The 107,435-nt window shown below is 69.1% G+C and carries 97 protein-coding genes and 1 pseudogene (1 of these 98 cut by a window edge); 38 read left to right on the top strand and 60 right to left on the bottom strand.

The features are described 5' to 3' along the window. On the bottom strand, window positions 1-133 hold the beginning of the coding sequence (gene modA / locus F8M74_RS05035; protein ID WP_141253369.1) for a molybdate ABC transporter substrate-binding protein. The gene continues 626 nt to the left of window position 1, outside the view; only the first 133 of its 759 coding nucleotides appear in the window; its start codon is at window positions 131-133; its stop codon lies beyond the left edge, outside the window. A gap of 96 nt (window positions 134-229) precedes the next feature. Here modA and F8M74_RS05040 point away from each other — a divergent pair, with 96 nt between their 5' ends. Both F8M74_RS05040 and F8M74_RS05045 read left to right on the top strand, forming a co-directional pair. Beyond that, a complete protein-coding gene (locus tag F8M74_RS05040) occupies window positions 230-739 on the top strand; it encodes a MarR family winged helix-turn-helix transcriptional regulator (protein ID WP_141253370.1) in 510 nt (169 codons plus the stop codon). Between the two features lie 116 nt (window positions 740-855). Then, window positions 856-2,394 carry a trypsin-like peptidase domain-containing protein gene (locus F8M74_RS05045; RefSeq protein ID WP_216619860.1) on the top strand — a complete coding sequence of 513 codons (1,539 nt, stop codon included), beginning with the start codon at window positions 856-858 and terminating at the stop codon, window positions 2,392-2,394. Here the strand turns inward: F8M74_RS05045 and F8M74_RS05050 are convergent. Next, window positions 2,375-3,016, bottom strand: coding sequence for a YdcF family protein (locus tag F8M74_RS05050; RefSeq protein WP_171410198.1), 642 nt, complete (start codon window positions 3,014-3,016; stop codon window positions 2,375-2,377). The two genes, F8M74_RS05045 and F8M74_RS05050, sit on opposite strands and share 20 nt — an antisense overlap. A 279-nt stretch (window positions 3,017-3,295) precedes the next feature. On the opposite strand from F8M74_RS05050, the gene F8M74_RS05055 reads away from it, so the two are divergent. Together F8M74_RS05055 and F8M74_RS38415 are read left to right on the top strand one after the other, a co-directional pair. Continuing rightward, window positions 3,296-3,682: a hypothetical protein gene (locus F8M74_RS05055; RefSeq protein WP_163884335.1), complete on the top strand. Its 387-nt coding sequence runs from the start codon at window positions 3,296-3,298 to the stop codon at window positions 3,680-3,682. A gap of 66 nt (window positions 3,683-3,748) precedes the next feature. Continuing rightward, entirely contained in the window at window positions 3,749-3,883 is a 135-nt protein-coding gene (locus tag F8M74_RS38415) for a hypothetical protein (RefSeq protein ID WP_255470707.1), read from the top strand. A gap of 24 nt (window positions 3,884-3,907) precedes the next feature. Here F8M74_RS38415 and F8M74_RS05060 read toward each other — a convergent pair whose 3' ends face one another. Next, a complete protein-coding gene (locus tag F8M74_RS05060; protein ID WP_141253372.1) occupies window positions 3,908-4,771 on the bottom strand; it encodes an endonuclease/exonuclease/phosphatase family protein in 864 nt (287 codons plus the stop codon). 273 nt (window positions 4,772-5,044) lie between these two features. Between F8M74_RS05060 and F8M74_RS05065 the strand changes: the two genes are divergently transcribed. Then, entirely contained in the window at window positions 5,045-5,266 is a 222-nt protein-coding gene (locus F8M74_RS05065) for a hypothetical protein (RefSeq protein ID WP_141253409.1), read from the top strand. Between the two features lie 38 nt (window positions 5,267-5,304). Here F8M74_RS05065 and F8M74_RS05070 read toward each other — a convergent pair whose 3' ends face one another. The 3 genes from F8M74_RS05070 to F8M74_RS05080 form a co-directional block, all read right to left on the bottom strand. Then, window positions 5,305-5,925, bottom strand: a complete 621-nt coding sequence (locus tag F8M74_RS05070; protein ID WP_141253374.1) for an MXAN_6652 family MXYO-CTERM-anchored protein — start codon at window positions 5,923-5,925, stop codon at window positions 5,305-5,307. Between the two features lie 72 nt (window positions 5,926-5,997). Beyond that, complete coding sequence (locus tag F8M74_RS38525; RefSeq protein WP_141253375.1) at window positions 5,998-6,723, bottom strand: TetR/AcrR family transcriptional regulator; 726 nt, start codon at window positions 6,721-6,723, stop codon at window positions 5,998-6,000. After that, window positions 6,704-7,378 (bottom strand): DUF4336 domain-containing protein, encoded by a 675-nt coding sequence (locus tag F8M74_RS05080; RefSeq protein ID WP_141253376.1) that lies wholly within the window; start codon window positions 7,376-7,378, stop codon window positions 6,704-6,706. Before F8M74_RS05080 ends, F8M74_RS38525 begins: the two co-directional genes overlap by 20 nt. Before the next feature lie 159 nt (window positions 7,379-7,537). On the opposite strand from F8M74_RS05080, the gene proS reads away from it, so the two are divergent. The 4 genes from proS to F8M74_RS05100 all read left to right on the top strand — a co-directional run bounded on the left by proS (window position 7,538) and on the right by F8M74_RS05100 (window position 12,540). Continuing rightward, window positions 7,538-8,989 carry a proline--tRNA ligase gene (gene proS / locus F8M74_RS05085; protein WP_203330814.1) on the top strand — a complete coding sequence of 484 codons (1,452 nt, stop codon included), beginning with the start codon at window positions 7,538-7,540 and terminating at the stop codon, window positions 8,987-8,989. Window positions 8,990-9,171: 182 nt separating this feature from the next. Then, window positions 9,172-9,729, top strand: a complete 558-nt coding sequence (gene thpR / locus F8M74_RS05090; protein WP_141253378.1) for an RNA 2',3'-cyclic phosphodiesterase — start codon at window positions 9,172-9,174, stop codon at window positions 9,727-9,729. 79 nt (window positions 9,730-9,808) lie between these two features. Beyond that, window positions 9,809-10,426 (top strand): YiiX family permuted papain-like enzyme, encoded by a 618-nt coding sequence (locus tag F8M74_RS05095; RefSeq protein WP_141253379.1) that lies wholly within the window; start codon window positions 9,809-9,811, stop codon window positions 10,424-10,426. A 53-nt stretch (window positions 10,427-10,479) separates the two neighbouring features. After that, window positions 10,480-12,540, top strand: coding sequence for a putative metal-binding motif-containing protein (locus F8M74_RS05100; RefSeq protein ID WP_141253380.1), 2,061 nt, complete (start codon window positions 10,480-10,482; stop codon window positions 12,538-12,540). Between the two features lie 6 nt (window positions 12,541-12,546). Here F8M74_RS05100 and F8M74_RS05105 read toward each other — a convergent pair whose 3' ends face one another. From F8M74_RS05105 to F8M74_RS05145, 9 genes are all read right to left on the bottom strand, one after another. Then, a complete protein-coding gene (locus F8M74_RS05105) occupies window positions 12,547-13,314 on the bottom strand; it encodes a methyltransferase domain-containing protein (protein WP_141253381.1) in 768 nt (255 codons plus the stop codon). 100 nt (window positions 13,315-13,414) lie between these two features. Beyond that, window positions 13,415-14,161, bottom strand: coding sequence for a hypothetical protein (locus F8M74_RS05110; protein ID WP_216619861.1), 747 nt, complete (start codon window positions 14,159-14,161; stop codon window positions 13,415-13,417). A gap of 151 nt (window positions 14,162-14,312) precedes the next feature. Further along, window positions 14,313-15,068, bottom strand: a complete 756-nt coding sequence (locus F8M74_RS05115; RefSeq protein ID WP_140795570.1) for an ABC transporter ATP-binding protein — start codon at window positions 15,066-15,068, stop codon at window positions 14,313-14,315. Beyond that, entirely contained in the window at window positions 15,065-15,949 is an 885-nt protein-coding gene (locus F8M74_RS05120) for an ABC transporter ATP-binding protein (RefSeq protein ID WP_141253382.1), read from the bottom strand. The genes F8M74_RS05115 and F8M74_RS05120 overlap by 4 nt, the downstream gene beginning before the upstream one ends. Then, window positions 15,946-17,010 carry a branched-chain amino acid ABC transporter permease gene (locus F8M74_RS05125; protein ID WP_141253383.1) on the bottom strand — a complete coding sequence of 355 codons (1,065 nt, stop codon included), beginning with the start codon at window positions 17,008-17,010 and terminating at the stop codon, window positions 15,946-15,948. Before F8M74_RS05125 ends, F8M74_RS05120 begins: the two co-directional genes overlap by 4 nt. Continuing rightward, window positions 17,010-17,930 carry a branched-chain amino acid ABC transporter permease gene (locus F8M74_RS05130; protein ID WP_141253384.1) on the bottom strand — a complete coding sequence of 307 codons (921 nt, stop codon included), beginning with the start codon at window positions 17,928-17,930 and terminating at the stop codon, window positions 17,010-17,012. Before F8M74_RS05130 ends, F8M74_RS05125 begins: the two co-directional genes overlap by 1 nt. Continuing rightward, window positions 17,930-19,135: an ABC transporter substrate-binding protein gene (locus tag F8M74_RS05135; RefSeq protein WP_141253385.1), complete on the bottom strand. Its 1,206-nt coding sequence runs from the start codon at window positions 19,133-19,135 to the stop codon at window positions 17,930-17,932. Before F8M74_RS05135 ends, F8M74_RS05130 begins: the two co-directional genes overlap by 1 nt. Before the next feature lie 123 nt (window positions 19,136-19,258). Then, window positions 19,259-19,978 carry a YsnF/AvaK domain-containing protein gene (locus tag F8M74_RS05140; protein WP_228559304.1) on the bottom strand — a complete coding sequence of 240 codons (720 nt, stop codon included), beginning with the start codon at window positions 19,976-19,978 and terminating at the stop codon, window positions 19,259-19,261. A 34-nt stretch (window positions 19,979-20,012) separates the two neighbouring features. After that, entirely contained in the window at window positions 20,013-20,399 is a 387-nt protein-coding gene (locus F8M74_RS05145) for a hypothetical protein (RefSeq protein WP_216619862.1), read from the bottom strand. Between the two features lie 336 nt (window positions 20,400-20,735). Here F8M74_RS05145 and F8M74_RS05150 point away from each other — a divergent pair, with 336 nt between their 5' ends. Then, complete coding sequence (locus F8M74_RS05150; protein WP_171410199.1) at window positions 20,736-21,638, top strand: YsnF/AvaK domain-containing protein; 903 nt, start codon at window positions 20,736-20,738, stop codon at window positions 21,636-21,638. A gap of 60 nt (window positions 21,639-21,698) precedes the next feature. Here F8M74_RS05150 and F8M74_RS05155 read toward each other — a convergent pair whose 3' ends face one another. The 5 genes from F8M74_RS05155 to F8M74_RS05175 form a co-directional block, all read right to left on the bottom strand. Continuing rightward, window positions 21,699-23,144: a serine/threonine-protein kinase gene (locus F8M74_RS05155; RefSeq protein ID WP_216619863.1), complete on the bottom strand. Its 1,446-nt coding sequence runs from the start codon at window positions 23,142-23,144 to the stop codon at window positions 21,699-21,701. 119 nt (window positions 23,145-23,263) lie between these two features. Beyond that, window positions 23,264-23,560 (bottom strand): hypothetical protein, encoded by a 297-nt coding sequence (locus F8M74_RS05160; protein ID WP_090488079.1) that lies wholly within the window; start codon window positions 23,558-23,560, stop codon window positions 23,264-23,266. 70 nt (window positions 23,561-23,630) lie between these two features. Beyond that, on the bottom strand, window positions 23,631-25,454 hold the full coding sequence (dnaK, locus tag F8M74_RS05165; RefSeq protein WP_141253389.1) for a molecular chaperone DnaK: 1,824 nt from the start codon (window positions 25,452-25,454) through the stop codon (window positions 23,631-23,633). Between the two features lie 5 nt (window positions 25,455-25,459). Beyond that, the gene (gene grpE, locus F8M74_RS05170) at window positions 25,460-26,341 is read right to left on the bottom strand and encodes a nucleotide exchange factor GrpE (RefSeq protein ID WP_141253390.1); all 882 of its coding nucleotides are present in this window, start codon (window positions 26,339-26,341) and stop codon (window positions 25,460-25,462) included. Between the two features lie 92 nt (window positions 26,342-26,433). Next, a complete protein-coding gene (locus F8M74_RS05175) occupies window positions 26,434-26,943 on the bottom strand; it encodes a transcriptional regulator (RefSeq protein ID WP_141253391.1) in 510 nt (169 codons plus the stop codon). Between the two features lie 217 nt (window positions 26,944-27,160). Here F8M74_RS05175 and F8M74_RS05180 point away from each other — a divergent pair, with 217 nt between their 5' ends. Next, window positions 27,161-29,182 carry a lamin tail domain-containing protein gene (locus F8M74_RS05180; protein ID WP_216619865.1) on the top strand — a complete coding sequence of 674 codons (2,022 nt, stop codon included), beginning with the start codon at window positions 27,161-27,163 and terminating at the stop codon, window positions 29,180-29,182. A 19-nt stretch (window positions 29,183-29,201) separates the two neighbouring features. Here F8M74_RS05180 and F8M74_RS38420 read toward each other — a convergent pair whose 3' ends face one another. After that, the gene (locus F8M74_RS38420) at window positions 29,202-29,333 is read right to left on the bottom strand and encodes a hypothetical protein (RefSeq protein WP_255470708.1); all 132 of its coding nucleotides are present in this window, start codon (window positions 29,331-29,333) and stop codon (window positions 29,202-29,204) included. Window positions 29,334-30,344: 1,011 nt separating this feature from the next. Here F8M74_RS38420 and F8M74_RS05185 point away from each other — a divergent pair. Next, window positions 30,345-31,150: pseudogene (locus F8M74_RS05185) on the top strand (IS5 family transposase). A 107-nt stretch (window positions 31,151-31,257) separates the two neighbouring features. Next, window positions 31,258-31,782 carry a DUF1993 family protein gene (locus F8M74_RS05190; protein WP_141253393.1) on the top strand — a complete coding sequence of 175 codons (525 nt, stop codon included), beginning with the start codon at window positions 31,258-31,260 and terminating at the stop codon, window positions 31,780-31,782. A gap of 507 nt (window positions 31,783-32,289) precedes the next feature. Here the strand turns inward: F8M74_RS05190 and F8M74_RS05195 are convergent. Further along, entirely contained in the window at window positions 32,290-32,697 is a 408-nt protein-coding gene (locus F8M74_RS05195) for a hypothetical protein (RefSeq protein WP_153881089.1), read from the bottom strand. 261 nt (window positions 32,698-32,958) lie between these two features. On the opposite strand from F8M74_RS05195, the gene F8M74_RS05200 reads away from it, so the two are divergent. The 8 genes from F8M74_RS05200 to F8M74_RS05235 all read left to right on the top strand — a co-directional run bounded on the left by F8M74_RS05200 (window position 32,959) and on the right by F8M74_RS05235 (window position 44,864). After that, window positions 32,959-33,651 carry an RNA polymerase sigma factor gene (locus tag F8M74_RS05200; protein ID WP_171410510.1) on the top strand — a complete coding sequence of 231 codons (693 nt, stop codon included), beginning with the start codon at window positions 32,959-32,961 and terminating at the stop codon, window positions 33,649-33,651. Then, window positions 33,648-34,406 carry a hypothetical protein gene (locus tag F8M74_RS05205; protein WP_228559306.1) on the top strand — a complete coding sequence of 253 codons (759 nt, stop codon included), beginning with the start codon at window positions 33,648-33,650 and terminating at the stop codon, window positions 34,404-34,406. Before F8M74_RS05200 ends, F8M74_RS05205 begins: the two co-directional genes overlap by 4 nt. Beyond that, complete coding sequence (locus tag F8M74_RS05210; protein WP_141253397.1) at window positions 34,403-36,136, top strand: caspase family protein; 1,734 nt, start codon at window positions 34,403-34,405, stop codon at window positions 36,134-36,136. The genes F8M74_RS05205 and F8M74_RS05210 overlap by 4 nt, the downstream gene beginning before the upstream one ends. An 11-nt stretch (window positions 36,137-36,147) precedes the next feature. Then, on the top strand, window positions 36,148-38,010 hold the full coding sequence (locus tag F8M74_RS05215) for a hypothetical protein (RefSeq protein ID WP_228559308.1): 1,863 nt from the start codon (window positions 36,148-36,150) through the stop codon (window positions 38,008-38,010). Between the two features lie 46 nt (window positions 38,011-38,056). Then, complete coding sequence (locus tag F8M74_RS05220; RefSeq protein ID WP_141253399.1) at window positions 38,057-39,682, top strand: hypothetical protein; 1,626 nt, start codon at window positions 38,057-38,059, stop codon at window positions 39,680-39,682. Between the two features lie 30 nt (window positions 39,683-39,712). Then, window positions 39,713-41,590: a hypothetical protein gene (locus tag F8M74_RS05225; RefSeq protein WP_228559310.1), complete on the top strand. Its 1,878-nt coding sequence runs from the start codon at window positions 39,713-39,715 to the stop codon at window positions 41,588-41,590. Window positions 41,591-41,674: 84 nt separating this feature from the next. Continuing rightward, complete coding sequence (locus F8M74_RS05230; RefSeq protein ID WP_216620707.1) at window positions 41,675-43,417, top strand: DUF6311 domain-containing protein; 1,743 nt, start codon at window positions 41,675-41,677, stop codon at window positions 43,415-43,417. A 58-nt stretch (window positions 43,418-43,475) separates the two neighbouring features. After that, window positions 43,476-44,864 carry an ATP-binding protein gene (locus tag F8M74_RS05235; RefSeq protein WP_141253402.1) on the top strand — a complete coding sequence of 463 codons (1,389 nt, stop codon included), beginning with the start codon at window positions 43,476-43,478 and terminating at the stop codon, window positions 44,862-44,864. Window positions 44,865-44,952: 88 nt separating this feature from the next. Here F8M74_RS05235 and larC read toward each other — a convergent pair whose 3' ends face one another. From larC to thiL, 9 genes are all read right to left on the bottom strand, one after another. Then, on the bottom strand, window positions 44,953-46,125 hold the full coding sequence (gene larC / locus F8M74_RS05240) for a nickel pincer cofactor biosynthesis protein LarC (RefSeq protein WP_171410509.1): 1,173 nt from the start codon (window positions 46,123-46,125) through the stop codon (window positions 44,953-44,955). Between the two features lie 5 nt (window positions 46,126-46,130). After that, entirely contained in the window at window positions 46,131-46,883 is a 753-nt protein-coding gene (gene larB / locus F8M74_RS05245) for a nickel pincer cofactor biosynthesis protein LarB (protein WP_090488050.1), read from the bottom strand. Window positions 46,884-46,908: 25 nt separating this feature from the next. Beyond that, on the bottom strand, window positions 46,909-47,511 hold the full coding sequence (locus F8M74_RS05250) for a chemotaxis protein CheC (RefSeq protein ID WP_141253404.1): 603 nt from the start codon (window positions 47,509-47,511) through the stop codon (window positions 46,909-46,911). After that, a complete protein-coding gene (locus tag F8M74_RS05255) occupies window positions 47,508-49,877 on the bottom strand; it encodes a chemotaxis protein CheA (RefSeq protein ID WP_141253405.1) in 2,370 nt (789 codons plus the stop codon). The genes F8M74_RS05250 and F8M74_RS05255 overlap by 4 nt, the downstream gene beginning before the upstream one ends. Window positions 49,878-49,930: 53 nt before the next feature. Then, window positions 49,931-50,299 (bottom strand): response regulator, encoded by a 369-nt coding sequence (locus tag F8M74_RS05260; RefSeq protein WP_011556618.1) that lies wholly within the window; start codon window positions 50,297-50,299, stop codon window positions 49,931-49,933. Between the two features lie 70 nt (window positions 50,300-50,369). After that, on the bottom strand, window positions 50,370-50,792 hold the full coding sequence (locus F8M74_RS05265; protein WP_011556619.1) for a chemotaxis protein CheW: 423 nt from the start codon (window positions 50,790-50,792) through the stop codon (window positions 50,370-50,372). Window positions 50,793-50,835: 43 nt separating this feature from the next. Next, window positions 50,836-51,552, bottom strand: coding sequence for an MmcQ/YjbR family DNA-binding protein (locus F8M74_RS05270; RefSeq protein WP_141279526.1), 717 nt, complete (start codon window positions 51,550-51,552; stop codon window positions 50,836-50,838). Further along, window positions 51,549-52,934, bottom strand: a complete 1,386-nt coding sequence (locus F8M74_RS05275; RefSeq protein ID WP_141259163.1) for a methyl-accepting chemotaxis protein — start codon at window positions 52,932-52,934, stop codon at window positions 51,549-51,551. Before F8M74_RS05275 ends, F8M74_RS05270 begins: the two co-directional genes overlap by 4 nt. A 56-nt stretch (window positions 52,935-52,990) precedes the next feature. Beyond that, on the bottom strand, window positions 52,991-53,938 hold the full coding sequence (thiL, locus tag F8M74_RS05280) for a thiamine-phosphate kinase (protein ID WP_140795602.1): 948 nt from the start codon (window positions 53,936-53,938) through the stop codon (window positions 52,991-52,993). A gap of 129 nt (window positions 53,939-54,067) precedes the next feature. On the opposite strand from thiL, the gene F8M74_RS05285 reads away from it, so the two are divergent. Next, window positions 54,068-55,597, top strand: a complete 1,530-nt coding sequence (locus tag F8M74_RS05285) for a hypothetical protein (RefSeq protein ID WP_141255110.1) — start codon at window positions 54,068-54,070, stop codon at window positions 55,595-55,597. A 24-nt stretch (window positions 55,598-55,621) separates the two neighbouring features. On the opposite strand, the gene F8M74_RS05290 is transcribed toward F8M74_RS05285, so the two are convergent. From F8M74_RS05290 to F8M74_RS05310, 5 genes are all read right to left on the bottom strand, one after another. Then, the gene (locus F8M74_RS05290; protein ID WP_141255109.1) at window positions 55,622-57,019 is read right to left on the bottom strand and encodes a di-heme oxidoredictase family protein; all 1,398 of its coding nucleotides are present in this window, start codon (window positions 57,017-57,019) and stop codon (window positions 55,622-55,624) included. 96 nt (window positions 57,020-57,115) lie between these two features. Beyond that, window positions 57,116-57,946 carry a hypothetical protein gene (locus F8M74_RS05295; protein WP_228559312.1) on the bottom strand — a complete coding sequence of 277 codons (831 nt, stop codon included), beginning with the start codon at window positions 57,944-57,946 and terminating at the stop codon, window positions 57,116-57,118. Between the two features lie 143 nt (window positions 57,947-58,089). Continuing rightward, complete coding sequence (locus tag F8M74_RS05300; protein WP_141255107.1) at window positions 58,090-58,677, bottom strand: NYN domain-containing protein; 588 nt, start codon at window positions 58,675-58,677, stop codon at window positions 58,090-58,092. 70 nt (window positions 58,678-58,747) lie between these two features. Further along, window positions 58,748-60,256 carry an ATP-binding protein gene (locus tag F8M74_RS05305; RefSeq protein WP_141255106.1) on the bottom strand — a complete coding sequence of 503 codons (1,509 nt, stop codon included), beginning with the start codon at window positions 60,254-60,256 and terminating at the stop codon, window positions 58,748-58,750. Beyond that, window positions 60,253-60,972: an ATP/GTP-binding protein gene (locus tag F8M74_RS05310; RefSeq protein WP_141255105.1), complete on the bottom strand. Its 720-nt coding sequence runs from the start codon at window positions 60,970-60,972 to the stop codon at window positions 60,253-60,255. The genes F8M74_RS05305 and F8M74_RS05310 overlap by 4 nt, the downstream gene beginning before the upstream one ends. A 289-nt stretch (window positions 60,973-61,261) precedes the next feature. On the opposite strand from F8M74_RS05310, the gene F8M74_RS05315 reads away from it, so the two are divergent. From F8M74_RS05315 to F8M74_RS05335, 5 genes are all read left to right on the top strand, one after another. Further along, the gene (locus F8M74_RS05315; RefSeq protein ID WP_141255104.1) at window positions 61,262-61,798 is read left to right on the top strand and encodes an N-acetyltransferase; all 537 of its coding nucleotides are present in this window, start codon (window positions 61,262-61,264) and stop codon (window positions 61,796-61,798) included. A gap of 252 nt (window positions 61,799-62,050) precedes the next feature. Then, window positions 62,051-63,784, top strand: coding sequence for a type IV pilus twitching motility protein PilT (locus F8M74_RS05320; RefSeq protein WP_141255103.1), 1,734 nt, complete (start codon window positions 62,051-62,053; stop codon window positions 63,782-63,784). Window position 63,785: 1 nt separating this feature from the next. Beyond that, a complete protein-coding gene (locus tag F8M74_RS05325) occupies window positions 63,786-64,895 on the top strand; it encodes a type IV pilus twitching motility protein PilT (RefSeq protein WP_141255102.1) in 1,110 nt (369 codons plus the stop codon). A 36-nt stretch (window positions 64,896-64,931) separates the two neighbouring features. Next, window positions 64,932-65,321: a VOC family protein gene (locus tag F8M74_RS05330; RefSeq protein ID WP_141255101.1), complete on the top strand. Its 390-nt coding sequence runs from the start codon at window positions 64,932-64,934 to the stop codon at window positions 65,319-65,321. Between the two features lie 63 nt (window positions 65,322-65,384). Next, window positions 65,385-65,948, top strand: coding sequence for a regulatory protein RecX (locus F8M74_RS05335; protein WP_140857474.1), 564 nt, complete (start codon window positions 65,385-65,387; stop codon window positions 65,946-65,948). A gap of 60 nt (window positions 65,949-66,008) precedes the next feature. Here F8M74_RS05335 and F8M74_RS05340 read toward each other — a convergent pair whose 3' ends face one another. The 8 genes from F8M74_RS05340 to map all read right to left on the bottom strand — a co-directional run bounded on the left by F8M74_RS05340 (window position 66,009) and on the right by map (window position 73,257). Continuing rightward, complete coding sequence (locus F8M74_RS05340) at window positions 66,009-66,212, bottom strand: YtxH domain-containing protein (protein WP_140795614.1); 204 nt, start codon at window positions 66,210-66,212, stop codon at window positions 66,009-66,011. A gap of 75 nt (window positions 66,213-66,287) precedes the next feature. Next, window positions 66,288-66,659: a hypothetical protein gene (locus tag F8M74_RS05345; protein ID WP_140795615.1), complete on the bottom strand. Its 372-nt coding sequence runs from the start codon at window positions 66,657-66,659 to the stop codon at window positions 66,288-66,290. A 113-nt stretch (window positions 66,660-66,772) separates the two neighbouring features. After that, window positions 66,773-68,227, bottom strand: a complete 1,455-nt coding sequence (locus tag F8M74_RS05350; RefSeq protein ID WP_141255100.1) for a S28 family serine protease — start codon at window positions 68,225-68,227, stop codon at window positions 66,773-66,775. Between the two features lie 156 nt (window positions 68,228-68,383). After that, window positions 68,384-69,151, bottom strand: a complete 768-nt coding sequence (locus F8M74_RS05355; RefSeq protein ID WP_228559314.1) for a hypothetical protein — start codon at window positions 69,149-69,151, stop codon at window positions 68,384-68,386. Between the two features lie 92 nt (window positions 69,152-69,243). Next, window positions 69,244-70,989 carry a hypothetical protein gene (locus F8M74_RS05360; RefSeq protein WP_141255098.1) on the bottom strand — a complete coding sequence of 582 codons (1,746 nt, stop codon included), beginning with the start codon at window positions 70,987-70,989 and terminating at the stop codon, window positions 69,244-69,246. Beyond that, entirely contained in the window at window positions 70,986-71,588 is a 603-nt protein-coding gene (locus F8M74_RS05365; RefSeq protein WP_141255097.1) for a hypothetical protein, read from the bottom strand. The genes F8M74_RS05360 and F8M74_RS05365 overlap by 4 nt, the downstream gene beginning before the upstream one ends. Window positions 71,589-71,722: 134 nt before the next feature. Continuing rightward, window positions 71,723-72,379, bottom strand: a complete 657-nt coding sequence (locus tag F8M74_RS05370; RefSeq protein ID WP_141255096.1) for a DUF2231 domain-containing protein — start codon at window positions 72,377-72,379, stop codon at window positions 71,723-71,725. 95 nt (window positions 72,380-72,474) lie between these two features. After that, window positions 72,475-73,257 carry a type I methionyl aminopeptidase gene (gene map, locus F8M74_RS05375; RefSeq protein ID WP_141255095.1) on the bottom strand — a complete coding sequence of 261 codons (783 nt, stop codon included), beginning with the start codon at window positions 73,255-73,257 and terminating at the stop codon, window positions 72,475-72,477. A gap of 77 nt (window positions 73,258-73,334) precedes the next feature. Here map and F8M74_RS05380 point away from each other — a divergent pair, with 77 nt between their 5' ends. Both F8M74_RS05380 and F8M74_RS05385 read left to right on the top strand, forming a co-directional pair. After that, complete coding sequence (locus F8M74_RS05380) at window positions 73,335-73,613, top strand: LysR family transcriptional regulator (protein ID WP_141255094.1); 279 nt, start codon at window positions 73,335-73,337, stop codon at window positions 73,611-73,613. Continuing rightward, window positions 73,610-75,874 (top strand): TonB-dependent receptor, encoded by a 2,265-nt coding sequence (locus F8M74_RS05385; protein ID WP_141255093.1) that lies wholly within the window; start codon window positions 73,610-73,612, stop codon window positions 75,872-75,874. The genes F8M74_RS05380 and F8M74_RS05385 overlap by 4 nt, the downstream gene beginning before the upstream one ends. A 3-nt stretch (window positions 75,875-75,877) precedes the next feature. On the opposite strand, the gene F8M74_RS05390 is transcribed toward F8M74_RS05385, so the two are convergent. From F8M74_RS05390 to F8M74_RS05400, 3 genes are all read right to left on the bottom strand, one after another. After that, complete coding sequence (locus tag F8M74_RS05390; protein ID WP_141255114.1) at window positions 75,878-77,866, bottom strand: ATP-dependent DNA helicase; 1,989 nt, start codon at window positions 77,864-77,866, stop codon at window positions 75,878-75,880. Between the two features lie 163 nt (window positions 77,867-78,029). After that, entirely contained in the window at window positions 78,030-78,785 is a 756-nt protein-coding gene (locus tag F8M74_RS05395) for a hypothetical protein (RefSeq protein ID WP_141255092.1), read from the bottom strand. Beyond that, window positions 78,782-79,780 (bottom strand): site-2 protease family protein, encoded by a 999-nt coding sequence (locus F8M74_RS05400; RefSeq protein WP_141255091.1) that lies wholly within the window; start codon window positions 79,778-79,780, stop codon window positions 78,782-78,784. The genes F8M74_RS05395 and F8M74_RS05400 overlap by 4 nt, the downstream gene beginning before the upstream one ends. Window positions 79,781-79,989: 209 nt before the next feature. On the opposite strand from F8M74_RS05400, the gene F8M74_RS05405 reads away from it, so the two are divergent. The 3 genes from F8M74_RS05405 to F8M74_RS05415 all read left to right on the top strand — a co-directional run bounded on the left by F8M74_RS05405 (window position 79,990) and on the right by F8M74_RS05415 (window position 81,982). After that, window positions 79,990-80,337: a hypothetical protein gene (locus F8M74_RS05405; RefSeq protein ID WP_011556645.1), complete on the top strand. Its 348-nt coding sequence runs from the start codon at window positions 79,990-79,992 to the stop codon at window positions 80,335-80,337. Between the two features lie 78 nt (window positions 80,338-80,415). Further along, window positions 80,416-81,219, top strand: coding sequence for a hypothetical protein (locus F8M74_RS05410; protein WP_141255090.1), 804 nt, complete (start codon window positions 80,416-80,418; stop codon window positions 81,217-81,219). 46 nt (window positions 81,220-81,265) lie between these two features. After that, on the top strand, window positions 81,266-81,982 hold the full coding sequence (locus F8M74_RS05415) for an HAD family hydrolase (RefSeq protein WP_141255089.1): 717 nt from the start codon (window positions 81,266-81,268) through the stop codon (window positions 81,980-81,982). Between the two features lie 56 nt (window positions 81,983-82,038). Here the strand turns inward: F8M74_RS05415 and F8M74_RS05420 are convergent, their stop codons facing one another. Next, entirely contained in the window at window positions 82,039-82,509 is a 471-nt protein-coding gene (locus F8M74_RS05420) for a transcriptional regulator (protein WP_141255088.1), read from the bottom strand. A gap of 134 nt (window positions 82,510-82,643) precedes the next feature. Between F8M74_RS05420 and F8M74_RS05425 the strand changes: the two genes are divergently transcribed. Both F8M74_RS05425 and F8M74_RS05430 read left to right on the top strand, forming a co-directional pair. Further along, window positions 82,644-83,753, top strand: a complete 1,110-nt coding sequence (locus tag F8M74_RS05425; RefSeq protein WP_228559316.1) for a lipid kinase — start codon at window positions 82,644-82,646, stop codon at window positions 83,751-83,753. Window positions 83,754-83,832: 79 nt separating this feature from the next. Continuing rightward, a complete protein-coding gene (locus F8M74_RS05430; protein ID WP_141279850.1) occupies window positions 83,833-86,682 on the top strand; it encodes a carboxypeptidase regulatory-like domain-containing protein in 2,850 nt (949 codons plus the stop codon). Between the two features lie 6 nt (window positions 86,683-86,688). On the opposite strand, the gene hrcA is transcribed toward F8M74_RS05430, so the two are convergent. Further along, a complete protein-coding gene (hrcA, locus tag F8M74_RS05435; protein ID WP_141255086.1) occupies window positions 86,689-87,720 on the bottom strand; it encodes a heat-inducible transcriptional repressor HrcA in 1,032 nt (343 codons plus the stop codon). Window positions 87,721-87,953: 233 nt separating this feature from the next. Between hrcA and yedA the strand changes: the two genes are divergently transcribed. Further along, window positions 87,954-88,937, top strand: coding sequence for a drug/metabolite exporter YedA (yedA, locus tag F8M74_RS05440; RefSeq protein ID WP_141255085.1), 984 nt, complete (start codon window positions 87,954-87,956; stop codon window positions 88,935-88,937). 3 nt (window positions 88,938-88,940) lie between these two features. Here the strand turns inward: yedA and F8M74_RS05445 are convergent, their stop codons facing one another. The 3 genes from F8M74_RS05445 to F8M74_RS05455 form a co-directional block, all read right to left on the bottom strand. Then, window positions 88,941-89,846 (bottom strand): NADP-dependent oxidoreductase, encoded by a 906-nt coding sequence (locus F8M74_RS05445; protein ID WP_141255084.1) that lies wholly within the window; start codon window positions 89,844-89,846, stop codon window positions 88,941-88,943. A 151-nt stretch (window positions 89,847-89,997) separates the two neighbouring features. Continuing rightward, a complete protein-coding gene (locus tag F8M74_RS05450) occupies window positions 89,998-90,894 on the bottom strand; it encodes a dihydrodipicolinate synthase family protein (RefSeq protein WP_141255083.1) in 897 nt (298 codons plus the stop codon). 180 nt (window positions 90,895-91,074) lie between these two features. Then, window positions 91,075-91,857, bottom strand: coding sequence for an aldolase (locus F8M74_RS05455; protein ID WP_141255082.1), 783 nt, complete (start codon window positions 91,855-91,857; stop codon window positions 91,075-91,077). Window positions 91,858-91,978: 121 nt separating this feature from the next. Between F8M74_RS05455 and F8M74_RS05460 the strand changes: the two genes are divergently transcribed. Further along, window positions 91,979-92,311 carry an ankyrin repeat domain-containing protein gene (locus tag F8M74_RS05460; protein WP_216620669.1) on the top strand — a complete coding sequence of 111 codons (333 nt, stop codon included), beginning with the start codon at window positions 91,979-91,981 and terminating at the stop codon, window positions 92,309-92,311. A 69-nt stretch (window positions 92,312-92,380) separates the two neighbouring features. Here the strand turns inward: F8M74_RS05460 and F8M74_RS05465 are convergent, their stop codons facing one another. The 3 genes from F8M74_RS05465 to F8M74_RS05475 all read right to left on the bottom strand — a co-directional run bounded on the left by F8M74_RS05465 (window position 92,381) and on the right by F8M74_RS05475 (window position 103,007). After that, entirely contained in the window at window positions 92,381-94,363 is a 1,983-nt protein-coding gene (locus tag F8M74_RS05465) for an ATP-binding protein (protein ID WP_171410492.1), read from the bottom strand. A 122-nt stretch (window positions 94,364-94,485) separates the two neighbouring features. Next, window positions 94,486-101,922: a HAMP domain-containing protein gene (locus tag F8M74_RS05470; protein ID WP_141255080.1), complete on the bottom strand. Its 7,437-nt coding sequence runs from the start codon at window positions 101,920-101,922 to the stop codon at window positions 94,486-94,488. A 200-nt stretch (window positions 101,923-102,122) separates the two neighbouring features. Then, the gene (locus tag F8M74_RS05475) at window positions 102,123-103,007 is read right to left on the bottom strand and encodes a hypothetical protein (RefSeq protein ID WP_141255079.1); all 885 of its coding nucleotides are present in this window, start codon (window positions 103,005-103,007) and stop codon (window positions 102,123-102,125) included. 177 nt (window positions 103,008-103,184) lie between these two features. Between F8M74_RS05475 and F8M74_RS05480 the strand changes: the two genes are divergently transcribed. Next, window positions 103,185-103,613, top strand: coding sequence for a TonB-dependent receptor (locus F8M74_RS05480; protein WP_228559318.1), 429 nt, complete (start codon window positions 103,185-103,187; stop codon window positions 103,611-103,613). A gap of 519 nt (window positions 103,614-104,132) precedes the next feature. Here F8M74_RS05480 and F8M74_RS05485 read toward each other — a convergent pair. Next, window positions 104,133-104,699 carry a hypothetical protein gene (locus F8M74_RS05485; protein WP_141255078.1) on the bottom strand — a complete coding sequence of 189 codons (567 nt, stop codon included), beginning with the start codon at window positions 104,697-104,699 and terminating at the stop codon, window positions 104,133-104,135. Between F8M74_RS05485 and F8M74_RS05490 the strand changes: the two genes are divergently transcribed. Further along, window positions 104,698-105,270, top strand: a complete 573-nt coding sequence (locus F8M74_RS05490; protein WP_141255077.1) for a bZIP transcription factor — start codon at window positions 104,698-104,700, stop codon at window positions 105,268-105,270. The two genes, F8M74_RS05485 and F8M74_RS05490, sit on opposite strands and share 2 nt — an antisense overlap. A 28-nt stretch (window positions 105,271-105,298) precedes the next feature. Here the strand turns inward: F8M74_RS05490 and F8M74_RS05495 are convergent, their stop codons facing one another. The 4 genes from F8M74_RS05495 to F8M74_RS05510 form a co-directional block, all read right to left on the bottom strand. Beyond that, complete coding sequence (locus tag F8M74_RS05495; protein ID WP_141255076.1) at window positions 105,299-105,604, bottom strand: cyclic-phosphate processing receiver domain-containing protein; 306 nt, start codon at window positions 105,602-105,604, stop codon at window positions 105,299-105,301. 99 nt (window positions 105,605-105,703) lie between these two features. Beyond that, complete coding sequence (locus F8M74_RS05500; protein ID WP_141255075.1) at window positions 105,704-106,051, bottom strand: TipAS antibiotic-recognition domain-containing protein; 348 nt, start codon at window positions 106,049-106,051, stop codon at window positions 105,704-105,706. 79 nt (window positions 106,052-106,130) lie between these two features. Then, window positions 106,131-106,358: a hypothetical protein gene (locus tag F8M74_RS05505; protein ID WP_141255074.1), complete on the bottom strand. Its 228-nt coding sequence runs from the start codon at window positions 106,356-106,358 to the stop codon at window positions 106,131-106,133. Window positions 106,359-106,388: 30 nt separating this feature from the next. After that, on the bottom strand, window positions 106,389-107,258 hold the full coding sequence (locus F8M74_RS05510) for a 2-oxo acid dehydrogenase subunit E2 (protein WP_141255073.1): 870 nt from the start codon (window positions 107,256-107,258) through the stop codon (window positions 106,389-106,391). Window positions 107,259-107,435 lie beyond the last annotated feature (177 nt).

Here is a 107,435-nt window from a genome sequence, read left to right on the forward strand (position 1 = left end):
GGGTGAAGGCCGGCGCCAGCTCCTGGAGCGCGTCCGAGGTGCTCACGGCCGCGAACACCAGCACCGTGTCGGCCTGAGCAGACACCCCCGACAACAGCGTGGAGACGGCACAAAGCAGGAACAGATGACGCATGGCGTAGCACCTCGCATATCCGGACAACCCGCGTTGCATTGTCGTCAGGTCCGCGTCCAACAGGACAACAGATTGACCCGCCCATGCGGGGCCGCTATGGGATACTCCGTGCCTCGGAAATTCCACAAAGAGGATGAAGACGTTTCCGAGGACCTGGAGAAGCTCCAGAACCTGCTCCTCGCGCTGGGCCGGCGCAGTTCGCTCCGTGACCCCATCGCCAGCATGTGCGAGCAGCTCCAGTTCACGCCACCCCAGGTTCACGCCATCCTCTGGCTGGGTCAGGACGGCCCGCTCACCATGGGCGAGCTGGCGCGCCGGCTGGGTGTCACGGAGAAGACCGTCACGGGTGTGGTGGACCGGCTGGAGCGCCAGGGGCACCTGCTGCGCGAGCGCAGCGCCACCGACCGCCGCGTCGTGCACTGCCGCCTGACGGAGGACGGCCAGTCGACCTGGGAGCGGCTCAACCGCGTGGTCGTCCATGGCATGCACCAGTTCCTGGGCATCCTCGACGTGGGAGACCGCAAGGCCCTCTTCCGCATCCTGGAGAAGCTGGTGAAGCGCATGAGCGCCCCGGCCACGCCCACGCCGCGTGAGCGCGCGGGCTGACAGCCGGGCCCTCGGCGGGGCCCCAGTCCTCCAGGCGGCCTGACAGGCTTCATGCCCGGGTGGTCAGCCCCCCTGCGTCGCGCGGCGGTCGCAGCTTGCGACAGGGGAGGAAGGCGATGAGGGTACACGCGCGCGGGGTGGCGGTAGGGGTGCTGCTGAGCCTGGTGGCCTGCCGGAAGGACGCGGAGGAGCCGCCTCCTTCCACGGCGACCTCCGCACCGAAGCCGACCGAGCCTCCCCCGCTGCCCGCCGGGCGCGCCGTGGCGCTCGCCTCCGTCGCGCCCCTGGTGGCGTCCGTGAGTCCGGCCGTCGTCAACGTGGAGGTGCGGCTGGGCGCGCCCACACCCGGCGAGACGAAGGACACGCCCTGGGGAGGTGACGGTCCCTCGCCTTTCGGAGGCTTGCCGTTCGACGGCACCCCTTTCGGCGACGCCCCCGAGGACCCGCTGTCTCCCTTCGAGGCTCCCTCGCCCTTCGCGCCGCCGGTGCGCGAGGGCATCGGCTCCGGCTTCATCATCGACGCCAGGGGACTGGTGCTCACCAACCACCACCTCGTGGAAGACGCGGAGGCGATTCAGGTACAGCTCGCCGACGGGCGCGACCTGGAGGCGCGCGTGCTGGGCTCGGACCCGCTCACCGACGTGGCGGTGCTCCAGCTCGAACGCCTGGACGGCGGCAAGCCCTTGCCGGTGGTGCGGCTGGGAAACTCGGATGCGCTGCGTGTGGGGGACTGGGTGCTGGCCATTGGCAATCCCTTCGGCCTGACGTCCAGCACCAGCCTGGGCATCCTCGCCGCGAAGGAGCGCGACATCGCGGCGGGCCCCTTCGACGACTTCCTCCAGACGGACGCCGCCATCAACCCGGGCAACTCCGGCGGTCCGCTGTTCAACCTGAATGGCGAGGTGGTGGGCATCAACACCGCCATCGCTGGCGAGGGCTCGGGCATTGGCTTCGCGGTGCCCAGCAACCTCGTCAAATCGCTGCTGCCCCAGTTGGAGAAGAAGGGCAGCGTCACCCGGGGCTGGCTGGGGCTGATGGTGCAGGACATGACGCCCGATTTGGGCGAGGCGCTGGGCGCGCCGGTGCAGGAGGGCGCGGTCGTCACCGACGTCACGGCGGAGACAGCGGCGGCCCGAGCCGGGCTGCGGCCGGACGACATCATCGTCGCCGCGGATGGGCAGCCCATCGACTCGGCGGGCGCGCTCACGCGGCTGGTGGCGCTGAAACCACCGGGCGCGGAGCTCACGCTCGCCTTCTACCGGGACGCGAAGAAGCGCGACGTGAAGGCGACGCTGGGCACGCGGCCCGACCTGGAAGGCGTCGCCGTGAAGGAGCCGGCCGTCGGGGGCTCGCAGCGCCCCGCCGAGCATCGCGTGGGGCTGAGCCTGATGGACATGGACCCAGCGCTGGCGGAGTCCCAGGAGCTGCCGCCCTCCGGCGCATTGGTGACGGAGGTGGCCCCCGCCTCCATGGCCGAACACGCCGGCCTGCTGCCGGGCATGGTGGTGGTGGAAGCCGCGAACAAGCCCGTGCGCGGCGCGAAGGACGTGGTGACGGCGCTGCGGAAGACGAAGCCCGGCGAGTCCGTGCTGCTCCGCGTGGCCCTGCCGGGTGGCGCGCTGGAGCTGCGCGCGCTCACGGTGCCGAAGGAGTAGGCGCGCGCGCCAGCAGCACGCGGGGATGCAGCAACAGCGCGACGGCCTCGCGCACCGTCCAATAGATGCGGTCGAACGTGTCCAGGTTGCGCTCGGTCTCCAGCGCAGGACTGGTGGCCACCTCCCAGCCATACAGCCGGAAGTAGTTGCGCGCGCGCAACAGGTGATACGGGTCCGACACCACCACCACGCGCCGAGCCCCCAGCCCGCGCAGCACCTCGGCCGTGAGCCGGGCGTTGTCGTCGGTGGAGTGACTGCCCTCCTCCAGGACACACGCCTCCGCCGGGACGCCCATCCGCGTCGCCAGCGCCAGCATGACGCGCGCCTCGGAGGGTGGATTCACGCCCACGCCGCCGGAGAAGACGAGCCGGGGGGCCACGCCGCGGTGGTACAGCGCCACCGCGTGCTCGGTGCGCGCGCGCAGCGCCCCGGAAGGCACGCCCCCGGGCAACACGCGCGCGCCCAGCACCACCAGCACGTCGGCGGGCGCGGCCTGTTCGCGCTGACCGAAGCGGTCCACCACCCAAGCGAGGCCGAAGACACCACACGTCAGCACGCCCGCGCCCACCATCAGGAGCCGGAAGAGGCGCGCGGTGCGCGGCGTGAGTGACGTGGGCGGCACCCTCCGCACGCTAGCCTGAAGTCATCCCTCCGCCACCGCGCAATCCACGCCGATGCCTGGAGGCCGCACACCGGCGCGCTTTGCTGCGATGGCTGGCAAGAAGTGCCGGGGTGGCAAGGCTTGCCCGCCTGAGCGCATGTCCCGACGGGCCATGGGAAGGCCCGGGGAATGAACGGCATCTCGGCCGCGGCGCGTCGTGACCTGGCGCGTGCGCGGCATGGCACGCGGGCCCGGGCGGACTGGACGTAGCCCCATGGGTGCGCTCCAATCCCCCGGGTGATGACTCCTGAAGACGCAACGAAGGCCCTGTCGGAAGTGGAGCTGGTCCCCTGCGCGGAGATGGCGCTGATGGACGCGCGGCGGCTGGTGGACGCCTGCCTGGGCGCGGACGTGCCGGCGCTCGTGCATCGCGAGGCCTGCAGCAAGCCGGGCTGCAGCCCGAAGTTCCAGGTGCTGGTGCGCCCCGAGGACGGCCCTCGCGTGGCCGCCCTGCTCCAGCAGCGGTGGATGGACAGCATCGAGCGCGAAGGCCTGGTGCCCATGGGACGCACCGCCGCTCCGGCGGCCCCCATCCCCGAGGACGGCGAGCCGCCCTGCCCGGCCTGTGGCACCGCCGCGCCGCTGCTGGAAGGCGCCTGTAGCGACTGCGGACTCCAGCTCGATTGAGGGACGGGCGGACGCGAGCGGTTGTCACATCACCGCTTCGTCTCATGAAACAATTGGCAGTTCGGCGTGAAGTCCGCCGAGTACGCCCTGGGTCAGGGCCAGCTCAAGGCGTACCTGGGCGCGCAGAACCTCGAGCACCAGGTGCTCAAGGGCTTTACGCGCAACGACAACGAAGTGCTGTACCGCTTCAACGTCGGCTGATGCCCGCGCTGGCCCGCGCCTCGTTCAAGGCGCGGTACCGGTGGCCGGGCGCTCGGCGACCACGGCCACGGCTTCCGGCTTCAGCCGCAGGTCCGCCACCACGGGGTAGTGGTCGGACACGTCCACGCGCAGCACCCGGCTGGCCACGGACGTGAAGGCATCACACGCCAGCACATAGTCGATGCGCAGCGTGGGCAGGAAGAGCGGCAGCGGATACGTGCCCCCCGTGCCCCCAGTCGCCGCGGCGACGTCATACAGGGCCCGCCGCAGCAGCCGCGTGGAGCGTGAATCCGGTCCGTCGTTGAGGTCCCCCATCAACACCTTGGGCCGCGAATCCTGCGCCATCAGCCGCGCCACGTACGCGCTCTGCCGCACGCGGATGTCGCTGTTGAAGGGCCGGCGGATGAGGTGCGTGAGGTAGACGCTCACCTCGCGCCCATCCACCTCCACCACCGCATGCGCCACGGTGCGAGGCTCCGCGCCGCGCGGCCCCGGCAACGGATACTGCGCCAGTGCCTCCAGCGGGAAGCGCGACAGCACGGCGATGCCGTAGGCCCCGCCGAACAAGTCCGTGGTGCGGAAGTGGGCGCGGTACTTCAGGCCGGTGAGGCGCGACAGCTCCTCCGTCTGGTCCAGGCCACGCGCGCGGGTGGACCCCACGTCCACCTCCTGTAAGGCGACGACGTCCGGCACCGCGGCGCGAATCACGTGCGCCACGCGCTCCAAGCCGCGGGTGCCGGATTGGATGTTGAAGGTCATCACCCGCAGCTCTCCCGGGGCGCGCCGTACGGCGGCGACGGACTCGGTGGAGGCGAGGTAGCCAGGGCCGGTCGCACACGCGAGCGGCCCCATCAGGAACAGGATGGGGAGGAGGCGGCGAAGGCGCATGGGCGGAAGGGGCGCGATGTTAAGCCCCCTCCGCGGACCTGTCGCCCTGCCCCCCAGGCTCGTCCGGCAGGCAGCCGGCCTGGCAGGCCATCAGTAAGCAGGGGGGCGAGGCCGTGCCCGCCCTCCACGGGAGGGGCCCGACCCGGGAGCCGGCCTGCGTCCGGTCCGGGCCACCCTTCCCCCTGCTCCATCCCACGCCCAACCTGTTTCTTCATGAAACCGACACTGGCATCCGATTCGTCTGGCCGGTCCCGCTGGCGCTCGTGGGCGCTGATGGCCATTCCCGCCGCCCTGCTGCCCGTGGGACTCCTGCGCTACCGCGCCCGGCGCCGGTCACGCCGTCCGGCGCCCCTGCGCAGCGCCGTGGGCCTGGGGCTGGTGTCCCTGGCCATCCTGCGGCTGGCGGGCAACTCCCGGCGGAAGATTCGACGGGTGCCGGCCTTCGACGCATTCCTGCCCGACGAGTTCACTGCCTCGGTGGCCTCCGGTCACTGACGGCGCTGTCGCGCACGGAGGCCTCCTTTCAACGAAGCCTAGCGGCGGCGGCGCAGGCGGGTGCCGAGCAGCACCAGGGCCGCGCCCAGCAACGGGATACCGCCCGCGGCGGCGCAGCCACCGCCGTCATCATCACCACCGCCGTTGCCGCCGCCAGTCGCCACGGTGACGTTGAGCGTGGTGGCCGCAGAGGCGTCTCCCTGGTCGGTGCCGTTCTCGTTCACCGAGTTGCCCGCGCCGTACAGGGTGACGGTACCGGGGGTGGACGGGGCCACCAGGGTGAAGTCGAAACGGGCCGCGCCGCCGGAGAACGCCTGGATGTTTTTGTGGGTGACTTCCCCGCTCAGCTTGTACGAACCCGTGCCCGGGTTGAGCGTGCCGCCGTTGTCGCTCACCGCCACGTTGTAGCCCGCACCTGCGGCCGGCCCGCCCCGGATGACGAGCGTGTAGTTGCCGGTGGCGCCCGGCGCCAGCGTGGTGGGCCCTTCGATGGTCACCGTGGGCGCGCTGCCGCCGGAGTGGCACTCTGCACAAGTGAAGCCCGAGCCCTGCTTGCCGCTTCGGCCACTGATGCCCATGGAATTGGCGAACGCGGAACCGGAGACAAGGCACGCCGACACAACGCCGGCAACTCCGAGAGATGCAAGGTACGACCGCATGAAGCCTCCAAAAAGGAACGACGGGAAGGAGGCTCTCTACATAGCGCGCCCCTCCCACCCTTCACAGCCACCCTAACGGCCGCTACTGCGCAGCAATACCGCACAGGCCTCGTCACGAAGTTGAGACAAGGTGAAGCGCGTTCCCACACCGGAGTGCTCCAGTCCAGCCCCCAGGGAAAGCACCCCGTGCGCCACGGTCCAGGCCAGGTTGGCCAGCCGACGCGGCTGGAGCCCTGGGGCCAGCCGGCCCGCGCGCGCATCCGCCTGGAGCCGCGCCTCCAGCACGTCATTCAGATGTCCACTCAGCGCCAGCACCCGCGATTGGTGCGCCTCGGATTGCCGCCCCGTCAACTGCGGCCACAGATAGACGACGCGAAAGCCGTCCAGGTCCTCCGCGTACAAATCCACCCGGGCACGAACCAGCGCGGCCAGGGCCTCCACGCCGCTGGCCGCGGCCGTCACCGCCGCCTCCAGCACCTTCACCTCGCGCTCCAGTCCCTCCACTGCCAACGCCCCCACGAGGTCCTCCTTGGAGCGAAAGTAGTAGAAAAGTGAAGGCTTGCTCAGGTCCGCCTCCGCCGCCACGGCCTCCAGGGTCAGTCCCAACACCCCGCCCCGAACCAACACCGCCCGTGCGGCGACGAGGATGGCCTGACGGCGGCCCTCCTGACGCCGCGCCTTGCGCGCCTCGCGCTCGGAGGGCTCTGCGGTGGGAGCCGATGCCGGGGTGGGCGCGGCCGCGCGACGGCGGCCCGGCGCGGGCTTGCGGCCACCGCCGCTAGAACCGGGCGAAGGCATTCCGCACCGCCTCCCGGCCGCCCTGCTCCACCACGTCACCGTGGCACACCACCACGCGCTCCACATCCCAGGCCTGGGCCCGCGCCAGCGACGCGCGCACGGCCTCCCGGTCCTTGATGACGGAGCGGACCAGCATGGTCGGCGCCAGCCGCTGCCACGCGCCGCTCAGCTTCAGGTACATGCGGGTGAACCACGAACCCGTCCGGTGCACGTTGAACGCCAGGTCGGTGACGAACAGCGTCTGGCTGGGGCGGTGGAAGAAGAGCAGCTCGTCCACCTTGGGCATCCCCTGGACGAGCACCTGGTCCAGGACGCCGGCCCAGCTGGCCTCGGCCGTGTCACCCAGCTCCAGGTCGATGCGCAGGTCCGGCCGCTTGCGCCGCAGCGCCGCGGGCGCGGCCACCTTCGCGTCTGGATAGGCCGCCGCCCAGTCCTGCACGTACAGGTGGTGCATCAGGTTGGGCGCCACCAGGAAGCGCACCGGCCCGAGCGCATCCACCGCCGCCCGCGCCTCCGGACTGAAGCGGACGGGCGAGTGGAGCCACAGCCCCCCATCCGGCAGGCGGACGGCCGTCATCCGGCCCCCCAAATCCAGTCCCCCGATGCGGAACTCCACCGCGAGCACGTGCACGTCGTCGGCCACCTGGTGAAACATGACTGCCTCCTGGATGCGCACTCAACCGGTGCTCATTATTCTGACCATTGGTCGAAAAACTCAATCCCGTCCAGGAAGGGACCCAGCGCCCGTCCGAGCGACGGGGCCGTTGATTTCCGGGTGGGCCCGGCGTAGGCAACCGTCCTCTTTCCACGACTTTTGAAGGGTGCTCCGCACATGGCCGAGAAGCTCACGCCCCGCGAGAAGGGCTTTTCCGAGTGGTACGTCGACCTGGTCCAGAAGGCGAAGCTCGCCGACTACTCGGACGTGAAGGGCTGCATGGTCATCCGGCCCAATGGCTATGCGCTGTGGGAGAACATGCAGCGCGTCCTGGACAAGATGTTCAAGGACCTGGGCCACAAGAACGCCTACTTCCCGCTGCTCATCCCCGAGAGCTACCTGAAGAAGGAAGCCGAGCACGTCGAGGGCTTCAACCCGCAGCTGGCCGTCGTCACCCACGCGGGTGGGTCCAAGCTGGAGGAGCCCTACGTCATCCGGCCCACCAGTGAGACCATCATCAACCGCAGCTTCGCCAAGTGGATCCAGAGCTACCGGGACCTCCCGATGCTGCTGAACCAGTGGGCGAACGTGATGCGCTGGGAGATGCGCACGCGCCTGTTCCTGCGCACCACCGAGTTCCTCTGGCAGGAAGGCCACACCTGTCACGAGACGGAGGAGGACGCGGAGAAGGAGACCCGGCAGATGCTGGAGGTCTACCGGACCTTCGCCGAGGACTACATGGCGATGCCGGTGCTGACCGGCCAGAAGTCGGAGTCCGAGCGCTTCGCCGGCGCGCTGCGCACCTACAGCATCGAAGCGATGATGCAGGACAAGAAGGCGCTCCAGGCCGGCACCAGCCACAACCTGGGACAGAACTTCGCCAAGGCCTTCGACACCCAGTTCCAGGGCCGCGACGGCAAGATGCACCACGTGTGGCAGACGTCCTGGGGCGTGTCCACGCGCCTCATCGGCGGCCTCATCATGACCCACTCGGATGACGCCGGCCTCATCGTCCCGCCGAAGCTGGCGGCCACGCACGTGGTCATCATCCCCATCTTCGGCAAGGCCTCCGACGCGGAGAAGGCGCAGGTGCTGGAGAAGACGAACGCGCTGGCCGCGGACCTGCGCAAGGCGGGCCTGGGCGTGGTGCTGGACGACGACGACACCAAGAGCCCGGGCTTCAAGTACAACGAGCACGAGCTCATCGGCACGTGTCTGCGCATCGAGCTGGGGCCCAAGGACCTGGCGAAGAACTCCTGCGTCATGGTCCGCCGTGACGTGCGCCAGAAGGAGTTCGTGTCGCTGGACGAGGCCGTGTCCAAGGCGCAGGCCATGCTGGACGCGATGCAGAAGGACCTGTTCACCAAGGCGAAGTCCTTCCGCGACTCGCACACCTTCGAGGTCAACTCCTACGAGGAGCTGAAGGAGAAGGCGGACCAGGGCTTCCTGCTGGCGCACTGGAACCTGGACCCCAAGGTGGAGGCGCGCATCAAGGAGGAGACGGGCCTGACGACGCGCTGCCGTCCCTTCGACCTCAAGCAGGAGCCGGGCAAGTGCGTCGTCACCGGCGAGCCTTCGCCGGGCCGCATCGTGTTCTCCAAGGCGTACTGAGTCCCTGTCGCATCAGGGGCCGGCGGTGGGGCACGACAACAGCCCGCCGCCGGCTCGAACTGGCAGGCGCCCCCGCAGCGCTCCTGGTGGCTCCGGACACGAGAAGGGCGAGCCCCACCGGCTCCTATGCTGAAGGGAATCGAAGGACTGTGTCTCGCTCATGATGTCAGGAGCCGTGAGCCATGCGCCTGTTCACCGCCGTCACCCTGGGGCCCGCCATCGAAGCGCGCACCACCGAGGAGTTGCACCGGCTGCGCCCCCTGGCCCCCCAGGCCCGCTGGGTGAAGTTGGAAGGCCTCCACCTCACGCTCGTGTTCCTGGGGGATGTGGATGACGCACGCCTGCCCACCCTTCGCGAAGCGCTGGCTCCAATCGGAGCTCGGCATTCCCCCTTCGTGCTGTCCGTCGTCGGTGGCGGCGCTTTTGGCGCGCCGGCCCACCCGCGCGTGCTCTGGGCGGATGTGTGCGGCGCCACGGACGCGCTGAAGGCCTTGCAGGCGGATACCGCCCAGGTGCTCCGGCCGCTCGGCTTCGAGCCCGAGCATCGCGAGTACACCGCGCACCTCACGCTGGCCCGCGCGAAACACCCGCGCGGAGACGCCGCCCTCCTCGCATGCGTCCAGGCGCTGAAGGACACGTCACTGGGCGAGGGGCGTGTGGACCAACTGGTGCTTTTCGAGAGCAAGGGCGGCCATTACCTGCCCCGAGTGGAGGTGCCCCTCACCCGCACGCTGGGGTAGCGGCGCCCTCGTGACGGCTGGCATCCCGCCTGCACCCTCCGCACTCCGGAAGCAGCCAAGCACCTGAAAGGACTCGTCAATGCGGTGGATGGTCATGCTGATGGTGTGGTTCGGGGCCCACAACGCGGGCGCGGCGCCACATGAGGGACTGGAGGCCAGGTTGCAGACGGGAGACATCGTCTTGCACACCTCGCGCTCCTCTCAGTCACAGGCCATCCAGAAGGCTACGCAGAGCCCCCTGTCCCATGTGGGCATGGTGGAGGTGACCGAACAGGGCGCGTGGGTCGTGGAGGCCGTGCAGCCGGTGCAGCGAATCCGGTTCTCGAAGTGGAAGGCCCGGGGCGTGAAGGGCGGCATCCTGGTCCTGCGTCCTCGGGAACTGAGCGATGCGCAGCGCCAGCAGGCGGTGACGGCGGCCAAGGCGCACCTGGGCAAGCCTTATGACTGGCACTTCGGCTGGGGGGACGACGCGATGTACTGCTCGGAGCTGGTGCGCAAGGCCTACGCCCAGGGTGCGGGCGTGGAGTATGGGAAAATGGAACGGCTGGACTCGCTCCGTGTGAAAGGCCTGGAGCAGCAGCTCCGCGAACGTTACGGGAAGCGGGTTCCCCTGGATTTGGAGCTGGTGACGCCCGCCAGTATCGCCGCGGATGTACGCATGGAAGTGGTCCACTCCGACTTCCCGTCCAAGAGATAGGTGCAGGCTCGCGAGGATGCAGCGGCGGGGCACGGACGCGATAGAGTGCCCGCATGCGACGCGTTCTGGTGCTCCTCCCTCTCCTCGCGCTGGCCAGCTGTAAGAAGGACGAAAGCCCTGGCGCTGCCAAAGTCACGGTGGACTACTCGGGCTTTCTGCCCGGCTGCGTGCAGGTGAACGCACGCGACGAGGGCAGCGGCAAGGAGCTATCCACCACCGTTGCCGGCAAGGGCGAGCGCACCGGAGGCTCGCTGACGGTCGCGGTGATTGCGCCCAGCGGCTGGGGCTCGACCATCCAGGTGGAGGCGCGCGCCTTCGAGCAGACCTGTGAGGCCGCGAGCCCCGTGGTGACGCGGTCCACGTCCGTGACGCTGACGCCAGGAACCCCCGTCCCGGTGGCCCTGTCCCTCCAGGCGACGGATGGGGACGGCGACGGGTACGTCTCCGTGCTCACGGGCGGCACGGACTGCAACGACACCAACCCGAACATCCGCCCGGGCGCGACGGAGCTCTGCAACGACGTCGACGACAACTGCAACGGGCAGTCGGACACGGTGGAGTTGCGCCTGGGCCAGAGCTGCACGGAGGGCCAAGGCTGTGAGGGCGTCCGTGCCTGCGGTGGGAACGGCGAGGTCCTCTGCAACATGCCTCTGGCCGCGTATGCCTACCCTGACGTGGACCAGGACGGACACGGCGACCGGAACGCCGCTCCCGTCGCCTTCTGCGCCGGTATCCCGCAGGGCTATGTCACGGGTCCCGCGGACGACTGCAACGACAACAACGCCAGCATCCGGCCAGGAGCGACGGAGCTCTGCAACGGCGTCGACGACAACTGCAACGACCAGATTGACGAGACGTTCACCGACCTCAACACGGCGTGCACCGCGACCGCCCAGTGCCCCGGTGTCTACGTCTGTGACGCCTCCGGCATCGCCACCACCTGCCAGGCCACGATGACGCCCAACGACTGGTTCCTGGACGGCGACGGAGACACCTTTGGTGATGGCACGGCCGTGTCGTCCTGCGTCTCGCCTGGCGCGGGCTACGTCGAGGCTGGTGGCGACTGCAACGACGGCAACCCGTTCACCTACCCTGGCGCGCCGGAGCTGTGCGACGGCCTGGACAACAACTGCGACGGGAATGTCGAAGGCCCCGAGGTCTGCCCGAGCGGTGGTGCCAACTGGGTGTCACGCGACGTGGGCGCGACCGACCAACAGTGGCGCTCCATCTTCACAGAGGTCCCAGGTGATGTGACTGTCGTGGGCAATCAGGGCGGCGTCGCGATACTCACGCCGGGCTCGACCACATTCCAGACCAACGCGACCAACTGCGGCGACAACAACAGGGGCTGGAACGCCGTCTGGGTGGACATGGCCAACCAGGGCCGCGGCTATCTCGGCTCCTCGGGAGGACACCTCTCGTTCGTGGACAGGAGTCAGAATGCCTGCACCCAGACGCATGACATGACCCGATGGATCCGAGGGCTCGTCGGCTTCCGCCGCGAAGGGACCCTTGAGATTCATGGGGTCACTGAGAACTCCGGCTCAGCGAACCAAGGCCTGACTTTCACGTGGACTGGAGAGACCGGGGCGAATGAGCTGAAATTCGGAACGACCACTGTCGGGCCGCTGCACGACGTCCACGGACGTTCCCGGTCATTGCTGTTCGCGGTGGGCGGCTTCGATGGAGGGTCCAACAAACCTCGAATCTACCGGTTCAACACCAACACCAGTCAGTGGCAGACGGAGAACGTGGAGACCGCAATCTCAGGCCTGGGCCGACTTCGCGGCGTCTGGGTGGTGAACGACAAGGTCGCCTTCGCCGTCGGTGACCATACGGGCGGGAAGAACACGGTCCTCCAGTGGGACGGCAGCAACTGGAGCAAGCTGTCCTTCCCCGACACTCACAAGGAAGAACTGACTTCCGTCGTCGCCTTCGGTTCGAAGTCCGTCTACGTCACCGCGTTCAGCGGCCGCATCTACCGGTACGACGGCACGGGGTGGCAGATTGTCTTCGAGAACACGAACCTGCGCTTCAACGACATCGCCGGCACCAGTCCCGCGGACCTCTGGGTCGCGGGCAACGCGGGCAAGATTCTCCACTGGCCCCAGTAACCCAACTCACGTCACCCGCCGCGCCACCACGAAGCGGCGGGTGAACGGGAACGGCGTCCCATACGGCTGCGCGGGATAGGACTCGCGCAGCAACGGGCGCAGCGTCTCCACGAAGGCGCGCGCCTCCTCCTCCCCGAGCGCCGCGAGCACGGGCCGCAGCGTCGTCCCCAGCAGCCACTCCAGCACCGCGTCCTCGCCCGGGAGCACGTGCAGGTACGTTGTCTCCCAAGCCTCCACCGTCAGCCCCAGGCCGAACAGCCAGGACGCATACACAGGCAGGGACTCCACCGGCCTGCGCCGCACCGGCTTCAGGGCGGAGGCGAAGCGAGGCAGGGCCCGGACATCGTCGACACGCCGGTGCGAAGGCGCATCGAAATTGGCCGGCACCTGGAAGGCCAGCACCCCGCCGGGCGCCAGCTTCGCCACCAACCGCCCGAGCAACACCTCATGGTCCGGCAGCCAGTGCAGCGCCGCATTGGACACGAGCACGTCCAGCGGCGCGGGAGGCTCCCAGTCCGCGAGGTCCGCCACCTCGAAACGCACCGAGCCCACGGACGCACCGCGACGGGCCGCCTCAATCATCTCCGAAGACGCATCCACACCGGACACCTGGGCGGACGGCCAGCGCTCGGCCAACACGCGCGTGAGGTCCCCGGTGCCACACCCCAGGTCCGCGACCTGCGAGGGCGACGCCGCGTCCACCCGCGACAGCAAATCGAAGAAGGGGCGCTTTCGCTCATCGCGAAAGCGTGAGTACTGCGCCGGGTCCCACATGGCGGCCTCCTGTCACGGGAGAGCCTAACGCCCAGGGTCCTTCAGCGCGGTATCGCGGGACACGCTCCCCAAAATGGAAGCGTGTCCCAGGGACAACGGTCTACTTGGCGCGGCGGCGACGGGCGCCCGCGTCCGGCGCGCTCCCGGCGTCCTCGCCACCCTCCACGGCGGCCCCGGTGCCATCGGCCGCACCGGCCGTCCCGGCGTCCGTGCCCGCGTCGGCCTCCGGGATCTCAATCTTCGGCGGCGGGTTCACCAGCGTGAGCGAGGTGAGGAACTCGTCCGCGCCCGGCGCGCCGATGCCCGCGTTGTAGACGGTGATGAGGTTGTAGACGCGCGGCCCCACCAGGAAGCTGCGGCCCTTCACCTCGCCGCTGGGCGACGCCAGCATGTACGCCTTGCCCGGGTAGCCATCCAGGGTGATGTCCTCGGAGCTCTTCAGCTCGCCACCCACCTGCCCGGCGATGCCCTGGATGCCGCCGTTGATGAGCGCCTCGGCGGGCACCGTGGCGACGAACGCCTCCGGGTAGTCCACCGCGTTGACGATGTAGCTGACACCGCCCTCATTGGCCGCGTACGTGACGAGCGTGGCCTTGTCCGTCCGCTTCGGCAGGGCGGCCTCGCTGCGCTGCGCCTGCGGCGGGGGCCCCGGCAGCTTCACGGTGAAGCCCTCGGGAGCATCCAGGACGTTGAACGCGACGGCGGGGGTCTCCTCTCCACCCTCGTTGGCGACCTCCTCGATGGTCGAGGTGGCTTCCCGGTTATCGGGCTTCTGCTGACCGGCGCACGCGGCGGCAATCAGCGACAAGGTGGCGAGGCTGGCGACAAGGCGGGACAACGGGGACATGGGCACACTTCCTGAGTGTGGTTGAACGCAGTGCGTCGACGGACGCTAGACGAACTTCCTGGTTGCTGACTACCCGACTTTGGGAGGGGAGCCAGTTTCATTGCGCGCCGGACTCTACCGGAGCGTCGGCGAGAGGACGTAGAACCCTCCACTACTCGCCGAGATACGCACGCCGGACCTCCGCGCTCTCCAGGAGCGCCTTGCCCGGCCCCGCCATCACGACCTCGCCCGTCTCCAACACATAGCCGTAGTGCGCGGCGTTGAGCGCCAGATGGGCGTTCTGCTCCACCAACAGCACGCTCACGCCCGTGGCATTCACCTCGCGCAGGGTGCGGAAGATGGCCTCTGTCACCTGCGGCGCCAGCCCCAGCGAAGGCTCATCCAACAGCAGCAGCTGCGGCTTGCTCAACAGCGCGCGAGCAATGGCCAGCATCTGCTGCTCGCCGCCCGACAGCGTCCCGGCCATCTGCTTGCGGCGCTCCTTGAGCACCGGGAAGAGCGTGAAGCTCTTCTCCAGGTCCTGCTGGATGCCGGAGGTGTCCGTGCGCAGGTACGCGCCCAGCTCCAGGTTCTCCTGGACGGACATGTTGGGGAACACGCCCCGGCCTTCCGGCGCGTGCGCCATGCCGCGCGGCACCAGCTGGTGCGCCTTCATGTTCGTGGTGTCGTGCCCGTTGAACTGGATGCGTCCGGCGCTGGGCTTGAGCATGCCGCTCACCGCGCGCAGGGTGCTCGTCTTGCCCGCACCGTTGGCGCCGATGAGGGCCACCACCTCGCCCTTGCCCACCGTCAGCGACACACCCTTGAGCGCCTGGATGGCGCCGTAGTGCACCTTGATGCCGTCCACTGACAGCAGCGGCGGGAAGGCCTGGCGCTCCCCCAGCGTCTTCACCTGCGCGTCGCTCACGCCGCCCCTCCGTGGCTCTCCAGATAGCTGTCACCCAGGTACGCCTCGATGACCTTCCTATCGTTGCGCACCTGCGCCGGCGCGCCCCGGGCAATCGTCTCGCCGTGGTCCAGCACGGTGATGCATTCACAGATGCCCATGACCAGCTTCATGTCGTGCTCGATGACGAGCACCCCCAGCTTGAAGTCGTCCCGGAGCTTGCGGATGAGCACCATCAGGTCCGCCTTCTCACGGGTGTTCATGCCCGCCGCGGGCTCGTCCAGCAGCAGCACCTTGGGCTGCGTGCCCAGCGCGCGCGCGATTTCCAGCCGGCGCTGCTCACCGTAAGGCAGGTTGCGAGCCTCCTCGTCGCGGCGGTGCGACAGGCCCATGACCTCCAGCAGGTGCTCCGCCTGCTGCGTCAACTCCCGCTCCTCCTGCTGGAAGCGCGGCGTCAGCAGCAGCGCGCGCCACCAGTCGCGGTAGTTGATGAAGGCGCCCTTCATCTTCGCGCCCAGCCCCACGCCTTCGGGGTGCAGCGCGCCCTGCGCCCGGCACGCCACCTTCACGTTGTCCAACGCGGTGAGCGCGCGGAACAGGCGGATGTTCTGGAAGGTGCGCGCCAGCCCCAGGTGGTTGATTTGATGCGGCAACCACCCGTTCACCCGCTGCCCGCCCACGCGGACCTCGCCCTGGGTGGGCTGGTACACGCCGGTCAGCACGTTGAACGCCGTGGACTTACCGGCGCCGTTGGGGCCGATGAGCCCCTGCAGGTCGCCCTGCCGCACGGAGAGGTTGAAGTCCGTCAGCGCCTTGAGGCCGCCGAACTGGATGCTCACCCCGTCCGCCTGGAGCAATGGCGCTCCGGCCTCCGCCTTCGTCTCCTGCACGGCCGCGCTCACGCCAGCCCCCTGCGCTTGCGCGGAATCCACCGCGGCAGCACGTCCCAGATCTCCTTCGTCCCGAACAGGCCCTGGGGCCGCGCCAGCATCAGCGCCACCAGCAGCAGGCCGTACACGGGCATGCGAATCTGGTCCACCTTCTGCGCAAGGCTGCCTTCGGCCCCCAGCAGGGTGAACAGCGAGCGCATGCCTTCGGGCAGCAGCGTGAGGAACGTGGCCGCGACGATGGCGCCCGTCGTGGAGCCCAGGCCGCCCAGCACCACCATGACGACGATTTCCATCGACTTCACGAAGGTGAAGGAGCCGGGGTTGATGATGGGCACGAAGTGCGCGAACAGCGCGCCGGCGATGCCGGCGAAGAACGACGAGATGACGAAGGCGCGGACCTTGTAGCCCGTGGTGTCCACGCCCATGGCCTCGGCGGCGACCTCGTCCTCGCGGATGGCCCACAGGCTGCGTCCGTGGCTGGACCCGGTGATGCGCCGGGCCACCAGCACCGTGAGGAACACCCAGAAGTACACCATGGCCGGCGACGACGTCTGGGGGATGCCGGACAAGCCCAGCGCCCGGCCGAACGCGTCCGTGTTCTGCACCACCACGCGGATGATTTCACCGAAGCCCAGCGTGACGATGGCCAGGTAGTCCCCACGCAGCCGCAGCGAGGGCAGGCCCACCAGGAAGCCGCACAGCGCCGCCGCCAGGCCGCCCACCAGCAGCGACACGACGAAGAACACCTGGTCGCTGACCGCCACCGGCAGAAAGGACAGCGCGACGTCCTTGAGGTTCAGCGACAGGACGCCGGAGATGTAGGCCCCCACCGCCATGAAGCCCGCATGGCCGATGGAGAACTGCCCCGTCATCCCGTTCACGATGTTGAGGCTGACCGCGAGGATGATGTTCACCCCCACCACCGACAGCAGGTAGGAGGCGAAGGGCGCATCACTCATCAGCCACTGGAACAGCGCCAGCACCGGCAGCGCCAGCAGCACGGGCAGCAGGCCGCGCAGCGACGCGGGGACAGCGGAGCGGGCCTCGGGGACGGGAATCGCCGGCGTCTCCATCAGACCTTCTCCGCGGCGACGCGGCCGAAGAGGCCGCCCGGCTTCACCAGCAGCACCAGGATGAGGAAGCCGAAGGCCACCGCGTCACGCCAGGTGCTGGCCGCGTAGCCCACCACGAACTCCTCCACCAGGCCCAGCACCAGGCCGCCCACCACGGCGCCCGGCACGTGGCCGATGCCACCAATCACCGCCGCCACGAAGGCCTTGAGGCCCACGTACAGGCCCATCAGCGGGCTCACCGACGTGTCCTTGATGGCGTAGAGCAGGCCGGCGCCCGCCGCCAGCGCGCTGCTCAGCATGAACGTCAGCGCGATGACGCGGTCGGTGGGGATGCCCATCAGCGCCGCCACACGGTGGTCCCAGGACACCGCGCGCATGGCCCGGCCGAAGCGCGTGCGGAACACCAGATACTGCAGGCCCACCATCAGCGCCACGGCGATGCCGAAGCTGATGACCTGCCAGTTCCACACCACCACGTCCCGGTCACCGATGACGAGCCACTCCACCGGCTCGATGACCTCCGGGAAGGCCCGCGGCGCCGCGCCCGGCAGGAAGCCGAGGTCCAGTTGGAAGCCGTAGGACAGCGCGAAGGAGATGCCGATGGCGGTGATGAGCGCGGTGAGGCGCGGCTTCTCCCGCAGGGGGCGGTACGCGAAGCGCTCGATGAAGAACCCGAGCAGCGCGCAGCCCAGCATGGCCACCGCGAACACGACGGCCACGCCCAGCAGGGAGCTGCGCATGTCGCGCCCGAGCGCGAACGCGGTGGCGTAGCCCATGTAGACGCCGACCATCATGACGTCGCCGTGGGCGAAGTTGATGAGCTTCAGGACGCCGTACACCATCGTGTAGCCAAGCGCGACGAGCGCGTAGATGGTGCCGGCGGCCAGGCCGTTGATGAGGTGCTGGAGGAGCTGCGCCATTAGGGATTGATGGTCGTGACGTACTGCGTCTTGCCATCCTCGACCTTGAGGACGACGGCGGACTTCACGGCGTTGCGCTGAGCATCCAGTGTCACGGTGCCCGCCACGCCCGGGAAGTCCTTCGTCTGGGCAATGGCGTCACGCACGGACGGGCCGCTCAGGTCCTTGGCGCGCTCCAGGGCGTTCACCGCCACGCGGGCCGAATCGTAGCCCAGCGCGGCCAGGGCGTCCGGCACCGCGCCGTACGCGGCCTTGTAGTCCGCGATGAACTTCTGCACGCGCGGATCCGGGTTGTCCGGCGAGTAGTGGTTGGAGAAGTAGCTGCCCTCGATGGCGCTGCCGCCCAGCTCGAAGAGCTTCTCGGAGTCCCAGCCGTCGCCGCCCATCAGAGGAACCTTGAGGCCCACCTCGCGCGCCTGGCGGGCGATGATGCCCACCTCGCTGTAGTAGCCCGGCACGTAGATGCCTTCCGGCTGCGACTTGCGGATGGCGGTGAGCTGGGCGCGGTAATCCGTGTCGCCCTGGCTGTAGCTCTCCACGGCCGTCACCTTGCCGCCCATCTCCGTGAACTTGCGCGTGAAGACCTCCGCCAGGCCAATGGAGTACGCGCTCTTGTTGTCCTGGAGCACCGCCACCGTGTTCAGCTTCAGGTTCTCCCGCGCGAACTTCGCCATCACGAAGCCCTGGAACGGGTCGATGAAGCAGACGCGGAAGATGTAGTCCCCCTTGTCGGTGACGGTGGGGTTGGTGGAGGACGGCGTAATCATCGGCACGCCCGCCGCCTGCGCCTTCTCCGCCATGGCCAGCGAGTTGGACGACGCCACGTCACCGAGGATGAGCGCGACCTTGTCCTGCGTAATCAGGCGCGTGGCGGCCTGGGCGGCCTCCTCGGGCTTGCTCTGGTTGTCGTAGACGCGGATGGACAGCTTCTTGCCCTTCACCCCGCCCGCGGCGTTGGCCTCCTTGAGGGCCAGCTCGATGCCGTTGCGCGTGGAGATGCCGAAGGTGGCCTGGCCACCGGTGAGCGAGCCCACCTGGCCCAGCAGGATGGTGTTCGCGTCCGCCGGAGCGCCCCCGGGTGCCGCCCCCTGCCCCTGCGCGGCCTGAGTACCTCCTTCACCCGAAGGAGCAGGCTGCGTCTTCTTCTCGCAAGCGGCCACCATGACGGCGAGCGCGGCGAGGAGCATCGGGGCAAGTCGTCGCATGCAGGGCTTCCCTTCTCGGAAACTGACACGGCAAAGCCCTGGTTTTCTAGGGGACACCTCTCCATGGGTCAAGCGTGCAGCCGTCCCGAGCCCCCGTCACACACCCCCTGTGCGGCGCGTCAGTCAGGAGTGCAGCCCGTCCAACGGGCCGTCGTGGAGCACCTCGCCCCGCCCCTCCACCTCCGCCGTCTCTTTCCGAACGGTGGCGTGAACCTGCCGGAGCACCTCGTCGGTGTAACGGGAAACCGCAACCTCCTGCCAGACATGCACGGACCTGGTGACCTCCACCCGCTCCTCACGCAGGGGGATGACGAAGGTGCCCGCCTCGAAGGGTACCAGCCCCTCCAGCACCGGCCGGGCGGACGCCACGGCCTCTGGCGCCGGCGGACCCTCGGCGTCCACGGCCTGTTCGGACACCCGCTCCACCACCAGTTCCTCGCGGCGCACGGGCACGGAGAAGTGCCGCACCTCCGTCCGCACCACCTTGTGGATGCGCACCTGTCCCGCCTCGTGCACCACCACGTGAGGATGGGCCTCCTCGCGGGCCAGGGGCACCACGAGTTCGCCGGGCGTCGCGAACTCGGCGGAGAGCACGGACTCGGGGTGACCTGACCGCACCTGCGCCGGACCGTCGTGCGCCGGTGACACCTCGTCCCGCGTCAGTCCCAGGTGCACGTCCTCTCCGCGCACGTCCACCACGTCGCCGTAGCGCGCGGTGAAGGACTTCAGCCGCAGCAGCCCGCCTTCGATGGCGAAGGTCTCCCCGCCACACCCCACCACGGTGCCCAACCGGGTCCCATCCGCCGTGAAGACCCGCATCCCTTCCCGTACGTCCGTGCGCATCGGAGGACTCCTCTCGTGTGCTGTGGTTCGCGACTCACGCCAGCGTGGGCAACCCGGGCTCGTTCCAGGGATGCTCCCGGCCATTCGGCCCGCGCCGCAGCACCCGCTCCAGGGGCGTGCTGGGGCGCTCCGGGTCCGTGTCCGTCTCCAGCGCCGCGGGCTCGCGGGCGGCGGGCGGCGGGGTGGGCACCAGGGCCAGGACTGGAAGCGGCCGGAGCCGATGGCGCGCGAGCCGGCCCGCCACCAGGGCGCCCAGCATCCCGGAGGCGCAGGCCACGCCCACCACGGGGCCTCGCAGGTCCGGGCGGAGCAGCCGGTGGATGCCACGCACCACCAGGTGCGCCCCCACGCCGGCGGCCGCGCCGCCCACCCACGAGTCACTCCAGCGCCACGGCTCCCAGGTTCCCTGCCTGCTTCTCATGACGGTCTCCCGTTGGGTGCTCACGGCACGCGGCCCGGACGCACCTCGCTTGAAGATGGGGTGGGCCGCCGCGCCCTGAGAAGCCCCGGACCACGGCCGCCGGCGGTGTCGCCAGGGCAGGCGAAAGGACAGGCGGGCGTTCGGGCGGGCAGGCACGGTGCCAAGCCAACTGGCACTGCGTCCTCGGCCCCTGACACCGAGACCAAGCGCTCACACCTTCCATCATGACCGGGGTGGAAACCCCAGGGCCTCGCGCTCGCACGCGGGGCCTCCACCAGCGCCGGGGTCCAAGGTGTGGCCAGCAGGTCCACCCACCCCGGTCACGAGGAGCCAGCCATGTACCAACGCAGCGACGTCAACGAAGGGATGGTCGTCCGCAGCATCGACGGCGAGAAGCTCGGCAAGGTCTTCGCCGTCGGCGACGGCGAATTCCACATCGAGAAGGGCCTCTTCTTCCCGAAGGACTACCTGGTCCGGTACTCGGAAATCAGTCGCATCGACGGCTCGGAAATCATCCTCAGCCACGGCAAGGAGATGCTGAGCCGGCTGACGGGTGAGGACCGCACGGGCACCGTCGCCGGCACGAGTGGCGGCGCGGGCGTGGGTCCGGGCGCGGTGGGACTGGGCGCCGACCGGGCCGCGGCCCGCGCCAGCACGGGCATGGACGCCACCACGGACACGGTGGGCCGTAAGGGCGCCTACGACACGGGCTACGACACACGCCTGGGCACGGACGCCCGCTACGGCACCGGCGTGGACACGGACACCGCGGGCCTCAAAGCCACGGACACCGCGGTGGGCGCGCGGGACATCCACGGCCGAGAGGAGGACATCACCATCCCCCTGCACAAGGAGGAAGTGGACGTGCTCAAGCGGGACGTCCAGGCCGGTGAGGTCCGCGTCCACAAAGAGGTGGTGGAGGAGGACCGGGAGATGGACGTGCCGGTGCGCCGCGAGCGCGTCCGCGTGGAGCGCCGGGACGTGAGCCCGGGACGCCCGGCGATGAATGCCTCATTCCAGGAGGAGACCGTCGTCGTCCCGCTGCGCACCGAGGAAGTCGAAGTCCAGAAGCGCGCCGTCGTCGACGAGGAGGTCGTCATCCACAAGGACGAGGTGGATGAGGAGCGCCACATCTCCGAGCACGTGCGCCGCGAACAGGTGGACATCCGCACCGAGGGCAGTGACGAGCGGGCTCGTACGCTGAACGCGCCCTCCGACGACCCACTCAAGCGCGGGTAGTGAGCGAGCTGCCCCGGCCACTCTCTCCTCCCGGGAGGGGCCGGGCCTTCCCCCTCGCCGTCAGGGTGAGGACTTCCGGAGCCGCGGTCGCATGATGGGCGTTTCATCCTGGGCCCGCCCTCCCGCGGAGGCAGGCCCGGAGGGCGGGCGGTCCAACCGCATGAACTCACGATGCCGGTCGGGGAAGTGCTTCGCCATGAGCCGCACCAGTTCCGAGTCGTTCGCCGGACGGCAGGCATCCGCCAGCCGGTCCGCCATCTCCCGCGCGCTGCCGAAGCGCGCCTCGGGGCGCTTGGCCAGTGCAGTCTCCAGCACGTCCCAGAGCGCCCGGGAGATGTGCGAAGGCCGCGGCGGAAGGGACTCTTCGCAGATGGCGTGCATGGTGGCCAGCTCGTCGGGCTTCTCGAAGGCCCGCGCGCCGATGAGCGACTGATAGAGGACGAGCCCCATGGCGAACAGGTCGCTGCGCGCGTCCAGCCTCATGCCGCGCGCCTGCTCGGGGGACATGTACAGCGGCTTGCCCTTCACGATGCCCGGCAGCGTCACCGTACGCTGGGCGCGGGCCTTGGCCACGCCGAAGTCCAGCACCTTCACCCGCCCGTCGAACCCCACCATGAGGTTGTGCGGGGACAAATCCCGGTGCACCAGCTCGAGCGGCGCGCCGTCCTCGCCCTGCAGCACGTGCGCCGCATGCAGCCCCGCCAGACCCTGGCACACCACGGCCACCGCGTGCGCCGTCTCCAGCGGGCCCTTGGCCGCGCGGAGGAGCCGCTCCAGGTCCACGCCGCGCACCAACTCCATGGCGATGTAGTACGCGCCCTCCGCCTCGCCGAAGTCGTAGAAGTGCACCAGGTTGGGGTGGGAGAGCCGCAGGCCGATGCGGGCCTCGTCCAGGAACTGCTGGACGATGGAAGGGTCCGAGGACAAGTGCGGGAGGATGCGCTTGAGGGCCACCAGCCGGCCCAGGCCCTCCGGGCCTCGGGTCCGCGCCACCAGCACCTGCGCCATGCCCCCGGTGCCCAGGGGCGTCACCACCTCATAGCGGCCAATGTGGCCCCGCGAGGCCGTAGGCGGCTCCCCGGTGAGCGCGTCCAGCCGCTCCAGCGCGCCCTTGCCATCCGTCAGCGCGAGGAAGCCCAGCACGGCGCTGTCGAGCTGCTCGCCAATGGCCTCCACCAGCTTCATCACCAGCCCGCCGCCGCCGTCGAAGGCGCCCTCCACCACCAGCCCCAAGCCCCCCAACTCCAGACTGCCCAGGGCCAGTCGCGCGCAGAAGAGCGTCCGGCCGTCATCCAGCTTGTGGACACCTCGCCAGTGCGCCGCCTCCAGGACGTCCACCCCGGGCTCGCCCAGCACCCGCGTCAGCACCGGGCCTCGCGTCCCTCGCAGGGACACGAAGCCCGCGCGCGCATGAACCAGCCGGGCACACTGCGTGAGAAACACGTCGAGCCCGGAGTCCAGGGCCAGGCCCCGCTCCAGGCAGTCCTCCAGGATGACGTCGGCCATCCGATGCACGGAGACCAGACCCCGGAGAAAAACGACCTCTTCCTCTAAAGAGGGAAAATCCACGGGCCCATTCAACACCCGGGACGTCCTTTTCAGGAAACCCGGAACCTCCGAGACGGCTACACGCGCTCCCGGTCCTTCAACGGCGCCACGGCCGGAAGGTGCTCGGGCGTGCCGGAGCGGAGCGACCGGGGCAGGTGGTCATCCATCAGCCCGTGCACCTCCAGCACGCGCTCCAGGTGCGCCACGCGCTCGCGGAGCAACCGCACCTCCATGCCGCCGTGCTGGGATTCCTTCAAACGGATGAAGGCCTCCACCAGGGGCTTGAGGGAGAAGCGAAGCGTGAGCCCGAAGAGGGGCACCCCCACCACCATGGCGGTGATGAGGAACATGACGATGCCTTCGGTAACGTCCATTGATGCGCTCCAGGGGGACTGACTGCGCGGCAGGCAGTCTACGCTGGAGCGCGGAGGCGATTGCGAGCGTTCAGCTCGCCTGGCCCGTGTAGATGGCGTCCGCGATGCGGTAGGCGCTGCCTTCCAGGCGCTGGAAGGACTCCTTGAGCACCGCCACGTCGGAGGTGTTGAGCACCTCCTTGAGGCGCTCCAGGTCCGCCTTGATTTCCTCGCGGTCCTTCTCCGACAGGAGGCTCGCGTACTCCTCCAGGCTCTTCTCCGTCGTGTAGATGAGGCCGTCGGCGTTGTTGCGCAGCTCCGCCAACTCCTTCTTCTTCTTGTCGTCGGAGGCGTGCGACTGGGCGTCGGAAATCATCGCCTGGATTTCCGCCTCGGACAGGCCGGAGTTGCTCACCACGCGCACCTGCTGGACCTTGCCGGTGCCCAGGTCCTTGGCGCTGACGTGGACGATGCCGTTGGCGTCGATGTCGAACGACACCTCGATTTGCGGCACACCGCGCGGCGCCGGGGGAATGCCCACCAGTTCGAAGCGCGCCAGCGTCTTGTTGTCCGCCGCCATCTCACGCTCGCCCTGGAGCACGTGCACGCTCACCAGCGGCTGGTTGTCCACGGCGGTGGAGAACACCTGGCTCTTCTTGCAGGGAATGGTGGTGTTCTTGTCGATGATTTTCGTGAAGACACCGCCGGCCGTCTCGACACCGAGCGACAGCGGCGTCACGTCCAGCAGAAGGACGTCCTTCACCTCGCCCTTGAGCACGCCACCCTGGATGGCCGCGCCCACAGCGACGACCTCGTCCGGGTTGATGCCCTTGTGAGGCTCCCTGCCGAAGAACTCCTTCACCTTCGCCTGCACGCGCGGCATGCGCGTCATGCCACCCACCAGCAGCACCTGGTTGATCTGCTGCGAGGGAATGCCGGCGTCCTTCAGGGCAATCCGGCACGGCTCGATGGTGCGGTCGATGAGGTCCGTCACCAGCGCCTCGAAGGTGGCGCGGTCCACGGTCTCCGTGAGGTGCTTGGGGCCGGAGGCATCGGCGGTGATGAACGGCAGGTTCACCTCCGTCTCCGGCGCGCTGGACAGCTCGTGCTTGGCGCGCTCGGCGGCTTCCTTCAGGCGCTGCAGCGCCATGCGGTCCTTGCGCAGGTCCAACCCGTTGTTGGATTCCGCGAAGCGCTTGGCCAGGTAGTCGATGAGGCGCTGGTCGAAGTCCTCGCCGCCCAGGAACGTGTCGCCGTTGGTGCTCTTCACTTCGAACACGCCGGCGTTCAGCTCCAGGATGGAGATATCGAAGGTGCCGCCGCCCAGGTCGTAGACGGCGATGCGCTCGGTGCCACCCTCCTGCACCTTGTCCAGGCCGTAGGCCAGGGCCGCAGCGGTGGGCTCGTTGATGATGCGCAGGACATTGAGCCCGGCGATGCGGCCGGCGTCCTTGGTGGCCTGACGCTGGCTGTCGTTGAAGTAGGCGGGGACGGTGATGACCGCCTCGGAGACCTGCTCACCGAGGTAGTCCTCCGCCGTCTGCTTCATCTTCATCAGGACGATGGCGGAGACCTCAGGCGGGCTGTAGCCCTTGCCGCGAATCTCCACCCACGCGTCGCCGTTGGGGCTGGAGGCCACCTTGAAGGGCGACACGCCAATGGCCTTCTTGCCTTCGGGCGAGTCGAACTTGCGGCCGATGAGCCGCTTCGCCGCGAAGACGGTGTTCTCCGGGTTGGTGATGGCCTGCCGCTTGGCAATCTGCCCCACCAGGCGCTCGCCGGAGTCAGTGAAGCCCACCATGGAAGGCGTGGTCCGGCTGCCTTCGCTGTTGGGGATGACCACCGGCTCGCCGCCCTCCATGACGGCGACGCACGAGTTGGTCGTCCCAAGGTCGATTCCAATCACCTTGCCCATGTTGGTTACTGACTCCCCCCGGAAGAGTTCTCGGACTGCGCGGGCGCGGCGGGCGCCTCGGTGTCGGTCGTGGCGGTGGCGGGCTCGGCGACGGCCGGCGGCTCCGCGGCGGCCACAGGCTCGGCGGGTGCGCGCGCGACGACGACCATGGCCGGACGCACCAGCCGCTCATTCAGGTAGAAGCCGCGCACGACTTCGTAGGCCACGTGGCCGGCGGGGACGTCCGCCGTCTCCACCTGCTGGATGGCCTCGTGGACGCGCGGGTCGAACGGCTGACCCTTGGCGCTGAAGCCCTTCACGCCGTGGCGGCCCAGCGCGTCCTCGAAGGACTTGCGCGTCATGGCCACGCCCTTCTCGAAGCTGTCCAGGTCCGGCGACTTGGCCGCGGCGTCGATTGCGCGGTCCAGGTTGTCCATCACCGGGAGCAGGTCCTTGAGCAGCTTCTCCGAGCCGAAGCGCTGGACCTCCTCCTTCTCCTTCTGCGCGCGCTTGCGGTAGTTCTCCAGGTCCGCGGCGTGACGCACGGTGCGCTCCTGCGCATCCTTCGCACGCTCGTGGGCCTCGCGCAGGCGCTCCATCGTCTCGCGCCCCTTCGCCTGGCTGAACTCGAGCTGGGCCTTGAGGGACTCCACCTCCTGGCGGAGCGCCGCCACGTCCTCGGACGGGGGCGCCTCGGCGTCAGACGGCGGAGAAGCGGTGTCAGCGGGGGACGCGGACGCTTCGGCCTCCACCGGGGTGGACCGGCCTGAAGCCTCCACCTCGATGACGGTCACCTCGTCCTCTTCGTCTATGTGACGCTCGACACTGCGAACCGCCGCGTCGATGACGTCCTGCCCGATGTCTGTCTGGATTCTGCTCTTGTCGTTCGAGCCGGCCACGGCGCGCACTATCTCACGCGCCGCGGGACCTTCCAAATGGCGAGAAGGACAAAGGAAACCGGCCTGCCCCCGGGCAGGCGGGCTTCACGCCCAGCGGAACTTCACGCTCCGGCGGTGGTCTTGGCGGCGGGCTTCTTGGACCGGCCAATCGTCTTCTTGGAACCCGAAACAGCCTTCTTCGCCGTCTTCGTGGCGGCGCCCTTGGCGGCGGGCTTCTTTCGGCCAATGGACTTTCCCCCAGCCTTTTTCGCGGCGGGGCGGGAGGCGCTGGCCTTGGAGGCCTTGGCCTCGGCTGCGGGCTCGGCTGGCCCCTTGGCGGGGCGCGAGGGGGGGGCCTGCTCGCCGCCCTCCTCGTTCGTGAAGGCGCGCTCGACGGCGCCCTCGACCTGACGCACGGCGACTTCAATCTTCTCCGCCGCCACCTTGCTGGTGCTGGCGGCCCAGGTGCGCAGTTGCTCCAGGCCTTCCTTCACCTTGGCCTGGTTCTGAGGGTCCTTCACTTCCTTGAGGAGGCGCTCAGCCTCGCCGCGCAGGTCATCGGTGGTGCGCTTGAGCTCGTCACCGGTGCGCTTGAGGAAGTCCATCAGCTGCTTGTCCCACTTGTTGGCCATGTGCTGTCTCCTCCATGGGGCAGTCATCCCCCCCGAAAACCATTCCACTCCACGGCTGCCCGGAGCGCAAAACCTTCCAGCGCTTGCTTGAAACACGAACGATGTCGGCGGCCATTGCCTTTCGTGCCACGCGCCTCGTGCATGCGGGCGTCCGTCGAGGCTAGAGTGGGCGCATCGCGTGCCCCACTCCTCGAGGCCCGCGCTGGAGCCCGCCGACATGCCGTTTTTCCGAATGGCGGGGATGCTCGCCGTCCTCACCCTGCTGTGCGCCTGCTCCGAGGGACGTGGAACCTCGGGAGCGCCCCGTCTGCCCGCGGTCGAGCTGTCTCCGACGACGGTGGGCCTTGCCTACGAAGCCATGTTCACCGCGTCCGGGGGCGAGCCGCCTCTGCGCTATACGGTGTCACCGCCGCCGGCGGGCTTCTCCTTCTATACGGGAGAGGGGCGGCTGCTGGGCCCGGGCAGCGAGGCCGGTGACTTCTCCATCACCGTGACGGTGCGGGACGCGGACGGCTTGGAGAACGTGCGCACGTACGCGCTGAAAATCTATCCACGCCCCGAGGTCACCAGCGACGGGCTCCCCGCCGCCACAGAAGGGGACAGCTACGAGCACGTCCTGGTCGCCACCGGCGGGCGCCCTCCCCTTCAATGGGAGTTGGTGGCGGGCTCGCTGCCCACGGGCATCGCGTTGAGCCCCGAGGGATTGCTGACGGGGCAGGCCCAGGGACAGGGGACCTATCCCGTCACCCTGCGGGTCCACGACGCCCATGGCGCCGAGGCCGAGGTCCAGCTGGGGCTGGAAGTGGTGGGGCCCGGGCAGACGCCGGATGGGGGAGCGCCGGATGGGAGCTTCCCGCTGTCGGTGGGGAACTGGAACATCGAGTGGTTCGGGGACCCGGTCTATGGGCCCAACGACGAGCCGTTGCAGTTGGCCAATGCCCAGGCCGTCATCGCCGACGCGGGCGTGGACTTCTGGGGACTGGCGGAGATTGTCAGCACGGCGCAGTTCAACGAACTGAAGGCGCGGCTGCCGGGCTACGACGGCTTCCTGGCGGATGACGGCTCGCGGGTGTCGTCGGGGACGAGCTACTACTCGGCCAACGAGCAGAAGGTGGGCGTGCTGTTCAAGTCGGACGTGGTGCAGGTTCTGCGGGCGGACGTGGTGCTGCTGAACCACGACTACGACTTCGGCGGGCGCCCTCCGCTGCGAGTGGACCTGCGCATCCAGCGCGGTGGTGCCAGCGTGGACGTGACGGCGTTGGTCATCCACATGAAGGCGCTCGCCGGTCCCGACGAATACGCGCGGCGCCTGTCGGCCGCCGGGTGGCTCAAGGACTACCTGGACCAGCGCCTGCCCACGCAGCGAGCCATGGTGGTGGGTGACTGGAATGACGACGTGGACGTGTCCACGACGACCAATCCCAGCACTGGGCTGAAGTATGAATCGCCGTACCGCAACTTCGTGAGCGACTCGGCCAACTACAAGTTCACCACCCAGGCCCTGTCCGAGGCAGGCATTGGCAGCACGGTGAGCCGCAGCACGTTCATTGACCATCAGCTCGTCACCAACGAGCTGTGGGCCGGCTACGTCCCCAATTCGACCCAGGTGCTGCGGCCGAGCATCACGGGCTACCGGGACAACACGTCCGACCACTACCCCATCATCAGCCGCTTCAACTTCGGCAATGCGGGAGGCGGTGGAACGGGGACGGGCGGGACGCAGTACAAGGTGTTCATCAACGAGTACCTGCCGCAGTCGCACAACAAACCGGGCACCACGATGCCGGATTATGACCAGCAGTTCGTCGAGTTGGTGAACACAGGCACCACGGCGGTGGACCTGGGCGGCTGGAAGATTCACGACGCCAGCTCCTACGCGGGCGAAGACGACACGCGGCACGTGTTCCCGGCGGGGACGATGATTCAGCCAGGCAAGTCGTACGTCGTGTACTCGGGCCCGACGGCGGTGCCCGCGGGCGTAACGAACGCCACGGCGGCCTCGGGAGGCGGACTGTATTTCAACCGGGGCGTCAACACGGGCAGCAGCGGAGACACCGTGCTCCTGGTGCGGCCTGACAACACCGTGCAGGACAGCGCGGGGTATCAGGACACGGCGGTAGGCATCTCCTACAACCGGAGCCCGGACGGGAGTTCCACCGGGACGTGGGTGCCGCATACGCAGCTGTCACCCAGCGTTGAGGCTTCGCCTGGGCGGCGGGTGAACGGCACGGCGTTTTGATAGAGGCAAACTGTTCCCCTTAGTTGTTGAAGCAGAGAAACGTGCTCAGCCGCACGCCTCGCTGCGAGGAGAACTCCTTCTGCGTCAGCCCGCTCGCCTCGATGGCTTCGGCGCCCCGGAACCACTCCTGCTTCTCCACCGGCTTCGACATACACTCCAGGGTCCACGGCGCCGACTCCTCACTCAACGCCTCTCAGCACGTCGTTGGCCGGACGGATACGCTGCACCGCGGCGGCGTTCATGAAAGAGTCCATACCTCTCTCATGAATGGGGCGGATGGCAGACGATGCAATGAGGGCCTGTCCGCTCAGCCCTCCGTCGCCCATTCCCTCTTCGGCCTACCCCTGACGCAGCAGTGATAGCTCAGGAGTTTTGTCGCGTGACAGCCACGAGGACTCCAAGCTTGTGTAGGTGCAGCGCAATCCATCTCGCCTCGGTCTCTGTACCCGACCAGAGTTCATTCAAAGGTGCGCGTAGCAGGCGTGCGGCCGCGTTGAGATCAAGCCCAAGCAAACGCCTCATCTCCCTTACGGCATTGTTGCGGTGTGCCGCATCCAAGAGGTGCAAGCTCCATTGCCCCTGAGCCTCAATGAATGCACTGCGGATCTGCTCAGACGGGAATCCGATGTAGTCCTCTTCCACAGCATTTCCACAGTGCCCACAGTGCAGCCCCCGTGACCACCGCAATTCCTTTCTTGAACCGATGGACTGAACGACGATCCATTCAACGCCACGGCCACACACTGAGCAATTTCCGTCCTCGCGGATCACTCAATCCATCCCTTCTCTCATTTAATTATATCCAAAAACCCATAAAATCCCTCATGGGGAATGTACTTATCCGCTTGTCGCGGACACTGCTGTCGCGTCAAGGAGTTGAGTCTCCTCACGAGAATGACTTCCGGTGGCCCGGCTCCGTGATGGCATTTTCGGAACCTCCGCTCGTGAGCTCCTCAACCAGTGCGCGCGAAAACAGGCGTCCATCCCTCAAATAGCATGCGCGGCAACAATCAGGCCTGCCTCTGGCCCCCCCGTCCGTTCGGACTTCCATGGTTACTGGGACTACGTCCTCAAGCCCCAGGTGACTAAGAACTCCTTTCAAAAATAGTCCCGAAACTCCGCAGGGATGCGTTCGCCTCCGGGCATGTGCAGCTTGCCGGGCATGAGGCGGGAGCTGGTACCTGACGCGCTCTGGAAGCGAGTCTCCCCGTTGCTGCCGCGCCAGATGCGCAAGACGGCGCGCGGGCGGCCGCGGTGCGACGACCGCGCCGCACTGCGCGGCATCATGTTCATACTGAAGACGGGCATTGCCTGGGAGGATCTGCCGACCGAGGTGTTCGGTGTGAGCGGCATCACCTGTTGGCGCAGGCTGGACGCGTGGACTCGCGCTGGGGTCTTCGAGCGTCTCCAGCAGCAGTTGCTCGACGAGTTCGGCATGAGAGGCCGCATCGACTGGCGGCGCGTGGCCTTCGACTCCGGGAGCATCCGGGCGAAAAGGGGGGCCCCAAGACCGGCCCGAACCCCACGGACAGAGGGAAGAAAGGCACCAAGCACCATGTCGTGACGGACCGGAAGGGCAGTCCGCTGGCAGTGCTGCTTTCCGCAGCGAACGTCCACGACAAGAAGTGCGCTCTGCCGCTCCTCGATGCCATCCCCTCCGCGCACAACGGGCGCCGAGGCCGGCCACGAAGGCGCCCGGAGAAGGGGCATGGCGACAAGGGCTACGACTTCAAGGACATCCGGCGAGGGCTCCGGCGGTGACACATCATCCCGCGCATTGCCCGCCGGGGCATCGAGCCGAGCGAGCGACTGGGGCGGTACCGCTGGGTAGTGGAGCGCACACTGGCATGGCTCCACAACCTCAAGCGGCTGCGAGTGCACGAGGAGCGTCGGGACGACATCCACCTCACCCTCCTCCAGATGGGCTGCAGCCTCATCATGCAGAGGAGGCTTGCCCGGCATTATTGAAAGGAGTTCGCCACGGACGGCTTCGAACGCCCGGTTCTTGCTGCCGTGGTCGTTCGGGCGCATGCTGAAAAGGCGGAAACGCGAGCGCCAGAAAGCGAGGGAATCCGATGGCGACATCACTCTACGACCTCAGCGTGCCCACCTTCCTTCAGACCGTGAGGGCCGTCGCAGGCTTTCTCGACCGTGCGGCCAAGCACTGCGCTGAGACGGGTGTTGATCCCGACGACTTCGTGAACGCGCGCCTTTTCGACGACATGGCGCCCTTCCACTTTCAGGTCGAAGCCACATGTCACCATTCCGTGTGGGGGGTGGAAGCCCTTAAGACCGGTGTGTTCGCCCCGCCGGCCTTAGTCGGACCGGTCCCTTTCGCCGACCTGCAGGCGATGATCGGCAAAGCGGAAGTGGCGCTGGAGGCGTTCACGCCCGACGAGGTTGACCAATGCGCGGGCAAGAACCTGGACCTTCAGATCGGGCCGCGGAGGCTCGCCTTCACGTCGGAGACGTTCATTCTCTCGTTTTCCTTGCCGAACTTCCATTTCCACGCCGTCACTGCCTACGACATCCTCCGCTCGCGCGGTGTACCGCTCGGCAAGCGTGATTACGAAGGCCGGCTGCGCACTAGATCAGCCTAAGAACTCCTTTCAAAGGAGGCTTGCCCGGCATTACTGAAAGGAGTTCTAAGCAATTTCTGATCGAACCCCTACCGTTGGCGTCCTGCTTCGCCACCAAGTTGCGCTGCGCGTCATAGCTATCTGTCTCTGTGTTACAGTGCATCCACTGTGCATCCCTGTGGCCGACCAAAGTAGCGCACCCCCACATCAAGCTCGGACTCTGAGAGCATTTTAAGTGCTGACCGTAAGGCACGGTGCGCAGACACTTCTGACGCAGGCGCTGTTTTCAGAAATCTCAAAAACTCTCTTCTGACTTCTCCAGTCATGACTGCACATTCCATAGGAGCGCCATCTTCATCAATACCTACATATTCTCTCGGGCCAATCGAGGCCAGAAATCCAAAAAGCTCCCCCCACCAGGGATGCCACTCTCTTGCATCCAATGGGCTAACAAAAAAGAAACGAACTCTTCCGGTGGCGTGGGGGAGTTCGACTCGAATGGTGGCTATCGCTTGGGCATTCATCGCTTTAAAAAGCCTCTGGCAGCGCCTCAATCACAGCCGTCCTATTGAGCATAGAAGCAGCTCCTGTCTCAAAAATGGTCTCAAGGAGATCTGGCATATCTGGGACAGGCTGGGTCCTTACGAGCTTGTTACTTCGTAGCGTTGCCATTTCAGAGCGCTGCAACGCAACCACCACCCCACCAACCTCCCCGCCCTCGCGCTCCATGGCTCGCTTCACAAAAAATTCCGTCGTGGACAAACCGGCCGCTGTAAAGAGCCGCTTCGACTCCAAAACCTTGAAATCTGTAACGCGCTGTTGGGTTGTCCCGTGCACGAACACCTCGAACAGCTCATCAAATTTAGGTGCAATACCTTCTTTGACGAATGCACTTAGGTGCGCTGGAGGCGGGTGGAGAAGGCGGTGGTCCACCACCCCGGCGGCAGCCCAGGGACTGAACCCATCCGACCATCTTCGGCTGCTCGATCGCCTCCGCCACGCCTGGGTAACCCTGCACCCCACATGGCTCCTCCCCGTCCCGAGCGGGAATCGTCAGACGGGCACACAATGAAAATGCGCCCCATCCGTTATTAGGCGCGACCCATTTTGCGACCCTGTTCCGTATCCCATTTTGAAGGGATGACGGACGGCCGGGCATTGGGCTCGAGCCGGCTCGCGACGAGGGACGGAGCTACCGTGCTGCCTGGAAACGACCGGTCCGTCTTGGAGGCTTTCCGCCGGGGGGAGACGTCCGTCCTCACGCAGGTGTACCGAACCTATTCGCCGGAGGTGCTCCGCTACCTCTCGCGAAAGTTCGCGGTGGGCACGGATGGGGGGACGCGGACCGCCGCGTTGTCCGCGCTGGATTTGGACGCCGCCCATCAAGAGACGTTCGTCCGGGCCTTCCGGCCCAACATGCGGCAGGCCTATGACGGGGTTCGCCCCTACCTGGGCTTCCTCCTCACGGTGGCGCGCTCGACGGCCATCGACCTGATGCGCGCGTCGGGACGCGTGTCCCGCGAGGCCGTCCCCATGGACGACGCGCCCGAGATGACGCACCTGCCCACCGAGGACCGGACGCCGGAAGAAGAGGCCCTCAGCACCGAAGTGCGCGACCTGGTCCGCGCCTTCCTCGACACACTCACGGACGAAGGCCGCGCCCTGGCGCAGCTGCGTTTCGTGGAAGGACTTTCGCAGGAGTCCGCCGCCCAGCAGCTCCAGCTCACTCGAGGCGAAGTCCGGGTGCGCGAGCGGCGGATGCGGATGCAGTTCACCGAGCATTTGAAGGACTCGGGCTGGCTGGACGCATCGGCCGAGCCCGGGCGGATGGAGCTGGGAGTCCTCCTGGCCTCGCTCGCCTTATGCGCAATAGGGAGCATGCCCTCATGAGGTGGTACGAGAGACATATCGACGCCAGCCTGACCCGGTGGTCGCTGGGAGACCTGTCCTCCCACCAGTCCGCTCGCCTGCTGCGCCACGCCCACGCCTGCCAGCGCTGCGGCACCCGCTACGAGCGCTGGGCCCAGGCCCACCGCGCCCTGGAGGGCAATGACATCCACGCCCCCTCCTCCGTGGAGCTCCAAGCATTGTCACTCGGAGGACTGGAGGCCGCCCTCGCCGCGGCCGCGCCTGAACAGACTCCGTCCCGGTGGCCCTCCCTGGCCCTGCTCGGCGGCGCGCTGGCCGCTGTCTTCCTCGCGGTGGTGCTCGTCCCCACCGCCACGACGACGCCCGGCGAGTTCGTCGCCCGCGGCGAAGGCACCACGCCGCCCGGCGTCGCCCTGCGAATCTTCTGCGCCACCCCGGGCCAGGCCCTGCGCGAACTGCACGCCGGAGATGCCTGCCGCGCCGGTGCCATGCTGGCCTTCGCCGCCGGTGGACATGCGCCTTTCACCCACGTCGCGGTCCAGGTCCGTGGCGCCAAGAAAGCGGAGGTGACAGCCGGTCCCTTCGCCCTGTCTGGAGGCTTGGGCAAGGAAGCCCCCCTCGAGCTGACCGTGCCCATGCCGGAAACGGCAGGCACCGTCGAAGTCGTCGCCGTCTTCGCAGGCAGCCCGGCCGAGTCCCTGGCGACCCTGCGCGGTGAACAGACAAAGGGCACGGTGGTGCTCAAGCAGTCAGTGAGGGTAGAGGAAGCTCCATGAAAAAACTGGGAGTGCTCCTCGGCGCCGCGGCACTGCTGCTGGCCCGTGGTGCCTCGGCCGAAGCCGTGGTTCGCCGCGCCCTGGTCATTGCCCATAACGGGAGCGACGACCCGTCGCTCCCGTCGCTGCGTTTCGCAGACGATGACGGCGTGCTGTGGGCGGAGACGCTTCAACGCCTGGGCGTGGAGACAACGCTGCTGGTAGACCCGGACGAGGCGACACGCGCCACGGCCCGGCCGGTGCTCGCGGGCGCCCGGCCCCCAACGCCAGACGAGGTGAAGCGAGAGGTCGCACGCCTCCGCGCGGCCAACCTGGTGGACCATGAATTGGGACGCCAGACAGACGTGCTGCTCGTCTACGTGGGCCACGGCAACACAGACGAGGCCGGACGCGCGTACTTCACCCTCTCGGGTGGACGTTTGGATAAAGCAAGCCTTTACGCGGACGTGGTGGATCCGCTCGGCGCCGGCTATGTCCACCTCATCGTGGACGCGTGCCGCGCGTCTGGCGTCGTGGGCAGCCGCGGCGGTCAGACGGACGCGGCGGTACTCGCGGAGCTGCGCGGCATGCTGGCCCGTGAGCAGCTCGCCACCCGGCCCACCGTGGGCGCCGTGTTCGCGGAGAGCGACGACGGCGAGACGCACGAGTGGTCTCGCATCCGCTCGGGCGTCTTCAGCCACGTGGCCCGCTCCGGCCTCATGGGCGCGGCGGACATCAACGGCGACGGCAAGGTGGAGTACAGCGAGCTGGGCGCCTTCGTCACCGCATCGCTCCAGGGCGTGAAGGGCCTCCCCGCGCGCCTGTCGCTCCACGCCTTCGCCCCCACCCGCGAGCCCCGGCGTCCGCTGGTGGGCCCCGCTCCAAAGGGCCCCAGCCTTCCGCTGCCCGCGGGGCTCGAGCACTCGCGCATCTCCGTCGAGGATTCAGACGGACGGCGGTTGGCCGACGTGCGCCGCTCCGAGGACCAGTACGTGCTGCTGCGCCTGCCCGAGCGCGACGTGTATTGGATTCGCACGCCCACGCAGGAAGCCCGCATCACCCTGGCCAAGCTGTCCACCAACAGCATCATCGACATGGGCGACCGGGAGCTCCAGGAGCGAGGCCCCGCCGAGGAGGCCCTGCGCAAGGGCTTGTTCGCGGTGCCGCTCGACAAGGATTTCTACGAGCGCTACGTGGCGGCCACCGGGCTCGCGCCCGTGGGCGTATCCCAGGCGTTTCCTCCAAGCGCGGGCGGCGCCTTCCCGCGGTTCATGGCGCGGCGGCCCGACACCTTGGCGGGTTGGGACCTGGGCTGGACTGGGCAGCAGGCACCGCTCGGATTGAGCACGCTGGCCACCGGCCCCACGGTGACGTGGCGGCGCGAGGCCCCCCTGCCGTCGCTCTACTACGGCGCGCGCGCCGCCTATGGCCTGACGCCCCTGGCCACCGACGGCATCCGCACCCACCGGGGCGCCCTGCTAGGGATTCTGGGCGCGCAGGCCCCGGAGCACCTGCGCGTGCCACTGTTCCTGGAGGCGGGCGCGGGCTGGGGCTTCCTGGGAATCTCGCGCGGACAGGTGCGTATGGGTGACCCCACCGTACTCTCCACGTACACCGCCGCGGGGGTGACGGGGGCGCTGGCGGGTGTGCGGCTGCGCCTGGCGGCCACGCTCACCTATGACCGCGTCACCCTGGACCAGCGCAATTACTGGGACCGCGCCTTCGGCTTCGAGCTGGCGCTGCGACGCTGAGAGAACTGCTCATGAAACGCATGTGGATGGCGATGCTCGTGCTCGTCACGGGGTGTGACGGCATCGAGTTGGACCGGCTCGTCCGGCAGTACCCGCCGCTCACCCGGCTGGAACCCGAGCCCGCAGGTGGCAACTGCATTCATGGTGGCCATTTCGTCCGCACGGGACTGGACCGCAATGACAACGGCGTGCTCGACGACGACGAAGTGACGCGCACCGAATACGCGTGTGTCACCTCCATCCCAGGCGTGCTGGTGCGCGTGCAGGACGAGCCCCCCGGCGAGAATTGCACCGAGGGCGGCAAGGTGTACCGCGCGGGCCAGGACACGAACGGCAATGCCGACCTGGAGGACAGCGAGGTCAGCCGCCAAGTCTACGGCTGCGCCAGCTCGGAGGCCGTAGTCACCCGCGTGCGCGCCCGAGAGCCGTTCGTCTTCCCCTGCGGCGAGCACGGCGCCGTGGTGGAGGCGGGACAGGACCAGAATGGCAACGGCGTGCTGGACGACTCGGAGGTCCGGGCGACGTCCAACCTCTGCGTGCTCCCCTACGAGGTCCGGCTGCGCCAGTCACCGGCTCCCGCGGGCAACGCGTGTCCCACGCCCAGCACCCAGGTGGACGTAGGCACCGACGGGGACGCGGATGGCCTGTTCGAGGAGAACGAGGTGATGTCGTCCATGTTCGTGTGCCGGCCCCTGCACACGCTGGAGGGCAACTACCACGTGCGCAACGCGGTGGACCTCGTGGCGCTGGAGGGCATCTCCCGCGTGCGCGGCAACCTCTACTTCGACTCCGGATCCGCCACGGAGGCCGTCCTCCCCGACTTGATGATGGTCGAAGGGGCGCTGACAATCATCGACACGTCGCTCGAACGCGTGAAGATGCCCTCGCTGCGCCTCGTGGGAAGCTCGCTCACCATCGCCAGAAACCCCGCGTTAACCATGCTGACCCTGGGCAGCGGCAGCCTCGCTCCGCTCCGGGTCTGGGGAGAATTCAACCTGGTATCCAATCCGTTACTCCCCACGCTCATGGGAGTGAGAGCGGTCCTTCCCAGCCACAACATCCTCCTGCGAGACAACGATGCCCTCGAAGAGGGTTACTTCGCGTTCATCTCCGCGAACCTTGGCAACATCACCCTGGAGGGCAATGCGAGGCTCTCCACCCTTCCCTTCCGGCACCTCGAATGGGTGGGCGGCTCCCTGAACATCATCGGGAATTCCTCCTTGAGCACCCTGAGCGGAACGGTGTTGCAAAAGGTCGTGGGAGACCTGGTCATCGAGGACAACCCAATCCTGACCGCGTTGTCTGGCATGCCCGTGCTGACATCCATTGGCGGTGGCCTCCGCGTACGGGACAACGCCAATCTGCGCTCGGTCCAAGGCATGGACGAACTCACCCAGGTGGGCACGCTCGAATTCGAGCGCAACCCGGCGCTGGAAGCCGCGGGGGAGTTCCCCAAGCTGGCGCGCGTCACCTCCGGCATGCGGTTCAATGCCAACGCCGTGTTGAAGGACCTGTGGGGGCTCCAGAAGGTGCAGAACAGCGGTTTCCTCTTCATCGGCAACAATCCACAACTCTCCCGGCTGATGGGCTTCGACCGGCTGCTCTCGCTGAAGGTGCTGACATTGGAGAACAACGCGAGCCTCACCGACCTGTCGGACCTCGCCCTCCTCCATTCGCTGGAAGAGCTGCATGTGATCTCCCATGAGAACCTGCTGCGCCTGGACCTGAACGCCCTGGAGAACGTCACCCTCATCTTCACCGTCACGGAGAACCCCCGGCTCCCCACCTGCCTGGCCGTGTCGCTCGCCGCACGGGTCAACACGGGCGGCGCGCCGGAGATTCGCGGCAACGACAGCTCAACCCCCTGCGATTGAAGGCCTCCCAGCGGCGACTCCCGTCACGAGGAAGAGAGAAGCACCCATGCGATGGACCTGGATGGCGGTTGTCATGCTGGCGGCGGGCTGTGACGGCATCAACCTGCGCGAGCTCGTCACGCAGCACGAGGCACGCACGCGGGTGGACCCCGAGTCGGCCGGCGACCGCTGCCCGCTCGGCGGCAGGGCCTTTCTCGCGGGCCTGGACCTGAACGACAACGGCGTGCTCGACGACACCGAAGTCACGAGCACCGAGTACGTCTGCACCACGCCCACGCCCGGGGTGCTGGTGCACATGCAAGACGTGCCGCCCGGTGAGCAGTGCCCTCACGGCGGCCACGTGTCGCGGGCGGGCCAGGACGTGAATGGCAACGACGTCCTGGAGGACGGCGAAGTCACCCGGGAGGTGTACGGCTGCACCGAGCCAGTCTCCCCGCGTGTGATTCACCGAAGCCAGCATCAGCCTCCGTCGGCGACAGTCCCTCCGTGGCTCTGTAGCTGGGGCCGCACCTGGGTGGAGGCCGGCCCTGACGCGAACGGCAATGGCCTCCTCGATGAAGACGAGGTCCGCGCCATGGAGAGCGTCTGCGTGGAGCCGACCCGGCTCATGGTCGTCTACGTGCCCGAGTTCGCCGGAGCGGCCTGCCCCCAGGGTGGCACGGGCATCCGGCTAGGCGTGGATTCGAATGACGATGGCATGCTCTCGGGGCCCGAGGTCCACAAGACCGCCTTCGTCTGCGAGGCCCTGCACACGCTCCACGGCGACTACACCGTGCGGACCCCCGCGGACCTCGCCGCGCTCCAGCGCATCTCCCGCATCCAGGGGTCGCTCCTGCTCAACGACGCGTCCATCACCGAGCTGAGCCTGCCGGGGCTCGCGGTGGTGGACCGCACCCTGCGCCTCTGGAACAACCAACTCCTGACCCAGGTGGACCTGCCCGTCCTGCGCTTCGTGGGCGACGACCTCGATGTGACAGCCAACCCCGCGCTGGACAGGCTGCAAGCGGGCGGCGCCGACCATCAACGGCTGTTCGTGGGCCAGGGCGTCGTCGTGAGCCACAACGACCGGCTGCGCAGCCTGAGCGGGCTCGTGAGCGTGTCGCCTCGGGAGAGCCTGCTGGTGGTGGGCAATGATGCCCTGGCGTTCCACCCCAAAGAGGATTCCGTGCTCGTCAACGTCGACAACCTCATGGGCTCGCTCACCGTCACCGACAACAACGTGTTGCAAGCGCTTCCCTTCTCGAACCTCTTCCATGTCGGCGGCACCGTCCGCGTCTCGGGGAACCCGGCGCTGCGCTCCCTGGAAGGACTCTCCCCGCGGAGCATCGGCGGCGCGCTCGTCATCAGCGAAAACGAGGCCCTGCAGGCGATCTCCAGCCTCGCGCCGGTCCGTCACCTGTCCGAGCTGCGCGTGATGGGAAACCCCGCCTTGACGACCCTGGAGGGCCTGAGCGGCCTGAGTACACTCGCTTCGCTTCGCGTGTCGGACAACGCGAGCCTCACCCGGCTGGGCCTGACCTCGCTGCACCAGGTCGGCCAAGCCTTCGACGTCACGGATAATCTCGAACTCCCCTCATGCCTCGCGACGGCGCTCGCGTCCGCCGTGTACACGGGCGACGCCGGGCAACTCCACATCAGCGGCAACGACGACACCGCCACCTGCGGTGAGTGACGCTCCGAAAGGCTCCTCAAGATGAGATGGATGTGGACGTTGGCGCTGGTCCTGGCCGCCGGGTGTGACGGCATTGACCTGCGCCGGCTCGTCGAGCAGCACGAAGCGCGCACCCGCGTGGCCGACGAGCCCTCCGGCACGAACTGCGAGCACGGCGGGAAGGCCGTGCGCTCGGGGCTGGACCGGAATGATGACGGCGTGCTCGATGACGACGAGGTGACGGGCACCGAGTACATCTGCGCCACGCTCTCGCCAGGCGTGCTGGTGCGCACGCGGCAGCTCCCTCCCGGCGAGCCCTGTGCGCTGGGCGGGCAGCTCACCCTGGCGGGGGCCGACCTGGATGGCAACGGCCTCCTTTCGGATGACGAGGTGACGCGCGAGGTCCACGGCTGCATGGAGCCGGCGCCCGTCCTCGCCCGCGTGCGCCCGCTGCCGACCCAGCCCTTCGTCTGCCGGTATGACAACGCGCTCATGGAGGCCGGCGTGGACCTCAATGGGAACGGCGTGCTCGATGACAACGAGCTCCGGGCGGCCGCCCGCTTCTGCGCGGACCCCGTGGTGACGCTGCTGCGCCAGCGGCCAGAGCCCGCGGGCCCGAACTGCACCACTGGAGGCACCCAGGTGGAGGCAGGCGCGGACACCAACCTGAACAGGGTGCTCGACGACACTGAGGTTCTCGCGGCCGCCTTCGTGTGCCAGCTGTCGGCAGCCCATGACGGGATGTACGCGGTGGAGAACGCGGCCGACCTGGAAGCGTTGAAGTCGCTCTCCATCATTCGCGGTGAGCTCTCCATCGAGAACACGGATGTCACGACGGTGGTGCTACCCGGCCTCGTGTCGGTGGAAGGTCCGCTGTCCATCCACGACAACCCGGCGCTGACGCGGGTGGAGCTGTCTGGGCTTCGCTACGTGGGAGGAACGTTGAGCATCCGTGGCAGCAACCCGCTCAACGAGGTGCGCGTCGGACCGCAGACGATGGAGGCGCTTCCAGCCGTTCGCGTCGACAGCTTGACGCTCTACTCGCTCCCCGCCTTGTCGTCCCTGAGCGGCGTGGCCGCCGTGGCGCCCCTCTTCGACCTCACCATGTGGAATACCGGCGTGCAGTGGAGCCCCGACACGTTCCCCCACGTCCAGGTGCTGGCGGGCACGCTCACCGTCCACGGCAACCCCGTGCTGGAGAAGCTGCCGGTGTCCCGTCTGACAGAGGTAGGAGGGAGCGTCACGATTTCGGGCAACCCGATGCTTCAGTCCCTGGAGGGGCTGGGACGTTTGACGAGAGTCGGCGGTGGGCTCGACGTCTCCAACAACAACGCCCTCACGCACCTCACCGGGCTGGAACACCTGACGGTGGTGAAGGACCGCATCAACGTGATGAACAACGCCCGGCTCCTGGACCTCCGCTTCGATGCCCTCTCCGAAACAGGCGCGCTCGCCGTGGCGGGCAACGCGCTGCTGGAGCAGGTGGGCCCGATGCCGTCGCTGTTCCGGGTACATAAGGACGTCATCCTGGCGGAGAACCCACGGCTGCTGCGCGCGGCGGACCTGCCGGAGCTCCAGAGCATGGGTGGCGCGTTGTTCGTCAACCTCAACCCGCTGCTGGCGGACCTGTCTGGCTTCCAGCAGGTGACTTGGATGAGCGGCCTGTACGTGACGGGCAACGACGCGTTGACGAACCTGGGAACCCTGGGCTCGCTCCACACCGTGGGCACCCTGAAGGTGCGGGGGAATCCAGTGATGACGGCGCTGAGCCTGGATGCACTCGCGCGCGTGCGCGATGCGTTCGTCGTCACGGACAACCCCCGGCTCCCCTCGTGCTGGGCCACGATGCTCGCGGACGACGTCTACACCGGGCCGCCGGAGGAGCGCCTCATCGGGAGCAACGACAGCATCACGCCTTGCCACCTCTAGGCTGGCCGGAAGCGCGCGGCCCGGGACAGTGCTTGCCCGTGCGGGAAGCGCGGTCCTACAGTGTCGGCCTCCACCAAGGCCGCCATGACGATCCCGAGTCCACCGGCGTCGAGGGAATCCGCTTCACCGGCGCTCGCCCCGACTCCGCCCGCCCCCACCTTTGCGCCTTCTCCTTCACCCGCGAGTCGGTGGGCGCCCTGGGGCGCCGCGCTGGGTGGACTGGCGTGGTTCCTCTGGCTCGGCGGTGGCCGGGCGATTCCGCCCACGCGCATCGACTGGATGATACGCGAGGACTGGGCGGCCTCCGGTTTCGGCTGGCTGTTCTACCGAAACGCACCCTGGGGCCTGCCGCTCACGAGCTCGCCCAACCAGCTCTTCCCGCATGGAACCTCCGTGGCGCTCACGGACGGCAATCCCCTGCTGGCAGTGCTGTTCAAGCCCTTCAACGCGCTGCTGCCCGCTGACTTCCAGTACCACGGCCTCTGGCTGGCGCTGGGTTTCGCGCTCATGGGCTGGTTCGGCGCGAAGCTGGTGTCCGTCGTTTCGTCCCGCCCCACGCATCAGTTGCAGGGCGGTCTGCTGCTGGCCCTGGCTCCGCCCATGGCGGCGCGGCTGGGGCATCTGACGCTGTGCTCGCACTGGCTGCTGGTGGCCATGATGTGGCTACACCTGCGCGACACACCGGACGCCCACGCGGCGAAGCGGAGCCTCCTGTGGGCCGCCGCGTTGAACGCCGTGGGCGCGGGCACGCATCCGTACCTGGTGGCCATGCTCGCGCCGCTGGCCATGGCGCTGACCGTGCGACTCGCCCTGGGCCGCGTCATCAGTTGGGGACGCGCACTGCTGGCCTCGGTGGGCATCGTCGTGCTGGACATGCTCATCTTCGCCCTCTTCGGCTACTTCGTCGGCAGCAACCTGGGCGCGGAAGGCTTCGGCCAGTTCTCCGCCGACCTGACCACGCTGTTCAATCCCACGGACTGGTCGCGGCTGCTGCCCTCACTGCCCGTGGCGCGGCGGCAGGGCGAAGGCTTCGGCTATGTGGGCGCGGGGGCGCTGCTGCTCGTGGTGCTCTCCGTCGTGGGCGCGGCGCTCCGCTTTCGCACCCTGAGGGACCTGCCCTGGCGGCGGGGACTGCCCTTCGCGGTGGCGGTGCTGCTGCTGGCCGTCTACGCGCTGTCGTCTCGGGTGACGTGGACGGGCCGGCTGGTGGTGGACCTTGGAGGGCTGTACGAGCCCTTCTCGCGGCTGACGTCCGCGTTCCGCGCGTCCGGGCGATTCATCTGGCCGCTGTGCTACGCGGTGATGGGCGGCGCCCTCCTCCTGTGGCTGCGACAGTGGCGAGAACGCGCGTGGGTGGGGACGGCGGTGCTCGCGCTGGTGGTCGCCGTACAGGCCTACGACGTGCGCCAGGACAAGAGCGAGCTGCGCCGGCGACCGGAAGGCTTCCGTCGGCTTCAGGCCCCGGAGTGGGCGGAGCTGAAGGGCCACTACCAGCACCTGGCGCTCTTCCCGCCGCAGGTGCAGTGGGTGTGCCCCTACAACGAGCCGCTGGTCAACGCGACGGGGTACATGGCCTACCGGCTGGGCCTCACCTTCAACAGCGGCTACGTCACCCGGACCCCACCGTCGATCGCGGAGGAGTGCAACGCCACCATGCGCCCTGGCGGCGTGGACGGGGACACGGTGTACGTCGTGGTGCGTCAGCAGGTGGGCGCCTTCCTCCGAGCGGGCGCGCGCTGCGGGATGCTGGAGGGGTTGCCGGTGTGCGTGGCCGGGCAGCGGAACGACGCCTTTGCGCAGGCGTTGACGCGGCAACCCTTGCGATAGCGCGGGGTTCCGCCGAATCCGATGGACTCCCTGGCGGGGACAGGCAGCATCCCGGCGTATGGGAAGTGACGACATCGTCGCGGCGTTGCGCCAGGTTCCGCTGTTCGCCCAGCTCACCGGAGAACAGCTCCGCTGGATGGCGGACCATGGCCGTCAACTCCACTTCCCGGCTGGCACTCGCATCGCTGAGCAAGGCGCCGCCGCGGATGGCCTGTCCGTCATCATGGAGGGCCACACGCAGTGGAGCCGCCGCACCGGCACGGAGAGCGTGCCCACGTTCACGCTGGAGGCCGGCGACCTCTTCGGCGAGCTCATCCTCTTCCTGAACGCGCCCTACCCCCACAGCGGCGACGCGGTGACGGACGTGCGCCTGTTCCGGATGGAGCCGGCCACCTTCTGGGAGCTGCTGCGGCTGGCGCCCGGGCTCAGCCGGGGACTGATGGAGCTGGCCTCGCAGCGCTCCCAGCAGCAGGCGCAAGACGTCCGTCCCCAGGTGGAGCTGCTCCCCGTGGGACGCATGGCGGCCGAACTGGGCGCCGAGCTGGGCAGCCCTGCCGCGGCGGCCCGGCGGAGCGCGACGCGGCTGGGCGAGCTGATGGCCACGGTGTCCGCGCGCGCCTTGGCCCTGGGCGACCACGGCCTGTCCCTGCCCCAGCGCAGCGTCCTGCTGGCGCTGCCTCGGGAAGCGGCGGAACGCGGGCGGACCTCTCCGCCGCTGGAGCCCCTGGCCCGCGCCGAGCGCGAGGAAGCGCTGGGCTCCTGGTTGGAGGCGCGCGGCGTGGCGGATGCGTGGGAGGCCGCGCCCGCGCTGGTGGCCTCCGGACTGGACGTCGCGTGGCTGGAGTCGGTGGCGACGCGCGTGGGCGGGGCGCTGCTGGGCGACGTGCTCGCGTGGCTGGTGGTGGCGGTGAACTGTGACGTGCTCATGGCGGAGGTGGCGCGAGGAACGGCGCGCGTGTCCGCGCTGGTCGAAGGCGTGAAGGCCTATGCCTTCATGGACCCGGTGCCGCGTGAGGACGTGGACGTCCACGAAGGACTGGAGCACGCGCTGGCGGTGCTGGGCCACCGGCTGCGCGGAGAGCACCTCACGGTGGAGCGTGAGTACGACCCGCGCCTGCCCCGGCTGAAGGCGGAAGGCGTCGCGCTCGACGAGCTGTGGACGCAGCTGGTGCTCAATGCGCTGGAGGCGCTGGGCGAGCGCGGAGGCCGCGTGCGACTGCGCACCTGGAAGGATGCCGCGCACGTGGTCGTCGAGGTCTCCGACGACGGGCCGGGCATTCCCAAGGACTTGCTGCCGCGCATCTTCGAGCCCTTCTTCAGCACGAAGCCCCATGCGGCGGGCATGGGCCTGGACGTCTGCCGGCGCATCGTCGAGCGCCATGGCGGCGACCTGTGCGTGCGCGCCGAGCAGAGCGGCACCTGCATCCAGGTGCGCTTGCCGGCGTAGCCACCGCGGTCAGGGCACCCGCGCCCGGGACTTCATCGCCCCCTGACGAAGCTGTCCGCGAAGCCTTCGGAGATGGAACCCACGGCGCTCAGTCCTTGGGGCCGAGCGCCGCCACCGCCGCGGCCATCACCTGCTTCACGGGGACGCCCGCGGCCTCCGCCACCTGGCGGCAGTCCTCGAACTCCGGGTGGGCGTTGAGCACCGCGCCTTGGCGCAGCCCGCGCTTCACGCGGACCTTGCCCCACGGCGTCTCCACCTCCACCCAGTCACGCTCCAGCGCCTGACGCTCCACGCGGTGGTAGCGCACACCCAGCGTGGTGGACTCGCGCAGCACCACGTCCACGATGGCTTCGCGCGTGCCGCCCTCCACCAGCGCGCTCAGCAGGTGCCCCGGCCGGCTCTTCTTCATCACCACCGGCGTCACCCACGCGTCCAGCGCGCCCACCGCGAGCAACCGCTCCAGCAGGTGCCCCAGCAGCTGCGGCGTGGCGTCGTCCAGGTTGGCCTCCACCACCCAGAGCCCTTCGTTGCTGGCCTGCTCCAGGCGGCCCAGCGACGCGCGCAGCACGTTGGGCCGGTCCTTGAAGTCCTTCGTTCCGACGCCGTAGCCCACCTTCTCCACGATGAAGTCCGGCGGATGGCCGATGTGCGCCAGCACCTTGAGCAGCGCCGCGCCCGTGGGCGTCGTCAGCTCACCCACGCCTTCGAAGCGCACGGGCACGTCACGCAACAACTCCAGCGTCGCGGGCACGGGAATGGGCATGGCGCCATGGGCCACGCGGATGGTGCCGCTGCCCAGCGGCGGCGGCGCCGCATGGACCTCCGGGTTGCCCAGCAGCTCCAGCACCACCGCCGCGCCACAGATGTCGACGATGGAGTCCACCGCGCCCACTTCATGGAAGTGGATGTCGTCGATGGACACGCCGTGGACCTTCGCCTCCGCCTCGCCGATGGCGCGGAACACCGCCAGCGCCCGCTCCTTCGCGCGCGGGGGCAGCGTGTCCGCCTCCTCGATGAGGCGCCGGATGTCCGCGTAGGCGCGGTGCGGATGGGCCTCGCGCTCATCCAGCACGACGTCCAGGTGCGTGCCGCTGATGGCGTGGCGCACCGCGCGGCTCACCGCCAGCTTCCAGCCCGGGACGCGCAGGCCCGACAGCGCGCGCTCCAGCTCCGCCGGGGCAATGCCCAGGTCCAGGCCCGCCGCCAGGAACATGTCCCCGGCGATGCCACCCACCGGCTCCAGGTAGAGGATGCGTCGCATGGTGCTCACCTGCGTCCCTTCGTGCGGGAGATGAGGGCGGCGTAGAAGCCACCGCCAAATCCGTTGTCGATGTTCACCGTGGCCACGTTGGAGGCGCACGAGTTCACCATGGCCAGCAGCGCGGACACGCCCTTGAAGTTGGCGCCGTAGCCCACCGACGTGGGCACCGCGACCACGGGAATACCCACCAGTCCGCCCAGCGCGCTGGCCAACGCGCCCTCCATGCCCGCCACCACCACGGCGGCATGGCACTCCTGGATTTCCTCACGGCGCCGCAGCAGCCGGTGGATGCCGGCCACGCCCACGTCGTAGACGCGCCGCACCTCCGCGCCCATGGCCTCGGCCGTCGTGGCCGCCTCTTCCGCCACGGGGATGTCGCTGGTGCCCGCCGTCACCACGGCCACGCGGCCCGCGCGCACCTTGCCCTGCTTGAGATGGAAGATGCGCGCCACCGGGTGGTACTCGCCCTTGGGGAAGCGCGCCACCAGCGCCTCCGCCTTGTCCGGCTGGAGCCGCGTCACCAGCACCGTCTGCTTGCGCTCCACCAACGCCCCGACGATGCCCAGCAGCTGCTCCACCGTCTTGGGCTCACCCAGCACCACCTCCGGGAAGCCGAAACGCAGGTTGCGGTGCGTGTCGAGCGTCGCGTACCCCAGCTCCGCGAAGGGCAGGTCCTTCAACTTGCCCACCGCGTCGTCCACGGAGACGCGGCCGGACTTCACGCTGCCCAGGAGCTGTTTCAGCGCCTTCTCATCCATGGGCGCCCGTCTAGCTCGAAACGGGCTACACGCCCAGCCGCGCCAGCAGGTCGCGGATGCTGTCCCGCGCCAGCACCAGCACCAGCTGTCCACCCACCGGCGGCGCCGCGGTCGCGAGGAAGCGGGCCTCCAGCACCACCACGCTGCTGGCGTCGCCCTCCACCTGCCCCACCGCGTCGGACACCACGTCCCGCGCGCGGCCTCGCCGCACCGTGGGCACCGTGGGCACCAACTTCCAGCCCGTCAGCCGGCCCATGGCGGACAGGCAGGCACTGGCGACGATGTTCGCCGTCTCCGCCACCACGCTGTCCCGTTCGGTCTGATGAATCGCGGGCTGTCCCTCCAGGAGCAGCGCTTCCAGCGCGGCGCCGTCCTGCTGGGGCAGCACCAGCAACAGGGCACCCCGCAGCCCGCCCTGGATACCGAGCCACCCCGACACCACCGGCGCGGCTCCGCCCAGAAGCTCGGCGGCGTCGGAGGGGCCTGTCAGCAGCACGCGGGGAATGGAGAGGTCCACCTTGCGTCCCCCCATCAACCGGGAGAGCGCATTGGCCGCGTGGCCACAACCAATGTTGGCCACCTCGCGCAGTGCGTCGAGTTGCGCGTCGCTGTGCAGGGGCTGGCTCACGCGGACAGTAACCTCGGCACGTCCAGGATGAACACCGGACGCCCACTTCCCAGAATGGTGACGCCGGACAGGCCGGGCAGCAAGTCCAGGGGCCGCGACAGCGGCTTGAGCACCACTTCCTCCTGTCCCAACAGGCGGTCCACCGCCAGGGCCACCCGGCCGGAATCCCCGTCCATCACCACGAAAGGCCGGGCTCCCTGCCTCCGGGGGGCAGGTACGCCCACCAGCGCATCCAACGAATGGACCGGCAGCAGCGAATTACCATGGGGCAGCAGGGCCGTCTCGCGACTGCGGCTGAGTGACTCCCCGTCCGCCTCCGTCGCACCCACCACCTTGGCGATGGGCAGGCCGAAGACCTCCTCGCCCACCTCCACCAGCAGCAGGTGCACCACCGCGACCGTCAGTGGAAGTCGCAGGGTGAAGCGGGTGCCCCGGCCTCGCTCGCTGTCGATTTCGAGCGTGCCTCCGACGTTCTCCACCACGCGCTTCACCGCGTCCATGCCCACACCGCGGCCGGAGATGTCGGTGATGTCCTTGGCGGTGGAGACGCCCGGAAGGCACGACAGCATGAAGGCCTCGCGGTCCGTCAGGCGCGCCGCGGCCTCCGCCGAGAGCAGGCCTCGCGACACCGCGGCGTTCTTCAGCTTCGCGGGGTCCATGCCGCGGCCGTCGTCCTCCAGCTCGATGATGACGCGGTCCCTGGCGCGCTTCACCGCCACCAGCACCCGGCCCCGTGGGCCCTTCTTCGCGGCGGCGCGATCCTCGGGCGCCTCCAGGCCGTGGTCGATGCAGTTGCGCAGCAGGTGGAGCAGCGGGTCCGACAACTCCTCGAGGATGGCCCGGTCGAGTTCGATTTCCGCGCCGGTGATGACCAGGTCGACCTCGCGCTCCTTGCGGCGGGCGATGTCTCGCGCCGCCCGGGGCAGCCGGTCGGTGATGAGGGACAGCGGCGTCATGCGCGCCGTCATCACCTTGTCGTGCAGGTCCTTCACCAACGTGTGCAGCCGGTAGACGCCCTCTTCCAGCGCGGGGCGCGTGTTCTCCGGCAGCACCTTGCCCACCTCGCGCAGACGGGCCGTGGCAAGCATCAGCTCACCCACGGTGTCGAGGAAGTAGTCGAGGAGCTCCGTGCGCACGCGCACCGTGCGCGACGCCGTGTCCGAGGGCGCGCGGGCGCCGTCGGGGACAGGCACCAGGGTGGGCTGCACCACGGGCGCGGCCACCGCGGGCTTCACCGAGATGACCTCCACCTCGGCCACATTCTTCAGCGCCGCGTGGATGCCCGCTTCGCCCGCCGGGGTCTCCAGCTCCACTTGGATGTTGCCGTCTGGGATGCGGCCGGCCTTCAGCTCCTCCAGCGCGGGCCGGAGGTCCACCAGCGTGCCCAGGTTGGTGAGGCGCTTGTGGACGAGGAAGGCGCGCACGCCGGGCACCTGACAGGTGGGCGCGATGCGCAGCCGCACCGCCCAGCGCTGGGCCAGCGTGTCCGGGAGCGGCGCGCTGGCCGCGGCCTTCAGGGAGTTGGCCAGGTCGGGCGTTGGGGCCGCGGTTCCGGCGTCGGCTCCGGGCCCGTCCGAGGCCCGGCGCGCGGACAGCGGCACCACCACGCCTCCGGTGGCTCCGTCCGGGGATACTGGGGCGCTGGTGCCGTGCGCTCCATTCGGCGCGCTGGAGGTGGCGGAGGTGCCGGACCCGCCGTTCATCAGATTGGGACTGGCCGGGCCGGAGGTTCCCGCCGAGCCAGGGCTGGCACCGACACCTGTGGGGCCCGAGCCGCCGCCAGCTCCGCCCGCAGTGCCCGAGCCGCCGCCAGCTCCGCCCGCAGTGCCCGAGCCGCCGCCAGCTCCGCCCCCCGTGCCCGAGCCATCCGAGCCAGGCCCGGAGCCTCCGCCAGGGCCATCCGAGCCCGTGCCATCCGAGCCTCCGCCCTCCGGCTTCAGCGCCGTCACCTTCGCGACGCGCGTGGCGGCCGGGGCGTGGCCCGTCATGGTGGTGACGCGCTGGCCGAGCTGCGTCAGGAGCGCCGCGGAATCATCCGGCTGCTTGCCCTCCGCCACCGCGCGCACCTGCGCGAGCATGGTGTCGGCGGCGGTGAGCAGCAGGTCCACCAGGTCGCGGTCCAGGCGGCCGCGGTCCTGACGGACGGCGTCCACGAGGTCCTCTACGCGGTGCGCCACGATGGCGATGGGCTCGAAGCCCATGGACGACGCCATGCCCTTGACCGAGTGGGCATGGCGGAACATCGAATCCACCGCGCTGGACGAGCCCTCGCGCTCGAGCTCCACGAGGTCACGCCCGAGCGCCTCCAGGTGGTCGGTCGCCTCGGAGATGAAGAGCCCGAGGTAGCGGGACATGTCCATCGTCATGGACCCGGCCTCGTGTCAGGAAGGGTGGACAGCCCGCGCCAGGGCGCAGCCGCTCACGTCTCGCCCAGGACCTTCTTCACCACGGCCAGCACGTCCTCGGCCCGGAACGGCTTGACGATGAAGTCCGAGGCGCCCGCCTCGATGGCCTCCATCACCAGGCTCTCCTGCCCGAGCGCGGAGCACATGATGACCACCGCGCTGCTGTCTGCCTTGATGATCTCTCGCGTGGCCTCGATGCCGCTCTTGAAGGGCATGACGATGTCCATCGTCGTGAGGTCGGGCTTGAGCTCCTTGTACTTCTCCACGGCCTCCAGGCCGTTGGCCGCCTCACCGACGACCTCGAACCCCCCAGACGCAAAGATGTCCTTGATCATGTTGCGCATGAAGATGGCATCGTCGACGACCAGGACCCGCTTAGCCATGTGAAGAACTCCGCCTCCGAATCACCTAGAGGAGCGCGGACACTAGCATCCGCGCTTTCCAGGGGGCTACTCACTTGGAATGGGTGAACAAGGCAACCACCGCGGCGTCCAACCCTTCTGGGTCCAGGACAGTCACTCCCAGGCCACCCAGCCTGGCGACGCCCCGGATGGCAGGCGTCATCTTTCCTGGCGCCGTGCTCACCCGCTCCACCGCTTCGATGCCGTCTACGTCTGTTACCAACAGTCCCAGGTCTCTCCGCCCGCGGTCCAGTAGAACCACCCGTCCGGGCGGGGTAGGACCTTCAGGAAGACTCAGAAGCTGCCGCAGCTCTACCACTGTCACGACCCTGCCGCGCAGATTCATTACGCCTGTAATGGCCAGTGGCGCACGCGGCACACGGGTGAAGCGCTCGGGAGGCACGACGACCTCTCGCACCGCCGAGAGCGGCAGCCCGTAACGCTCCTTCTCCACCCGGAAGATGACGTGCCGCACAGGAGTAACGTTCTATCCACTCTGGAATGACCGGCCCGATTCGCTACCGCTTCGACCGGGACGAACCCGCCGCGCCCCGCTTCACCGTGGACGTCTGCTTCACGCCGGCCCGCGCGGTGGGACCTTCGCGCGCCGAGGCCGGCTTCGCCACGGATTTCTTCCCGCCCGCCGCCGCCTTGCCCGGTGCGGGCTTCTTTCCGGCCGCTGGCGTCAGCGCCACACCCCGCTTCGCCGCCACACCCCGCTTCGCCGCCCCGCCCTTCCCTGCACCGGCCCCCGGCTTCGCCGCCGCAGACTTCCTTGCAGGGGCCGCGGGCTTCGCCGCCGAGGGCGTCTTCCGAGCCGCCGACTTCGCCTTCGGAGCCTGCGCCGCGCCCGGAGCCATCAGCGCCTTGAGCACCTTCTGCGGCGCCACGGCGCGGAAGCTCTCATGAATCCACTGGGCCAGCAGCCCGATGGGGACCTCGCTGCCCGGCTTGAAGCGGGAGGACACCCAGCCGCTCTTGCCCAGGCCGTAGCCGGTGGGCGCGGTGAAGGGCAGCGTGAGCGCGGCCTCGTTGGACTCCGGGAGCTTGGTGGTGACACCCAGCCCATCGTTGTCCAGCACGAGGATGGCGAACATCTTCCCCTTCACCTTGGCCGTGCGGTGGCCCCAGGGGAACTCCTCGGTGACCTCGGGGAGCGCGAGCATCACCTCGCGCAGATGGTCCTCCGCGGCCTTCAGCTTCGCGTCGACGTTGTCCGAGGGCGTCTGGCTCATGAGCCCAGGCGGAAGCTGCGCACGACGCTCTGCAGCTCGACGGAGAGGTTGGTCAGCTCACTGGCCAGCGACGTCATGCGGGACACGGCGGCGGTCTGCTCCTGGATGACGGCCTGGATGGCCTCGGTGGAGGAGGCGTTGTTGCGCGCCACCAGCTTGATTTCCTCGATGGCCGTCACCATCTCCTCGCTGCCCTTGAGCTGCTCGCGGGCGCTATCGGAGATGAGGTGCACCTTCTCGGAGCCCTTGCGGATGGTGTCGGTGATGGCGCCCATGGAGCGCACGATGTTGGTCAGGTCCTCGCGGCCCTCGGCCAGCTCCGCGATGCCTTCCTTCATGGCGCTCACGACGGAAGTGGACTGCCCGGAAATGTCACGCGCCAGCTTGGAGATCTGCTCGGCGGAGCGGCCCGCGCTCTCGGCCAGCTTGCGCACTTCATCGGCCACCACCGCGAAGCCGCGGCCGTACTCACCCGCGCGCGCCGCCTCGATGGTCGCGTTGAGCGCCAGCAGGTTCGTCTGCTGCGCCACCTGCGTAATCGCGTCGACGATCTTCGAGATTTCCTGCGTCTTCTCGCCGAAGGCGAACACCTGCTGGCTGGCGGACTCGATGCGGTTGAAGACCTTCTTCACCTTATCGCCGGCCAGCCGCGCCGCCTTGGAGCCGTCCTCGGCCGCGCTGCTCGTCTCCGCCGTCGTCCGCGCCGCGTCCTCGGCGCTGGCCGTGGTGCGCTGGATGCTACCGGCCATCTCGGTGATGACCTTGGACGCCTTCGACACCAGCTGTGACTGGGACTCGGCGCCGCCAGCAATCTTCTCCATCGACGAGCCCACCTCCTCGGTGGAGCCGTTGACGTTCTCCGCCGAGCGCTGGAGGTCGATGGCCGTGTCGGCCACGCTCTTGGCCGTCTCTTGAATCTTGCCCACCAGCTCGCGCAGGTTCTCCTGCATGCGGGTGATGGCGCCCGTCAGCTCGTCAATCTCGTCGCGCTTGCTGCCGCCCTCGGCGGCCACCGGCTTGGACAGGTCGCCCTGCGAGATTTCGTACGCGGAGCGGCTGAGCACCTTCACGCGGGTGACGCGCGCGAGCCACGAAGGCAGCAGCGCGGCGGCGGCCCCGGTGATGATGATGGCGACGCCAATGCGCACGGCGTCCTTCCCCCCGGCGCTGAGTGAAGGGAAGACGAAGCTGATGAGGCCGTCCGACGCGTACATCCACCCCGTCAGCGCCAGCCCCATCAAGACGTAGCCGTTGAGAATCTTCCGGTGAAGGGAGACCTCGCGGGTCGCGCGAGGTCCGTCCACGGCGCGCAGCAGTCGCTGCAGGGGCTCGCGGCGGGGAGTGTGTCCGGGGACTGTGTCGTCGCGGAGGGGACGGCGCACGGGTTGCTTTCGGGGGATGAGAAGCGTCTCGGGTTTAGCCTTGCTGCTCCGCAGGGTCAATCCATCGCCCGAGGTCGGAAGTGATCGAACCCCTCTGGCGGTGGGAGAACGCGGCCTGTCCTGTCCCGGCCCACCCACCCGCGCCCCTCTGTGAAGTGGCCGATGCGGGTGATGGCGTGCCCTCCTGTAGCGCACGCGCGCTCGAATGCCCGGCTGCGTCCCGGGGGAACGGCCAGCAGCAATTCATAGTCCTCGCCCCCCGCCAGCGCGCCTTCGGGCCCCAGGGCCTTGCGCACCGCGGCCGACAGCGGCAGCCGCTCCACCTCCAACTCCGCGCGCACGCCCGAGGCGGTGCAGAGATGACCCAGGTCTTGTGCAAGCCCGTCGGAAACATCCAGCGCGGCGGATGCATGGCGCGCGGCGAGCAGACCTAGCGCCACGCGAGGCTCGGGGCGGCGCTGGCGGCGCACGGCGGCGCCCCGGCGCAGCCCCGCACGCAGGTGCTCCAGGCCCAGGCGCGCATCACCCAGCGTGCCGGAGACATAGAGGAGGTCCCCGGGTCTGGCCCCCGCGCGGGTGAGGGGCGCGCGTGACAGCTCGCCCGCGGCGGTGATGGTGACGGACAGCTCGCGCGCGGAGGTGAAGTTGCCACCCACCAGCGCAATCCGGTGCGCGGCGGCCAGCGCGGCCATGCCTCGCGCCAGCCCCGTGAGCTCCCGCAGGGGATAGTCCTTCGGCAGCGCGAGCGCGCAGACGAACCAGCGCGGCGTGGCCCCCATGGACGCCAGGTCCGACAGGTTCACCGCCAGCGCCTTGTGGCCGATGTCCGCGGGGGAGAACGCGGCGCGCGTGAAGTGCACGTCCTCCACCACCGCGTCCGTGGTGACGCACTGCGCGCCACGTGAGGGGGGCAGCACCGCGCAGTCGTCCCCGGGCCCCACGGGCACACGCGCGGCCGGGAAGTGCGCAAGGAACCGGCGGATGAAATCGAACTCACCAGACATGGACGCACACGTAAGACCAGACGGCGTGTCAGGGCAACGACACTTTTTGGCACCTTGGGCAGACGCAACATTTTCCCACCAATCCAAGACAACATAAAGATTGGGTCTTCCATCTCCTGGGGGGATTTCATGTCGAAGATTGGCGAGCGGCTGCCTTTCGTTTCCACGTCCAAAACCCAGACGAGCCCCACGGGCAATAAGGACGTCAGCCCCCAGCAGTGGGTGGACCTGCTCGGCTCCGTGCTTCCAACGCAGAGCGTGACGAAAGCGGCTCCCGCGAGCACCTTCGCCGCCCAGGCCCCGGGGACCTCGGGCACCCCGCAGCCTCCCTTCGGCAAGGAGATTCTCCCCTCCGCCCTGGGCCCGCTCAGGGATGAGCGCCTGGCGGAATGCGTTGCCGCAGCATACCGGAATGTCTTCGAAGGCGACCGCTGGCCGAGTGGTCCCGAGCGCTCCAAGTGGCTGGACTTCGCACGGGAGCTCCGCAAAAAGAAACCCGAAATCACCGCCGAGGAGGTCCGCTACGCCATCCAAGACAAGCTGCGATTGGAGCGGGACGGACTGGACGCCCATTCGCAGGCGAACACCGACAGGTTCATCTCCGAGGCCATCGCGTGGGTCAGCCAGTGCTACGACGACAAGGCGCCTCCCCCCACGGAGGCGGACATGCAGCACTGGCGCGCCTTCGCCGCCGACTTGATGAGCAAGAATCCGAAGACGACCCCGGAGGAGCTCAAGTACGCCATCATCGACGCCGTCCGGGCGAAGGTGCTGGGGACGGACGCGGTGACGCCGGAGAACATCGACAAGTTCATCCAGGACGCCGTCAAGTGGGTCACCCAGTGCTACGAGGACAAGGAGCGCGAGGCCACGCCCGCGGAGCTGAAGGAGTGGCGCGCCTTCGCCCAGGAGCAGTTGAAGAAGGACCCGGAAATCTCGCCGGAGCATCTCAAGTACGCCATCACCGACGCCATGCGCGCGAAGATGACGGGGACCGGTGAGGCGACGCCGCTGAACATCGACAAGTTCATCGAGGACGGCGTCAAGTGGGTCACCCAGTGCTACGAGGGCCAGGAGCGCAAGCCCACCGCCGAGGAACTGGCGCACTGGCGCGACTTCGCCCGGAAGCACCAGATGGCGAACCCGGACATCACGCCGGAGGCGCTCAAGTTCGCCATCCAGGACGCCATCCGCGTGAAGGCGACGGGCATGGACGGCACGGGCAGCACCAACATCGACAAGTTCATCCAGGACGCCGTCAAGTGGGTGTCGCTCTGCTACGAGGGGCAAGAGCGCGACGCCACGCCCGAGGAGATGCAGCGCTGGCGCGCCTTCGCCAACGAGAAGAAGAAGGAGAACAAGGACATCTCCCCGGAGGAGCTCAAGTTCGCCATCCAGGACGCGATGCGCAACGAGAAGATGGGGACGGACGCTCCCGCCAGCAATCGCATCGAAGACCACATCCGGGCGGCCTACGGCTGGCTCATCTACCTCAACCAGGCCGGGCCCACGCAGCCGTCGAGCGAGCCGACTCTCAACGAGCTGCACGAATGGAAGAAGTTCGCCGAAAAGAAGTTGAAGGAGACGCCTGAGATGACGAGCGAGGAGCTCCGGTACTACATCCTGGACAGCCTCCGCACCGCCATGGCCAACAGCTGACGGTGACGCCCCCTGCGCTCGCGTTCAGAGCGAGCGCAGGAAGGCCACCAATGCCTCACGCTCCGCCTTGCTCAAGGCCTTGAAGCGCTCGCGGGCGCGAGCGCCTTCGCCGCCGTGCCAGAGAATGGCCTCCTCGAAGCTGCGCGCGCGCCCGTCGTGGAGCATCCGCACCTGACGGTTCACCGTCTCCAGCAGCCCCAGTCCCCACAAGGGCGGCGTCCTCCACTCGGTGCCGCTCGCTTCTCCGTCCGGGCGGCCGTCCGCCAACTCCGGCCCCATGTCGTGCAGCAGCAGGTCCGTGTACGGACGGATGCGTTGGTTGGACAGCTCGGGGACGTCCTCGACCGTGCCCGTGGTGAACTCCCGCTGGTGGCACGCCGCACAGCCCGCCTGCTGGAAGAGGACCTGTCCCTTCATCACGGTGGGCTCCAACACGTCGCGCCGCGCGGGCACGCCGATGAGCCGCAGGTACAGCGTCGTCCGCTCCAGGACGTGGCGCGATAGCGCGGGGGCCTTGGCGGCCACTCGCGTCATGCAGCCTTCCTGCTTCGCCGTGCAGTTGCTCTCCGGATAGAGCGGTGACGTCAGTCCCAGGTCCTCGGAGAAGGCGCTGGCGACCTGTTGCTCCAGCGTGGGCTGATTGGCCTTCCACCCGAAGCGGCCCAGCTCCGCCTTGCCGGAGTGGACGCTGACCATGCGGTTCGGACGGCCGGAGACGCCGTCCCCATCGCGGTCATCCGCATCCGCCAGGGCGTGGATGGCTTCATCCGGAATGGCCGCCAGCAGCCCCAGGCCGAAGAGCTGGGAGGGGATGCGCGGCGAGAGCATCACCCCGGGAGCCAGCTTCCCATAGCCCAGTTGGTTGATGCGGTAGCGCGGCTGGCGCAGCGTGTACGGCGTCCCGTCCGCGTACGTCCCCTTCACGTCCGTATAGGTGACCTGGACCGTGCCCTCAGCCGGGACGTCCGCGGTCCCACGGTCATTGAGCTGCACGCCGTAGACGGGCTCGTGATGCCCCGCGGGCGCGTCCTTCGCGGGCACGCTCAACCGGACGAGCAGCGGCGCCTCCGGCCCCACGTCGGGCAGCGGGCGGCCCCGGCCATCCTTGAAGTGACACGAACCACACCCGGCGGCGTTCGTCAGCGGGCCCGCCAGCCCTTCTTCATGCGCGGCCCAGTCCCGCATGAACAGCACCTTGCCTTCGCGCATCTGGTACCAGCGCGTGGGCGCCAGGTTTCCCAGCGCGCGGCCATAGGCATTGTGCGAGGCGTCAAACACCGTGGTGCCGCCTCCCGCCAGGGCCTCGTCGTCCGGGCGCCCGGGCACCTCCGAGACGGCCGCGCCCGGCGCGGGTGCGGCGTTCTCCTGCCTGGGAGCTCCCGCCGTGAGCAGCAGGGCCGTCAACCACCACGATGCCTTCATGGGACGCTCTTCGGAGAGAGGATTTGGAACGGGAAAGACAACGGCCCGGAGCGGGCGTCCCCCCCGCGCCCGCTCCAGGCCGAAACGACGCGATGACTACTTGCCGGCGGGGACGAGGGACTCGCCGGTGATGACCGTCGAGCGCGCGGTGGTCTGCACGTCGATGCGGTTGAAGTTGAGGTACGGGTAGTTGGACGGGCCCGAAATCTCCTCCTGCAGCACGATCTGGTCAGCCCGGACCGTCTGGCCGTTCGGCAGCCGGACCCCCGGCTCCGCGACGGTGTACTGCCACAGGCAGGCGCTGCTGAGCTGAGCGCTCGCGAAGCCTACGGTGAGGGAGCACGGCGTGTTGCAGTAGTTGCAGTTGGAGTAGCCGTTCGCGTAGCAGGCCGACTCACACTGAGCATACGTCTGGGTGCGCGGGCGGCAGTTCGGCGTCCAGCCCGGGTTGGGGAGCATCATGCCCACGGCGCCCGTGTCACCGCTGCGGATACCACCCACGGCGGCCTGGAGCCGGCCGTTGTAGTACGCGAGCACGGAGTAGGTGGTCGCGTCACCGGAGCCGGTGAACGTCGCGGAGTACGAGGTGGACTCCCGCGACGAGTTGACGGTGGACGTGCTGACCGGCACATCCTCGGCGTAGGCGGTGAAGAAGTTGCGCTGCGCGCCGTCCGACTGGGTCTCCGCCGTCCAGGCCGCCGCGGGCGGCGTGTGGATGGCGACGCCGCCCTTACCGGACGGCTCCTTCTCCTGGCTGTCGATGCGAACGCCCTTCTCCGAACCACTCACCTTGACGGCACCAAGGCCACAGTGCTGGAGCCCCTGGAACTCCACACAGTTCTCAGCGGCGTGGGCCTGGCTGAGCGGAAGAGCGAGCGAGAAGACGGCGGCCCAGAGGGCGGTTCCAACGCGACGAGACGAACGCATGAAGACTCCTGATGACCCAGGGGGAATCCCTGAGCTCAGGAGAAGCAAGTTCAAGCGTCATGCCATGTTTTACCGCACTCTCAGAATACACTGGGCTGTGACAGGAATCTCCACAGCCCAGGCGGGTCTTGTGACTGCCTTTGCTACAAGAACAGACCCGGGTCGAACTCGTCCACGTTGACAGGGAGCATGCGCGGCAGGGGCCGGTTGAACACCTTGGCGTTCAACTCCAAATCCAGAATCTTGAGCCCGGAGGGGACGAGCTCCCGGAAGCGCTGACTGATGTATTCACGCAGGCCGAGCACGGCCACCTGGCGCTTCTCCTCCAGCATGGGCTTGAGCGCGTCCGCGAAGTCCGCGCCGTCATGGCTGGCGAGCACCACCGCCGCGCCGGGGCGCTGGGTGCGGATGTTCTCCAGCAGCTTCAGGATGCCCAGGTCCACCACCTTCTGGTCGGGGCGGCCGTAGAGCAGGGCCACGTCGCAGCCGGCGGACTTGAGCGCGCGCACGAAGCCAATCATGACGTCCGGCAACTGCTCTCCGCGGGCGTTGAGCACCACCACGCAGCGCACGGGCGCCGGGAAGTTCGTCTCACAGAAGGACACGAGCCGGTCGAACTGGACGCGGTCCTGGGACTCGGGCTTGCGCCCCACCACGTTGGACACAGCCCAGTCGATGTTCTCTGCGTCGATGAGTACGTAGGAGGCGGCGGGGGGGCGTCCGGAGAGCATGCGCGCGAGAATACGCGGGAGCCCTTCCGGCCGGGGAACTCAGTTCAGTCCCCCGGTGCGTCAGGTCGCGTCAGAAGCGGTCGTGCCCGCTGGACGACGGCGTGGGCGCCAGCGCGGAGAAGCCGCCGTGCTCCGACAGCGGCGGCTGGAGCGGCAGCACCACGGTGAAGCGGGAGCCCCGGCCGAACTCGCTCTCCACGGACACGCGGCCACCGTGGCCTTCCACCAGGCTCTTCACGATGGCCAGTCCCAGCCCCGCACCGCCGTGCTCGCGCGTGGAGCTGCCGTCCACCTGGTAGAAGCTCTGGAAGATGTTCTCGAACTGGTCCTCGCGGATGCCCATGCCGGTGTCTTCCACGCTCACGCGGTAGCCCGGCGCGGCCAGCTCATTCTGCGCGGTGGCCTCCGACATCACCACCGACACCCGGCCCCCGGACGAGGTGAATTTCACCGCGTTGGCGAGCAGGTTCACCACCACCTGGCGCAGCTTGTCCGCGTCCGCGGCCAGGCGCGGCTGAGGCAACGGAGGCATGCGCACCTCCAGCTCCACGCCCTTGCGCTGCGCCTGGGGCGCCACGCTGGACACCGCCGTCTGGATGACGCTGCCCAGGTCCACCGGGCCCATCACCAGACGCAGCCGTCCGGCTTCAATCTGGCTCAGGTCCAGGATGGAGGAGATGAGGTTGAGCAACGACTCGCCCTTCTCCACGATGGTGCGCACGTAGAGCAGCTGCTCCGGATTGAGCGCGCCGGCCAGACCCTCGGCGAGCATCTCCGAGTAGCCGATGATGGAAGCCAGCGGCGTGCGCAGCTCGTGGCTCACCGTGCCCAGGAAGGTGGACTTCAGCCGGTCCAGCTCCTTCAGGCGGATGTTGGCCTGCGCCAACCGGGCGTTGTTTGCCTCCAAATCCCGGTGCGTCTCCAGCATCGCCTCGATGTGGAGCTGCGTCGTCAGGAAGGCGCGCTGCCCGCTGGCCACCAGCGCGGCGAGCACCTGCCCGAAGTGCACCAGCACCTGCGCGGCGGTGCGCTCGGGCACGCGCCGCACGCGGGCCACCAGTTCGTGCGCGCGCGACAGGTCCACCCCGGAGATGTCCGTCAGCGACGGCGGGAAGTCCGCCAGTTCCTCCGGCGTGAAGGGGCCCAGGATGACGCGGCCCAGCTTGTCGCCCTCCCAGCACACCGGCATCACCAGGTAGCGCAGGCCGGTGAAGCACGGCAGCGCGATGATGCCCGCCGCCTCCGCGCCATCACCGCGCGCGGGCCAGGCGCCCTGCACCGGGGCCACCGGTCCGTCCTTCACGCGAGCCACCGTGGCGGTGCAGCGCGAGCGGCCCTCCGGGAAGCCGAACACGTACGAGCAGAAGTCGCCGTGGCCCACCTTCACGTCGGCCAGCTTGTCGCCCGCGGTGTCCAACACCTTGATGCCCACGCGGTACAGCTCGCTGAAGCTCCGCACCACCTCCACGAAGGAGGGCAGGTCCAGCATGTCCGCCAGCGACAGCCTTCGCTGGAGCACTGACTCACGGCGCGACGCGCCCACGCCGTCCGACGCCCCGTTGCCCGACGCGCCGTTCATCGCCCGTCTCCGTTGCGCGCTTCACCCGACGCGCGCTCGTACATGGAGGCCAACGCCGTGCCCGTGAGGTCCATGCGCCGGAAGATCTGTCCCAGGAACTCCGCCTCCGTCAGGCCCAGGTTGCGCGCCAGATGGGCGCGCATGTCGAGCCGCCGGTAGGCGGCCTGCGCCACCGCGTGGAAGGTCTCCAGCACGCCTTCGCCCCGCAGCGCCACCGCGCCCACCACCGCCTCGCCGCCACGCTGGCGCGCCTCCTCGATTTCGGCATCCGTGCGCGCGTCCGGCAGGTCCTTCTTGTTGAACTGGATGACCACCGGGACCTGGCTGGGGTCCAGGTTGTTCTCCTTCATGTTCTCCTGGAGGTTGCGCCAGTAGGCGTTGTTGTCCGCCGTGGCGCCGCGGCGGCTGTCCGCGATGAAGACCACCGCGTCCGCGCCCTGCAGGACGATGCGCCGGGTGGCGTTGTGGATGACCTGGCCTGGCACGGTGAAGAGCTTCACCTTCACCTTGAAGCCGGAGGACGTGGAGAAGAAGACGGGCAGCAGGTCGAAGAAGAGCGTGCGGTCGTCGTGGGTCTCCACGGTCAGCAACCGTCCCCGCACCTCCGGGGACGCTTTCGCGTGGAGATGGCGCAGATTGGTCGTCTTCCCGCTGAGGCCGGGCCCGTAGTAGACGATCTTGAGCGTCAGCTCTCGCTGGGCGTGGTTGAGTTGCAAGGTGGGGCTCTGGCTGACGGTCGAACGGAGGAGTTTGACGCCTTCGCGCCCGACTGCGGGTTTTTATAGTGGGAAGCGGCCCGACACGGAAGGCCGGCAGGGTGCCAGGCGTGGAGGCGATGCTCATCCTTTGGAATGGGCTGAACGCATGGCCGGTTCGACGAAATCCGGCTCCTCACCAAGGAGAGGAGGGCCTCTCCTCACTTCATGGGACAATGTGCGCGGAATCACCGCGTGCACCGGTGCCGCCACAGCGGTTAGGATCGCAACTCGACGGAGGAGCAAGGCGATGACGATGAAGCAGGTGGACGCAGGCATGGAGGTGGCCCCAGCACCGATACTGGATGTGGCTGGCCTCCCCAACGACCTGATGGCGGCGGTGAAGTTCGGCCTGCCCACCGACGAGGACATGACGGCGGTGGCGGACCTGCGCGCCAGCTCTGAGCCCTGGAAGAGCCGGGGTGAGACGCAGGAGGACAGCCTCAAGGCCCTGACGCAACTCAAGCCCTTCATCCATGTGGCGAAGCTGCAAAGCCAGCTTGTCGGCTATGTCACGGTGGAGCGGGACGGCCCCGTTCCGGGCGCGGCGTACCTGCGCAACATCGTGGTGAAGCCCGAGCTGCGCCGCAAGGGCCTGGGCAACATCCTGCTGGAGCAGGCGCTGAAGGCGGCCCGGGACATGTACCGGAAGACCATCGCCCTGCGGGTGGACCCGTCCAACTCGCCCGCGGTGAGCTTCTACCGGAAGGAAGGCTTCACCACGGTGGCCACGGTGGTCTCCAAGAAGTCCGGGAAGCTTCGCCTCCTGATGTCCCGCGAGCTCTAGACTCCACGGGACGTATTGCCTCCGGGCGGGGGGCCCTCCTCCCGCCTGCTGCTCCGAGCGGGCCCCCTGGTGGGTCCCGGAGCTCCCTCCCCCGCATTCCAGGTGACAGTCTCCGTCAGGCGCGGACGATTTCCGTCTGTCCGGAAGCAGGCGGGCATTCCTGGGACAAGGGGTGGCCGCATTCCCCGCGATGTCGTTTATCCTGCGGTTCCCCCGCGCCCGCGCGCCGTCGCGGCTGAGCCGACATCCCGCATGAAATCGCTCGCAGAACTGTTGCGGCACCTGTCGCGTCCGGGTGTCACCGAGTTGACCCTGGCCACCGGCCGGCCGCCGATGATCCGCGGCGCCAATGGCTATGAGCCGGTGGACCCCACCACCGCCACGGCCGAGGACATCACTCGCGCCCTGCAGGCCATGGTGGGCGTGGCCCGAGCCTCCACCGTCACGGAGACGCCGGTCCAGTGGTCCGTCAACGCCACCGGCCTGGGCTCGCTGTCCATCGCCGCCATGCGGCGAGGGGACCTCATCCACCTGCGCCTCAGCCGGGCCGCCGACGCGGGGGCCGCCGCCCAGGCCGCCACCGCGCGTCCCGCGGCGCCTGCGCCCGCACAGCCCGCGCCCGCCGCGCGTCCCGCCGCCCCAGCGCCCGTGCAGGCCGCGGCACCGTCCTACCGGACGCCCGAGCCCTCCCCTGCTCCGGCATACCGCACGCCCGGGCCCGCTGCGTCGCAGCCCTACCGCACGCCCGAGCCCGCCGTGGCCCAGGCAGCCCGTGCGCCCGAGCCCGCGGCGGCCCGTCCGGTGGCCGCGCCGGCCCGGACCTTCACGGGCGCGGGGCGCGAGCTGGCCGTGTTGCTGGAGGAAGGCCGCCGGGGACTGGCCAGCGACGTGCACATCATCGCGGAGCGCCCGCCCCTCTTCCGCTTCGCGGGCGAGCTGACGGCGCAGGGCCCGGTGCTGGACGCGACGACGGTGGAGAAGCTGCTGCTGCCGGTGGTGCCGGAGCGGCTGCGGCCGGTGCTGGAGCGCGAGGGCAGCTGTGACTTCTCCCTGGAGACGCCGGAGATGGGGCGCTTCCGGGTCAATGTCAGCCGCCAGCGCACCGGCCTCAAGGGCACCTTCCGGCTGATTGCGCGGGAAGTGCCCACGCTGGAGTCGCTGGGCCTGCCCGCGGACATCGCCAAGGCCACGCACCACCACCAGGGACTCATCGTCATCACCGGCCCGTCCGGCCACGGGAAGACGAGCACGCTGGCGGCGCTCGTGGACCTCATCAACCGCGAGACGTCCCACCACGTGCTCACCGTGGAGGACCCGGTGGAGTTCGTCCACCCGCGCAAGCGCGCGCTCATCAGCCAGCGCGAGGTGGGCTCGCACACCAAGACGTTCGCCAGCGCGCTCAAGGGCAGCCTGCGCGAAGACCCGGACGTCATCGTGGTGGGCGAGCTGCGCGACACGGAGACGGTGCGCATGGCGCTGTCCGCCGCCGAGACGGGCCACCTGCTCATCAGCACCATGAACACGCCGAGCGCGGCGAAGACCATCGACCGGCTCATCGACCTCTTCCCGCCGGGGGACCAGCAGCAGGTGCGCCTGTCGCTGTCCAGCGGCCTGCGGCTCATCGTCAGCCAGCGGCTGATGCCGGGCGCGGACGGCAAGGGGCTGGTGGCCGCGGCGGAGGTGCTGCCGGGCTCGGTGTCGCTGGGCAACCTCATCCGCGACAACAAGACGTTCCAGATTCCCTCGCTCCAGCAGCGCGGCAAGAGCCTGGGCATCATCCGCTTCGAGGACTCGCTGGCGGACCTGGTGCGCGCCGGGAAGGTGAAGCTGGAGGTCGCCAAGGGCTTCGCGGACAACCCGGACGAGTTGGAGGCGGTGGTGACGGGCAAGCGGGCCGGCGCCACCGTGGCCGCGCCGGAGACGCAGCAGGATAGCGCGAGGCTGCTCAGCAAGATGGGCTCGCTGATGGGAAGGAAGGGCTCCTGAGATGACGACGCCCCGTCTGGCGGTCCTGTTCGATGCGCTGCTGGAGCAGAAGGGCAGCGACCTGCACCTGGGCGTCGGCTACCCGCCCATGGGCCGCATCCGCGGCGAGCTGGTGCCGCTGCGCGAGCAGCCCCTCACCGCGCCGGAGATGCAGGCGCTGCTCTTCGAAATCTGCTCGCAGGAGCAGCAGCGGCAGATTGTCGAGGACCTGGACCTGGACTTCGCCTACAGCTACGGGACGAAGGCCCGCTTCCGCGCCAACTACTTCAACAAGATGACGGGCCTGGCGGCCGTCTTCCGCACCATCCCCAGCAAGGTGCTGTCGCTGGAGGACCTGAAGACGCCGGAGGTGGTGCGCAAGCTGTCGGAGCGCCGCAGCGGGCTGGTGCTCGTCACTGGCCCCACGGGCAGCGGCAAGTCCACCACGCTGGCCGCGATGATCAACTACATCAACAAGACGCGGCCCGCGCACGTGCTCACCATCGAAGACCCGGTGGAGTTCGTGCACGAGTCCATGCGGGCGCAGGTGACGCACCGGGAAGTAGGCCCGCATGCGTCCAGCTTCGCCACCGCCATCCGTTCAGCGGGCCGCGAGGACCCCAACGTCATCCTCATTGGCGAGCTTCGCACCAACGAGACGATGAAGCTGGCGCTCCAGCTCGCGAGCTTCGGCGTGCTGGTGTTCGCCACGGTGCACACCAACAGCGCGCCGGCCACCATCGACCGCATCATCAACGCCTTCCCCGCGGACGAGCAGCAGCAGGTGCGCGGCATGCTGGCGGAGAGCCTGGCGGGCATCGTCGCCCAGCAGCTCATCAAGACGGCGGACGGCAAGGGCCGCGTGGCCGCGCTGGAAATCCTGGTGGGCGGGCCCGCCATCGCCTCCATGATTCGCGAGGGCAAGGTGTTCCAGATTGCCTCCAAGATGCAGGCGGGCCAGGGCCAGGGCATGCAGACACTGGACATGCACCTGGAGCGGCTGGTGAAGGACGACGTGATTACGCCCGAGGCCGCGCTGGAGAAGGCCCAGGACAAGGAGAACCTGGCCAAGGTCATCTCCCGCCTCAAGCCGGACTGGCAGGTGCCGGAGTCCCTGAAGTCACTGGGCTAGCGCGCCACGGGCATTTCGAAGGACAGGAGCACGGACATGAAGAAGCCAGCGGTAGGGAGCGTGGGTTGGATGGACCTCACGGTGAAGGACGCCGTGACGGTGAGGGACTTCTACAAGGACGTGGCGGGCTGGTCCGCCACCGGCCTGGACATGGGCGGCTACGAGGACTTCGTCATGATGCCCCCGGGCGGCGGCGAGACGCCCGTCGGCGGCATCTGCCACGCGCGCGGGCCGAACGAGGACCAGCCCACCGGCTGGATCCTCTACATCATCGTGGCGAACCTGGAGCACAGCCTGGAGCGCGTCACCGCGATGGGCGGCCGCGTGCGCGGGAAGATTCGTGGCGCCGGCCCCTCGGGCCGCTTCTGCCTCATCGAGGACCCGTCCGGCACGGTGTCCGCGCTCTTCGAGCAGGCAGGCGACTGACGGCTCGCACGCGCTTGGCGTTCCTTCCGGGTGTCGGACCTGGGTGGTAGACCCAGGTCCGTCATGGATGAGGCGCGGGGAGGACAGGACAGGAAGAAGGAGCGCGGGCCCAAGCGGCCCCGGAAGGTGTCCCCCACCTATCTGGAGAACGCGGCGCTGCACTACCTGAAGCGTTACGCGGCGACGAAGAGCCAGCTGCAGCGCGTGCTCCTGCGCCGGGTGGACCGCTCCATCAAGTTCCATGGCGGTGAGCGCGGCGAAGCGCTGGCCTGGGTGGAGGCGCTGGTCGCGAAGCTGGTCCGCAATGGCCTGCTCAACGACGAGGCCTATGCCCAGATGAAGGCGCACTCCCTGCGCGCCTCGGGCCGCAGCACGCGGGTGATTGCCCAGAAGCTGCGCCTCAAGGGCGTCCCCGCGGAAGTCGTGGCGAAGAAGGTCGCCGACGCCACCCACGAGGTGTCCGAGGAAGATGCCGCGCGAATCTGGGCGCGGAAGAAGCGGCTGGGGCCCTTCCGCACGCAGCCCGGCACCCGGGAGGAGAATCGGAAGCGGGACCTGGCCGCGCTGGCCCGGGCGGGCTTCTCCTTCGGCATCGCGAAGAAGGTCATCGACTCCAGCCCGGCCTGAGCCGGTCCGGTGAAACAGCGGCGGCCCGCCCACTCGGAGCGGACCACCGCGCAAGCACGCTCAGTTGTCGGTGGCGTCTTCGATCTTGTCCCCGGCGTCCTCGGCCGTGTCCTGAATCTTGTCGCCCGCCTCATCCGCGGCGTCCTCGGTCTTCTCCACGGCGCGCTCGGCGTCGTTCTCCGCGCTCTCCCGCGTGTTGCGGTGGCAGCCCGTGCCCACCACCAGAACGCCCAACGCCGCGGCCATCAGCATGTTCTTCAGCATTCGTTCATCCCTCCAGAAAGTGCGGCGGAAGATAGTCACGGCCGCCTGGACGCCAAGGAGGGGTTGAACACAATGTCAGAACACGCACATGAAGTCCGGCCCGCAGGTGCCCTGCAAGCCCTCGCAGAGGCAGTTCCAGTCCCCGCCACAGCGCATGGCCGGGCACACCTCGCCAGGCCCGCCGCCTCCAGGCCCGCCGCCTCCGGAGCCCCCACCGTCATCGTACTGGCAATAGAAGTCCACGCAGACCGCGCTCACGGCCTCGGGGCAGGCGACCTCGCAATGCCAGTCATCACCGCACTTGGCGACGGGACAGAAGAGAAGGCTCTCCGTGCGGGGCTCGCGTGAGACGAGCTCCTCGGAGGGCGGAGCAGCGACGGCGACGGTGGCGGACAGGCCCAGCAGGACGGCGACGGCCCAGGACGACTGCGCTGGCTTCGAAGGCATGGACAGGCTTCCTCTCGGGTGGCTGCGCAGGTCCACCACCGGGCGGAACCCCGCACAGAAAGTGTGAGCCTACCACTCCCACAGCCACACCGCGTCAGAGGACGCCGCGCCCGCTACCGGGCGCGATAGGCCTTCATGCGCGCGTCGCTCGACTCGCGGCGCCGCAGGACATCCATCCCCGTCGGGAGCTGCACCGGGGCGTCCGCCCACTCCGACAGGCGCCCGAGCAGGAAGCTCCGCTGCGGCTCCGGCAGCGCGCTCAACGTGCCGAAGAAGCCGATGCTGTCATCGGCGATGACGCGGTACGCGTCGTTGCCCGTCGTGGTGCTGAAGGCGCTGGCGGACCAGGGGCTCAGGTTTCCATAGACGAGCAGCACCCGCTTGGCCTCGAAGCGGGTCCACGCCTCCAGCAGGCCCACCGTCCACGGCTCGTACGGCTTGCGCACGCCCGTGGGCGGGAAGCGCGTGGGGAGGTGCTCACCGGCGTAGCGCAGCAACGGCCGCAGGTGAACCTCCGGGTACCCCGGGCCGCCCAGCTGCGTGGCGCCCTGGTAGTAGAGCGGCGCAGACTCCTCCAGCGCCTGGTCTGAGAAGGTGAACTCCAGCGTGGAGACGTAGCTGAAGAAGGCGAAGAGCTCCTCCGCGCTCGCCTCCGGCGAGGGCAGCCCTTCACACGTCCCCGCCATGCCGTAGTACTGCCAGAAGATGAAGGGCACCTCGATGACGGCGAACTCGAAGGCGCGGTCCTTCCCCAGCGAGTTGAAGGTGAAGCCCTGGGCGTCGTAGCCATCCATGAAGGGCAGCAACTCGTCGCGGCGGGTCAGCGCGGCGTACTGGAGGGAGGCGAGCTGCTGGCGGCAAGCCGCGTCGCCCACCTTGGTGAGGATGAAGCGCCCGTGTCGCGCGTCATGGAGGCCCCGGTTGTTCTGCGCCGAATAGGTCACCGTGGCGTGGACGTCGTTCGGGAAATAGAAGCGGTGGGCCAGGGCGGCGGTGCCTCCCTTGAAGACGCCGGTGGACAGCCAGCGCCCGCCGTACAGCGGCTTGAAGGCTTCGACGAGCCGGTGGGCATCCGCGGCCGCTTGCCACATCGTCAGCTTCCGCCAGTCCATGTCGGCCGGCTTGGACGCGCCGTAGAAGCGGTGCTCCACGGTGAGCTGATTGCCCTGGAGCAGGTCCGTGGGCTCGGCGGGGATGGGCTCCTCGAAGATGGCGGTGCCTTCCGTGTCCAGCACCATGGGCGCCGTCTCCGAGCGGTGCATCAGCGTCACCCGCTGCTGGAAGCGCGTGCCCCAGGGACGCAGGTGGTCCACGGGCTGCTCGTAGTCCATCGTGAAGAAGCGGAAGCCGTTGACCTCGACATCGGTCAGCACCGTGAGGCCGGCGATGGACTCCAGCCGGGTGCGGAGGTCCGCGCTCGACAGGTCCACGGAGACGGACGCGGGCGCGGTCCCCTGCTCCAGCGACTCCAGGCCCTCCGTCGTCGAGCCACCACAGCCGAGCAGCCATGCGCCGAGCAGGCCGCCCACCGCGAACCCCGCCCAGTTCCGCTTCAGCCCGCTTCGCATGGTGTCGTCCCTCTGGTGTCCGTTGAAGCCCGCGAAGATAGCAGGCCTGGGCCCACGCCACGCATGAAGCGCCTGGGCGCGGCATGCCTACATACCGGTCCCGCACAACGAGCGGTAAGGCAGACTATTTCCAGGAACGGCATCTAGCGCCGTGACTCAGAGTCCGGGCTGCCCCTGTTCGAGCAGGCCCTCGCGCACCAGCGTGAAGACCGCCTGCCCACACCGGCCCTGCATATCCGCAGTGGCACGCGCCACCCGAACGACGTAGCGCACACCGTCCAGGGTCAGCCGGGCCGATTGTCCCACCTCGGTCGTCACGGTGGTCCCCGGGCCTTGCGAACGATTCGCGTGAGTCACACGGAGTTGGACGTCCAGCGCATGCGTCCCATCCGCCAGCGTGCAGCCCGCGTCCTCCCAGCGGAAGCTCAACTCCGGAACGAGCCCTGGAGGAAGCAGCACGTCTCCCGCGACGGTGGTGGGAGCACTCGGCACCGTGAGCAGCAGCAACCGGCCCTCCGCGTCCCGCAGGGTGTCCCCCGACAGCAGCACGGGAAGCTCACCATCCTCCTTCGTAGGACAGGACGCGGGCTCGCGATGGCTGGTCCACTGAACGACCTGACCCGTCAGGTCCGCCAGCACGTCCGGCACCTGGAGGCTGTAGCTCACGCCGCCGCGCACCGGCCCCGCCTCGTACTCCAGCACGGAGGCCCACCGGTCCTGGTGCCGGTACGCGCCGCGCAACTGCCGTGCGACGGTGAAGCGGCGCTCCAGCCGCGTGTCCGTGCGCTGCTGCACGGCGTCCTCGGGCTCTTCCTTGAACGCCACGTCCACCTGCGCCGCGCGCCAGACCTGGACACACGGGCTCTCGCGTTGAAGCGATGCCAAGGCATGCCCGGCGTCGGGGACCGGCTCGGAGCACTTCATCTGGCAGCCCATCAGGCCGGTCAGGAGGAGCCCAGCGGCGCCACGCGTCCATCTCGCCGGGGCGCGACAACGTCCCGGACGAGGTCGCAGGCTCATGGGCACTCAGCGTACAGCGTCGTGCCGTCGGTCGACACGAAGAAGTCCTGCCCCTCCACCTGCCCCCGCGCCCGCAGCCGCTCCCGCGTGCGCTCCACCTTCAGGCGACGCGCCGCGACGGGTGGCTCCGCGTGGGGCACGCGCGGCTGGAACCGCACCGGCCCTCCCTTGTCGTCCGGAGCGTACTTCGCCAGCAGCGCACGGTGGGTGCCGTCGTCCGCGTCGCCGTCGTCCAGGAAGTCCAGCTCCACGGCGCCCCACTCATTCACATCGCAGTCGCACGAGCCGCACCCAGGGAAGCCGCATCCCAGGAAGCCGTTCCGACAGGAGACACACTTGCTCTTGGGGGACGCGCTACACGCCGCGCACGCATTGCCACCAAACGAGTACGTGTGCGAGCCCGGAGAGCCCACGCCGAGCATCTGGTAGCGGTAGTTCATCACGCTGGCGTGCACCACGCTGGTCTGCCCCGCCACGTCGTTGCCGTTGTGGTCCAGCGCCAGGTTGTGGCCCAGCTCGTGGATGAAGGTGCCACGCTGTTCCTGGATGCGCGGGCTGCTCCAGCAGCCCAGGCTGATGATGAGGTCATTGCCCAGCACCTCCGCCTTGCCGGATGAACACGACGTGCTACTGCCCTGCCGGTAGGCCCACACCGCGTAGTGGAAGTAGGGCCGCCGCTCCGGGTTCCCGGTGGAGAACCCGCCCTGCTTCAGCGAATAGAAGTCCACGCCGCCGCTGCACGCGCCGAAGCACACCACTTCATGCCAGGGCAGCGCGCTGTCGATGAAGGCATGCAGCCGCGCGCCCGCGTCCCGCGCGAACACCGCCGCCGCGTCCGCCACCAGCCCGGCGTAGGGCTTTCGCGTGAGATAGGGATTGGTGGGGTGCTCCATCCAATCCACCTCCACGTAGAGGTCCTTCACCGTGGGGCTGCCCCACTCGGAGAAGGAGAAGCCGTCATTGCCGAACAGCTCCAGCGTGTCCGGTATCCCATCCCCATCCGAGTCCTTCGAGTCCGGGTTCATCCCCACCAGCGGCTCCAGGGCATTGGAGATGCCATCTTCGTCCTCGTCGTTGTCGCTGAAGATGGTGGACCACAGCGCGTCATCGTGGACGAAGCTGGCCGTGCCCGTGCTTCCGGGAAAGCGGCCCACCACCACGCGCTGGGCGCCCGCGTTCTGTGTGCTCGCCGCGACGACCAGCGGGTAGGAGCGAGGCCCACTGTCATCGTCGTGTTGCAGGTACTCCGCGTTGGAGCGCAGCAGGAAGACCAGGTGGTCCCCCGCGCCCGGCGTCGTGGACGTGGCCCGGAAGGTGTCCTTCACGTTCCAGGCGAAGCTGAGCGGCACACCGCCGAAGGGCTGGTTGCTCAGGAGGAGCTCTCCGTTGCGATACAGACTGGCCGTCCCGCCGCGTCCTTCCGCATAGGCGCGCACCCAGACGCGGTAGAGCCCGGAGTCCGGCGCGGTGAACGTCACGCAGGAACGCGCCGCGCCCGCGCAGTCATCGCCCATGGCCACCTGGCTCCAGCCGCCCCGGTCCCGGAGCACGTGAAGGACGGTGTCCGGCGCGGTGCCCGTCAAATCCCGCGTCTCGAAGGTGTACGTCTGCCCCGCGTCCAGCCACGTGCCCAACCAGATGAAGGTGCCCCAGTCACGCGAGGCCACGTAGTGCGGCCCAGCCAGCACCAACGCGGGCGCCAGCAACACCAGCGTGAGGAGACTCCTCGGAAGCGTCTTCATCGCGTCTCCTCCGCGCGGAAGAAGGCTTCCTTGAAGGCGTCGTGCTGACGCGACTTTTCCTCTGGCGGAAGCGACCGCCACTTCACCTGCTCCACGGTCAGCGCCTGTTGGTAGCGCGCGTCCACTTCGCGCGCGAGGAGGTCCTCGGCCGAGGGCTCCGGCGGCGTGGCCAGCTTCGCCACCAGGTTCAGCGCCGCCAGATAGCGCCGTTCCTTCTCCACGCGTGCTTCGGGCGTGGCGTCCATGAAGGCGCGCTCCGTGCGCGTCACCAGCACCGCCAGGTCGTCCACCGGCCCTTCTTGAAGCAAGGCCAGCTCGTCCGGCGTCAGCGGCACCAGCGCGCGCGCAGCGAACCGCTCCCATTCCGGCGCTTCGTCGCGAAGGCTCGCCACCTGCACCGCGCGGCCGGTGTCATCCTTCTCGGGTTCGACATGGAAGCGCGGCTCGGCGGCGACCTTGGGTGGAGCCGCGGGCGTCCGGGCGACTTCGCGCGGTGCCCCTTGATTGCCGAGCGCCCACCGGGGGGCCAGCAACGAAGCACCTGCGCCAACCAGCATGATGCCCAGCACTACCGCTGCGACTTCCCCTCGTGTGCGCATGCGTCGTCCCCCACTCGCTGGCGCGCAGCTCTAGCGCCATTTACCGGGGACGGCAAACCCACCCCGCAGCAGTCTGTGCGGGGGTATCCACGTCACGCCGAAGTGTCATGACATGGACGCCGGAAGGGCGGGCACTACGCCTGAGGCATGGGACGGCCCGGGCCGTGGAACACGGCGACGGGCGAGGGCAACGTGAGCGACTCGTCCTCAGGCGCCGTGCCCGCGGCGCCCTTCGCGAGCGGAGGCCCACCGGCGAGCACCTCACGCGCACGCGTCACCAGCCACTGCACTCCACGAAGCGCGTCACGCACCAGCAGCAGCGGCGCGTCGCGCGACAGCAACGCGGGGGCGTTCGCATCGCGCATTGAAGCGGGCTGTCCCACGCCCAGCGCGTAGACCATCTTTCCGCCGAGCGCCGCCGTGCAGAGCGCCAGCCCACAGGCGCCCAGCCCCAGCGCCACGGTGGCCGCGGTGGGCTCGCGCCGCAGTCGCCACACCGTCACCCCCAAGGCGCCGAGCAGCACGGAGGCATTGCCCACGCCATGCAGGAACGTCATGTCCCGGGCACGCGGCGTCTCCAGCCGGACCTCCTGGCTGGCCGCCAGTCCCGACACGCCCGCGAGCAGGCCGCCAATGGAGCCGGCCACCCAGATGCGGCGAGCCACCCGGGCCCAGGCGCCGTCGCCTGTCGTCACCGAGATGAGGTCCGCCACCGCCGCCGTGGGTAACAGGGCCAGTGGCATGTGCACCAGTGCCGGGTGCAGCTCGTACAACAGCATCTCCTTCTTCATCGCGCGGCCTCCTGCCCTCATCCTTCAAGGGTAGGCACCCCGAGGACCCATGGCAGGCACGGCCGCCTGCCCGCCCTCCCAGGGCGGGGAAGCGTTCAGCAGGCGATTTCGAGCGAGAGGGCGAGCTCGGGCTGGGTGAGCACCTCGCAGCCGTCAGGGGTCACCAGGAGGGTGTGCTCGAACTGCGCAGACAGACTGCCGTCCTCCGTCACCACCGTCCAACCGTCGGCCAGGATGCGGATGTCCGGCCGTCCCAGGTTCACCATGGGCTCTACGGTGAGGACCATGCCCGAGCGCAGCTTGATGCCCGAGCCTCGCTTGCCGGTATGGGGAACGGTGGGCGGCCCATGCATCTGGTGGCCGATGCCATGCCCGCCGAACTCCTCCACCACGCTGCAGCCCTCCTTCTTCGCCAGCTCCTCGATGGCCGCGCCGATGTCCCCCAGCCTCGCGCCATGGCGGACGACGGCGATGCCCGCGTCACGGCACCGGCGCGCCACGTCCACGATGCGACGAGCGTCTTCGGACACCTCGCCAATGAGGAAGGTCGCGGAGGTGTCCCCGTGGAAGCCGTCCAGGCACGTCGTCACATCCACGTTGATGATGTCCCCACGGACCAGTTGCTCGCCGGGATTCGGGATGCCGTGACAGACGATGTGGTTGCGACTGGTACAGACGGTGGCCGGGTAGCCCTTGAACCCCAACTGACTGGGCTTGCCACCCCGGCGCGCCGTGTCCTCGCGAACCCACTGGTCGATGTCCGCCGTGGTGACACCAGGGGTCAGCTTCGAGGCAACGAAAGCCAGCGTACCGGCGGCGGCCTGACTCGCTCGGCGCAGACGTTCGACGTCCGTGCCCTTGAACAAGGGAATGCTCATGGCCGCCAAGGTGAGGGTCCAGGGTGCCTGGCGTCCAATGCTGTTTCGGTATGGCCGACAGCGCTAGAGTGGCGGACGTGAGCCTTACGCACATCCAGTCCTTCGTCGCCGTTGCCGAGGAGTGCAACGTGGGCCGAGCCGCGCGCCGCCTGCACCTGACGCAGCCGCCGCTCAGCCGTCACATCCAGGCGCTCGAGGACGAACTCGGAGCACGACTCTTCGAGCGGACCCGGGGTGGCATGCGCCTGCTCCCCGCGGGCGAAGCCTTCCTGCGGCACGCGCGTCGCATCCTGGCGGAGGTGGACGCCGCCGTGCTCACCGTGCGGGACGTAGCGGGCAGCCGCGCCGGCGGATGATGCAGCCGGGTTTGGGGCGGGCGTTCGGCGGCGTCATCCGCCCGACGACCTGGAACCGGGGCGTCGGGCTGCTAGAACGGGCATCGATGCCCGGCCTCCTCGTGACGCATCGGAGTCCTCACGTGCGCGCCATCCGGGTGCTCGCGCCCCTGCTCTGGGCCCTCGCCTCCTCCACGGTGATGGCGGCGCCGCCTCCTGAGGCCCAGGAGGTTCCCGACACGAACGGGCAGCCGCCGACGGATGCGCCCACGCGAGAGCGGACGGAGGCAGAGGACGCTGACGCTGGGCGGACCGTCGTCACGGGCTCGCGGCGTCCCCGACCTGCGAGGGACGTGCCCGCCACCACCACGGTCCTCCCCCGCCCGGAAATCGACCGGAGTCCCACGCTGACGCAGGACTCGCTGGTCCGCACCGTGCCCTCCGCCGCCACCTTCCGCCGCACGCCCAGCCTCGTCTCCGACCCGACGGCGCAGGGACTCAACCTGCGCGGGCTCGCGCCTTCGGGCGTGGCGCGCAGCCTCGTGCTGCTCGACGGAATTCCCGTCAACGACCCGTTCGGTGGCTGGATTTTCTGGCGCTCGCTGCCACGGCTCGGACTCGAGCGCATCGAGGTCGTCCCCAGCGGAGGCTCCGCCCTCTACGGCAGTGGCGCGCTCGGCGGTGTCGTGCAGCTCGTGTCACGCGACATCACCGGAACGCAGTTCGACGCGGATGCCACCTATGGCAACGCGCATACGGGCGTGCTCGCGGCACGCGGGGCGGAGATGTGGGGTCCCGTCCGCGCCTCGCTGGAGGCAGAGCTGCTCGACAGCGACGGCTACCCCATCGTCAGTGCCGCCCAGCGCGGCGCCATCGACGCGGACACGCCCAGCAGCCATGCCGTCATCAACGGGCGCGTCGAAGCGGATGCCACCGATGCGCTCACCCTCTCCGCCCGCGCCGGTCTCTTCCGCGAGGACCAGAACGGCGGCACCCAGCTCACCACCGCTCGCGTGGAGTTGGCGCACTTCGGCGCGGGCGCACGGCTGCGCACCGCGCACGGCGGCACCTTCACGCTGGACCTCTTCGGCCGCGTGCAACGCTTCGAACAGGACCGCGCGCGCATCGCCCAGGACCGCTCTTCCGAGGCGCTGGCCGCCAGCCAAGTTGTGCCAGCCAACGACCAGGGCGCGTCCCTCGTCTGGACCGGCCCGTCCTGGACAGCCCTGGGCACGCACGTCCTCACCGCCGGCCTGGATGCGCGCCGCATGGCGGGTACGTCCCGGGAGCAACTCTTCCCGCCCGCGCCCTCGGAGACCTCCCTCCGCCTGCGCGACACCGGAGGCACCCAACTGTCCGGCGGCGTCTTCATCGAGGACCTCTACACGCCCTCGCCCGCCCTGGAGCTCAGCGCCGCGCTCCGGATGGATGTGTGGCGCAACCAGAACGGTGAGCAGCGTCTGGAGCGCGCCAATGGCGCGGTGGACACGACGCGCTTCGACGACCGCACCGAGCAGCAGCTCAGCCCACGGCTGGGCCTTCGCGTGCGTCCATTGGAAGGGCTCACCCTGCGCGCCTCCGCCTACCGCGCCTTCCGCGCCCCCACGCTCAACGAGCTGTACCGCCCCTTCCAGGTGGGCACCATCCTCACCGCCGCCAACGCCAACCTGGGTGCGGAGCGACTGTGGGGCGCCGAGGCTGGCGTGGAAGCCGAGTCCTCCTCGCTGGGCCTCACCACGCGCGTGACGGGCTTCTGGAACATGCTCGACGACCCCATCACCAACGTCACGTTGGAACAGCCGCTTCCGGATGGCTCCACGCGCCAGCGGGAGAATCTGGGACAGGCGCGGGTGCGCGGCGTGGAGGCGAGCGTGGACTGGAAGCTGGCACGCCAGTTGACGGCGCTGCTCGCGTACACCTTCGTGGACCCTGTCGTGACGCGCTCGCCCGGGCAGCTCGGGCTGGTGGGCAAGCAGCTCGCCCAGGACCCACGACACCGGGGCACCGCCATCCTCACCTTCCACGACCCCGACATCGTGACGGCCACGGTGCAGCTTCGCGTGACGGGCGCTCAGTTCGAGGACGACCTCAACGAGCGCCCCATGGGGGGCTACGCCGTGGTGGACGTGTCCGCCAGCCGCCACCTCTTCTGGAAGCTGCACGTCTTCGGCGCGGTGGAGAACCTCTTCGACCGCGAGTACCTCGCGGGCCGCGCCGGGGTGGACACGTTGGGCCCGCCCCTGCTGGCGCGCATCGGCCTGCGGCTGCGCGACGCGCCCTGATGCTCAGCGAATGGTGCGCACCGGCCGCACCGGGCCGTTGAACCAGCGGCTCAGCGACACCACGTCCTCCATGCGGCGCGCGGGCGGGAGGCTGTCGAGGAAGACGCGGCCATACGCCTTCGTCACGATGCGCCGGTCCAGCATCGCCACGATGCCCCGGTCCGACTGCGTGCGGATGAGCCGGCCGAAGCCCTGCCGCAGCGCCAGCGCCGCGTGCGGGAGCTGGTACAGCTCGAAGGGCTCCTCGCCCCGCTGCTGGAGCTGTTTGATGCGCGCGGCCACCAGCGGTTCTCCCGGCGACGCGAAGGGCAGCCGGTCGATGATGACCAGGCTCAGCGCGTCGCCCGGCACGTCGACGCCCTCCCAGAAGCTATGCGCCGCGAAGAGGACGCTCGGTGTCTCGCGGAAGGCCTCCAGCAGTTGCTGCTTGGGGCGCTCGCCTTGCAACAGCGACTGATAGGGCAACCGGGGCGCCACCAGCTCATAGGCCCGCACCATGTTGCGCAGGGACGTGAAGAGCACGAAGGCGCGCCCACCCGTGACTTCGCAGAGGCGTTCAATCTCCTCCGCCGCCTCCTCGATGAAGCCCGGCGCGGACGGGTCCGGCAGGTGCGTGGGCAGGTACAGCGCCGCCTGCGACGGGTAGTCGAAGGGGCTGGGCACCGCCAGCGTCCGCACGCGCGTCACCGGCTGGCCGTCCTCGCCGTACAGGCCCATGCGGTTGGCGAAGAAGTCGAAGCGGCTGTCGGCCGCCAGCGTCGCGGACGTGTACACAACCGTGTCCAGCGCGCCGTACATCCGCTCGCGCAGCTCCTTCGCCACGTCGATGGGGCTGGCGCGCAGGAAGAGGCCCTTGCCCCGCTGCTCCGCCCAGTAGACGTGGTCCGAGGACTCGGCCTTCTCCAGGAAGGAGAGCTGCTCCTCCATCTCGTCCGAGCGGCGGGTGATGGCGGCCAGCTCCGGCTCACGCTCGCCCACCGTGAAGGCGGACAACGCGGCCAGCGCGTCCCGCACGCCCTCCAGCGGCGTGGACAGCTTCGCCATGACCTCCGCGCGCAGCGCCACGGAGGACTCGTGGCCGGACAGCCCCAGCGCCCGGGGCGCCTGCGCGAAGAGCGCATCCGCCCCCGCGCGCAACCGGGCCGCCAGCGCGCGCAGCATGGCGTGGCGGGCGTCGTCCTCCTTCAGCGACGCCACCGCGTCCCGCGCCAGCTCCTCCAGCCGGTAGTTGGACACGCTGCAACCGAAGTGGCCGCTGGCCGCGTCTTCCAGCGCATGGGCCTCGTCGAAGATGACGGCCTCGTACCAGGGCAGCACGCCCTCGGTGCGCTTGCCGGAGCTGCGCAGCGCCAGGTCCGCGAAGAAGAGGTGGTGGTTGACCACCAGCAGGTCCGCCTGCTCCGCGCGCTTGCGCATGCGCGTGACGAAGCACGTCTCGTACTGCGGGCACCTGGTGCCCACGCACGTCTCGGACGTGGTGGACAGGCGCGACCAGGCGCTGAAGGACTCGGGCAGGTCCAGCTCGCTGCGGTCGCCGGTGTCCGTCTCCTCCGCCCACGCCTTCAGCTTGGGCCAGTAGCGCGACTCCTCGCGCGAGCCGAACTGCGGCTCCTTGGAGAAGGCGTCATAGCGGTGCAGGCAGAGGTAATTGCTGCGGCCCTTGAGGTACGCGGCCTCGAAGCGCAGGCCCATCTTCTCCCGCATCAGCGGCAGGTCCTTGAAGAAGATCTGGTCCTGCAAAGTCTTGGTGGCCGTGGACACGACCACCCGGCGTCCCGACAGCAGCGCGGGCACCAGGTAGGCAAGCGTCTTGCCCGTGCCGGTTCCCGCCTCGGCCAGCAGGTAGCTGTGCTCGGCGAAGGCCCGCTCCACGGCGCGCGCCATCTGAAGCTGCTCCGGGCGGTGCTCATACGCGGGCAGCGCGACCTCGAGCGCGCCTCCCGGACCGAGCAGGCTGTCGACGGACGGAGGGGTGGAGACGGAGAGCGACATCGGCACCGAGGGGGAGACGGGAAGCGGCCGGACAAAATAGCAGCGACCGCCGTTTCAAGCGCGTTTCCGGCCGCGGCCGCGCCGCCTGACCCGGGTGGCTGCCTGCTCCTCCGCCAGCGAGCCGCACCGCCCTCGGCGGCACGGCGCCCGGACAGCCCGGCGCTCAGTACCCCGCGCTCAGCGTGCGCAGGAGCTGGAAGACGAGGACGGCCAGCACCAGCACCACGATGACACCCACGCCCACCGCCACCGTCTTCAGGCGTCGGAAGACGCTGGGGGTTCCGGCGGGCTCCACCGATGACGGCACCACCAGGGTGGCTCTGCGCACCACCTCATCACGGCCGCGCCGGGCGACGGCATCGTCGGGCGCACGCGCCAGGCGGATCCGGTACAGCCGCCCCACCATGGCCAGCTCGCCCCGCCCCACGGCCAGCGTCATCAGCCGGTCATGGGCGTCCCAGTCCTCCCAGCGCGCCGCCAGCTTGCGCCACGCGTCCGCCAGTACGTCCGACAGGGGCTGCTCCTCGGGCTGGTAGTTGACGTAGACGAGCCCGCACTGCGGGCAGGACAGGGCCTCCTCGCGCCGAGGCGCCACGCACTTGGGACAGACGCCAGGGGGCGGCTCGAAGAGCGCGTCGTCCGTCAGCGGCGCCGACTCCGAACGCACCACCCGCAGGGTCGGCGTCACTGGCGCGGAAGCGCTCCAGCTGTCGGAGGGCGGCATCACCGGCACCGACGGCGTCGGCGCCGCCCCCGCGGCGGGAGCAGCCCACACCTCCGTTCGCGGCGCGGTGGTGGCCGGCGGACCCACACGGCTGTCCGCGCCGCAGCGGCCACACGTCACCACGAGTCCCCCGGCCTCCGTCCGGTAGGTCTCCAGCGGCACGAGCCGCTCGCACGCGTCACACTGGAACTTCATGTCATCACCTGGCGCAGGGGAATGGGCATGGCGCAGCCGATGAGTGCCAGCAGGCACAGCGCGCAGATCCACTTCCGCAGGGGACTGAGCGGTGCCTGGGGCTCCACCACCTCGGGATGGCCGAAGCCTACCAGCTTGCTCGTCACCAGCAGCCACAAGCCCCAGGACGCGGTGACGAAAAGGGTGAGAACCAACAGCACCAACGCCACCGCGCGGCCCACCCAGTGCGCGCGCCGGCCCCACAGCGCATAGGCCAGGTGCCCACCGTCGAGCTGTCCCACCGGCATCAGGTTCAGCAGCGTGACGAGCAGCCCGAACCAGCCAGCGATGACCACCGGATGGACCAGGATGTCCTTGCCCTCCGGAAGCGGCCCCAGGGCCAGGCGCGACAGGCCCTGCATCAACAGGCTGTCGCCGAAGAGCGTCTGCACGCCGTTGAAAGGCGTCTCCGGCGCGGGCGGCGCGTTGGTGACGCGCTCCATCACCCAGGAGAAGACGTCCCGGCCAATGGCCCACAGCGAGCCGTCCCCCGGGAAGGTGGTGGACGGGATGTCCGGCGCATCCACCACGGTGGAGTGGGCCAGCCCCCAGAAGAGGATGGGCAGGGCCACCACCAACCCCGCGAGCGGTCCCGCCGCGCCAATGTCCACCAGGGCGTTGCGGTTCGGGATGCGGTCGCGAATGCGGATGACGGCGCCCAGCGTGCCCACGCCGAGCACCGGCAGCGGGATGAAATATGGCAGGGATGTTTCAACCCGGTGCCAGCGCGCCAACACGTAGTGCCCCATCTCGTGGGTCCCCAGGATGGCCAGCAGCGACAGGCTGAAGGCCAGCGCGCGGAAGGCCGCTTCGGGGGACACCTCTCCCAGTGAGTAGGGTCGCTGGAAATGGAAGTAGAGCAGGTACGAGGTGAAGGTGGTCCCTACCGTCAGCACCAGGAGTAACAGGTGCACCCAGTAACGCGGCGCGGAGCGGGCAGCGGAGACGGTGTCCATGAAGGGAGCCTCGAGGTTGGCTAGCAAGGGGAGATGCGCATTGCAACGCGCAGCCGCCCAACCGGACCGATGCCAAGTGTCTCGGACGGACCTTGACTTGGAGTCGACATCTGCTACGACCCCGCCCGCTTGAAGGTCAAGACAACGGCCGGTTGCTCTCCAAGGCGTCCGGCCACCACACAAGCATCTAATTCAAGAGGGGAAAGATCATGAAGAAGCTCGTCCTGTCCGCCGTTGCCGCCAGCAGCATGGTTGCCTGCACCAGCGTTGAGAGCGCCGTTGTCTCCGGCACGGAGATCGCCTCCAACGGTGAGGCCGTGGCCGTTGTCCAGGCCAACGCCCTGGGCCTGACCGCCATCTTCCACATCGTCGACATCGTGCAGAGCGACCTCGACACCGTCATCAACAAGCTGCTCATCGCCGAGGCCAAGGCCATGGGCGCCTCCAAGGTGGAGCTGCTGACCGCGGGCACCACCGCGCGTCACGGCATCTACGCCCTGACCGGCACCATCATCGGCGTGACCAGCTCCAGCGCCGTGGGCGTGGCGGTCAAGTAGTCCACACCGCGCAAGCCGCGCGGTTCATGCGGAAGGCCCCCTGGCGACAGGCGGGCCTTCTTGCTTTTGTGCCCTCCCATGCGTGAACGCCTCCTCCTGTTGTGTGCCCTGACGGCCCTCACCGGCTGCCCCAAGAAGGGCGGCGATGACGCGGCCACGCTGCTGCCCGAAGTCAAAGCCGGGCTCGCCGCCCGCGAAGCGAAGCTGAAGAGCTACCGCATCGCCGGCACCGTGCAGGACGCGGGGCTGGAGCCGGTGACGTTCAGCTTCGAATACCGCGCGCCGCAGCGCCTGCGTGGCACGCTGGGCCCGCCCGCCTCGCGCACCTTCGCGTGGGACGGCAAGCACTTCTTCCAGCAACTCGACGGTGAGAAGCGCTTCAGCACCTTCACCTCGGAGCTGCCACCCGCGAAGCTCGCCGGCTTCCTGTCGGAGACGTTCCACCCCTTCATGCCAGAAGGCTTCCGGACGCCGCTCTTGCTGAGCCACGCGACGGTCCGCCGCGCCACGCACCCGCTGGCGCCGCAGGCGGTGGAGCTGGTGCAGAAGCTGGACGGTGACGCCGCGGGACTGGAGATGGTCTACGTGCTGCGCTGGCCCCAGCTGGACTTCCTGGGCCGGCGCACCGTCTCACCGGACGGCGCCGCGGCCGAGGAGCGCGTGGAGGAGGAGCACTGCGACGCGGCCTTGTCGCTGTGCGTGCCCAAGCGCCTTGGCCGGTGGCAGGGAGGCAAGCGCGTAGGCGAGACGGTGCTCACGCGCGTGGAGCTGAACGCGGCCCTGCCCAACGACGGCTTCACCCTCACCGCCCCCGAAGGCTACGACGTACAGACGCGGACACTGGTGGAGTCCACCCCCGCCACCCAGCCCACGGACGGTTGACCGCCACCCTCGGCATCCCCACCTTCGGGGCCGAGGGACAAGGCACATGGTGGAAAACGTCATCTTCGACGTGGATGGAACCCTGGTGGATTCGGTGGACGAGCACGCCGAGGCATGGCGGCGCGCCTTCCTTCACTTCGGCCGGGACATCCCGTTCGCGCACGTGCGCAGCCAGATTGGCAAGGGCGCCGACCAGATCATCCCCGTCTTCTTCAACGACGAGGAAGTGGAGCGCTTCGGCAAGGAGCTGGACGAATACCGCGGCAAGCTGTTCCTGGACGAGTTCCTGCCCAAGGTGCGTCCCTTCCCCCGGGTACGGGAGCTCTTCCAGCGGCTGCGCGCGGGCGGCATCCGCATCGTGCTGGCCTCCAGCGCGAAAGAGCAGGAGCTGAAGCACTACGTGAAGCTGTGCGGCATCGAAGGCCTGTTCGAGACGAAGACGAGCGCGGACGAGGTGGCCAAGAGCAAGCCCCACCCGGACATCTTCGAGGCCGCCCTGGCGAGGCTGGGCAAGCCTTCTCCGGACGTGACGGTCGTCGTGGGCGACACGCCCTATGACGCGCTCGCCGCCAACAAGTTGAGCCTGCCCACCGTGGGCGTGCTCGCGGGCGGCTTTCCTCCGGATGACCTGCGCGCCGCGGGCTGCCGCACGCTGGTGAAGGACCCGGCGGCGCTGCTCGCGCGCTACGAGGCGTCCCGGCGCGAATGGCCCTGGAACGAGTCCGACACCAGCCAGGTGGCCAAGGACGACGAGCGGCGCTGAAGCCGCGCCCCCGCCCTTCCCCACCCCCACGAGAGGGATGGGGAAGCGGCGGCGTGCTAGGTGCGGCTGCGCGAGCCGCGGCTGCTGGTTCCGCGACGCGTACCGCTCCGGGACTTGGAAGCAGGCCGCTTCGCGGTGGTGATGCGACGGGCGGTGACGCGACGGGCCGCGGTGCCCCGGGCGGCGGTGGACTTGGAACCCGAACGCGTGGCTCGAACAGCAGGCTTGCGCGTGCGGCCGGTGGCGGCGCGGCGACGGGTGCCGGCGCGCTTCGCGGCGGTGGCCTTGCCTCCCTTGCGGCCCGCCTTGCGCGCGTTCTTCCGCGCCAGGGGACGGCTGCGCGCGAGCTTGGCCTTGCTGCCCGAGCCGCCCTTCTTCATCCCGCCGCCCGTGAGCTTGTTCACGGTAGCCCAGGCCCGGGACTCGGCCGTCTCGTCGGAGACGCCGCGCTTCTCGTAGCCCTCTTCGATGTGCTCGGCCATCCGCTTCTGCTTCGCCGTGTACTTCGCCTTGCTTCCTCGTGCCATGCGACTTGCTCTCCAGGCCTGACTGACACCTGCATGGGGCCAGCTCCAGCGCAGAGGTGGGCAGTCACCCACCCATCCGGAAGCGCGCAGCCGGATGGACTTGTTCACCCGGCAACGCACGCATGCACGCCCACGTGGCACCCGACATCGGGAATGCACCGGAGCACGGGGCGACTCGCGGCGAGGATGCGCGCACGACACCACCTCGCGTCCCGCTGGCCGGACGGGCTCTGCGTGCACAGATTGGCGGGCGATACGAAAGAGGAGGCACCCTGGAACCCGCCCTCATCAAGCCCCCGTGCAGGCCCGTCCTGGATGACGGCCCCGCCGTGTTGGTGGTGAACACGCGCTCGCGTTCAGGGCGTGAGGCCTTCGAGACCGCCAGGGATACGCTCGTGGCGCGGGGCGTCTCCATCGTCGAATGCCACGCGCTGTCCCGAGCGGATCGGCTGGACGCGGTGGTGGAGCGGATGGTGGCACGGGGCACCCGCCGCCTCATCGTGGGAGGAGGCGACGGCACCCTGAGCCGCGCGGTGGTCCGGCTGCTGGGCCGCGACGTGACGCTGGGCGTCCTCCCGCTGGGCACTGGCAACGACTTCGCGCGCTCGCTGGGAATCCCGCCCGACATCGAGGCCGCCTGTGACGTCATCGCCCAGGGCTACACGGCCCGCGTGGACGTGGGCCTGGCCAATGGGCGCCCCTTCCTCAACGCGGCCAGCCTGGGACTGGCCACCGGCATCGCCAAGCGGCTGACGAAGCGGCTGAAGCAGCGCGCGGGCAAGCTGGCCTACCCCGTGGCGGCCGCGGCGGAGATGAAGGACCTGCGCCCCTTCCACATCCGGCTGAAGGCGGATGACCAGGAGCTGGCGCTGGACGTGCTGCAGCTGGTGGTGGGCAACGGCCTCTACCACGGCGCCGGAAACATGGTGGCGCCCGATGCCCGGCTGGATGACCGGCGGCTGGACATCTACGCCATCGCCGCGCCCTCCGCCGCGTCGGGGCACGAAGGCACCGGCATGGGCCAGCTCCGGGACATCGCCACGTTGATGCGGGTGGCCCTGTCCCTGCGCTCGGGCGAACACGTGGAGCACCCCGCCGTCACCGCCCTGCGCGCCGCGCGGCTCTACGTGGAGGCCGACCCCGTCCAGGAGGTGAACGCGGACGGCGAGCTCGTGGGCAAGACACCCATGCGCTTCGAGGTGGCCCCCGCGGCCCTGCGCGTCTACGCGCCCGCGCCCTCCTGAAGTTTCGGTTCACTGCGAGGCTGGCCTACACTGTGGGCAGCCGCGACGGCGACGGCCGGACGCGGGGGAGGCCGAGCCCGTGCGCCATCGAACCCCCTTCTTGATTGCCTTGTGCCTGGCCATCGCGGCGGTGCTGCTGCTGTGGTTCCGCATGCCCGTCCCCGCGGCCCCCGCCGGCGCGCGCCCGGAGCCCGCGGCGTTGACCGCGCCAGCGCCCGTCACCAGCGGCGCCCCGTCCCGCGCCAGCACGCCGCCCACCCCGCCGCTGGAGACCGCCCCCGACGCCGAGCTGGGCGCCTTCGTGGTGCGCGTGGTGGACGCCCAGGGGCCCGTGACGGGCGCGCGCGTGCGGGCCTACCTGCGGGTGGGCGCGGACGGCACCGGGGCCACGCCGTGGCGCCGCGCGGGCGAGGGCACCACGGCGGACGGCGGCGTGCTCCGCCTGCCCGCGGCGCCCGGCGACTACCTGCTGTCCGCGCATGCCCCGGGCCACGGCCCCGTGCGGCTAGAGGCCACGCGTCCGCTCGGCGAGGCGGAGACGGCCGTCGAGCTGCGCCTGCCCGACGGCGTGACGCTGAGTGGGCGCACCGTGGCGGAAGGGCGCGAGGAGCCGGTGCCGCTCGCCGCACTGACGCTGCGGCCCTACCCCGGGACGCCCACGGCCTGGGCGGCCCCCACCGGCTTGCCGGAAGAAGCGGCGGAGACGACGAGTGATGCCCAGGGCCGCTTCGCCTTCACGCAGTTGGCACCCGGACGCTACGAGCTCACCGCCGAGGCGCCGGGCTTCAGCCGCCGCACCTTACGCCTGCTCCAGGTGCCGCAGGCCGGTGAAGTCGTCGTGGGGCTCTGGGGCGCGAGCACCCTGGAGGGCTTCGTCGTCGACGCGAAGGGTCAGCCCGTCGCGGACGCGGAGGTGGTGGCGGCGGGAGGCACCGCGCCGGTGCGCGTCACCACCGGGGAAGGCGGCGGATTCGCGCTGGAGGTCAACGCAGGGACGTGGGTCGTGTCCGCGCGCCGCGGGGACCAGCTGGGTCGCGTGCCGGGGCCGCTGTCCGTCGCGCCGGGCGAGACGCTGCGGGGGCTCGTGGTGACGCTGGGCGCGGCCAGTGGCCTGACGGGCACGGTGTCCTCGGTGGAGGGCGCGCCGGAGCGCGGGGCCATCCTGGTGGCGTCTCCCGCGGGCGGCCAGGGCGAGCTGGGCCGGGCGGCGTCCGAGGACGATGGCGGGTGGCGGATGGACGTCCCTCCCGGCGAGTACGACGTGACGGTGCGCGCGGCGGGAATGACGGGCCGCGTGTTCGAAGCCGTGGTGGTGAACCCGGGCGGCCACACGCCCCTGGACGTGCGGCTGGAGCCCGCGACGGCGGCGCTGGAAGGCCTGGTGGTGGACGCGGAGGGACGGCCGCTGGGAGGCGCGCAGGTGCGCGCCGAACCGGCGTCCTTCTCTGGCGTGGCGCACACGGCGCTCACCGACGCCGAGGGCGCCTGGAAGCTGGAGGGGATGGAGGCGGGGCCCACGTCCGTGCGCGCGCGGCGCGAGGGCTCGCAGCGGTGGACGTCCCGCATGGAGACGCTGAAGGCGGGAGTCATCACCCGCGTGGACTTCACCCTGGCGGACTCCGGCTCCGTGTGGGGACAGGTGATGCGCGCGTCGGGCGGGCCACTGACCGAGCCCACGCTGGTCCACGCCGTGCCTCGGGGCGGCTCGGGCACGGCCTCCACGGAGACGGATGCGCAGGGCCAGTTCCAGCTGGAATTGCCCGCGGGCGTCTACCAACTGGTCGCGCTGCTCCACCAGACGCCCGCCATCTACTTCCACATGGAGAGCGACCCGTTCGTGACGGTGCCGTCGGGCGGCGCAGTGCGGCAGGACCTGCTGTTGAAGGAGGACTCCGTGTTGTCCGGCGTCGTGCTGGAGCCCTCCGGGGTGCCCAGCCCGCTGGCCATCGTGGCCGCCATCCAGGGCGGGGACTTCCCCATGACGCGCAAGGAGCGCGCGGACGAGGCGGGCCAGTTCGCCATGCCGCCGCGCCCCCAGGGCGCCCAGCCCCTGGAGCTGGTGGCCCACAACGCGGGGCGCGTGGGGCGGCTGCCCGCCGCGCATGAGGACCAGGCGCCGCTCACGGTGCGGCTGGAGCCCGCGGCCACCCTGCGCGGGCGCGTGGTGGCGGGCAGCGGCGCGGCGCCGGATGGCTTCATCCTGGAGCTGCTCGAGGCCAACGGTGAGGCCCTGCCCTGGGCCGGCGCCTGGCCCACCACGCGGCGCTTCGCTGGCAGCACCTTCTTGCTTCCAGACGCGCCCGCCCAGGCGCTGAAGGTGACGGTGCGCACCGAGGACGGCCGCACGGGCGAAGCCCAGGTGACGCTGCGGCCCGGGGGCACCTCGGACGTGGAGGTGCCGCTCACCGGCGGCGTGGCGTCCATCTCCGGGCGCGCGGTGTGGAGCCGAGGGGGCGGCCCTGCGCCAGGGGTGGCCGCGTTCCTCGACAAGGCCGTGGGCGGGCGCTCGGATGCCGTCACCGGGCAGGACGGACGCTTCCGCCTGAGCGACGTGCGCCCGGGCATCCACACCGTGCGGCTGCTGCCGCCGGAGGGCCGCGTGGAGACGCGCACCGTGAAGGTGGCGGAGGCGGAGGCCACCGACGTGGGGGACGTCACGATGTCCCCGCGCCGGGCCACGCCGGGCACGCTGGGCGCGGGCTTCAGTGAGGACCGGGGCCACGTCGCCTTCGCGTGGCTGACGCCGGACGGGCCCGCGGCGCGCGCGGGCGTCAACGTGGGGGACCGACTGGTAGCGGTGGATGGCCAGGTGGTGCGCGACAGCACGGAGGCGGAGTCCCGCACCCGGGGTGCGCCCGGCACGCCCGTGCGGCTCCACGTCCGGCGCGCGAATGGTGAGCAGGAGGTGCTCGTCACCCGCGCGGAGTGAGGCCCGCTACACCCGCTCCAGCACGCGCGACAGCACCTGCGCGGTGAAGTTCACCAGTGGAATCACGCGCCGGTAGTCCATGCGCGTGGGGCCGATGACGCCCACCGTGCCCAGCACCTGCTCCTGGTTTCCATAGGGGCTGGCGATGACGGTGACGTCGCCGGCCGCGGAGAAGTCGCTCTCCGCGCCAATGAAAATCTGCATCTCGTTGGCCACCTGCACCCGGTCCAGCAGCGACAGCAGCTTGTGCTTCTCGTCCAGGGCCCTGAAGAGCGCGCGCATGCGCTCCACGTCCGCGAACTCCGGCTGCTCAAAGAAGGAACCCGTGCCCTGGATGAGCACCCGCTCCGTGGACGCCAGGTCCGTGGCCGCCGCGCCCAGCTTCAGCGCCTTGGCCGTCAGCGCGTTGTAGAGCGCCTGCTCCTGGTCCATCTCCGCGCGGATGCGCTCGCGCGCCGACTCCAGCGGCACCTCCCGCAGCAACTCCGACAGGTAGTTGCTCGCCTTGAGCAGCTCGTCGGAGGTGATGGGGAACTCCACGGTGATCGCCTTGTTGTGCACCTGGCCGCTCTGCCCCACCAGGATGGCGAGCACCCGGTCCTCGCGCAGCCGGACGAACTCGATGCGCCGGAACACCGCCGACTCCGGCCGCGGCGCCACCACCACGCCCGCGTGACGCGTCAGCGAATGGAGGATGCGGCTGGCCTCGCCCAGCATCTCCGCCAGGTCGGCCTCGTGCGCGAGCCCCGCGTGGATGAACTCCCTGTCCCGGGGCGTCGGGTCCTTCAGCTTCACCAGCGTGTCCACGTAGAAGCGGTAGCCCTGGTCGGTGGGAACACGCCCGGCGGAGGTGTGGGGCTTCTCCAGGAAGCCCAGCTCCTCCAGGTCCGCCAGCACGTTGCGCATGGTGGCGGAGGACACCTCGAACCCCGACCTGCGGGTGAGCTGCTGACTGCCTACCGGCCCGCCCGTGGAGATGTACTCCTGGACGACCGCCCGGAGGACTTCCTTCTCACGTTCACCCAGCTCTTCGGACATCCCTGGCGCTCACTCCGGAGCCACGGTGCGGCGGCACCTCCGCCCTGGCTCCATGGGAAAGTCTAAGGAAGCGGCCCCGGGCATTCAATCCAGGAGCCGCCCTGTCCCTACGGGCGACCCGGCGCGACATTCCCGACGCCGACATTCCAGCCAGCCGGACGGCCGCCCCGACGCACGAGCGCAGTGCCCGCCACTGTACTGCTCCGAAAAGGGCCCGGCTGTGAGGTGTGGCAATGCCCACATGGCCGGCGAAATTCGCCAGCGATACAAGCCGCGCCGTGCTCGCCTCGCGTGCCGCGCCGCTCCCCGTTTCACAGCCAGCCCCCGTCAGCCTGCCCTCCGGAGACGTCCTTCCCGGTGGCCCCCAGCGCGGGTGGCTCATCGCCAGCCTCCTGTCCCTCTACATTATTTGGGGCTCCACCTATCTGGCCATCCGGTGGGCGCTGGAAGGCGGCATGCCGCCGTTCCAGATGTCAGGGGTGCGCTTCATGCTCGCCGGCGCCCTGCTCTTCGCGGTGCTGTGGCTGCGCGGGGCGCCCGTGCCCACGGCCCGTCAGTGGGGCGCCAGCGCGCTGGTGGGCCTGTTGCTGCTGGGCGTGGGCAACGGGGGGCTCGTCTTCGCGCAGCAGTCGGTGCCGTCGGGCGTGGCCGCGCTGGTGGTGGGCAGCCTTCCCTTGTGGACGGCGCTCTTCGGGGGGCTCTTCGGCCAGTGGCCCGGGCGCGCGGAGCGCTGGGGACTGGCCGTCGGCTTCGGCGGCATCGTCCTGCTCAACCTGGGCAGTGACATGGGCGGCGGCCTGCTGCCGACGCTGGCGATGCTGGTGTCGCCCATGAGCTGGGCGCTGGGCTCGGTGTGGAGCCGCCGGCTGCCCATGCCGCAGGGACTGATGTCCACCGCGGCGCAGATGCTGTGCGGTGGCGCCGTCATGCTGGTCTTCAGCCTGCTGATTGGGGAACGCCCCACGGCGATGCCCACACCCAAGGCGGTGCTCGCGTTCTTCTACCTCGTCATCTTCGGCTCGCTGGTGGGATACAGCGCCTATGGCTACCTGCTGCGCAACGCGCGCCCGTCGCTGGCCACCAGCTACGCCTACGTCAACCCGGTGCTGGCGGTGTTCCTGGGCGGCCTGCTGGCGGGCGAGACGATGACGCCCACGGCCTGGCTGGCCATGGGCGCCATCCTGGGCGCGGTCGTGTTGCTGACGCGCAAGAAGTGACGCTCAGTTGACGAGCAGCACCTTGCCCACGCCGCCCTGCTCCGCGAGCCTCTGCGCTTCCTTCACCTGCTCCAGCGGGAAGCGCTTGCTGACGGGGATGACCAGGTCGCCCTTGGCGACGGCCTGCCCCAGTTGCGTCAGACGGCGCGAGTCCGGGTGCGAGAGAATGGCGCGCACGGTGATTTGCCGCCCCTTGGCCTCGGGAGGCTCACCCAGGACGCTGCCCAGGGTGCCTCCGGGCTTCACCTTCTCCAGCACGCGGGCCACCACCTGGCCGCCCACGGTGTCCGCCACCGCGTCCAGCATGGGCAGCTTGGAGAACTCGTCCGCGACGTCGAGCGCGAAGACGCCGTCCACGCCCAGCTTCTGCGCCTCCGCCTTCTGGCTGGCGCGCACGCCGGCCAGCACCTTCGCGCCCCGGGCTTTCGCCGCGAAGACGGCGGCGCGGCCCACCGCCCCCAGCGCGCCGATGACGAGCACCGTGTCCCCCTTCTTGGGATTCACCGCCTCTTCCATCAGTTGCACGCCGGTGAGCGTGACCAGGGGGAGCGCGGCGGCGTCCTTCAAGTCCATGGACTCGGGGACCTTCGCCCAGGACTCCACGGGCGCGACGACCTTCTCCGCGTAGCCCGCGTTCACCACGCCCATGACGCGGTCGCCGGGCTTGAAGTCAGTGACGCCCGGGCCCACCTCCATGACCTCGCCGGCCACGTCCCGTCCGAGGATGGTGGGGAACTGCACGGGCATCATCGCCTTCATGTCCCCGCGTCGAATCTTCCAGTCCACGGGATTGATGCCCGCGGCGGTGACGCGGACCTTCACCTCGCCTGGCCCCACCTTCGGCTCGGGCATGTCTTGAATGGCGAGCGCATCCACGTCTCCATAGGACTTGAGCACCACGGCTTTCATGCGGGCCTCCCAACGCGAAAGAGTTGACGTCGCGCGAAGGGTAATCACCCATGGAGGCCGGCAACCGCGGCGCCTGCCCGGCCCTACCTCCCCCTTGCTGGAAGGGCGGCCGGCGGGTCCTGGGCAGGCGAGCTTCAGGACGGAAAATCGATCATGATTTGCCGGGGATAACTTCGAGCCCGACGAGGATTCGACGGAGCTCCTCGACACGCTCTGCAGGGAGCGCCTGCAGGGGCGCGCGGAGCGGCCCGACAGACGTCCCCTGTAGCTCGAGCGCCGCCGAGATTGCGCGCGGGAGGCCGTGAGCGACGATGAATTGCAGGAAAGGAAGCTGCCGATAGAAGCTCTGACGCGCTGCCGCGACGTCACCTCGCTGGATGGCGTCGTAGAGCTCGATGTTGAGCTTCGGGATGATGTGGGGCGCTGCGGTGCACCAGCCGCGCGCACCGGCCACGAAGGCGGCCAACGCGAGCGGGTTGCTCCCATTGTAGAACGCCACATCCTCCCCGCAGAGCTGGACGAGGCGGTGCATGCGGTTCACGTCGCCGGTGCTCTCTTTGACCATCGTGACGTTCGGGATCTTCAGTAGCCGCGAGATGACGTCGGGGCTCAGGTCGAGGCCTCCCGTTGCGGGGTTGTTGTAGACCGCGATGGGGATGGCGATGCGCTTCGCCACCGTCTCGTAGTGGGTGATGATCTCGGCGTCGCTCAGCTTCCAGTAGCTCATCGGGATGATCATCACCGCGCTGGCACCGAGCTTCTCGGCGTGCTTCGCGTGGTGGACGGTGCGCTCGGTGGTGAGGCTCGAAACGCCGACGAGCGAGGGTACGCGCCCGGCGACCCGCTTGATGACGATCTCCGCAACCTGCTCCCGTTCGTCATCGGAGAGGTACGGCAGCACGCCGGTGCTGCCGAGAGGCGCGATGGCGTGGACACCCGCCTTCACCATGTCGTCAACGATCTTGCCGAGGAGCACCTCGTCGACACGTCCCTTCGACGTGAACGGCGTGATTGGGTACGCGACGATACCGCGAAGCAGCGCGCTCATCGTGCGCCCCCCGCCGCCTCGTGGCTCATCTCGATGTCGGAGTAATGGTTCTCTGTCATGTTGGTCTCCAAGTGTGCTGTGCGCGTCGTTGCGCACGGTTCGTTCGTGTACCGGGCGGCTGGACCCTGAACGACATCCAGAAGAAAAAGAACGAAGGGTCCAGTGCTGCGTGCATGCGGCTCAAGCCAGGGCGTCCCCGTGCTTCTTCAGCACTCGGCGCGCGAAGTAGGCGAACGTGATCGCGCTGCGCGTGGGCCGCAAAATCCAGTCGTGCGCCTCCTTTCCCAGCTTCTCCGGTATGGGCTTGATGTCGCCAGCCGCAGAGGCGAGGAGCTGCAGGCGAGCCGCCCTCTCGAAGAGCTCGGCCAGCACGCACGCCTGCTCGATGCTATCGCCGGCCACCAGTTGACCATGATGGGAGAGGAGGAGCGCGCGCTTGGAGCCGAGCGCCTTGGAGATGATCTCGCCCTCCTCGTTGCCGACCGGTACCCCCGGCCAATCTTTCAGGAAGGCGCAGTCATCGAAGAGGGGGCACATGTCCATGTGCGAGACCTGCAGGGGGACCTCGAGCATGGAGAGCGCGACGATGTGCGTCGGGTGCGTGTGGATGATGCAGTTGACGTCGGGCCGCGCCTCATAGACCCAGCTATGGAAGCGGTTCGCCGGGTTGGCCATCCCTTTGCCTTCGAGAACCTCGAGGTCGCTGTTGACGACCAGGAGGTTCGACGCGGTGATCTCGTCGAACCCAAGGCCCAACTGCTGCGTGTAATAGGTGCCGGGCTCCGTAGCGCGGGCGGTGATCTGCCCGGCCAACCCCGAGTCGTGGCCGCCCTCGAACAAGATCCGGCAGGTCAGCGCCAGCTTCTGACGCACGGTCCAGTCACCCTGGCCGAAGGTGGTGTCCATCTGCTTCTTCGCTTTTCCGACCAGCTCCTCCTTCGTCTGCGTAAAGGTCTTCGACATCTCAGCTCCTCGTTCGTGTTGGTGCGCGTCGCTACGCAACACGGGTGTAAGGGCATGCTGGACCCCGTGCATCCTCCAGAACAGAAACGACTACGGGGCCAGTTGGCCGAGCCCAAGGACGATGCTCCCGAGGACGATCGCGACCGCGAGGACCGCGCCGACGAGGGCGCGCGTCGCGGTGCAGAGCATCCTCCAGCTTCGGCCCGAGCAGGACGTCAACCCACGGGACGACAGCGGCGCCACGGCGCTGTTCGGACGGGGAGCGAACCCAGACCTGGCGGACGAGGGCGGCAACACGCCGCTGCACACCGCGGCCCGCAACGGGCATGCCGAGGTCATCGAGTTGCTGCTGACGGGCGGTGCCGATGCGCGGCGGCGCAACGCGGCCGGTGAGAGCGCGGCGGACCGTGCCCACCAGCAAGGCCACACGAAGCTGGCGGTGCGGCTGAGCTGACCCTCTCCCCTCCAGCCAGGCCCTGAGCGCGAACTGCACGGACGCCGGGACACTTCGCCAGGGACGCGCTCAGTTGGTGGAGCGCGTCGCCGCGTCCGGATGCACGCCGCCGGCAGGCGCCTCCGTCTCGCGCGGCAGCCAGACGTGGAACGTAGAGCCTCCGCCCGCCACGCCCGGGGACTCCACCCAGATGCGGCCGCCGTGCTGCTCCACGATGCCCTGGCTGATGGTGAGCCCCAGGCCCAGACCGCCGTACTTGCTGCCGTGCGCGCGGCCGAAGCGCTCGAAGATGAGCGCCTGCTTCTCCTTGGGGATTCCCACGCCGGTGTCCGTCACCGACAGGTGGACGCCCTCGTCGCGCTCACCCTGCACCCGCACCCACACGGGCCCGCCCTCGGGCGAGTAGCGCAGCGCATTGGACAGCAGGTTCGTGAGCACCTGGTCCAACCGGCCCCGGTCCCACGTCCCCTCGAGCTGCTCCGACGCCTCGACGTGGATTTCATGGCCTTGCGACAGCACCGCCATGCGGTCCCGCGTCTCGTGCACCAGGTGGCTCAGGTCGAACCGCTCCAGCTCCAACGACAGGCGCCCCGCCTGGAGCCGGCTGATGTCCAGCAGGTCCTCCACCAGCTTGGCCATCCGGTCGATTTGCCGGTTGATGATTTTGAGCGACTTGCCCGGCCCGGCCTCTGTCTCACCGCCCAGCTTCAGCAGCGCCAGGTGCGCGTGGCCCTTGGCCGCGGCCAGCGGCGTGCGCAGCTCGTGGCTGGCCGCCGCGAGGAAGGAATCCTTCGCCTCGCTGGCCAGCCGCAGCGCCGTCTCCGCCCGCTGCCGCTCGGTGATGTCGCGCGCCACGGAGATGAAGCGCCCGGGGCCGCCGTCCGCCGCCACGTACTGGAGCACCACCTCCACCGGCACCTCCGAGCCATCCCGCCGGCGGTGGCTGGTGGAGTACGTCTGGCTGGGCAACGTGCCACTCACCAGCGGCGCCAGCAGCTTGCGGAAGCCGGCCTCGTCGAAGGCGCTCTCCACCTCCAGCACCGACAGGCCCACCAGCTCATCGGCGCTGCCGGCCAGTTGCTTGGCCGCGCCCGCGTTGGCGTAGGTGAGCGTCAGCGAGTCCGGGGAGAACATGAGGACGCAGTCCAGCGTCGCGTCCAGCGTCGCCTTGAAGCGCCCCAGCGCCTCCTCCGCCCGGCGCTTGTCGTCGATGTCCGTGGCCACGGCGATCCAGCCGGCCAGCAGGCCATTCTCGTCCCGCTCCGGCACCGCGCGCGCCAGGTGCCAGCGGTACACGCCGTCGAAGCGGCGCAGGCGGAACTCGCGCTCCACGCGCTGTCCCATGCGGATGGCCTGCACCCATGCGGCGCGCATGGCCTCGCGGTCCACCGGGTGGACGAACTCCAGGAAGGTGTTGAGCGACAGCGGCTGGTCCGCCTGAATGCCGGTGTAGTCCCGCGCGGCGCGGTTGGCGTAGGTGAAGCTGCCGTCCGAGCGCGCCGCCCACATCACCTCCGGCAAGGACTCCGTGAGCAGCAGGTGGCGCAGCTCGCTCTGCCGCTCCAGCGCCTCGCGCTCGCGCTGCCGGAGCAGCACCGCCTGCCGCTGAATCTGCTGCTCCTTGAGGAACAGGTCCACGAAGACGCTGACCTTGGAGCGGAGGATTTCCGGGTCGAACGGCTTGAGCAGGTAGTCCACCGCGCCGTGCGCGTAGCCCTTGAAGACGTGGGCCGCGTCGCGGCTGAGCGCGGTGAGGAAGATGATGGGGATGGTGCGCGTGCGCTCGCGCTGCTTGATGAGCGTGGCTGTCTGGAAGCCGTCCAGCCCCGGCATCTGCACGTCCATCAGGATGACGGCGAAGTCGCGCTGAAGCAGGAACTTGAGGGCCTCCTCACCGCTGGTGGCCTTCACCAGTTCCTGCCCGAGCGGCTCGAGAATGGCCTCGAGCGCGAGCAGGTTGGACGGATGGTCGTCCACCATCAGAATGCTCGCTCGGGGCTGGGAAGCCCTTTCCGGGTTGCGGTCCGCGGAGATGTGTTCGCTAGGCGTCATTGAAGTCGGCGGATGAATCTGGCCCGGTCCCACCTGTTCCCAAGGTGGAAGAGGCTAGGCGGCCCCTCGACCGGACCCAAGCCCGGAAGAGAGGCGCCGTACGGTAACCATCACTCAGCGAATCAAGCCGTCACCCACAGACGGATGAGCTCCAGAAGCTTGTCGGTGTCCACCGGCTTGGGCAGGTAATCGCTCGCGCCGGCCGCCATGCACTTCTCCCGGTCGTCCTTCAGCGCCTTCGCCGTCACCGCGATGATGGGGAGGCTGGAGTACTTGAGGTCCTTGCGGATGGCCCGCATGGTCTCATAGCCATCCATCTCCGGCATCATCACGTCCATGAGGACGATGTCGACGTCGCGGTGCTGTTCGAGCATCTCGATGGCCGCGCGCCCGTTCTCCGCGAACACCACCTGCATGCCGTGGTTCTCCAGCACGCTGGTGAGCGCGAAGATGTTGCGCATGTCGTCATCCACCACCAGGACCTTCTTGGCGGATAGCTCCGTGTCCATCTCGTTGCGCTGAGCCAGGGCGGCGCGGGCGCGAGGCGGCAGGTTCTGGTCCAACCGGTGGAGGAACAGCGCCGTGTCGCTGAGCAGCTGCTCCGGACTCTTCGTCCCGCTCTTGAGGATGACACTGCCGGTGTAGCGACGCAGCCGGGCCTCGTCCTTGGGCGTCAGCTCCTTGCCGGTGTAGATGACGATGGGCAGGTCGCGGAAGCGGTTCTGCGTCTTGACCTCCTCTACCAGCCGGATGCCGTCGGTGTCGGGCAGCATCAGGTCGATGACGACGCAGTCGAACTCGCCCGTCTCCAGGTTCTGGAGCACCTCCTCGCCGGTGGCCACGGCCGTCACCTCGACATCGCCGCCTTCGCTGAGCAGCTTCACCAGGCTGTCGCGCTGGACGTCGTCGTCCTCCACCAGCAGCAGCCGGCGCTCCTTGCGCTCCAGGAAGCTGGCCAGCTGGTTGAACACCCGCTCCAGGCCCTCCTTGCTGACGGGCTTGGTGAGGTAACCGAAGGCGCCCTGTGAGTTGCCCTGGTTCTTGTCCATGACGCTGATGACGTGCACGGGGATGTGGCGCGTGCGCGGGTTGCGCTTGAGCCGGTCCAGCACGCTCCAGCCGTCCACCACGGGGAGCTGGATGTCCAGGGTGATGGCGTGCGGCTGGAACTCGTTGGCCATGGACAGGCCGGTATCGCCGCGCGTGGCCACCAGGGCCTTGAAGCCCTTCTCCCGCGCCATCTGCACCATGATGCGGGCGAACTTCACGTCGTCCTCGATGAGCAGCAGGACGCGGTCCCCTTCGCGGATGTGGTCGCGGTCATCCTCCACGGCGACGGGCGTCAGCAGCGACTCGATGGGCGGCGGCAGCGCCGCGTCCAGCACGTGGCCACTGTCCGCCACCGGCTGCGCGGGAGGCGGCTCCGCGCGCGGCGACTCCTGCGTCGGAGGAGGCGGCAGCCGGGGCGGAGGCTCGTACGGGGACGGAATGGACGGCAGCCCCTCCTCCTCCGGACTGACGTACTCGGGCGGCAGGTAGAGCGTGAAGGTGCTGCCGCGGCCGGGCTCGCTGGTCACCTGGATTTCACCGCCCAACAGCTTGGCGATTTCGCGGCTGATGGACAGGCCCAGGCCCGTGCCGCCGTACTTGCGCGCGGTGGAGCCGTCCGCCTGCTGGAACGCCTCGAAGATGAGGCGCTGCTTGTCCCGCGCGATGCCGATGCCCGTGTCCGTCACCGCGAAGCCGAGCACGTACCGTGAGCGCCGCAGAACCTCGTGGTCGAAGTGCGTGCCCGGCTCTGCCAGCTTCACCTTCAACTGGACGCTGCCCTCGTCGGTGAACTTGAAGGCGTTGGACAGCAGGTTCTTCAGCACCTGCTGGAGCCGCTGCGGGTCGGTGCGGATGTGGCGCGGCGCGCCGGGCCCCACCTCCACGGTGAAGGACAGGCCCTTCTGCTCCGCGACGGGGAGGAAGCTGCGCTCGATGAACTGATTGAGCTCGGTGAGGACGATGTCCCGCGGCTCCACCTGCATCTTTCCGGCCTCCACCTTGGACAGGTCGAGGATTTCGTTGATGAGGCTGAGCAGGTCTCCGCCGGAGGCGTAGATGGTGTTCGCGTACTCCACCTGCTTGGTGCTGAGGTTGCCGTCCTTGTTGTCCGACAGCAGCTTGGCCAGGATGAGCAGCGAGTTGAGCGGCGTGCGCAGCTCGTGGCTCATGTTGGCCAGGAACTCGCTCTTGTACTTGGAGATGACGGTGAGCTGCTCGGCCTTCTCCTCCAGGCTGACGCGGGCGCGCTCCACCTCGTTGTTCTTCTCCTCGACGCGGCGGTTCTGCTCCTCCAGCAGCGTCGCCTTCTCCTCCAGCTCGATGTTGCTGCGCTTGAGGGCCTCCTGCTGCTGCGTCAGCTCCTTGGACTGGCTCTGGAGCTCCTGCGTCAGGTCCTGCGACTGGAGCAGCAGCTGCTCCGTGCGCATGTTGGCGATGATCATGTTCAGCACCACGCCAATGGTCTCCGTGAGCTGATCCAGGAAGATTTGGTGGATGGCGCTGAACGCGTGGAAGGAGGCCAGCTCGATGACGGCCTTCACCTCGCCCTCGAAGAGGACGGGCAGGACGATGATGTTGAGCGGCGCGGCCTCGCCCAGTCCGGAGGAGATGGTGATGTAGTCCTCCGGCACCTGGGTGAGCAGGATGGTCTTCCGCTCCAGGGCGCACTGGCCGACCAGTCCCTCACCGAAGCGGAACCGGTTGGCGATGTGCTTGCGCTCCCGGTACGCGTAGGTGCTGGTGAGCTTGAGCAACGGCGTTCCGGCCTCGGCGCCGTCCACCAGGAAGAAGGCGCCGTGGTGCGCGGAGACCAGCGGCGTCAGCTCGCTCATGATGAGGCGGCTGACGGCGTCCAGGCTCTTCTGGCCCTGCATCATGCCGCTGAACTTCGCCAGGTTCGTCTTGAGCCAGTCCTGCTCCTGGTTCTTCTGCGTCGTCTCACGCAGGTTGACGATCATCTGGTTGATGTTGTCCTTCAGCGCGGCGACCTCGCCCTCGGCCACGACGGTGATGCTTCGCGTGAGGTCACCCTTTGTCACCGCGGTGGCCACGTCGGAGATGGCGCGCAGCTGGCTCGTCAACGTGCCGGCCAACTGGTTCACGTTGTCGGTCAGCTGCCGCCACGTGCCGCGAGCACCCGGCACGCGGGCCTGGCCGCCCAGCTTTCCTTCGATACCCACCTCGCGGGCCACCGTCGTCACCTGGTCGGCGAAGGTGCCCAGCGTGTCCGTCATGTTGTTGATGGTCTCCGCCAGCGCGGCGACCTCGCCCTTCGCCTCCACGGCCAGTTTCTGCGTCAGGTCGCCGTTGGCCACCGCCGTCACGACCTTGACGATGCCGCGCACCTGTGTGGTGAGGTTGGAGGCCATGAAGTTCACGTTGTCCGTGAGGTCCTTCCACGTCCCCGCGACTCCTGGCACGCGGGCCTGACCGCCCAGCTTTCCTTCGACGCCCACCTCGCGGGCCACCGTGGACACCTGCTCGGCGAAGGTGCCCAGCGTGTCCGTCATGTTGTTGATGGTCTCCGCCAGCGCGGCGACCTCGCCCTTCGCCTCCACGGCCAGCTTCTGCTTCAAGTCGCCGTTGGCCACCGCCGTCACGACCTTGACGATGCCGCGCACCTGCGTGGTGAGGTTGCGGGCCATGAAGTTCACGTTGTCCGTGAGGTCCTTCCACACGCCGGACACGCCGCGCACTTCGGCCTGACCGCCCAGCTTGCCCTCGGTGCCGACCTCGCGCGCGACGCGCGTCACCTCCGCGGAGAAGCTGTTGAGCTGGTCCACCATGATGTTGATGGTGTCCTTCAGCTCCAGGATTTCGCCCTTGGCGTCGACGGTAATCTTCTTGGACAAATCGCCATTGGCCACCGCCGTGGTCACCAGCGCGATGTTTCGCACCTGCGCGGTGAGGTTGGAGGCCATGCTGTTCACGTTGTCCGTGAGGTCCTTCCACGTGCCGGCGACCCCGGGCACCGCGGCCTGGCCGCCCAGCTTGCCGTCCGTCCCCACTTCCTTCGCGACGCGCGTCACCTCGGCGGCGAAGGCGCGCAGCTGGTCCACCATGGTGTTGATGGTGCTCTTCAGCTCCAGGATTTCGCCCCGGGCCTCCACGGAGATTTTCTGCGACAGGTCGCCGTTGGCCACCGCGGTGGTCACCTTGGCGATGTTGCGCACCTGGTCCGTGAGGTTTCCGGCCAGCACGTTCACGTTGTCCGTGAGGTCCTTCCAGGTGCCGGCGACCCCGGGCACCGCGGCCTGACCGCCCAGCTTGCCTTCGGTGCCGACTTCCTTCGCGACGCGTGTCACCTCGGAGGCGAAGGCACGGAGCTGGTCCACCATCGTGTTGATGGTGTTCTTCAGCTCCAGCACCTCGCCCTTCACGGAGACGGTGATTTTCTGCGACAGGTCGCCGTTGGCCACCGCCGTGGTCACCTTGGCGATATTGCGCACCTGGTCCGTGAGGTTTCCGGCCAGGACGTTCACGTTGTCCGTGAGGTCCTTCCACACGCCGGACAGGTCCTTCACGTCGGCCTGACCGCCCAGCTTGCCCTCGGTGCCGACTTCCTTCGCGACGCGCGTCACCTCGGCGGCGAAGGCGCGCAGCTGGTCCACCATGGTGTTGATGGTGCTCTTCAGCTCCAGCACCTCGCCCTTGGCGTCGACCGTGATTTTCTTGGACAGGTCACCATTGGCCACGGCCGTGGTGACTTCGGCGATGTTTCGCACCTGCGCCGTGAGGTTGTTGGCGAGCAGGTTCACGTTGTTGGTGAGGTCCTTCCACGTGCCCGCCACGCCCGGCACTTCCGCCTGGGCGCCCAGCTTGCCTTCCACGCCCACCGTGCGCGCCACGTCCGTCACCTGCTGCGCGAAGATGGACAGCGTCTGCGTCATCGCGTTGATGGTGTCCGCGAGCGCGGCAATCTCGCCCTTGGCATCCATCGTCAGCTTCTGGTTCAGGTCGCCGTTGGCCACCGCCGTCACCACGCGCACGATGCCGCGCACCTGCGTGGTGAGGTTGACGGCCATGAAGTTCACGTTGTCCGTGAGGTCCTTCCACACGCCGGACACGCCGCGCACTTCGGCTTGACCGCCCAGTTTCCCTTCGGTGCCGACTTCCTTCGCGACGCGCGTCACCTCGGCGGCGAAGCTGTTGAGCTGGTCCACCATGGTGTTGATGGTGCTCTTGAGCTCCAGCACCTCGCCCTTGGCGTCGACGGTAATCTTGCGAGACAGGTCACCCTTGGCCACGGCCGTGGTGACTTCGGCGATGTTGCGGACCTGGTCGGTGAGGTTGTTGGCGAGCAGGTTCACGTTGTTGGTGAGGTCCTTCCACGTGCCCGCCACGCCCGGCACCACCGCCTGGGCGCCCAGCTTGCCTTCCACGCCCACCGTGCGCGCCACGTCCGTCACCTGCTGCGCGAAGATGGACAGCGTCTGCGTCATCGCGTTGATGGTGTCGGCCAGCTCGGCCACCTCGCCCTTGGCCTCCATCTTCAGGCGCTGGGTGAGGTCACCGTTGGCCACCGCCGTCACCACCTTGGCGATGCCGCGCACCTGGGTGGTGAGGTTGACGGCCATGACGTTCACGTTGTCCGTGAGGTCCTTCCAGGTGCCGGACACACCGCGCACCTCGGCCTGGCCACCCAGCTTGCCGTGGGTGCCGACCTCGCGCGCCACGCGCGTCACTTCCGAGGCGAAGCTGTTGAGCTGGTCCACCATCGTGTTGATGGTGTTCTTCAGCTCCAGGATTTCGCCGCGCGCGTCCACGGTGATTTTCTTGGACAGGTCGCCATTGGCCACCGACGTCGTCACCAGCGCGATGTTGCGCACCTGCGTGGTGAGGTTGGAGGCCATGTAGTTCACGTTGTCCGTGAGGTCCTTCCACACGCCGCCCACGCCCTTCACGTCGGCCTGGCCGCCCAGCTTGCCGTCGGTGCCCACCTCGCGGGCCACGCGCGTCACCTCGGAGGCGAAGGCGCGGAGCTGGTCCACCATGGTGTTGATGGTGTCCTTGAGCTCCAGCACCTCGCCGCGCACGTCCACGGTGATTTTCTTGGACAGGTCGCCCTTGGCGACGGCCGTCGTCACCTCGCCGATGTTGCGCACCTGGGCCGTGAGGTTGTTGGCCATCAGGTTCACGTTGTCCGTGAGGTCCTTCCACGTCCCGGCGGCGCCAGGCACCTGGGCCTGGGCGCCCAGCTTGCCTTCCACGCCCACCGTGCGCGCGACGCTGGTCACCTGCTGCGCGAAGACGTTGAGGGTGTCCGTCATCGCGTTGAGCGTGGCGCCCAGCGCGGCAATCTCACCCTGCGACGGCACCATCAGCTTCTGGGTGAGGTCGCCGTTGGCGACGGCCGTCACCACCTTCACGATGCCTCGCACCTGCGTGGTGAGGTTGGAGGCCATGAAGTTCACGTTGTCCGTGAGGTCCTTCCACGTGCCGGAAACGCCGGGCACCGCGGCCTGACCGCCCAGCTTCCCTTCGGTGCCGACTTCACGCGCCACGCGCGTCACTTCCGAGGCGAAGCCGTTGAGCTGGTCCACCATCGTGTTGATGGTGCTCTTGAGCTCGAAGACCTCGCCGCGCGCGTCCACGGTGATTTTCTTGGACAGGTCGCCGTTGGCCACCGCCGTGGACACCTCGGCGATGTTGCGCACCTGGGCCGTGAGGTTGTTGGCCATCAGGTTCACGTTGTCCGTGAGGTCCTTCCACACGCCGGACACGCCGCGCACTTCGGCCTGACCGCCCAGCTTGCCGTCGCTGCCCACCTCGCGCGCCACGCGCGTCACCTCGGCGGCGAACGAGTTGAGCTGGTCCAGCATCGCGTTGACGGTGGTGCCGATGCGGAGGAACTCGCCCTTGACGGGCTGGCCATCAATCTCCAACGCCATCTTCTGGGTGAGGTCGCCCTGCGCCACGGCCACCAGCACGCGCGCCACCTCCGTGGTGGGCTGCACCAGGTCGCCGATGAGCGAATTGATGGAGTTGATGCTGTGGGCCCATTCGCCGCGCACGTCGCCCAGCGACACGCGCTCGCCCATGCGGCCCTCGCGGCCGACCACGCGCTCCACGCGGACCACTTCCTGCGTCAGGGTGGCATTGAGCGACACCACGGCGTTGAAGGCACTGGCGATCTCCTCCATCACCGGGTCGGCGCCGCCGCCGGGGAGCCGCACGGAGAAGTCTCCGCCATGCACCGAACGAAGCGCGGCGAGCAGTGGCTGCAGCGGATGGCCGCCGCGTCCCTGGCCACGCGAGGTGGAAGCACGAGCGCCACTGCCCCGGCCGTTGCGGCGGGCGGGCTTCGGTGCCGCCTCTTCGAGGTCCGCTGGCGAGGTGGAGCGGGTTCGTCCTCGGCCGCCGCGCAAGCGGTTGACCGCGGGGCGCTCGGAGGGGGCCACCTCGCGGGTGGGCGCCTCCGGGCGGGAAGTGTCGTTCCCCGAAGGCTTGCGTGCGGAGGCACGCTTACGGCCGTTGGAAGAAGACTGGGGAACCTTGGTGTCGTCCACGCGAGAAACCTCTGATCGGGATGAACGCTGCTGGCTGCGCTGAGCGGCGCCCGGGCTGGGACGAATCTCCAGGGAGTTCGCGGGCTTGTCGATTCAATGCAGGCCCCGCGGAAACCCTGAACGTTCACCAATGAACGCAGTGATTCAGAGGCCCGGACCGCCCGTGAAAGGCACCCGGCGCCGCACCTCCTACGAACATCTCAGGGGGCAGGGGCCGTGCACGGAAATCCGTCGCAGCCGTGCACATAGAGGGGCCGTCCGAGGAGCCTCCGAGCAGGCTCCCCTGGCGGGCGCTGCGCCGGCTCGTACCGGGCGGTCCGGAGATCCACCGTGAAAGCCTGCTCGTCCCCCTGGGCGCAGGCGAGCAGGACGCGCTCGGGGCGCTCGAGCCACCACAAACCCGCTACTTCACACGGCAACTCCACGGGGAGTGGAGTGAGGGTTCGCGCTTCGTAGAAGCGGAGCGAGGCCTCGTCGAGCACGGCGGCGAAGGTGCCCTCCGCTCCCACGGACAGCCGTGCTTCCGCCCCGGATACCGGCACCTGTCCCAGCACCGCTCCGTCAGGCGCCACCGAGACGAGCTGCCCCTCCGCGTCGAGCGCCAGCACCCCGCCCCCGTGGCTGACGAGCGATACCGGGGAGAAGTCGCCCATGCGCATGGGCTCGGCCCCGTCGTCGCGCCAGAGCTGTCCGGCCTGAGACCACCAGAGGCGATTCTCCCGGTCGAAGGTGACGGCGCGTACGCCCGCCAGGGGGAACCGCCGGGAGCCCTCCGGCAGGGTGCAGACCGCCATGGCCTGGGCGCCGTAGACGGCGGCGCGCGAGGCATCCGGCGATACGGCCCAGCCCAACAGGGGGCGCTGCAGGAGACGGGCGAGACAGTGGTTCAGCGCGCCGAAGTGCGGATCCGAGGTGGGCGCGGAGATGAGGTAGGGCAGGCTGGTGGTGGCGACGTAGACGAGCAACCCGAGCGCGGCGGCGGTGGCCACGGTGAGCGGCCATGGGCCGGCTCGGCGCAGGCGAGCCTCCTTCGCGGAAGCGCGCGCCGCCTTGCCTCCTGACACCGGACTCTCGCGTCCACTCACGGCGGCTCCTCGCGGCGGCGTTCCTGACCTTGCCGGGTGGTGGTGTCAACAGCGGCCCGGCGCCACGTCCCAGTTCGTTTCCCCACGACAGCACAGAACGGGGCCGAAGGGTGGCCGTGCCATGATGTTCTGGAGGGGAGACAACGCCCGCATGGTGGGGAGAAGGCGCTGCGAATCGTGGGAGTCGCCCTGGCCGCGTTGCTGACGGCCGGCGCCGCGGAGAATCCACGGAGTGCCATTCTGGGCACGGTCATCGATGCCCAGTCACGGCCGCTGTCACAATCGCGGTTGCTCGGAGCGGACCGGCCCCATGTCTTCAAGGCCTTTGCATCAAAGGAGTTCACGCTCACGCTCAACGCGGGACTCGCATACCTGGGCGCGGCCGGAACACCGCGCGAAGCGGACAGCACACGAACGCCCTGGGTCCCCACCATCGATGCTCAACTGAGCGCTCGCTACGGTACTGCCGACCAGCACTTGGTGACGCTGAGCATCGACGCGTTCAATGTGCTCAAGGCCCAGGCTGTTCTCCGTGAGGAGACGTTGCTGCCCTTTCAGTACCAGGCGCCACGACAACTCCGTCTCGGGGTTCGCTACGCCTTCTGAGGCAGACCGCCTCGGGCCGGGAGTTGGCCAGCTGCTGTTCGGAAATGTCGGGACATTTGGTGCCGGCGAAAACCCCCGACATTTCCGAACAGCAAGCTCTGGAGTCGCTCCCGGCACCCGGGAACGGTCAGTGCTCTATGCGCTGCTGATACAGCAGACCAGGAGGCTGCTCATGCAACAGGGCCATGCCGATGAACGTTTTCGATGTTCCCGGGCCGTCATGCCCCAGTGCGGGAGCGTCCTAGAGGGTGGCTCTTCAGGGGCTTCCTGACGCCAACGCTCCCTACATGCGGCCATCCTCCTGGCTATTCGCCTGTTCCCGCGCTTGCCGCCTCGCCCCCGGACCGCACCTTTCAAGGAAAAGGGAAAGGAACCGACCATGCGACGCGCCATCACCCATGCCGCCCTGACCATCAGCCTCCTCACGTCGTCGGCCGGGCTCGCCCAGTCAGCAGGCGGTGGCGCGGCCGGAGGCACGGCGTCCGGCGGAGCGCCGGGCATCGTCCAACCACAGGGCGCCTATGAACCAGGCAACTTCTCGCCTCCGCCGCAAACGGCTCCCGGCGATTCGGGAAGAAACTCAATGGACACGATTGAGACCAACACCGGCGCGGAGCCCGTTGCCGCGCCACCGGCGGGCGCGACACGCGGGTACACCCCACAACCGGGGATTGGCGGCAGCGGACAACCTGACACATCCACGAACGCCGCCGACGGCACCTGGGGAACTGGAATGAACATTCCTTCCACTAGCACGACCGGCACAGGTGGGTCGGGCATGAGTGGCACCGGTGGAACGGGCACGACCAGCGGAAGCACGAACACGGCAGGCGCGAACTCCGGCGTTAGCGGTACGGCGACCGGCGGCAGCGGCATGACGACCGGCTCCAGCTCCAATGTCGGCGGTACTGCGACCGGCGGCAGCGGCGTGTCGACAGGCTCCAGCTCCGATGTCGGCGGTACGACGACCGGCGGCGGCCTAACGACAGGCTCCAGCTCCGATGTCGGCGGTACGGCGACCGGCGGCGGCCTGACGACCGGATCCAGCTCCGACGTCAGCGAGACGGCGACCGGCGGCAGCGGCATGACGACCGGCTCCGCGACGGGTGGCGCTGCCGGCAGCAACACGATGGGACCCCAGCCCTCTGCGACGGGCCCGGGCAGTTCGGCAGGTGGAAGTGAAACACCGGCTGGCGCGACCACGGGCGGCGCGGCCAGCGGCGGCGCAGCGGAGACTCAGGCAGCCAGCGGCGCGCAGCCCGAGAACCTCGAGCAAGAGGTCGCGCGGCTTCGCGACCAGGTCCAGCGGCTCGAAGCCGAGGTGAACACATTGCGGCGCGAGGGCACGGGGACGGGAGGCTCAGGGACGCAGGCCACGGCGTCTGAGGCGGACACGGCGTCCACGGTGCTGGCCAGCGTCGTCATGCAAGGGCGGGTGGCCTCCGTCGGAAAGGACCACGTCGTGGTCCGCGACGCGGAGTCCGGAGACACCTTCAACCTCTTTGTGACCAACACCACCCGCATCAGCGCCAACGGCAAGCGCGTCTCACCGCAGCAACTCTCCGAGGGCACGCCCGTACAGGCCGCGTTCAACTACATCGCGGATGGTGACACCTACGCCACGCAGATTCGGGCCTATCCCGGCCGCAGGCGCTGAAGCCCCGCCCCTTCACCTGGGGACGAGCTCAACCACCCTGCCCTTCCTGGACGAAGCGCTCGATGCGGGCGATGGCCAGCGTCATCTTCTGTCGCGCGGAGCTGTTCGCCGAATGCACCTGGCCCCGTGGCGGCACGAAGCCACGGGTCGCCACGGCCTCTTCCAGCCACAGCAAGACGTCATATCCGGTGCCATGCGCGTCGTCGCCCAGGTCGTGGTCCAGGCTCAGCTCCGTCACCTGCCCGGACTCCAGCAGCGAAATCGCTTCTTCGGGCCACCACACACGCACCCAGCCGTCGGGAGTGGCCCGTTCGTCATCCAGATAGACCTTCATGGCATCCACGCCTCGCGTTCGGTGACACAGCGCCCCAGGGACGCGACTGGAGCGCCGTGACTGAATCCAACGACGACGAAGCAGGCTGCCTCACCACGGCTACGCCTGCCCCTCCAGACTGGCCATTGCCTTGCCGATGTAAGCGAAGAGCGCGGGGTCCAACCCGTGCTTCGCCGCGACCTCGGGCTCCTGCTGATGCGTCGCATTCAGCGCCCCTTCGATGCCAGGGTCGCCCCCCGTGAACGCCTTCAGCAGCTCCCGCCAGCGCATGGCCAGCGAGCGCACCGGCTCGCTCGTGGGGTCCGTGCCCTGGTCCATCTCCGCGCGGACGCGGGCGATGAGCTGGGGCCACTCGGCCTCGACCTGGCGGATGGCCTCCTCGCCCAGGGCCTCGCGGCGGGCCTTCAACAGCTGGAGTTGCTCCGGCGTGTAGTGCTTCTCGAACATGATTCACACCTCATCCCGCCACGGCAGTGTGGCGTGATGAGATGGGTACGGCCTCACGCGGCGTGAGGCTCAAGCGGATTCAACGCTCGTCATCCGAAGCGCCGCCCCCGAGCTTCCGCAGCTTCGCCGCGAACGGGCTCTCTTCTCCAGCCCGCAGCGTCCCGCCCGCCATCCGCTGCCGCCGCGCCAGCGCGAGGCCTCCCTCGGCGGGCCCTTCCAGCGCCTCCTTCTCGAAGCGGTCCTGCCCACCGAGCGCGCGCCCCACGGGGCGCGAAGCACTGACACGGCGGTTCGTATCCACGGACATGAAGGCCCCTTTCGAAGCAGCGGCCCGATGCTACCCCACCTCCGCACCGCTCGCAGCCCCGCGCCCGTCTGGCGAAGCCGAGCCCCACGTCCCCTCCGGGTCCTCCAGCGCGGCGCCGATGTCGCGCAAGACACGCGCGGCGTCCTCCACGCCGATGAGCCGGGCGTCCCATGTGCAAGTGAGCGTCATCACCTGCCCAGGCACCAGCGCGCCCGCATCCACCACGGGCTCCGTCCGCACCGCGCCCGGCGCCAGCAGGAGGGGCACGCGCGTGTACGGCACCAGGGCCACATAGCCCCGTTCCAGCCCCAACGAGCCCAGACTCGTCACCGCCACCGAGCCGAACGGGTCCCACGGCATGCCCACCCAGCGCAGGTCCACGTTCAACGTGAACCAGACGAAGGACAACATCCGCAGCGCCAATCCCATCAGGAAGCCAGGGATGAGAGAGGAGCGCCGCTTGCCACGCTCGATGACGGCATCCCTGCGCGCTCGGACCGCTGCAATGCGCGAGGCCATCGTCTCCGCGAAAGCCCCCAATGACAGCGAGTCCGCGCGATGCACCGTGGCCGTCGTCAGGTCCGCGCGCCCCGTCTCCGCGGGCTGCACCACCAACACGCAGACGCCGACCTCCTTGCGCCGCCAGGGGCGATTCCAGCGCATCAGGACATTCGCCTCCGGATGGCGGCGCAGCGCATCCGCGGCGGCCTTGGCCACCAGGTGCGTCACCGTGAGGCGCTGTCCCGTCCGGGCGCGGAAGGCTTCGAGGAAGGCCACCGCTCGCTCCATGCGCACCTCCACCGCCGCATAGGCGCTGGGGTCTCCCGGCGAACGCCATGTCCCCAGGGCGAGCTTGCGGAAGGCACCGGCCGGCGGTGCGGGCTGTAGGTCGAGGTGCACGGGCAGCGTCCGCCTTCGCACGGAGCCCGGTCCCCTGCAACTGTGGGCCATGTGCGGAGCCCTGCGCCTGGCCCGCCGCCCTGTTAGACAGGGGCTTCCCTCCCCCGAGGCCCCGACATGACGCCCATCGCCCTGGCCCTGTCTCTCGCCCTCCAAGCCTCGCCAGCCCCCCAGAAC

Source organism: Myxococcus sp. CA023, from assembly GCF_010998615.1.
Lineage (GTDB): Bacteria > Myxococcota > Myxococcia > Myxococcales > Myxococcaceae > Myxococcus.

Bases quoted from the DNA above. Each gene is read 5' to 3' on its own strand.
- thiL (WP_140795602.1), bottom strand. From the start codon at position 53,938: ATGTCTGGTGAGTTCGATTTCATCCGCCGGTTCCTTGCGCACTTCCCG.
- F8M74_RS05465 (WP_171410492.1), bottom strand. From the start codon at position 94,363: ATGACGCCTAGCGAACACATCTCCGCGGACCGCAACCCGGAAAGGGCT.
- F8M74_RS05460 (WP_216620669.1), top strand. From the start codon at position 91,979: ATGCTCCCGAGGACGATCGCGACCGCGAGGACCGCGCCGACGAGGGCG.
- F8M74_RS05320 (WP_141255103.1), top strand. From the start codon at position 62,051: ATGAAATCGCTCGCAGAACTGTTGCGGCACCTGTCGCGTCCGGGTGTC.
- F8M74_RS05290 (WP_141255109.1), bottom strand. From the start codon at position 57,019: ATGAAGGCATCGTGGTGGTTGACGGCCCTGCTGCTCACGGCGGGAGCT.
- F8M74_RS05150 (WP_171410199.1), top strand. From the start codon at position 20,736: ATGTACCAACGCAGCGACGTCAACGAAGGGATGGTCGTCCGCAGCATC.
- F8M74_RS05295 (WP_228559312.1), bottom strand. From the start codon at position 57,946: ATGCGTTCGTCTCGTCGCGTTGGAACCGCCCTCTGGGCCGCCGTCTTC.
- F8M74_RS05485 (WP_141255078.1), bottom strand. From the start codon at position 104,699: ATGCCGCTGCCGCCGGTCGCCGTCTCGCTGACGTCGGAGCTGGATCCG.
- F8M74_RS05215 (WP_228559308.1), top strand. From the start codon at position 36,148: ATGAAACGCATGTGGATGGCGATGCTCGTGCTCGTCACGGGGTGTGAC.
- F8M74_RS05235 (WP_141253402.1), top strand. From the start codon at position 43,476: ATGGGAAGTGACGACATCGTCGCGGCGTTGCGCCAGGTTCCGCTGTTC.
- F8M74_RS05125 (WP_141253383.1), bottom strand. From the start codon at position 17,010: ATGGAGACGCCGGCGATTCCCGTCCCCGAGGCCCGCTCCGCTGTCCCC.
- F8M74_RS05490 (WP_141255077.1), top strand. From the start codon at position 104,698: ATGACGACCGGCTCCGCGACGGGTGGCGCTGCCGGCAGCAACACGATG.
- F8M74_RS05345 (WP_140795615.1), bottom strand. From the start codon at position 66,659: ATGCCTTCGAAGCCAGCGCAGTCGTCCTGGGCCGTCGCCGTCCTGCTG.
- F8M74_RS05175 (WP_141253391.1), bottom strand. From the start codon at position 26,943: ATGGCCAACAAGTGGGACAAGCAGCTGATGGACTTCCTCAAGCGCACC.
- F8M74_RS05500 (WP_141255075.1), bottom strand. From the start codon at position 106,051: ATGTTCGAGAAGCACTACACGCCGGAGCAACTCCAGCTGTTGAAGGCC.
- F8M74_RS05325 (WP_141255102.1), top strand. From the start codon at position 63,786: ATGACGACGCCCCGTCTGGCGGTCCTGTTCGATGCGCTGCTGGAGCAG.
- F8M74_RS05135 (WP_141253385.1), bottom strand. From the start codon at position 19,135: ATGCGACGACTTGCCCCGATGCTCCTCGCCGCGCTCGCCGTCATGGTG.
- F8M74_RS05140 (WP_228559304.1), bottom strand. From the start codon at position 19,978: ATGCGCACGGACGTACGGGAAGGGATGCGGGTCTTCACGGCGGATGGG.
- F8M74_RS05205 (WP_228559306.1), top strand. From the start codon at position 33,648: ATGAGGTGGTACGAGAGACATATCGACGCCAGCCTGACCCGGTGGTCG.
- F8M74_RS05355 (WP_228559314.1), bottom strand. From the start codon at position 69,151: ATGAAGTGCTCCGAGCCGGTCCCCGACGCCGGGCATGCCTTGGCATCG.
- F8M74_RS05060 (WP_141253372.1), bottom strand. From the start codon at position 4,771: ATGCGCCTTCGCCGCCTCCTCCCCATCCTGTTCCTGATGGGGCCGCTC.
- F8M74_RS05300 (WP_141255107.1), bottom strand. From the start codon at position 58,677: ATGCTCTCCGGACGCCCCCCCGCCGCCTCCTACGTACTCATCGACGCA.
- F8M74_RS05210 (WP_141253397.1), top strand. From the start codon at position 34,403: ATGAAAAAACTGGGAGTGCTCCTCGGCGCCGCGGCACTGCTGCTGGCC.
- map (WP_141255095.1), bottom strand. From the start codon at position 73,257: ATGAGCATTCCCTTGTTCAAGGGCACGGACGTCGAACGTCTGCGCCGA.
- F8M74_RS05305 (WP_141255106.1), bottom strand. From the start codon at position 60,256: ATGAACGGCGCGTCGGGCAACGGGGCGTCGGACGGCGTGGGCGCGTCG.
- F8M74_RS05045 (WP_216619860.1), top strand. From the start codon at position 856: ATGAGGGTACACGCGCGCGGGGTGGCGGTAGGGGTGCTGCTGAGCCTG.
- F8M74_RS05495 (WP_141255076.1), bottom strand. From the start codon at position 105,604: ATGAAGGTCTATCTGGATGACGAACGGGCCACTCCCGACGGCTGGGTG.
- F8M74_RS05415 (WP_141255089.1), top strand. From the start codon at position 81,266: ATGGTGGAAAACGTCATCTTCGACGTGGATGGAACCCTGGTGGATTCG.
- F8M74_RS05055 (WP_163884335.1), top strand. From the start codon at position 3,296: ATGACTCCTGAAGACGCAACGAAGGCCCTGTCGGAAGTGGAGCTGGTC.
- F8M74_RS05400 (WP_141255091.1), bottom strand. From the start codon at position 79,780: ATGGACACCGTCTCCGCTGCCCGCTCCGCGCCGCGTTACTGGGTGCAC.
- F8M74_RS05225 (WP_228559310.1), top strand. From the start codon at position 39,713: ATGTGGACGTTGGCGCTGGTCCTGGCCGCCGGGTGTGACGGCATTGAC.
- F8M74_RS05155 (WP_216619863.1), bottom strand. From the start codon at position 23,144: ATGGCCGACGTCATCCTGGAGGACTGCCTGGAGCGGGGCCTGGCCCTG.
- thpR (WP_141253378.1), top strand. From the start codon at position 9,172: ATGCGCCTGTTCACCGCCGTCACCCTGGGGCCCGCCATCGAAGCGCGC.
- F8M74_RS05505 (WP_141255074.1), bottom strand. From the start codon at position 106,358: ATGTCCGTGGATACGAACCGCCGTGTCAGTGCTTCGCGCCCCGTGGGG.
- F8M74_RS38420 (WP_255470708.1), bottom strand. From the start codon at position 29,333: ATGTCGAAGCCGGTGGAGAAGCAGGAGTGGTTCCGGGGCGCCGAAGCC.
- F8M74_RS05180 (WP_216619865.1), top strand. From the start codon at position 27,161: ATGCCGTTTTTCCGAATGGCGGGGATGCTCGCCGTCCTCACCCTGCTG.
- F8M74_RS05335 (WP_140857474.1), top strand. From the start codon at position 65,385: ATGGATGAGGCGCGGGGAGGACAGGACAGGAAGAAGGAGCGCGGGCCC.
- F8M74_RS05455 (WP_141255082.1), bottom strand. From the start codon at position 91,857: ATGTCGAAGACCTTTACGCAGACGAAGGAGGAGCTGGTCGGAAAAGCG.
- F8M74_RS05100 (WP_141253380.1), top strand. From the start codon at position 10,480: ATGCGACGCGTTCTGGTGCTCCTCCCTCTCCTCGCGCTGGCCAGCTGT.
- yedA (WP_141255085.1), top strand. From the start codon at position 87,954: ATGCCCACATGGCCGGCGAAATTCGCCAGCGATACAAGCCGCGCCGTG.
- F8M74_RS05315 (WP_141255104.1), top strand. From the start codon at position 61,262: ATGACGATGAAGCAGGTGGACGCAGGCATGGAGGTGGCCCCAGCACCG.
- dnaK (WP_141253389.1), bottom strand. From the start codon at position 25,454: ATGGGCAAGGTGATTGGAATCGACCTTGGGACGACCAACTCGTGCGTC.
- larB (WP_090488050.1), bottom strand. From the start codon at position 46,883: ATGGATGAGAAGGCGCTGAAACAGCTCCTGGGCAGCGTGAAGTCCGGC.
- F8M74_RS05390 (WP_141255114.1), bottom strand. From the start codon at position 77,866: ATGTCGCTCTCCGTCTCCACCCCTCCGTCCGTCGACAGCCTGCTCGGT.
- F8M74_RS05145 (WP_216619862.1), bottom strand. From the start codon at position 20,399: ATGAGAAGCAGGCAGGGAACCTGGGAGCCGTGGCGCTGGAGTGACTCG.
- F8M74_RS05270 (WP_141279526.1), bottom strand. From the start codon at position 51,552: ATGAGCCAGACGCCCTCGGACAACGTCGACGCGAAGCTGAAGGCCGCG.
- F8M74_RS38525 (WP_141253375.1), bottom strand. From the start codon at position 6,723: ATGCCTTCGCCCGGTTCTAGCGGCGGTGGCCGCAAGCCCGCGCCGGGC.
- F8M74_RS05080 (WP_141253376.1), bottom strand. From the start codon at position 7,378: ATGTTTCACCAGGTGGCCGACGACGTGCACGTGCTCGCGGTGGAGTTC.
- F8M74_RS05410 (WP_141255090.1), top strand. From the start codon at position 80,416: ATGCGTGAACGCCTCCTCCTGTTGTGTGCCCTGACGGCCCTCACCGGC.
- F8M74_RS05350 (WP_141255100.1), bottom strand. From the start codon at position 68,227: ATGCGAAGCGGGCTGAAGCGGAACTGGGCGGGGTTCGCGGTGGGCGGC.
- F8M74_RS05220 (WP_141253399.1), top strand. From the start codon at position 38,057: ATGCGATGGACCTGGATGGCGGTTGTCATGCTGGCGGCGGGCTGTGAC.
- F8M74_RS05450 (WP_141255083.1), bottom strand. From the start codon at position 90,894: ATGAGCGCGCTGCTTCGCGGTATCGTCGCGTACCCAATCACGCCGTTC.
- F8M74_RS05255 (WP_141253405.1), bottom strand. From the start codon at position 49,877: ATGACGATGGACATGTCCCGCTACCTCGGGCTCTTCATCTCCGAGGCG.
- F8M74_RS05160 (WP_090488079.1), bottom strand. From the start codon at position 23,560: ATGGACGTTACCGAAGGCATCGTCATGTTCCTCATCACCGCCATGGTG.
- F8M74_RS05105 (WP_141253381.1), bottom strand. From the start codon at position 13,314: ATGTGGGACCCGGCGCAGTACTCACGCTTTCGCGATGAGCGAAAGCGC.
- F8M74_RS05405 (WP_011556645.1), top strand. From the start codon at position 79,990: ATGAAGAAGCTCGTCCTGTCCGCCGTTGCCGCCAGCAGCATGGTTGCC.
- hrcA (WP_141255086.1), bottom strand. From the start codon at position 87,720: ATGTCCGAAGAGCTGGGTGAACGTGAGAAGGAAGTCCTCCGGGCGGTC.
- F8M74_RS05260 (WP_011556618.1), bottom strand. From the start codon at position 50,299: ATGGCTAAGCGGGTCCTGGTCGTCGACGATGCCATCTTCATGCGCAAC.
- larC (WP_171410509.1), bottom strand. From the start codon at position 46,125: ATGCGACGCATCCTCTACCTGGAGCCGGTGGGTGGCATCGCCGGGGAC.
- F8M74_RS05385 (WP_141255093.1), top strand. From the start codon at position 73,610: ATGATGCAGCCGGGTTTGGGGCGGGCGTTCGGCGGCGTCATCCGCCCG.
- F8M74_RS05370 (WP_141255096.1), bottom strand. From the start codon at position 72,379: ATGAAGAAGGAGATGCTGTTGTACGAGCTGCACCCGGCACTGGTGCAC.
- F8M74_RS05330 (WP_141255101.1), top strand. From the start codon at position 64,932: ATGAAGAAGCCAGCGGTAGGGAGCGTGGGTTGGATGGACCTCACGGTG.
- F8M74_RS05285 (WP_141255110.1), top strand. From the start codon at position 54,068: ATGTCGAAGATTGGCGAGCGGCTGCCTTTCGTTTCCACGTCCAAAACC.
- F8M74_RS05340 (WP_140795614.1), bottom strand. From the start codon at position 66,212: ATGCTGAAGAACATGCTGATGGCCGCGGCGTTGGGCGTTCTGGTGGTG.
- F8M74_RS05360 (WP_141255098.1), bottom strand. From the start codon at position 70,989: ATGAAGACGCTTCCGAGGAGTCTCCTCACGCTGGTGTTGCTGGCGCCC.
- F8M74_RS05445 (WP_141255084.1), bottom strand. From the start codon at position 89,846: ATGAAAGCCGTGGTGCTCAAGTCCTATGGAGACGTGGATGCGCTCGCC.
- F8M74_RS05420 (WP_141255088.1), bottom strand. From the start codon at position 82,509: ATGGCACGAGGAAGCAAGGCGAAGTACACGGCGAAGCAGAAGCGGATG.
- F8M74_RS05110 (WP_216619861.1), bottom strand. From the start codon at position 14,161: ATGTCCCCGTTGTCCCGCCTTGTCGCCAGCCTCGCCACCTTGTCGCTG.
- F8M74_RS05040 (WP_141253370.1), top strand. From the start codon at position 230: ATGGGATACTCCGTGCCTCGGAAATTCCACAAAGAGGATGAAGACGTT.
- F8M74_RS05095 (WP_141253379.1), top strand. From the start codon at position 9,809: ATGCGGTGGATGGTCATGCTGATGGTGTGGTTCGGGGCCCACAACGCG.
- F8M74_RS05365 (WP_141255097.1), bottom strand. From the start codon at position 71,588: ATGCGCACACGAGGGGAAGTCGCAGCGGTAGTGCTGGGCATCATGCTG.
- F8M74_RS05190 (WP_141253393.1), top strand. From the start codon at position 31,258: ATGGCGACATCACTCTACGACCTCAGCGTGCCCACCTTCCTTCAGACC.
- F8M74_RS05395 (WP_141255092.1), bottom strand. From the start codon at position 78,785: ATGAAGTTCCAGTGTGACGCGTGCGAGCGGCTCGTGCCGCTGGAGACC.
- F8M74_RS05130 (WP_141253384.1), bottom strand. From the start codon at position 17,930: ATGGCGCAGCTCCTCCAGCACCTCATCAACGGCCTGGCCGCCGGCACC.
- F8M74_RS05230 (WP_216620707.1), top strand. From the start codon at position 41,675: ATGACGATCCCGAGTCCACCGGCGTCGAGGGAATCCGCTTCACCGGCG.
- F8M74_RS05070 (WP_141253374.1), bottom strand. From the start codon at position 5,925: ATGCGGTCGTACCTTGCATCTCTCGGAGTTGCCGGCGTTGTGTCGGCG.
- F8M74_RS05065 (WP_141253409.1), top strand. From the start codon at position 5,045: ATGGCCATTCCCGCCGCCCTGCTGCCCGTGGGACTCCTGCGCTACCGC.